This is a genomic window from Ralstonia flatus, assembly GCF_958439105.1.
In the GTDB taxonomy this organism is placed as follows: domain Bacteria; phylum Pseudomonadota; class Gammaproteobacteria; order Burkholderiales; family Burkholderiaceae; genus Ralstonia; species Ralstonia flatus.
In genome coordinates, this window is sequence record NZ_CAUDLI010000008.1 from 1 (window position 1) to 112,024 (window position 112,024).

General features: G+C 63.8%; 112 protein-coding genes and 4 tRNA genes (1 of these 116 cut by a window edge). 104 read left to right on the plus strand and 12 right to left on the minus strand.

From position 1 onward, the window contains the following. Positions 1-483: 483 nt before the first annotated feature. From R2676_RS17705 to recQ, 21 genes are all read left to right on the plus strand, one after another. A tRNA-Tyr gene (locus R2676_RS17705) sits at positions 484-569 on the plus strand. A gap of 56 nt (positions 570-625) precedes the next feature. After that, positions 626-699: transfer RNA gene (locus tag R2676_RS17710), tRNA-Gly, on the plus strand. A 19-nt stretch (positions 700-718) separates the two neighbouring features. Beyond that, positions 719-793 (plus strand) — tRNA-Thr (locus R2676_RS17715). A 43-nt stretch (positions 794-836) separates the two neighbouring features. Beyond that, entirely contained in the window at positions 837-2,027 is a 1,191-nt protein-coding gene (gene tuf, locus R2676_RS17720; protein ID WP_015855767.1) for an elongation factor Tu, read from the plus strand. Positions 2,028-2,116: 89 nt separating this feature from the next. Further along, positions 2,117-2,192: transfer RNA gene (locus R2676_RS17725), tRNA-Trp, on the plus strand. A 59-nt stretch (positions 2,193-2,251) separates the two neighbouring features. Then, complete coding sequence (gene secE / locus R2676_RS17730) at positions 2,252-2,632, plus strand: preprotein translocase subunit SecE (RefSeq protein ID WP_015855766.1); 381 nt, start codon at positions 2,252-2,254, stop codon at positions 2,630-2,632. A 12-nt stretch (positions 2,633-2,644) separates the two neighbouring features. Further along, entirely contained in the window at positions 2,645-3,229 is a 585-nt protein-coding gene (nusG, locus tag R2676_RS17735; RefSeq protein WP_004634452.1) for a transcription termination/antitermination protein NusG, read from the plus strand. Between the two features lie 176 nt (positions 3,230-3,405). Then, positions 3,406-3,837 carry a 50S ribosomal protein L11 gene (gene rplK / locus R2676_RS17740; RefSeq protein WP_004634453.1) on the plus strand — a complete coding sequence of 144 codons (432 nt, stop codon included), beginning with the start codon at positions 3,406-3,408 and terminating at the stop codon, positions 3,835-3,837. A 2-nt stretch (positions 3,838-3,839) separates the two neighbouring features. Then, a complete protein-coding gene (gene rplA / locus R2676_RS17745) occupies positions 3,840-4,535 on the plus strand; it encodes a 50S ribosomal protein L1 (protein WP_027680286.1) in 696 nt (231 codons plus the stop codon). 376 nt (positions 4,536-4,911) lie between these two features. Beyond that, the gene (rplJ, locus tag R2676_RS17750; protein WP_004634455.1) at positions 4,912-5,418 is read left to right on the plus strand and encodes a 50S ribosomal protein L10; all 507 of its coding nucleotides are present in this window, start codon (positions 4,912-4,914) and stop codon (positions 5,416-5,418) included. Between the two features lie 66 nt (positions 5,419-5,484). Further along, positions 5,485-5,859 carry a 50S ribosomal protein L7/L12 gene (gene rplL, locus R2676_RS17755; protein ID WP_004634456.1) on the plus strand — a complete coding sequence of 125 codons (375 nt, stop codon included), beginning with the start codon at positions 5,485-5,487 and terminating at the stop codon, positions 5,857-5,859. A 449-nt stretch (positions 5,860-6,308) separates the two neighbouring features. Further along, a complete protein-coding gene (rpoB, locus tag R2676_RS17760; RefSeq protein ID WP_065859624.1) occupies positions 6,309-10,415 on the plus strand; it encodes a DNA-directed RNA polymerase subunit beta in 4,107 nt (1,368 codons plus the stop codon). A 127-nt stretch (positions 10,416-10,542) separates the two neighbouring features. After that, entirely contained in the window at positions 10,543-14,772 is a 4,230-nt protein-coding gene (gene rpoC / locus R2676_RS17765) for a DNA-directed RNA polymerase subunit beta' (protein WP_009241878.1), read from the plus strand. Between the two features lie 259 nt (positions 14,773-15,031). Beyond that, a complete protein-coding gene (locus tag R2676_RS17770) occupies positions 15,032-16,888 on the plus strand; it encodes a DUF2138 domain-containing protein (protein ID WP_206274142.1) in 1,857 nt (618 codons plus the stop codon). After that, positions 16,885-17,589, plus strand: coding sequence for a DUF1175 domain-containing protein (locus R2676_RS17775; protein ID WP_062739625.1), 705 nt, complete (start codon positions 16,885-16,887; stop codon positions 17,587-17,589). Before R2676_RS17770 ends, R2676_RS17775 begins: the two co-directional genes overlap by 4 nt. Before the next feature lie 8 nt (positions 17,590-17,597). Next, on the plus strand, positions 17,598-22,382 hold the full coding sequence (locus R2676_RS17780; RefSeq protein WP_206274141.1) for an alpha-2-macroglobulin family protein: 4,785 nt from the start codon (positions 17,598-17,600) through the stop codon (positions 22,380-22,382). Between the two features lie 6 nt (positions 22,383-22,388). Continuing rightward, positions 22,389-24,119, plus strand: a complete 1,731-nt coding sequence (locus R2676_RS17785; protein ID WP_316857418.1) for a YfaQ family protein — start codon at positions 22,389-22,391, stop codon at positions 24,117-24,119. A gap of 8 nt (positions 24,120-24,127) precedes the next feature. After that, the gene (locus R2676_RS17790; protein WP_316857417.1) at positions 24,128-24,919 is read left to right on the plus strand and encodes a YfaP family protein; all 792 of its coding nucleotides are present in this window, start codon (positions 24,128-24,130) and stop codon (positions 24,917-24,919) included. Positions 24,920-24,929: 10 nt separating this feature from the next. Further along, positions 24,930-25,772, plus strand: coding sequence for a YfaP family protein (locus R2676_RS17795; RefSeq protein ID WP_206274138.1), 843 nt, complete (start codon positions 24,930-24,932; stop codon positions 25,770-25,772). Positions 25,773-25,794: 22 nt separating this feature from the next. Then, positions 25,795-26,385, plus strand: coding sequence for a class I SAM-dependent methyltransferase (locus R2676_RS17800; RefSeq protein ID WP_206274137.1), 591 nt, complete (start codon positions 25,795-25,797; stop codon positions 26,383-26,385). A gap of 112 nt (positions 26,386-26,497) precedes the next feature. Next, the gene (recQ, locus tag R2676_RS17805) at positions 26,498-28,411 is read left to right on the plus strand and encodes a DNA helicase RecQ (RefSeq protein ID WP_206274136.1); all 1,914 of its coding nucleotides are present in this window, start codon (positions 26,498-26,500) and stop codon (positions 28,409-28,411) included. Here recQ and R2676_RS17810 read toward each other — a convergent pair. Next, on the minus strand, positions 28,408-29,328 hold the full coding sequence (locus R2676_RS17810; RefSeq protein WP_206274135.1) for a LysR family transcriptional regulator: 921 nt from the start codon (positions 29,326-29,328) through the stop codon (positions 28,408-28,410). The genes recQ and R2676_RS17810 overlap by 4 nt on opposite strands. A 99-nt stretch (positions 29,329-29,427) precedes the next feature. Between R2676_RS17810 and R2676_RS17815 the strand changes: the two genes are divergently transcribed. From R2676_RS17815 to dsbD, 36 genes are all read left to right on the plus strand, one after another. Next, complete coding sequence (locus R2676_RS17815) at positions 29,428-30,681, plus strand: MFS transporter (protein WP_206274134.1); 1,254 nt, start codon at positions 29,428-29,430, stop codon at positions 30,679-30,681. Between the two features lie 297 nt (positions 30,682-30,978). Next, positions 30,979-31,356 (plus strand): 30S ribosomal protein S12, encoded by a 378-nt coding sequence (gene rpsL, locus R2676_RS17820; protein ID WP_003265519.1) that lies wholly within the window; start codon positions 30,979-30,981, stop codon positions 31,354-31,356. A gap of 185 nt (positions 31,357-31,541) precedes the next feature. Further along, positions 31,542-32,012, plus strand: coding sequence for a 30S ribosomal protein S7 (rpsG, locus tag R2676_RS17825; protein ID WP_004634470.1), 471 nt, complete (start codon positions 31,542-31,544; stop codon positions 32,010-32,012). A gap of 113 nt (positions 32,013-32,125) precedes the next feature. After that, positions 32,126-34,252, plus strand: coding sequence for an elongation factor G (gene fusA / locus R2676_RS17830; RefSeq protein WP_027680274.1), 2,127 nt, complete (start codon positions 32,126-32,128; stop codon positions 34,250-34,252). Positions 34,253-34,335: 83 nt separating this feature from the next. Next, positions 34,336-35,544: an elongation factor Tu gene (gene tuf / locus R2676_RS17835; RefSeq protein WP_102067425.1), complete on the plus strand. Its 1,209-nt coding sequence runs from the start codon at positions 34,336-34,338 to the stop codon at positions 35,542-35,544. A gap of 107 nt (positions 35,545-35,651) precedes the next feature. After that, a complete protein-coding gene (rpsJ, locus tag R2676_RS17840; protein ID WP_004634473.1) occupies positions 35,652-35,963 on the plus strand; it encodes a 30S ribosomal protein S10 in 312 nt (103 codons plus the stop codon). 284 nt (positions 35,964-36,247) lie between these two features. Further along, on the plus strand, positions 36,248-36,901 hold the full coding sequence (gene rplC / locus R2676_RS17845; RefSeq protein WP_004634474.1) for a 50S ribosomal protein L3: 654 nt from the start codon (positions 36,248-36,250) through the stop codon (positions 36,899-36,901). Between the two features lie 11 nt (positions 36,902-36,912). After that, complete coding sequence (rplD, locus tag R2676_RS17850; RefSeq protein ID WP_004634475.1) at positions 36,913-37,533, plus strand: 50S ribosomal protein L4; 621 nt, start codon at positions 36,913-36,915, stop codon at positions 37,531-37,533. Then, on the plus strand, positions 37,530-37,844 hold the full coding sequence (gene rplW / locus R2676_RS17855) for a 50S ribosomal protein L23 (RefSeq protein WP_004634476.1): 315 nt from the start codon (positions 37,530-37,532) through the stop codon (positions 37,842-37,844). The genes rplD and rplW overlap by 4 nt, the downstream gene beginning before the upstream one ends. A gap of 2 nt (positions 37,845-37,846) precedes the next feature. Continuing rightward, positions 37,847-38,677 carry a 50S ribosomal protein L2 gene (rplB, locus tag R2676_RS17860; RefSeq protein WP_009241891.1) on the plus strand — a complete coding sequence of 277 codons (831 nt, stop codon included), beginning with the start codon at positions 37,847-37,849 and terminating at the stop codon, positions 38,675-38,677. A 21-nt stretch (positions 38,678-38,698) separates the two neighbouring features. Continuing rightward, entirely contained in the window at positions 38,699-38,974 is a 276-nt protein-coding gene (rpsS, locus tag R2676_RS17865; protein ID WP_004634478.1) for a 30S ribosomal protein S19, read from the plus strand. A gap of 9 nt (positions 38,975-38,983) precedes the next feature. Then, positions 38,984-39,313 (plus strand): 50S ribosomal protein L22, encoded by a 330-nt coding sequence (gene rplV / locus R2676_RS17870; protein WP_004634479.1) that lies wholly within the window; start codon positions 38,984-38,986, stop codon positions 39,311-39,313. Between the two features lie 9 nt (positions 39,314-39,322). Further along, positions 39,323-40,111 (plus strand): 30S ribosomal protein S3, encoded by a 789-nt coding sequence (gene rpsC / locus R2676_RS17875; RefSeq protein ID WP_009241892.1) that lies wholly within the window; start codon positions 39,323-39,325, stop codon positions 40,109-40,111. A gap of 2 nt (positions 40,112-40,113) precedes the next feature. Further along, positions 40,114-40,530, plus strand: a complete 417-nt coding sequence (rplP, locus tag R2676_RS17880) for a 50S ribosomal protein L16 (RefSeq protein WP_003264123.1) — start codon at positions 40,114-40,116, stop codon at positions 40,528-40,530. 12 nt (positions 40,531-40,542) lie between these two features. Next, on the plus strand, positions 40,543-40,737 hold the full coding sequence (gene rpmC, locus R2676_RS17885; protein ID WP_004634481.1) for a 50S ribosomal protein L29: 195 nt from the start codon (positions 40,543-40,545) through the stop codon (positions 40,735-40,737). Further along, entirely contained in the window at positions 40,734-41,003 is a 270-nt protein-coding gene (gene rpsQ / locus R2676_RS17890) for a 30S ribosomal protein S17 (protein WP_004634482.1), read from the plus strand. The genes rpmC and rpsQ overlap by 4 nt, the downstream gene beginning before the upstream one ends. Positions 41,004-41,270: 267 nt before the next feature. Next, positions 41,271-41,639 carry a 50S ribosomal protein L14 gene (gene rplN, locus R2676_RS17895; RefSeq protein WP_003264129.1) on the plus strand — a complete coding sequence of 123 codons (369 nt, stop codon included), beginning with the start codon at positions 41,271-41,273 and terminating at the stop codon, positions 41,637-41,639. An 11-nt stretch (positions 41,640-41,650) separates the two neighbouring features. Then, positions 41,651-41,959 (plus strand): 50S ribosomal protein L24, encoded by a 309-nt coding sequence (gene rplX, locus R2676_RS17900; RefSeq protein WP_009241893.1) that lies wholly within the window; start codon positions 41,651-41,653, stop codon positions 41,957-41,959. Positions 41,960-41,985: 26 nt separating this feature from the next. After that, positions 41,986-42,528 (plus strand): 50S ribosomal protein L5, encoded by a 543-nt coding sequence (gene rplE / locus R2676_RS17905; protein ID WP_009241894.1) that lies wholly within the window; start codon positions 41,986-41,988, stop codon positions 42,526-42,528. A gap of 9 nt (positions 42,529-42,537) precedes the next feature. Next, positions 42,538-42,843, plus strand: a complete 306-nt coding sequence (gene rpsN / locus R2676_RS17910) for a 30S ribosomal protein S14 (RefSeq protein WP_004634486.1) — start codon at positions 42,538-42,540, stop codon at positions 42,841-42,843. Between the two features lie 27 nt (positions 42,844-42,870). Further along, a complete protein-coding gene (gene rpsH / locus R2676_RS17915; RefSeq protein WP_004634489.1) occupies positions 42,871-43,266 on the plus strand; it encodes a 30S ribosomal protein S8 in 396 nt (131 codons plus the stop codon). Between the two features lie 12 nt (positions 43,267-43,278). Next, complete coding sequence (rplF, locus tag R2676_RS17920) at positions 43,279-43,812, plus strand: 50S ribosomal protein L6 (protein WP_012763152.1); 534 nt, start codon at positions 43,279-43,281, stop codon at positions 43,810-43,812. A gap of 11 nt (positions 43,813-43,823) precedes the next feature. After that, a complete protein-coding gene (gene rplR / locus R2676_RS17925; protein ID WP_004634492.1) occupies positions 43,824-44,180 on the plus strand; it encodes a 50S ribosomal protein L18 in 357 nt (118 codons plus the stop codon). A gap of 21 nt (positions 44,181-44,201) precedes the next feature. Further along, positions 44,202-44,720: a 30S ribosomal protein S5 gene (gene rpsE / locus R2676_RS17930; RefSeq protein ID WP_004634493.1), complete on the plus strand. Its 519-nt coding sequence runs from the start codon at positions 44,202-44,204 to the stop codon at positions 44,718-44,720. 22 nt (positions 44,721-44,742) lie between these two features. Beyond that, complete coding sequence (rpmD, locus tag R2676_RS17935; protein ID WP_003264137.1) at positions 44,743-44,925, plus strand: 50S ribosomal protein L30; 183 nt, start codon at positions 44,743-44,745, stop codon at positions 44,923-44,925. A gap of 18 nt (positions 44,926-44,943) precedes the next feature. Next, positions 44,944-45,375: a 50S ribosomal protein L15 gene (gene rplO, locus R2676_RS17940; protein WP_024977880.1), complete on the plus strand. Its 432-nt coding sequence runs from the start codon at positions 44,944-44,946 to the stop codon at positions 45,373-45,375. A gap of 57 nt (positions 45,376-45,432) precedes the next feature. Beyond that, a complete protein-coding gene (gene secY / locus R2676_RS17945; RefSeq protein WP_206274156.1) occupies positions 45,433-46,755 on the plus strand; it encodes a preprotein translocase subunit SecY in 1,323 nt (440 codons plus the stop codon). A 26-nt stretch (positions 46,756-46,781) separates the two neighbouring features. Further along, positions 46,782-47,000 carry a translation initiation factor IF-1 gene (infA, locus tag R2676_RS17950; protein ID WP_003264140.1) on the plus strand — a complete coding sequence of 73 codons (219 nt, stop codon included), beginning with the start codon at positions 46,782-46,784 and terminating at the stop codon, positions 46,998-47,000. A gap of 30 nt (positions 47,001-47,030) precedes the next feature. Further along, positions 47,031-47,147, plus strand: a complete 117-nt coding sequence (rpmJ, locus tag R2676_RS17955; RefSeq protein ID WP_003264141.1) for a 50S ribosomal protein L36 — start codon at positions 47,031-47,033, stop codon at positions 47,145-47,147. Positions 47,148-47,168: 21 nt separating this feature from the next. Beyond that, positions 47,169-47,534 (plus strand): 30S ribosomal protein S13, encoded by a 366-nt coding sequence (gene rpsM, locus R2676_RS17960; RefSeq protein WP_004634501.1) that lies wholly within the window; start codon positions 47,169-47,171, stop codon positions 47,532-47,534. A 24-nt stretch (positions 47,535-47,558) separates the two neighbouring features. Next, entirely contained in the window at positions 47,559-47,960 is a 402-nt protein-coding gene (gene rpsK, locus R2676_RS17965; protein WP_003264143.1) for a 30S ribosomal protein S11, read from the plus strand. A 203-nt stretch (positions 47,961-48,163) separates the two neighbouring features. Next, positions 48,164-48,787: a 30S ribosomal protein S4 gene (gene rpsD, locus R2676_RS17970; RefSeq protein WP_027680270.1), complete on the plus strand. Its 624-nt coding sequence runs from the start codon at positions 48,164-48,166 to the stop codon at positions 48,785-48,787. A 240-nt stretch (positions 48,788-49,027) separates the two neighbouring features. Beyond that, positions 49,028-50,008, plus strand: a complete 981-nt coding sequence (locus tag R2676_RS17975) for a DNA-directed RNA polymerase subunit alpha (protein WP_004634508.1) — start codon at positions 49,028-49,030, stop codon at positions 50,006-50,008. 153 nt (positions 50,009-50,161) lie between these two features. Next, positions 50,162-50,560 (plus strand): 50S ribosomal protein L17, encoded by a 399-nt coding sequence (gene rplQ / locus R2676_RS17980; protein WP_024977878.1) that lies wholly within the window; start codon positions 50,162-50,164, stop codon positions 50,558-50,560. A 157-nt stretch (positions 50,561-50,717) separates the two neighbouring features. After that, on the plus strand, positions 50,718-51,056 hold the full coding sequence (cutA, locus tag R2676_RS17985; RefSeq protein ID WP_206274133.1) for a divalent-cation tolerance protein CutA: 339 nt from the start codon (positions 50,718-50,720) through the stop codon (positions 51,054-51,056). Between the two features lie 18 nt (positions 51,057-51,074). After that, on the plus strand, positions 51,075-52,907 hold the full coding sequence (gene dsbD / locus R2676_RS17990; protein ID WP_206274132.1) for a protein-disulfide reductase DsbD: 1,833 nt from the start codon (positions 51,075-51,077) through the stop codon (positions 52,905-52,907). On the opposite strand, the gene hemB is transcribed toward dsbD, so the two are convergent. Together hemB and yihA are read right to left on the minus strand one after the other, a co-directional pair. Next, positions 52,908-53,903 (minus strand): porphobilinogen synthase, encoded by a 996-nt coding sequence (gene hemB, locus R2676_RS17995; protein WP_410482461.1) that lies wholly within the window; start codon positions 53,901-53,903, stop codon positions 52,908-52,910. A gap of 150 nt (positions 53,904-54,053) precedes the next feature. Then, positions 54,054-54,755, minus strand: coding sequence for a ribosome biogenesis GTP-binding protein YihA/YsxC (yihA, locus tag R2676_RS18000; protein WP_012763149.1), 702 nt, complete (start codon positions 54,753-54,755; stop codon positions 54,054-54,056). A 256-nt stretch (positions 54,756-55,011) separates the two neighbouring features. On the opposite strand from yihA, the gene R2676_RS18005 reads away from it, so the two are divergent. From R2676_RS18005 to msrQ, 8 genes are all read left to right on the plus strand, one after another. Beyond that, positions 55,012-55,671, plus strand: coding sequence for a c-type cytochrome (locus tag R2676_RS18005; RefSeq protein ID WP_206274131.1), 660 nt, complete (start codon positions 55,012-55,014; stop codon positions 55,669-55,671). A gap of 112 nt (positions 55,672-55,783) precedes the next feature. Continuing rightward, complete coding sequence (locus R2676_RS18010) at positions 55,784-57,991, plus strand: cytochrome c biogenesis protein ResB (protein WP_206274130.1); 2,208 nt, start codon at positions 55,784-55,786, stop codon at positions 57,989-57,991. A 7-nt stretch (positions 57,992-57,998) separates the two neighbouring features. Then, entirely contained in the window at positions 57,999-59,186 is a 1,188-nt protein-coding gene (gene ccsB / locus R2676_RS18015; RefSeq protein ID WP_206274129.1) for a c-type cytochrome biogenesis protein CcsB, read from the plus strand. Positions 59,187-59,294: 108 nt separating this feature from the next. After that, on the plus strand, positions 59,295-59,723 hold the full coding sequence (locus R2676_RS18020; RefSeq protein ID WP_206274128.1) for a COG4315 family predicted lipoprotein: 429 nt from the start codon (positions 59,295-59,297) through the stop codon (positions 59,721-59,723). A 25-nt stretch (positions 59,724-59,748) separates the two neighbouring features. Continuing rightward, positions 59,749-60,321 (plus strand): RNA polymerase sigma factor, encoded by a 573-nt coding sequence (locus R2676_RS18025; protein ID WP_206274127.1) that lies wholly within the window; start codon positions 59,749-59,751, stop codon positions 60,319-60,321. A gap of 8 nt (positions 60,322-60,329) precedes the next feature. Continuing rightward, positions 60,330-61,190: an anti-sigma factor family protein gene (locus R2676_RS18030; RefSeq protein ID WP_206274126.1), complete on the plus strand. Its 861-nt coding sequence runs from the start codon at positions 60,330-60,332 to the stop codon at positions 61,188-61,190. A gap of 97 nt (positions 61,191-61,287) precedes the next feature. Then, complete coding sequence (gene msrP, locus R2676_RS18035; protein WP_316857413.1) at positions 61,288-62,283, plus strand: protein-methionine-sulfoxide reductase catalytic subunit MsrP; 996 nt, start codon at positions 61,288-61,290, stop codon at positions 62,281-62,283. Positions 62,284-62,290: 7 nt separating this feature from the next. Next, positions 62,291-62,947 carry a protein-methionine-sulfoxide reductase heme-binding subunit MsrQ gene (gene msrQ / locus R2676_RS18040; protein WP_206274124.1) on the plus strand — a complete coding sequence of 219 codons (657 nt, stop codon included), beginning with the start codon at positions 62,291-62,293 and terminating at the stop codon, positions 62,945-62,947. Between the two features lie 63 nt (positions 62,948-63,010). Here the strand turns inward: msrQ and lysA are convergent, their stop codons facing one another. Together lysA and lptM are read right to left on the minus strand one after the other, a co-directional pair. After that, on the minus strand, positions 63,011-64,270 hold the full coding sequence (gene lysA, locus R2676_RS18045; RefSeq protein WP_206274123.1) for a diaminopimelate decarboxylase: 1,260 nt from the start codon (positions 64,268-64,270) through the stop codon (positions 63,011-63,013). 65 nt (positions 64,271-64,335) lie between these two features. Then, positions 64,336-64,569 (minus strand): LPS translocon maturation chaperone LptM, encoded by a 234-nt coding sequence (lptM, locus tag R2676_RS18050; protein WP_004634541.1) that lies wholly within the window; start codon positions 64,567-64,569, stop codon positions 64,336-64,338. Positions 64,570-64,707: 138 nt separating this feature from the next. On the opposite strand from lptM, the gene cyaY reads away from it, so the two are divergent. Beyond that, positions 64,708-65,052 (plus strand): iron donor protein CyaY, encoded by a 345-nt coding sequence (gene cyaY / locus R2676_RS18055; RefSeq protein WP_102067435.1) that lies wholly within the window; start codon positions 64,708-64,710, stop codon positions 65,050-65,052. Positions 65,053-65,120: 68 nt separating this feature from the next. On the opposite strand, the gene R2676_RS18060 is transcribed toward cyaY, so the two are convergent. Further along, entirely contained in the window at positions 65,121-67,535 is a 2,415-nt protein-coding gene (locus R2676_RS18060; protein ID WP_206274122.1) for a penicillin-binding protein 1A, read from the minus strand. A 452-nt stretch (positions 67,536-67,987) separates the two neighbouring features. Between R2676_RS18060 and pilM the strand changes: the two genes are divergently transcribed. From pilM to R2676_RS18100, 8 genes are all read left to right on the plus strand, one after another. Further along, positions 67,988-69,058, plus strand: coding sequence for a type IV pilus biogenesis protein PilM (gene pilM, locus R2676_RS18065; RefSeq protein ID WP_027680253.1), 1,071 nt, complete (start codon positions 67,988-67,990; stop codon positions 69,056-69,058). 10 nt (positions 69,059-69,068) lie between these two features. After that, complete coding sequence (locus R2676_RS18070; RefSeq protein WP_206274121.1) at positions 69,069-69,701, plus strand: PilN domain-containing protein; 633 nt, start codon at positions 69,069-69,071, stop codon at positions 69,699-69,701. Between the two features lie 2 nt (positions 69,702-69,703). Then, positions 69,704-70,363: a type IV pilus inner membrane component PilO gene (locus R2676_RS18075; protein WP_206274120.1), complete on the plus strand. Its 660-nt coding sequence runs from the start codon at positions 69,704-69,706 to the stop codon at positions 70,361-70,363. Next, complete coding sequence (locus tag R2676_RS18080) at positions 70,360-70,905, plus strand: pilus assembly protein PilP (protein WP_102067438.1); 546 nt, start codon at positions 70,360-70,362, stop codon at positions 70,903-70,905. The genes R2676_RS18075 and R2676_RS18080 overlap by 4 nt, the downstream gene beginning before the upstream one ends. A gap of 2 nt (positions 70,906-70,907) precedes the next feature. Continuing rightward, positions 70,908-73,064, plus strand: a complete 2,157-nt coding sequence (pilQ, locus tag R2676_RS18085) for a temperature dependent type IV pilus secretin PilQ (protein ID WP_316857426.1) — start codon at positions 70,908-70,910, stop codon at positions 73,062-73,064. Positions 73,065-73,202: 138 nt separating this feature from the next. Continuing rightward, entirely contained in the window at positions 73,203-73,775 is a 573-nt protein-coding gene (locus tag R2676_RS18090) for a shikimate kinase (RefSeq protein ID WP_027680248.1), read from the plus strand. Continuing rightward, positions 73,772-74,878: a 3-dehydroquinate synthase gene (gene aroB / locus R2676_RS18095; RefSeq protein ID WP_206274118.1), complete on the plus strand. Its 1,107-nt coding sequence runs from the start codon at positions 73,772-73,774 to the stop codon at positions 74,876-74,878. Before R2676_RS18090 ends, aroB begins: the two co-directional genes overlap by 4 nt. A gap of 19 nt (positions 74,879-74,897) precedes the next feature. Beyond that, the gene (locus R2676_RS18100; RefSeq protein ID WP_206274117.1) at positions 74,898-76,064 is read left to right on the plus strand and encodes a deoxyguanosinetriphosphate triphosphohydrolase; all 1,167 of its coding nucleotides are present in this window, start codon (positions 74,898-74,900) and stop codon (positions 76,062-76,064) included. Positions 76,065-76,278: 214 nt separating this feature from the next. Here the strand turns inward: R2676_RS18100 and R2676_RS18105 are convergent, their stop codons facing one another. Further along, positions 76,279-76,953 carry an OmpW/AlkL family protein gene (locus R2676_RS18105; protein ID WP_206274116.1) on the minus strand — a complete coding sequence of 225 codons (675 nt, stop codon included), beginning with the start codon at positions 76,951-76,953 and terminating at the stop codon, positions 76,279-76,281. 247 nt (positions 76,954-77,200) lie between these two features. On the opposite strand from R2676_RS18105, the gene R2676_RS18110 reads away from it, so the two are divergent. The 28 genes from R2676_RS18110 to tatC all read left to right on the plus strand — a co-directional run bounded on the left by R2676_RS18110 (position 77,201) and on the right by tatC (position 103,401). Next, positions 77,201-77,926: a transposase gene (locus R2676_RS18110; RefSeq protein WP_206274115.1), complete on the plus strand. Its 726-nt coding sequence runs from the start codon at positions 77,201-77,203 to the stop codon at positions 77,924-77,926. A 258-nt stretch (positions 77,927-78,184) separates the two neighbouring features. Next, positions 78,185-82,906 carry a glutamate synthase-related protein gene (locus R2676_RS18115; RefSeq protein WP_206274114.1) on the plus strand — a complete coding sequence of 1,574 codons (4,722 nt, stop codon included), beginning with the start codon at positions 78,185-78,187 and terminating at the stop codon, positions 82,904-82,906. Positions 82,907-83,046: 140 nt separating this feature from the next. Beyond that, positions 83,047-84,510, plus strand: coding sequence for a glutamate synthase subunit beta (locus tag R2676_RS18120; RefSeq protein WP_206274113.1), 1,464 nt, complete (start codon positions 83,047-83,049; stop codon positions 84,508-84,510). A 174-nt stretch (positions 84,511-84,684) separates the two neighbouring features. Continuing rightward, positions 84,685-85,716 carry a Bug family tripartite tricarboxylate transporter substrate binding protein gene (locus R2676_RS18125; protein WP_206274112.1) on the plus strand — a complete coding sequence of 344 codons (1,032 nt, stop codon included), beginning with the start codon at positions 84,685-84,687 and terminating at the stop codon, positions 85,714-85,716. Positions 85,717-85,944: 228 nt separating this feature from the next. After that, positions 85,945-86,778, plus strand: a complete 834-nt coding sequence (locus R2676_RS18130) for an ABC transporter ATP-binding protein (RefSeq protein ID WP_027680240.1) — start codon at positions 85,945-85,947, stop codon at positions 86,776-86,778. Then, positions 86,775-87,542 (plus strand): lipid asymmetry maintenance ABC transporter permease subunit MlaE, encoded by a 768-nt coding sequence (gene mlaE / locus R2676_RS18135; protein ID WP_027680239.1) that lies wholly within the window; start codon positions 86,775-86,777, stop codon positions 87,540-87,542. The genes R2676_RS18130 and mlaE overlap by 4 nt, the downstream gene beginning before the upstream one ends. A 37-nt stretch (positions 87,543-87,579) precedes the next feature. Continuing rightward, entirely contained in the window at positions 87,580-88,101 is a 522-nt protein-coding gene (gene mlaD, locus R2676_RS18140) for an outer membrane lipid asymmetry maintenance protein MlaD (RefSeq protein ID WP_027680238.1), read from the plus strand. A 3-nt stretch (positions 88,102-88,104) separates the two neighbouring features. Beyond that, positions 88,105-88,908: an MlaA family lipoprotein gene (locus R2676_RS18145; protein WP_206274111.1), complete on the plus strand. Its 804-nt coding sequence runs from the start codon at positions 88,105-88,107 to the stop codon at positions 88,906-88,908. Positions 88,909-89,060: 152 nt separating this feature from the next. Next, a complete protein-coding gene (locus R2676_RS18150) occupies positions 89,061-89,696 on the plus strand; it encodes an MlaC/ttg2D family ABC transporter substrate-binding protein (protein ID WP_102067447.1) in 636 nt (211 codons plus the stop codon). 74 nt (positions 89,697-89,770) lie between these two features. After that, positions 89,771-90,082, plus strand: coding sequence for an STAS domain-containing protein (locus R2676_RS18155; protein WP_206274110.1), 312 nt, complete (start codon positions 89,771-89,773; stop codon positions 90,080-90,082). 252 nt (positions 90,083-90,334) lie between these two features. Beyond that, positions 90,335-91,300, plus strand: coding sequence for an ABC transporter ATP-binding protein (locus R2676_RS18160; RefSeq protein ID WP_206274109.1), 966 nt, complete (start codon positions 90,335-90,337; stop codon positions 91,298-91,300). Further along, the gene (locus R2676_RS18165) at positions 91,297-92,085 is read left to right on the plus strand and encodes an ABC transporter permease (protein WP_027680233.1); all 789 of its coding nucleotides are present in this window, start codon (positions 91,297-91,299) and stop codon (positions 92,083-92,085) included. Before R2676_RS18160 ends, R2676_RS18165 begins: the two co-directional genes overlap by 4 nt. Before the next feature lie 59 nt (positions 92,086-92,144). Continuing rightward, positions 92,145-92,381, plus strand: coding sequence for a BolA family protein (locus R2676_RS18170; protein WP_024542178.1), 237 nt, complete (start codon positions 92,145-92,147; stop codon positions 92,379-92,381). 98 nt (positions 92,382-92,479) lie between these two features. Then, on the plus strand, positions 92,480-93,745 hold the full coding sequence (gene murA / locus R2676_RS18175) for a UDP-N-acetylglucosamine 1-carboxyvinyltransferase (protein WP_027680232.1): 1,266 nt from the start codon (positions 92,480-92,482) through the stop codon (positions 93,743-93,745). A 19-nt stretch (positions 93,746-93,764) separates the two neighbouring features. Further along, the gene (hisG, locus tag R2676_RS18180) at positions 93,765-94,454 is read left to right on the plus strand and encodes an ATP phosphoribosyltransferase (protein WP_206274108.1); all 690 of its coding nucleotides are present in this window, start codon (positions 93,765-93,767) and stop codon (positions 94,452-94,454) included. Further along, positions 94,451-95,779 carry a histidinol dehydrogenase gene (hisD, locus tag R2676_RS18185; RefSeq protein WP_147215155.1) on the plus strand — a complete coding sequence of 443 codons (1,329 nt, stop codon included), beginning with the start codon at positions 94,451-94,453 and terminating at the stop codon, positions 95,777-95,779. Before hisG ends, hisD begins: the two co-directional genes overlap by 4 nt. Before the next feature lie 16 nt (positions 95,780-95,795). Next, on the plus strand, positions 95,796-96,920 hold the full coding sequence (gene hisC / locus R2676_RS18190) for a histidinol-phosphate transaminase (protein ID WP_206274107.1): 1,125 nt from the start codon (positions 95,796-95,798) through the stop codon (positions 96,918-96,920). Then, the gene (gene hisB, locus R2676_RS18195; RefSeq protein WP_004634601.1) at positions 96,917-97,507 is read left to right on the plus strand and encodes an imidazoleglycerol-phosphate dehydratase HisB; all 591 of its coding nucleotides are present in this window, start codon (positions 96,917-96,919) and stop codon (positions 97,505-97,507) included. The genes hisC and hisB overlap by 4 nt, the downstream gene beginning before the upstream one ends. Before the next feature lie 55 nt (positions 97,508-97,562). Further along, positions 97,563-98,186, plus strand: coding sequence for a MarC family protein (locus R2676_RS18200; RefSeq protein ID WP_027680229.1), 624 nt, complete (start codon positions 97,563-97,565; stop codon positions 98,184-98,186). 8 nt (positions 98,187-98,194) lie between these two features. Then, positions 98,195-98,848 carry an imidazole glycerol phosphate synthase subunit HisH gene (gene hisH, locus R2676_RS18205; protein ID WP_027680228.1) on the plus strand — a complete coding sequence of 218 codons (654 nt, stop codon included), beginning with the start codon at positions 98,195-98,197 and terminating at the stop codon, positions 98,846-98,848. Between the two features lie 76 nt (positions 98,849-98,924). Further along, positions 98,925-99,668 carry a 1-(5-phosphoribosyl)-5-[(5-phosphoribosylamino)methylideneamino]imidazole-4-carboxamide isomerase gene (gene hisA, locus R2676_RS18210; RefSeq protein ID WP_004634607.1) on the plus strand — a complete coding sequence of 248 codons (744 nt, stop codon included), beginning with the start codon at positions 98,925-98,927 and terminating at the stop codon, positions 99,666-99,668. 47 nt (positions 99,669-99,715) lie between these two features. Next, on the plus strand, positions 99,716-100,492 hold the full coding sequence (gene hisF / locus R2676_RS18215; RefSeq protein ID WP_037027077.1) for an imidazole glycerol phosphate synthase subunit HisF: 777 nt from the start codon (positions 99,716-99,718) through the stop codon (positions 100,490-100,492). Then, on the plus strand, positions 100,489-100,911 hold the full coding sequence (gene hisI, locus R2676_RS18220; protein ID WP_116576469.1) for a phosphoribosyl-AMP cyclohydrolase: 423 nt from the start codon (positions 100,489-100,491) through the stop codon (positions 100,909-100,911). The genes hisF and hisI overlap by 4 nt, the downstream gene beginning before the upstream one ends. Then, positions 100,904-101,278 carry a phosphoribosyl-ATP diphosphatase gene (locus R2676_RS18225; protein ID WP_206274106.1) on the plus strand — a complete coding sequence of 125 codons (375 nt, stop codon included), beginning with the start codon at positions 100,904-100,906 and terminating at the stop codon, positions 101,276-101,278. Before hisI ends, R2676_RS18225 begins: the two co-directional genes overlap by 8 nt. A gap of 31 nt (positions 101,279-101,309) precedes the next feature. Beyond that, on the plus strand, positions 101,310-101,684 hold the full coding sequence (locus R2676_RS18230; RefSeq protein ID WP_027680224.1) for a DUF4870 family protein: 375 nt from the start codon (positions 101,310-101,312) through the stop codon (positions 101,682-101,684). A 62-nt stretch (positions 101,685-101,746) separates the two neighbouring features. Further along, positions 101,747-102,004, plus strand: a complete 258-nt coding sequence (gene tatA, locus R2676_RS18235; RefSeq protein WP_009241947.1) for a Sec-independent protein translocase subunit TatA — start codon at positions 101,747-101,749, stop codon at positions 102,002-102,004. 20 nt (positions 102,005-102,024) lie between these two features. Then, positions 102,025-102,537: a Sec-independent protein translocase protein TatB gene (gene tatB / locus R2676_RS18240; RefSeq protein WP_009241948.1), complete on the plus strand. Its 513-nt coding sequence runs from the start codon at positions 102,025-102,027 to the stop codon at positions 102,535-102,537. 60 nt (positions 102,538-102,597) lie between these two features. Continuing rightward, positions 102,598-103,401, plus strand: a complete 804-nt coding sequence (gene tatC / locus R2676_RS18245) for a twin-arginine translocase subunit TatC (protein ID WP_009241949.1) — start codon at positions 102,598-102,600, stop codon at positions 103,399-103,401. A gap of 83 nt (positions 103,402-103,484) precedes the next feature. Here the strand turns inward: tatC and R2676_RS18250 are convergent, their stop codons facing one another. From R2676_RS18250 to R2676_RS18270, 5 genes are all read right to left on the minus strand, one after another. After that, positions 103,485-104,570, minus strand: coding sequence for an ABC transporter ATP-binding protein (locus R2676_RS18250; protein ID WP_102067452.1), 1,086 nt, complete (start codon positions 104,568-104,570; stop codon positions 103,485-103,487). Next, positions 104,563-106,374, minus strand: coding sequence for an ABC transporter permease (locus R2676_RS18255; protein WP_206274105.1), 1,812 nt, complete (start codon positions 106,372-106,374; stop codon positions 104,563-104,565). Before R2676_RS18255 ends, R2676_RS18250 begins: the two co-directional genes overlap by 8 nt. A gap of 87 nt (positions 106,375-106,461) precedes the next feature. Next, complete coding sequence (locus R2676_RS18260) at positions 106,462-107,568, minus strand: ABC transporter substrate-binding protein (protein WP_206274104.1); 1,107 nt, start codon at positions 107,566-107,568, stop codon at positions 106,462-106,464. A 122-nt stretch (positions 107,569-107,690) separates the two neighbouring features. Further along, a complete protein-coding gene (locus R2676_RS18265; protein ID WP_206274103.1) occupies positions 107,691-109,220 on the minus strand; it encodes a sensor histidine kinase in 1,530 nt (509 codons plus the stop codon). After that, positions 109,217-109,918, minus strand: a complete 702-nt coding sequence (locus R2676_RS18270; protein ID WP_027680218.1) for a response regulator — start codon at positions 109,916-109,918, stop codon at positions 109,217-109,219. The genes R2676_RS18265 and R2676_RS18270 overlap by 4 nt, the downstream gene beginning before the upstream one ends. A 107-nt stretch (positions 109,919-110,025) precedes the next feature. Here R2676_RS18270 and R2676_RS18275 point away from each other — a divergent pair, with 107 nt between their 5' ends. Beyond that, on the plus strand, positions 110,026-111,168 hold the full coding sequence (locus R2676_RS18275; RefSeq protein ID WP_206274102.1) for an extracellular solute-binding protein: 1,143 nt from the start codon (positions 110,026-110,028) through the stop codon (positions 111,166-111,168). 332 nt (positions 111,169-111,500) lie between these two features. Continuing rightward, positions 111,501-112,024, plus strand: the start of a protein-coding gene (locus R2676_RS18280) for a porin (protein ID WP_206274101.1). 583 nt of this gene lie beyond the right edge of the window; 524 of the gene's 1,107 nt are visible here — the first part of the coding sequence; its start codon is at positions 111,501-111,503; the stop codon falls past the right edge of the window.

The window sequence follows — 112,024 nt, forward strand, 5'->3', positions numbered from 1 at the left end:
ACACCCCAGCTCTACACAAGAGCTGGGGTGTTTGCCTTTGGGCGATCGAATCGCCAGCTGGGGGCGCCGAGATCCAGCTCCCTCTGGCACATCCCAGTCCGGTGAATCAGATCGGCTCATTGCGGCGCGGAACGAGCCTCCGTTGCTCAATCGGTTCGTATGTCTGTTTGAGCCCGGCGCCCCAAAGAGCGGCTGGCCACGAGCGTCTTGCTGTGCGACGCGCAGCGCGACCGCCTAGTCTGCGGGGCGCTCTGTGCCAGGACCTGCTTCGCTACATTGCTGCGCATATTCCATGACGTTGTGGAGCGATCTGAGGCTCTTGCGGCGCGCCCCCGCGCGTGGCGGACTGTTCTCGTATCGCCCCCGGTCTCTGCAAGTAGTGCGCCGTATAAGGATGAGAGCATCCATGCTCGAAATCTCGCGATTTCATCAAGCAACGCTTGACAGGGTGGCCTGATGGTCCCATAATCGCAAGTTCTCTTCGGAGAGGTGCCCGAGTGGCTAAAGGGGGCAGACTGTAAATCTGTTGGCTTACGCCTACGTTGGTTCGAATCCAACCCTCTCCACCAGAATTAAGCAGTGAGTTCGGTCGCAAGGCCGGGCGGCAAGGGAAGTAGTAACCCGGGCGGGTGTAGCTCAATGGTAGAGCAGAAGCCTTCCAAGCTTACGACGAGGGTTCGATTCCCTTCACCCGCTCCATTCACTGTTCGCAAGTTTTGCCCATGTGGCTCAGTGGTAGAGCACTCCCTTGGTAAGGGAGAGGTCGGCAGTTCGATCCTGCCCATGGGCACCACGCATCCACCAACGCAAATCGCTACCGAGACAGGAGTCGCGACATGGCAAAGGAAAAGTTCGAGCGGACCAAGCCGCACGTGAACGTTGGTACGATTGGTCACGTTGACCACGGCAAGACGACGCTGACTGCAGCGATCACGACCGTGCTGGCGACCAAGTTTGGTGGTGCCGCCAAGGCATACGACCAGATCGACGCGGCGCCGGAAGAAAAGGCACGCGGCATCACGATCAACACCGCGCACGTCGAGTACGAAACGGCCAACCGCCACTACGCGCACGTTGACTGCCCGGGCCACGCCGACTACGTCAAGAACATGATTACCGGTGCCGCCCAGATGGACGGCGCCATCCTGGTGTGCTCGGCTGCTGACGGCCCGATGCCGCAAACGCGTGAGCACATCCTGCTGGCCCGTCAGGTCGGCGTGCCGTACATCGTCGTGTTCCTGAACAAGTGCGACATGGTCGACGACGCCGAGCTGCTGGAGCTGGTCGAGATGGAAGTGCGTGAACTTCTGTCGAAGTACGACTTCCCGGGCGACGACACCCCGATCGTCAAGGGTTCGGCCAAGCTGGCGCTGGAAGGCGACAAGGGCGAACTGGGCGAAGTGGCCATCATGAACTTGGCTGACGCACTGGACACCTACATCCCGACGCCGGAGCGCGCTGTTGACGGTACGTTCCTGATGCCGGTGGAAGACGTGTTCTCGATCTCGGGCCGCGGCACCGTGGTGACCGGCCGTATCGAGCGCGGTGTGGTCAAGGTTGGCGAAGAACTGGAAATCGTCGGTATCAAGGCCACGCAAAAGACGACCTGCACGGGCGTGGAAATGTTCCGCAAGCTGCTGGACCAAGGTCAAGCAGGCGACAACGTCGGTATTCTGCTGCGCGGCACGAAGCGCGAAGACGTCGAGCGCGGCCAAGTGCTGTGCAAGCCGGGTTCGATCAAGCCGCACACGCACTTCACGGGCGAGGTCTACATCCTGTCGAAGGACGAAGGCGGCCGTCACACGCCGTTCTTCAACAACTACCGTCCGCAGTTCTACTTCCGTACGACGGACGTGACTGGCTCGATCGAGCTGCCGGCCGACAAGGAAATGGTTATGCCGGGCGACAACGTGTCGATCACCGTCAAGCTGATCGCTCCGATCGCCATGGAAGAAGGTCTGCGCTTCGCTATCCGTGAAGGCGGCCGTACCGTCGGCGCCGGCGTCGTCGCTAAGATCATCGAGTAAGTGCTGTAACTCTTCCGTGCGGCTGCCAACCGGCCGCACGTGAAGTGCCAGAGTGGGGTTGACCGGAATGGCAACCCCAAAGCTGTTTTAGGGGTATAGCTCAACTGGCAGAGCGTCGGTCTCCAAAACCGAAGGTTGGGGGTTCGATTCCCTCTGCCCCTGCCAATTCATCAGCCGCGTCGCGCAGGAAAACGCGCCACGCGGCTTAGTCTCGTTTGGGAAACATGGCCAATCCGAACGTCGAAACCGTCAACACCGCCAGCGGCAAATGGCTGCTGGTCTTGGCGTTCCTGCTGCTGGTTGCTGGGGTGATCGGTTTTTACTTGCTGGCGCAACAGCCAAGCTATGTCCGTGCTGCCTCGCTGATCGGCGGGCTGGTGCTGGGCGCGGGCGTTGCGCTGGTGTCCGCACCTGGGCAGGGCTTCATCGAGTTCGCGCGTGAGTCCTACCGCGAAGTTCGCAAGGTGGTGTGGCCGACGCGCAAGGAAGCCGGGCAGATGACCGGTCTGGTGTTTGCGTTCGTCGTGATCATGGCCCTGTTCCTGTGGTCTGCGGACAAGCTCATCGAGTGGGTGATTTTCTCGCTCGTGTTGGGCTGGAAATAATCGGGTGAAGCCATGACGGATAACGTAGCGAACGACACGTCCACGGATTCGTCCGCACCGGCCTCGAAGAAGCGCTGGTATGTCGTGCATGCCTATTCGGGCATGGAAAAAAGCGTGCAACGCGCGCTGCAGGAGCGCATCGAGCGCGAAGGTCTGCAACATCTGTTCGGCCAGATTCTGGTGCCGTCGGAAGAGGTGATGGAGAGCAAGAGCGGTCGCAAGACCGTGACGGAGCGCCGCCTGTTCCCCGGCTACGTCTTTGTCGAAATGGAAATGACCGACGAGACCTGGCACTTGGTGAAGAACACTTCCAAGGTGACTGGTTTCATTGGTGGTACGGGCAATCGCCCCTCGCCGATTTCCAAGAGCGAAGTCGACAAGATCATGGCCCAGATCCAGGAAGGGGTCGAGAAGCCGCGGCCCAAGACGCTGTTCGAAGTGGGCGAAATGGTGCGCGTGAAGGAAGGCCCGTTCACCGACTTCAACGGCAACGTCGAAGAAGTGAACTACGAGAAATCGCGTCTGCGCGTATCCGTGACGATCTTCGGGCGCGCCACGCCAGTCGAACTTGAGTTCGGTCAGGTCGAGAAGGTTTAAGAAATTCGGTGTGGTGGCGCAAGCCACTGCGCCAATCGCCCGGTCCGTTGGACTTGGTGGGCAACGGTGACAAAGTCACCTGCGCCAACAGAGGAGCGTCGGCCTTGCGCCGGTGCGTTACCACTCAACAGGATTGCCATAGTCGTTTGAGCTAGGCAATCCGGATTGGAGTCAAGATGGCCAAGAAAATTATTGGCTTTATCAAGCTGCAAATTCCGGCTGGTAAAGCAAACCCGTCCCCGCCCGTCGGCCCGGCCCTGGGTCAGCGCGGTCTGAACATCATGGAGTTCTGCAAGGCGTTCAACGCGCAGACTCAAGGTATGGAACCGGGCCTGCCGGTGCCGGTGGTGATCACCGCCTTCGCCGACAAGAGCTTCACCTTCGTGATGAAGTCGCCGCCGGCGACCGTGCTCATCAAGAAGGCTGCCGGTATTCAGAAGGGTTCCGCCAAGCCGCATACCGACAAGGTTGGCAAGATCACCCGCGCTCAGGCAGAGGAAATCGCCAAGGCGAAGAACGCTGACCTTACCGCAGCTGATCTGGACGCCGCCGTGCGCACGATCGCCGGTAGCGCCCGTTCGATGGGTATCACGGTGGAGGGCCTGTAATCATGGCAAAGATTTCGAAGCGTGCGGCCGCGAACAAGGCCAAGGTCGAACGTACCAAGCTCTACCCGATCGACGAAGCACTGAGCCTCGTTCAGGAATGTGCCAGCGCCAAGTTCGATGAGTCCATCGACGTGGCTGTGCAACTGGGCATCGATGCGAAGAAGTCGGACCAGGTGGTTCGTGGTTCGGTGGTGCTGCCTGCCGGTACCGGCAAGTCGGTGCGCGTGGCCGTGTTCGCCCAAGGCGACAAGGCCGAGCAAGCCAAGGCTGCTGGCGCTGAGATCGTCGGCATGGAAGACCTCGCCGAGCAGATCAAGGCCGGCAAGATGGACTTCGACGTCGTGATCGCTTCGCCGGACACGATGCGCGTGGTCGGTACGCTGGGTCAGATCCTGGGCCCGCGTGGCCTGATGCCGAACCCGAAGGTCGGCACCGTGACGCCGGACGTTGCCACGGCCGTGAAGAACGCCAAGGCTGGTCAGGTGCAATTCCGTGTCGACAAGGCCGGTATCATCCACGCCACCATCGGCCGCCGCTCGTTCGAGCCGGCAGCGCTGAAGAGCAACTTGGCTGCACTGCTGGACGCACTGACCAAGGCCAAGCCGGCGTCGAGCAAGGGCGTGTACCTGCGCAAGGTCGCCGTCTCGTCGACGATGGGCGTGGGCGTGCGTGTTGACCAGGCGACCCTGGCTGCCTGATCGCTCTCGATCATTCGCACCGGGTGGCCCGATAACCATCCTGGTGTTAGCAGTTTTCTCTCGCGTGGCTTCGGCCGCGCGGACCCTTGAAGCTTAAGGGACAAGACTTTGGGCAGTGGCAGACGTCTGCGCAAGCAGGCCGACGCCGCTGGTTATCAAAGACCGTTGGCGGTGTGGGGTTCCTTGGAGCCAACACCTTAATCGCAGCTCGCTCCGGAAACGGGCGCGGGTTTCGGCCAACGCAGATGGCGCCCCCGAAGGGAATGAGTGACTTTGGTATTGCCGAAGTGATTTGTGCCAATCGGACGCCGTACTTTTGGACTGACCGAGGTGAACGCAGTAACTGCGGAAACCGAAGTCGTTTTGGAGCTTAACCGTGGCACTCAATCTCGAAGATAAGAAGGCCGTCGTGGCCGAGGTAACGGCGCAAGTCGCCAAGGCCTCGACCATCGTCGTCGCCGAATATCGCGGTATCACGGTTGGCGATCTGACCAAGCTGCGCGCGCAAGCGCGCCAGCAAGGCGTCTACCTGCGCGTTCTGAAGAACACGTTGGCACGCCGCGCTGTTGAAGGCACGCCGTTTGCCGAACTCGCCGAGCAACTGACTGGCCCGCTGATCTACGGTATTTCCGAAGACGCAGTGGCCCCGGCCAAGGTGCTGAACGATTTCGCCAAGGGCAATGACAAGCTGGTGCTGCGCGCCGGTTCGTACGATGGCAAGGTTCTCGACGTCGACGCCGTGAAGGCGCTGGCAACGATCCCGAGCCGCGAGGAACTGCTCAGCAAGCTGCTGTTCGTCATGCAGGCGCCGGTGTCGGGCTTTGCCCGCGCCCTGGGTGCCCTGGCTGCCAAGCAAGGCGAAGGCGAGGCTGCAGCGGCCTAATCGGCTGCCGCATCACCGCGTACAGATCGCACGATCGATACCGAATCACATTCTGGAGTTATTCAAATGGCAATCACCAAAGACGACATCCTGGAAGCCGTTGGCGCGATGTCCGTGATGGAACTGAACGACCTGGTCAAGGCGTTCGAAGAGAAGTTTGGCGTGTCGGCTGCTGCCGTGGCCGTGGCCGGTCCGGCTGCTGCTGGTGGCGCTGCTGCTGCTGAAGAGCAAACCGAATTCACCGTGACGCTGAAGAGCGCCGGCGCGAACAAGGTTGGCGTCATCAAGGCCGTGCGTGAAATCACCGGCCTGGGCCTGAAGGAAGCCAAGGACCTGGTCGATGGCGCACCGAAGCCCGTGAAGGAAGGCGTCGACAAGAAGACCGCCGACGAGCTGGTGAAGAAGCTGGTGGAAGCCGGCGCGGAAGCCGAAGCCAAGTAAGTGCAAGTCTCGCGTGCCGCATCCGGTACGCGATAGAGGCTGGCAAAGGGAGATTTCCCGGCGCCAGCCTTTTTGCGCTTGTGGGACCGGTTGTTGAGCGATCCCGAAATCACGCTGTAAGTATTGTTGAAGTCTCTTTGCCGGATTTTCCGGCAGCCGGCCTGGACAAGGCCAGCAGAGGCCAAACATCAGTGGCACACTAGGCAGCTCGCAGTCCGCTGATGTTTGTCTTCTGAACCGACTGCAGAAGGCAAGTTTGGTCGGGTACTCCCCCGTCCGTAGCATGGGCTCCATGGGCCCATGTGCGGGCGGCGCGCGCAGTACCGTCAGCCAGAGGTTGGTAGCGGCCAACCGCCAAATCCCGTCACCAGTCGCTGAACACCTCAAGTGTCAGGCGTGCCTTATCGCCTTAAGTCCGTCGCGCGCACTTGCGATGATTCGGAGATCCCATGGCGTACAGCTTTACCGAGAAAAAGCGTATTCGCAAGAGTTTCGCGAAACGCGCAACGGTTCATCAGGTTCCCTTCCTGCTTGCCACCCAGATTCAATCGTATGCCCAGTTCTTGCAGGAGAACACTCCTGTTGCACAACGCAAGAGCGAAGGTCTGCAAGCGGCGTTCAACGCCATTTTCCCCATCGTGTCGCACAATGGTCTGGCACGCATGGAGTTCGTGTCGTACCACCTGTCCAACCCGCCGTTTGACGTCAAGGAATGTCAGCAGCGTGGCCTGACCTTCCACTCGGCGCTGCGCGCAAAAGTGCGCTTGATCATCAACGACCGCGAGAATCCCACCAAGGTCAAGGAGATCAAGGAGCAGGAAGTCTACATGGGCGAAATTCCGCTCATGACGTCCACCGGTTCGTTCGTGATCAACGGTACGGAACGTGTGATCGTGTCCCAGCTGCACCGTTCGCCGGGCGTGTTCTTCGAACACGACAAGGGCAAGACGCACAGCTCGGGCAAGCTGCTGTTCTCGGCGCGGATCATTCCGTACCGCGGCTCGTGGCTCGACTTTGAATTCGACCCGAAGGACATCCTGTACTTCCGCGTTGACCGCCGCCGCAAGATGCCGGTGACGATCCTGCTGAAGTCGATCGGCCTGACGCCGGAACAGATCCTGGCGCACTTCTTCGTGTTCGATAACTTCACGCTGAAGACCGAAGGCGCACTGATGGAATTCGTGCCCGAGCGTCTGCGCGGTGAAGTCGCTCGCTTCGACATTTCCGACAAGAACGGCAAGGTTGTCGTCGAGAAGGACAAGCGCATCAACGCCAAGCACATCCGCGACCTGGACTCGGCTGGCACCAAGCTGATCAGCGTGCCCGAAGACTACCTGCTGGGCCGCGTGCTGGCGAAGAACATCGTCGATCCGGATACCGGTGAAGTCCTGGCCAACGCCAACGACGAACTGACCGAAGGCGTGCTCGAGAAGCTGCGCGACGCCGGCGTGAAGGAAATCCAGACGCTGTACACGAACGACCTGGATCAAGGTCCGTACATGTCGGCCACGCTGCGCACGGACGACACGGCCGACCAGACCGCCGCGCGTATCGCCATCTACCGCATGATGCGCCCGGGCGAGCCGCCGACCGAAGACGCCGTCGAAGCGCTGTTCCAACGTCTGTTCTACAGCGAAGACTCGTACGATCTGTCGCGCGTTGGCCGCATGAAGGTCAACAGCCGCCTGAACCGCTCGACCGGTACCGGCCCGATGGTGCTGACCGACGAGGACATCCTCGACACGATCAAGCTGCTCGTGAACCTGCGTAACGGCAAGGGCGAAGTGGACGATATCGACCACCTCGGCAACCGTCGTGTGCGTTGCGTCGGCGAACTGGCGGAAAACCAGTTCCGCGCCGGTCTGTCGCGCGTTGAGCGTGCCGTGAAGGAACGTCTGGGCCAGGCCGAGACGGAAAACCTGATGCCGCACGACCTGATCAACTCGAAGCCGATTTCGTCGGCGATTCGCGAGTTCTTCGGTTCGTCGCAGCTGTCGCAGTTCATGGACCAGACCAACCCGCTGTCGGAAGTCACGCACAAGCGTCGTATTTCGGCACTGGGCCCGGGCGGTCTGACGCGCGAGCGTGCAGGCTTTGAAGTCCGTGACGTGCACCCGACCCACTACGGCCGCGTGTGCCCGATCGAAACGCCGGAAGGTCCGAACATTGGTCTGATCAACTCGCTGGCACTGTATGCACAGCTGAACGACTACGGCTTCCTCGAGACGCCGTACCGCAAGGTTGAAAACGGCAAGCTGACCGACCAGGTGGATTACCTGTCGGCCATCGAGGAAGGCAAGTACGTGGTGGCGCAGGCCAACGCGACGCTGGACAAGGACGGCAACCTGATCGACGAACTGGTCTCCGCGCGTGAAGGCAGCGAGCGTGAAACCCGTATGGTCACGCCGGACCGCGTGCAGTACATCGACGTGGCACCGTCGCAGATCGTGTCGGCTGCAGCCTCGCTGGTGCCGTTCCTCGAGCACGATGATGCAAACCGTGCACTGATGGGCGCAAACATGCAGCGTCAGGCCGTGCCTTGCCTGCGTGCGGACAAGCCGCTCGTGGGTACGGGCGTCGAGCGCACCGTGGCAGTGGACTCGGGTACCGCCGTGCAGGCAACCCGTGGCGGCGTGGTCGACTATGTTGACGCGAACCGCGTGGTGATCCGCGTGAACGACGACGAAGCCGTGGCCGGTGAAGTCGGCGTGGACATCTACAACCTGATCAAGTACACGCGTTCGAACCAGAACACGAACATCAACCAGCGTCCGATGGTCAAGGTGGGCGACATCGTTGCCCGCGGCGACGTGATTGCTGACGGCGCCTCGACCGACATGGGCGAGCTGGCGCTCGGCCAGAACATGCTGGTCGCGTTCATGCCCTGGAACGGCTACAACTTCGAAGATTCGATCCTGATCTCGGAGCGCGTCGTGGCTGAAGACCGCTACACCTCGATCCACATCGAGGAACTGTCGGTCGTTGCCCGCGACACCAAGCTCGGACCGGAAGAAATCACGCGCGACATCTCGAACCTGGCCGAAGCCCAACTGGCTCGCCTGGACGAGTCGGGCATCACGTACATCGGCGCGGAAGTGGAAGCCGGTGACGTGCTGGTCGGCAAGGTCACGCCGAAGGGCGAGACCCAGCTGACGCCGGAAGAAAAGCTGCTGCGTGCGATCTTCGGTGAGAAGGCGTCCGACGTGAAGGACACCTCGCTGCGCGTGCCGTCGGGCATGAGCGGTACCGTGATCGACGTGCAGGTCTTCACGCGTGAAGGCGTGGTGCGTGACAAGCGCGCCCAGTCGATCATCGACGAAGAACTGAAGCGCTATCGCCTGGACCTGAACGACCAGCTGCGTATCGTGGAAGGCGATGCCTTCCAGCGTCTGGAGCGTCTGCTGGTGGGCAAGGTTGCCAACGGCGGCCCGAAGAAGCTGGCCAAGGGCACCGCGCTCACGAAGGAATACCTGGCCGATCTGGACAAGTGGCACTGGTTCGACATCCGCCCGGCAGAAGACGAAGTCGCACTGCAGCTGGAAGCCGTGAAGGTCGCCATCGAGCAGAAGCGCCACGACTTCGACCTCGCGTTCGAAGAGAAGCGCAAGAAGCTCACGCAAGGCGACGAACTGCCGCCGGGCGTGATCAAGATGGTCAAGGTGTACCTGGCCGTGAAGCGTCGCCTGCAGCCTGGCGACAAGATGGCTGGTCGTCACGGTAACAAGGGTGTTGTGTCGAAGATCACCCCGATCGAAGACATGCCCTACATGGCCGACGGCACACCTGCCGACATCGTGCTGAACCCGCTGGGCGTGCCTTCGCGGATGAACGTGGGTCAGATTCTCGAAACCCACCTGGGCTGGGCCGCGCGCGGTCTGGGCGAGCGCATCGGCAACATGCTCAAGGCGCAAGCCAAAGCTGCCGAGATCCGCAAGCTGCTGGAGCAGATCTACAACGAAAGCGGCAAGGTTGAAGATCTGGACAGCCTGTCCGACGCTGAAATCCTCGAGCTCGCCGAGAACCTGAAGAAGGGCGTGCCGTTCGCGACGCCGGTGTTCGATGGTGCGCATGAGGATGAAATCCGCCGCATGCTGGACCTCGCCTATCCGGAAGACATCGCGAAGGAGAAGGGCCTGACCGCTTCCAAGCAGCAGGTCACGCTGTTCGACGGTCGCACCGGTGAAGCCTTCGAGCGTCCGGTCACGCTTGGCGTGATGCACATGCTGAAGCTGCACCACTTGGTCGACGACAAGATGCACGCGCGTTCGACCGGTCCGTACTCGCTGGTGACGCAGCAGCCGCTGGGCGGTAAGGCCCAGTTCGGTGGCCAGCGTTTCGGTGAAATGGAAGTGTGGGCACTCGAAGCGTACGGCGCGTCTTACGTGCTGCAGGAAATGCTGACCGTGAAGTCGGATGACGTGAACGGCCGGACCAAGGTGTACGAGAACATCGTCAAGGGCGAGCACTCGATCGATGCCGGCATGCCGGAATCGTTCAACGTGCTGGTGAAGGAAATCCGCTCGCTGGGTATCGACATCGACCTCGAGCGCAACTAAGCGCCGATGCGGTGAGGGCGTGGCGGCAACGTCGCCATGCCCTGGTAACAGCAGCCATTGACGAAGATTTAGGGCCGGCGCCTTTGGGTCACACCAAGGCGCCAGCCTCAAACTCAAGGAGTTTGGAATGAAAGCATTGCTCGACCTATTCCGTCAGGTACAGCAAGAAGAGCAGTTTGACGCGATCAAGATCGGCCTCGCGTCGCCTGAGAAAATCCGTTCGTGGTCGTTCGGCGAAGTCAAGAAGCCTGAGACCATCAACTACCGTACGTTCAAGCCCGAGCGTGACGGTCTGTTCTGCGCCAAGATCTTCGGCCCGATCAAGGACTACGAGTGCCTGTGCGGCAAGTACAAGCGCCTGAAGCACCGTGGCGTGATCTGCGAGAAGTGCGGCGTTGAAGTGACGCTGGCCAAGGTGCGCCGTGAGCGCATGGGCCACATTGAACTGGCTGCGCCGACCGCGCACATCTGGTTCCTGAAGTCGCTGCCGTCGCGTCTGGGCATGGTGCTCGACATGACGTTGCGCGACATCGAGCGCGTGCTGTACTTCGAAGCATTCGTCGTGGTTGAGCCGGGCATGACCGCGCTCAAGAAGAGCCAGATCATGTCGGAAGACGACTACCTGGCCAAGTGCGACGAGTACGGCGAAGGCGAATTCGTCGCCATGATGGGCGCCGAAGGCATTCGCGAGCTGCTGCGCGGCATCGACATCGAGAAGCAGATCGAGACGATCCGCGCCGAGCTGCAAGCGACGGGCTCGGAAGCCAAGATCAAGAAGTTCGCCAAGCGCCTGAAGGTGCTCGAGGCATTCCAGCGTTCGGGCATCAAGCCGGACTGGATGATCCTCGAAGTGCTGCCGGTGCTGCCGCCCGAGCTGCGTCCGCTGGTGCCGCTGGACGGCGGCCGTTTCGCCACGTCGGACCTGAACGACCTGTATCGCCGCGTGATCAACCGGAACAACCGTCTGAAGCGTCTGCTCGAGCTGAAGGCGCCGGAGATCATCGTGCGCAACGAAAAGCGCATGCTGCAGGAAGCGGTGGACTCGCTGCTGGACAACGGCCGTCGCGGCAAGGCGATGACCGGCGCCAACAAGCGTCCGCTGAAGTCGCTGGCTGAAATGATCAAGGGTAAGGGCGGCCGTTTCCGTCAGAACCTGCTGGGCAAGCGCGTGGACTACTCGGGCCGTTCGGTCATCGTGGTGGGCCCGACGCTGAAGCTGCATCAGTGCGGCCTGCCCAAGCTGATGGCGCTCGAGCTGTTCAAGCCGTTCATCTTCCACAAGCTGGAAACGATGGGCATCGCCACCACGATCAAGGCGGCGAAGAAGGAAGTGGAAAGCCAGACGCCGGTGGTGTGGGACATCCTCGAAGAGGTGATCCGCGAACACCCGGTGATGCTGAACCGTGCGCCGACGCTGCACCGTCTGGGTATCCAGGCGTTCGAGCCGGTGCTCATCGAAGGCAAGGCCATCCAGCTGCACCCGCTGGTCTGCGCGGCGTTCAACGCCGACTTCGACGGTGACCAGATGGCTGTTCACGTTCCGCTGTCGCTCGAAGCGCAGATGGAAGCGCGCACGCTGATGCTGGCGTCGAACAACGTGCTGTTCCCGGCCAACGGCGATCCGTCGATCGTGCCGTCGCAAGACGTGGTGCTGGGTCTGTACTACACGACCCGCGACAAGATCAACGGCAAGGGCGAGGGCATGACCTTCGCTGACATCTCGGAAGTGATCCGCGCCTACGAGAACAAGGAAGTCGAACTGGCTTCGCGCGTGAACGTGCGGATCACCGAGTATGAGCTGGTGAACCCGGAAGCCGACGGCGACGCCCGTTTTGCACCGAAGATCACGCTGCAATCGACCACGGTCGGCCGCGCGATCCTGTCGGAGATCCTGCCGAAGGGTCTGCCGTTCTCGGTGCTGAACAAGCCGCTGAAGAAGAAGGAAATTTCGCGCCTGATCAACACGGCATTCCGCAAGTGCGGTCTGCGCGAAACCGTGATCTTCGCTGACAAGCTGCTGCAGTCGGGCTTCCGCCTGGCAACGCGTGCCGGTATCTCGATCGCCATCGACGACATGCTGGTGCCGCCGGCCAAGGAGAAGATCATCTCCGAGGCCGCCGCCAAGGTGAAGGAATACGACAAGCAGTACATGTCGGGTCTGGTGACGGACCAGGAGCGTTACAACAACGTCGTGGACATCTGGGGCGCCGCCGGCGACCAGGTGGGCAAGGCGATGATGGAGCAGCTCCAGACCGAAGACGTGGTCGACCGCAACGGCAACACCGTCAAGCAAGAGTCGTTCAACTCCATCTACATGATGGCCGACTCGGGCGCACGGGGTTCCGCAGCGCAGATCCGGCAGCTCGCCGGTATGCGTGGCCTGATGGCCAAGCCGGACGGCTCGATTATCGAGACGCCGATTACCGCGAACTTCCGCGAAGGCCTGAACGTTCTGCAGTACTTCATCTCGACCCACGGTGCACGTAAGGGTCTGGCGGATACGGCACTGAAGACCGCGAACTCGGGTTACCTGACCCGTCGTCTGGTCGACGTGACGCAGGATCTGGTGGTGGTGGAAGACGATTGCGGCACCTCCAACGGCGTGGCCATGAAGGCCCTGGTCGAAGGCGGTGAAGTGATCGAAGCCCTGCGCGACCGTATCCTCGGCCGCGTGGTCGTCAACGATGTGGTGAATCCGGAAACGCAGGAAACCGCGATCGAAGCCGGCACGCTGCTCGACGAAGACATGGTCGACCTGATCGACGCGCTCGGCGTGGACGAAGTGAAGGTCCGCACGCCGCTGTCCTGCGACACGCGTTACGGCCTGTGCGCCAAGTGCTACGGTCGCGATCTCGGCCGCGGTGTGCTGGTGAACTCGGGTGAAGCAGTCGGTGTGATCGCTGCCCAATCGATCGGTGAGCCGGGCACGCAGCTGACGATGCGTACGTTCCACATCGGTGGTGCGGCATCGCGTGCGGCAGTGGCATCGAGCGTGGAAGCGAAGGCAACCGGTACCGTGCGTTTCACGGCGACCATGCGTTACGTCACCAACGCGAAGGGCGAGCAGATCGTCATCTCGCGTTCGGGCGAAGCGCTGATCACCGACGACCACGGCCGTGAGCGTGAGCGCCACAAGATCACGTACGGCGCGACGCTGCTGGTCAAGGATGGTCAGTCGATCAAGGCCGGCACGCAGCTCGCTACGTGGGATCCGCTGACGCGTCCGATCATTTCGGAGTACTCGGGCACCATCAAGTTCGAGAACGTCGAAGAAGGCGTGACCGTCGCCAAGCAGATGGACGAAGTGACCGGTCTGTCGACGCTGGTGGTGATCGATGCGAAGCGTCGTACCGCTGCCACGAAGGGCATCCGTCCGCAGGTGAAGCTGCTCGACTCGTCGGGCGCCGAAGTGAAGATCCCGGGCACGGACCACTCCGTGACCATCGGCTTCCAGGTGGGCGCGCTGATCACCGTGAAGGACGGTCAGCAAGTGCATGTGGGTGAAGTGCTCGCACGTATCCCGACCGAATCGCAGAAGACGCGTGACATTACCGGTGGTCTGCCGCGTGTGGCCGAGCTGTTCGAGGCCCGTTCGCCGAAGGACGCCGCCGTGCTGGCGGAAGTCACCGGTACGGTTTCGTTCGGTAAGGACACCAAGGGCAAGCAGCGCCTGGTGATTACGGATCTCGACGGCAATGCCCACGAGTTCCTGATCGCCAAGGAAAAGCAGGTGCTGGTGCACGACGGCCAGGTGGTCAACAAGGGCGAAATGATCGTCGAAGGCCCGGCCGACCCGCACGACATCCTGCGTCTGAAGGGCGTGGAAGAACTGGCGACCTACATCGTCGACGAAGTGCAGGACGTGTACCGTCTGCAAGGCGTGAAGATCAACGACAAGCACATCGAAGTGATTGTTCGTCAGATGCTGCGCCGCGTGCAGATCGTCGATACCGGCGACACCCGCTTCATCCCGGGTGAACAGGTGGAGCGTTCGGACCTGCTCGACGAGAACGACAAGGTGATCGCGCTGGGCAAGCGTCCGGCGACCTACGAAAACCTGTTGCTGGGTATTACGAAGGCATCGTTGTCGACCGACAGCTTCATCTCGGCGGCGTCGTTCCAGGAAACCACGCGCGTGCTGACCGAAGCCGCCATCATGGGCAAGGTCGACGACCTGCGTGGTCTGAAGGAAAACGTCATCGTTGGCCGTCTGATCCCGGCCGGTACCGGCCTGGCCTACCACCGCGCCCGCAAGGCGAAGGAAGTGGCCGACCGCGACCGCGCTGCAGCGATTGCCGAAGAAGAAGCCGCTTCGATCTTCGAAACGCCTGCCGTTCAGCAAGAAGGCGACGCGTAAGCGATCGCTTGCAACACCATCAAAGCCCGGCCACGTGCCGGGCTTTTTTTTGCCCGCATTTTGGCCAGGCGCCGTGTGCAGACGCCATGCAACACCGGCGTTGCCCGATTCCGAATTTCTCGAAACGTTAACCCGCCTTAACATGCCAACCGCTATGATTTCGCGGTTATAGACCGGCACTTTTTACAATCTGCGCGCCCTCCAGCGGAGCAGGTTCCAGCAAGTCGCCGGCCCCTCCAGTCTTGCCGACGATTCCTCCATGAAGCTCACACGCAAGCAGATCGCCGTTGGTGCGGTCGCCCTGGTCGTTGCCGGCGCGGCGGTGGTGCAGATGGTCTGGCACCCGTTTGGCCGCACGCGCGCGCTGCACGCCCGCCAGGTCCAGCTCGACCTGACCTATCCCGACGCCCTCATCGACAGCCAGAGCCTGTCGCAACTGCCGCGCGACGTGCTGCGTGTGCCGCTGCTGCGCGACGTGCTGACCGAAGATTTCGTCGCCTATTACGAAGGCAACGAAGACCGCCTCTCGGTGGCCGGTGCGCTACGCCGCCTCGCGTACGAGCAGAAGCTCGACCTGGCCGAGACCGTGCTCAAGCACGTGTTTGACGAGCCCGCGCGCGTGATGCTGTGGCGCGGCCCGGACGACAAGCTGCGCTACTGGGTGCTCTCGATGCAGCGTAACGGCCTGGCCAAGGCGCTGGAAGCCGTCGCCACCGTAGCGACGAGCGATGCGCAGCTCAGCAAGGTCGCCGATGGGCTGGGCGATTCGGGCGCGCCGGTCTATGCGCTCAGGCTTTCAGCCACGCGTTCGATCCTGATTGCCAGCAAGGGCGACCGGCTGATCGCGCTGTCCGAGCCCGGCATGCTGCTGGACAAGGACGGCAAGCCGATCTCCAAGCAGGCGAACGCGCTGGCGGCGCTGTTCTCCGACGATGCCGGCAAGCGCAATGTGCAAGGCACGGCGTACGCGCTGCCCGCGCAGGAACCGACGGGCCATCACGTTGTGGTGAGCGCCAACTATCTGTCGTTCGGTTATCAGCAATACTTCCCCGGCATTGAGGCGCTGCGTTTCGACTTCGGTGCGGGCAAAGACGGCGGGGGCAATGGCTGGCAGAGCGCCGCACTCATCGACCCGGCCCGGCTTTCTGCCAAGTGGGACAATGCCGGGCTCTGGCGCGCGCAGCCGTCTGACCCTGCCGCGTGCGCGACGCTGCCGGTCGACTGGAAGGCCGCCGGCACGCTGCTGAAGTCCGTGGCGGGCGACGCCAAGGAAATCAGCGACGCCGCCGCGCATGTCGGCGATGCATTTGCGGGCCCGGCGGCTGCGTGCTGGTACGGCAAGTCGTCGCTGGTGGCGCCGTTGTTCGTGGCGAAGCTGGCATCGGCGTCGCAGGCCGAGGCGGTCAAGCCGGCGCTCGGCGCGCTGTTCGGCCAGATTGTCGGTTCGTACGAAGCCAAGGCGCAGGCCGACGACAAGTCCGGTCCGTACAAGCGCCTGCCGGTGACGACAAAGCAAGGGCCCGCCAACGCCACGCTGTGGCAGCGCCCGGTCAGCGCGCGCTACGGTACGGCGCAATCGGCTGGCGCACCGTTTGCGGCGCAGCTGTCGGCGGATCGCTACTTCCCGGTCACGCTGGCCATTGCCGGCGATGTGGTCGTGTTCTCGCCGGACGCGCGCCTCGTTGAAGACGCCCTGGCGGTGCTCGCCAAGCGCTTCCCCGCCGTGGCAGATAGCCTGCCGAAGGACAAGACCGATCGCATCGTCCTGACGATGACGCCCGCGTCGCTCGCGCCGCTCGTTCGCCGCGAAGCCGGTGCCGCGCTGCCCGCCGATCAGGAAGCGGTGTTCCTGAACGCTGCGCAGACGCATCTGTTTCCGAAGCTCAAGGCGTTGTCGCGATACGCGCCCGTGTCGCTGGCGCTGGATGGCGGTGTGCCGTCGGCGCGCGGCTGGGTGCCGGTGACGTGGCTGTCGAGCGGACGCGGCCTGCCGGCCGGCGGAGATGGTACGCCGCCGCCAGCTGACGCAACGGCAGCGCAAGCCCCATCGGCCGATGCGCCGGCCACAGCGGCTGGGGCGCCCGCCTCCGAAGACAACGCCAGCACGCAGCAATGACGTTGCGCGCCCAGGCCGCCGCGTTGAACCGCCGCCGTTGGTTGACGGCGGCTGGCGCCTGCCTGCTCGCTCCGTCTGTACATGCGCTGTCGGGCTGGGCCGACACGGCTCCGGCGGATGCCGATGCCCTTACGGCGGACCAATCGAGCGTGTTTCGCGCGTGGTTCGTTCGCATCGTCAACGAGCAGCTCCGCCAAGGCCCGACGCCGCGCTGGACGCACCGCGACTGCGCCGGCCTCGTGCGCTTTGCCGCCGGCGAGGCGCTGCGCCCCCACGACGCCCGCTGGCTGCGCGCCAACGGCATGCGCGATGCGGAATCCACACGGCAACTGCCGCCCGAGCTGAATCTCACGCCCGCCCAGCGCACGCTCACGCAGCGGTGGGCACGCTTCGATGGCAGCACCGGCGCGTATGTCTCGGCGCTGGGGCTCATCCAGCAGAACAGCCGCTTCATCGCCAAGGACGTCAATCAGGCGCTCCCGGGCGATCTGCTCTTCTTCGATCAAGGCGACGACCAGCATCTGATGATCTGGATGGATCGCTACATCGCTTACCACACCGGCACCGTCACCCGCACCGACAACGGCCTGCGCGCGGTCCCGGTTTCTGAACTGATGCAATGGAAAGACTCGCGCTGGCAGCCGCAGAGCGGCAACCCCAACTTCATCGGCGTGTTTCGTCTGGCCTTTTTGACACGGTAGAAAAACTCATGCGCAACCGTTGGCTGTCGTTCAATCTCGTTGCCGCCGTCTGCGTGACGGTGCTGGCGTTGGTCGCTTCGGTGCCCGCAGCGCACGCGGCTGACGCGCCGGAAGGGCCGAACCCAACGCTGTTCGACGTACCGGGCAGCGGCTACGAGCCGATCAAGGGGCAGCCGTTCTTCCTGCTCTCGGATGCGAGCTACGGCACCGATCAGGAAGCGCTGGTCCGCCTCGAAGCCCCGGGCCGCGAATACAAGGACGAACTCTCCCGCTACGGCGGCGCAGACATCCTCGTCTACCGCGTGCCGCAGCCGCTGGAGTTTCTGAAGGCGCAGAAGAACCTGCACCGCATCGACGTCAAGGCCAACTACACGGGCGAAGGCCTGGCCAACACGCTCGCCTATCTGTGGGACAACTGGACGCGCCAAGCCCGCCGTGCCTGGCAGCGCGTGTTGTCGTTCGCCACACGCAGCAAGGCCGTGGAGACCGCGCCGCAGTTCAGCATGGGCGACCAGATGACCGCGCCCACGCGCTTCTCGAACAACCCGCAATACGCGCCGCTCAAGGGCTACGAGCTGCTGGGCCGCTTCCGCTACCCGATCTGGGATGCCAAGCCGATCGCGCCGCCCAAGGACGTGAAGCTCGAAGGCAGCAGCAGCGAATGGATGCCGCAGAACGCCGGCAACGTGATGATCCCGGTCGGCAAGCTGCCGGCGGGTCTGTACATCGTTGAAGCCGTGATTGGGGCGTACCGTGCGCACACGCTGCTATTCGTGTCGGACACCGTGGCCGTCACCAAGGGCACGTCGCAAGGGATGATGGTGTGGACGGCCGAGCGCAAGAGCGGCAAGCCGGTCAGCGGTGCATCGGTGAACTGGACCGACGGGGTAGGCGTGCTGGCCTCCGGCACCACCGAAGCGGACGGCACGGCCGATCTGCGTCACGTGTCGCCTGAACGCAGCTACGTGATCGGCAGCGACCGCGCGGGCGGGGTGTTCATCTCCGAGAATTTCTATTACGACAGCGAGATCTACAACACCAAGCTGTACGCCTTCACCGATCGCCCGCTGTATCGGCCGGGCGACGAAGTGAGCGTCAAGTTCATCGGCCGCAATTTCAAGAACGCGACCGAATCGACGGTGCCGGCGGCCGGCGACATCAAGCTGCAAGTGCTCGACCCGAACGGCGCGCCGGTGGCTACGACGACCACGCGCCTGACGGGCGAGACGGGCGCTGACGCGCGCTTTACGCTGCCGTCCAACGCGCCGGCCGGCGGCTACTCGCTGCGCTTCGACTACAACGGCGGCACCTACGGCGGCGCCTTCCGCGTGGCTGAATACATCAAGCCGCACTTTGACGTGAACCTGTCGCTCGACAAGGCCAGCTACGGCACGGGCGAAGCGGTCAAGGGCAAGATCAGCCTGCGCTATCCGGACGGCAAGCCGGTCAAGAACGGCAAGGTGTCGGTCAGCCTGCGCGCGCAGCAGGTGACGATGGTGGAAGGCGAGCTGCGTTACGCGGGCCTGTTCCCCGTCAAGCTGGAGCAGCAGGAGCTTGTCACCGATGGCGACGGCAACGCCAAGCTGGAGCTGCCCGCCGCCAAGGAACCGAGTCGCTACGTCGTGACCGTGTTTGCCAACGATGGCGCGGCGTACCGCGTGAAGGTCACGCGCGAATTGCTGATCGCCCGTGGCGCGACACCGTACAAGCTGTCGACCACGTCGAACTTCACCACGCCGGGGCAGAACGTGTCGTTCACGCTCACGCCGATGCCGGTGGTGGGTGGCGCAAGCGGTGCGAGCGCGCCGCCCGCGAAGTGGGACCTGGTGCGCCTGGAAACGCGTACACGCACCGAAGGCACGCTCGCCCCGGATGCCAAGGGCAACGCCACGTTCCCGGTCAAGTTCGACCAGCCGGGTTCGTACACGCTGTCGGTGCGTGATGCTGCTGGCAACCTGCTCGCCGCATCGAGCCACTGGGTGGCCGGCGACGGCGTGCAGACCGTGCCGGGCAACATCGAGATGGTGTTCGACCGCGATCGCTACCAGATTGGCGACACGGCCGAAGCGCTGATCACGTTTCCCCTGCCGGTGGACGACGCGCTGCTCACGCTCGAGCGCGACAAGGTCGAGCGCCACGCGCTGCTCACGCGCGGTGGCGAATGGCTGAGCCTGCAGAAGGTCACGCCGTCGCAGTACCGCGCGCGCATCAAGATCGGTGCAGAGTTCGCGCCCAACATGACGTTCTCGGTGCTGTACGTGCGCGACGGCGACATGGTGTTCCAAAACGCCGGCATCGTCGTCACGCAACCGACGCTGGACCTGGGCGTGCATGCGGACAAGGCCGTCTACGCGCCGGGCGAGACCGTCACGCTGGACCTGACCAGCGCGCTGGCGGGTAAGCCTGTGCCGGCCAACCTGACCGTCTCGGTGGTCGACGAAATGATCTACGTGCTGCAGCCTGAAGTGGCGCCGAGCATCGTCGACTTCTTCTATCACCCGCGCCGCAACAGCGTGCGCACCACGTCGAGCCAGAGTTTCATCAGCTACGACCTGGCGCTCGCCTCGCTGCCGGGCAAACCGGGCGGCACGTATGGCCGTCACAACGAGCGCGGCGTGAAGGTGCTCGAACGCCCGCGCCGCGACGAGAAGGACACCGCTGCCTGGGTCGCCAACCTGCAGACCGGCGCCGATGGCCGTGCGCGCATGACCTTCAAGATGCCGGATTCGCTGGCGCGCTGGCGCATCACGGTGCGCGCGGTGTCCACGACCGGCGCATCGGACGGCATCGTTGGCCAGCGCACGGCGAGCATCCGCTCCGACAAGCCGCTGTACCTCAAGTGGACCGGCCCGCAGCGCTTCCGCGAAAGCGATCAGCCGCGCCTGGACATGGTCGCCTTCAACCAGACCGACAAGGACATCACCGCCGACTGGATCGTCTCGGGTGCTGGCCTGAACATCAACCAGCGCGTGACGCTCAAGCGCGGCGCCAACTACCTGCGCGCGCCCGTCACGACGCTGCAGGCGGGTGTGGTCAATGCCGAGCTGAAGCAGGACGACAAGGTGTCGGACCGCCTGCAGACCACGCTCAAGCTGGATGCGACCGGCTGGCTGGCGGACCGGGAAAACGTCGTCCCGCTTACGCAGTTGCAAGGCACGCGCCTGCCGCTGGGCCTGCCCGCCGATGCGCGCGACGTGCGTCTGCGCGTGGTCGGCAACACGGCCAGCCAGTTTGCTCGTGTGGCGGATGATCTGATCGAATATCCGTATGGGTGCGCGGAGCAAACCGCCAGCCGCCTGATCCCGCTGGCACTGGCCCAGCAGAGTCTGGCGGCCACTGGCACGCGCCTCGGCGACGGCGGCCCGGCCGGCACCCAGGGCGTCGACGCGCTGCTGCGCACGCAACGCCAGCGTCTGGCACTGCTGGCGGGCACCAACGGCACCTTCGGCTGGTGGGGCGTGCTGACCACCAGCAGCGCGCTGATCACGTCATATGCCTATTACGCGGATTGGCTCGCCAGCCGCTCGGTCGGCATCAGCCTGCCGGCAGACAACTGGAAGCAGGTGCTCGAAGCCTACAAGCGCACCAGCCAGAACGAGCCGCTGCTGCACCGCGCGCTGGCGCTGTGGTTTGCCAACGAGATGGGCTTGCCCGTGGCGACGCCGCTGTCGGGCGTGGCGAACGAGCTTGCACCCAGCGGCGGCAAGGCCGCCAAGGCGTCGGCCGACGCCGACCCCGCCGCGGGCGACAGCCTGATCTTCGTGTCGCCGGATTCGCCGCGCGGCCGTCAGGTGGCGACGGTGCTGACGGCACAGCTGATGCGCCAAGTCGGCCAGCCGGTGCCGGAAGCGCTGGTCTCCGCTGACATCGCGGCGCGCAACGCGTTGGCTGCCGACAATTCCCCGCTGGTGCAAAGCCTGCTGCTGATGGGCGGTGGCCGCTCGGCTGCCGACCCGGCACCGCTGCTGGCCCGCGCCAGCGCCGCCATGCCGACGATGGACCGTGCGGTGGCGCTGGTCTGGCTGCAGAAGGGTTTGGGCGGCCTGCAAGGCGCCGGCGTTGCCACCATCCAGCCGGCCGTCTCGGCGGGCGGCTGGCAGGCGACGCGCTCGCCGGTCGGTGTGCCGACGTGGCGCTGGACCGGCGCGCAAGCCCCCGCCGCGCTGGACCTGACGACGGCGCCGACCGATGTGACCACGCAATCGGCCATCGTCTCGTACCGCAGCCGCGCGGCCGAGGCCTCCAAGCTGCCGATCACGGTGGAGCGCAAGCTGTACCGTCTGGAGCCGATCGATTCGGCACCGGCCAAGCCAGACCCGAAGGCGCCCAAGCAGCCGGCGGCCGACGCCAGCAGCAGCGGCATCGCCTTTACCGCCAAGCCGGTCAAGCCGGGCGACACGCTCGACAGCAATGCGCTCTACGTCGACGAGGTCGTGCTGACGCCGCGTCAGGGCACGTACCGCTACGGCCTGGTCGAGGTGCCGCTGCCGCCGGGCGCCGAAGTGGAAGCCACCACGTGGGGCATCCAGATCGACGGGCTGAAGGGTGAGCCGAACGAAGGCAACGGCGCGCAGGCGTTCGAGCGCAAGGCCGCGTATGAAATGGGCCAGCTCTCGTACAACCAGCCGGTGCCCGCGCTGGAGCGCCCGACCGTGCTGCGCCAGCTGGTGCGCTTCTCGCTGCCGGGCCGCTTTGCGCTGCCGCCGGTGCGCTACTTCCGCATGTACCAGCCGGAAGCCAAGGCCTTCCAGGGCGACGGCAAGACGGCCAGCTATCCGTTCAAGGTGGAGTGATCGGCGATGCTTTCCCGCCTGCTCGCGCGTGGTGTGCTGACCGGCCTGCTCTGGGCTGGCGGCGCGTGCGCGCTTGGCGGGCAGGCTGGGCACGCCATCGCCGCGCCGGTTGGCCAGCCGATTCCGCCACTGAAATATGCCGCGTTGCAGGGCGACGACGCCAAGCTCTGGCAGTTCAGCGCTGACCCGGCCGGCGGCGTGCCGCAAGCCACCGCGTTGCCGCGCGACACCGAAACACCGCTCGGCAGCGTCTGGAAGCTTTTCGTCTACAGCTACCTCGTCTCGCGCCGCCTCAGCACGCCCGACTACACGTGCCACGGTAACGACCCCGAAGAGGTCTACTGCTGCACCGCCGGCAACAGCATCGACCGCGAGCGCGCGCTCATCCAGTCGTGCGGACGTTATTTCGAACCGGCGCGTCTCGGGCTGGACCGCGCGGATTGGCGGCGCTTCTGGCAGCAAGCCGGGTCGCCCACGTGGCTGCGCGAGCTGCGTGCCATGCAGCCGACGCATCGCGTGCCGGTCGCCGATCTGCTCGCCGCGCTGCGCAGCGTTCCGGCCGATGGGCGCGAAACGGCTGCGCAAACGCTCGTCTCTGTGCTGACCGTCGGGCGTGGCGAGGGCACGGTGTCGGACTTCGGCGGTCTGCTGCGCGCCAAGACCTGGACCATGCCCGACCCGCAGCGGCCCGGGGCGTCGATCGGCGGGGCAGCGGGCTGGCTGGCCGACGGCACGCCCGTCTGGCTCGGCGGTGCCGGGTCGAGCAACCAGGTGCTGGCCGCTGCCGCACCGCGCTTGACGCCGCTGATCGAACAGACGCCCGTGCCCGACGACGATGCCTGTGTCGTGGTGGACTTCTTTGCGCGCTATCCGATTCGCGAGGTGCGCGACGCCAGCGGCAAGCCGGTCGCCGCCGGTCGCCTGGAAGGCCGCTACGCCGTGCGCTTCGTCAACGGCAACACGCTGCCGATCGAGAGCCGGGGCGAGTTGACGCTCGCGCGCCCGAACAACGTGCCCGTCATTACCGGTCGTCTGGGCATGAACGATTACGTCGCGCGCGTGGTCGAGCGCGAAGGCGAGCTTGCCGAGCCCCAGGCCGCGCGTGCGTTGGCCGTGGCGGCGCGCAGCTACCTCGTGCAGCACGCCTCGCGTGACAAGGGCTGCTACCGCATCGCCGACAGCTCGCGCACGCAGCGCGTGCTGCCGCGCCCGCCGCAGGCCGCTGCGCGCAACGCAGCCGAATTTACCGACGCGCTCGTCCTGACCGGCCAGTCCGTGCAGTACCACGGCACCATCAGCGCGCGCGGCCAGATGAGCTGGACCGCGGCGCGCGCCGCCGCGCAACGCGGCCAGGGGTTCGACGCGATCCTCGCGCAGTGGTGGCCGCAGGCGACGCTCACGTCGTTCCAGAGCCCGGTGGCGGGCGATTGCGCGCCGGTGGCGGGTGCGCAGCAGTGGCTGCAGGCGCGCGCGCCGGGTTGGTCGGCCCGCCTGGCTGCCGAGCCAGGCTACGAGGCGCCGCCGCTGCCCGCCGTGTGCGTCGTGCACGAGGGCCGGCCGTACGCTGATGCACGCCGCAACCGGCTCTACGTGCACCGGCTCGCGACCGAGGAAGACCGCATCGCGCTGACGCACGAATATCTGCACCTTGCCTTTGCGCGCCACCCGCGCGGGCAGGACGAACAGTTTGTCGAGGCGATGGCGCGTCGCCTGATCCGAGGGGAGGGTTTGCTGTGAAGAGTGGGATGACGCGCTTGGCGCTGGGCACCGTTGCGCTGCTGCTGGCCGCTTCGGCGCTGGCTGAGCCGGTGGCCGATCTGGAAGGGCCGATCGGCGGCTGGCGCAACAGCAAGCTGACCAACGAGCTGGAGCAATACACCGCGGCGTATCCAAAACCGCCTGTGGACCGTGGCGCGCAAAAGTACCGCACGCTCATCGCCGGGCGCATCCGCGCGGCCGGCAAGCAACGCCGCCCCCCGGTGCTTGTCGTCAACGGCAACGCCATGCCGCTGTATGGCGATGGCGACGGCCGCTTCGCCCGCCCGTGGGCGTTCGGCCCCGGCTCGAACAGCGTCGAAATCGTCAGCGCCGACGGGCAGTCGCGCCAACGCCTGCAGTTCTACGAGGCCGACACCACCAAGACGTCGGCCAAGCTGCGCGCCGTCCTCACGTGGGACGACCCGCGCGCCGAGGTCGACATGCACGTCATTTCGCCGATTGGCGATCACGCGTTCTGGGCGCAACCGCTGTTGTCCGACGGCGGCGGGCTCGACGTGGACAGCGTCGACGGTGCCGGGCCCGAGATCTTCTCGACCGCCGCGCCGCGCCCAGGCGTCTGGCTGTTCTACGTGAACTACTGGGGCAACTTCAACGCCGGCGGCTACAACTTCGACGAAAAGGCGCACGACCGCGATCTCATCACCGCCCAACTGACGCTGATCTATAACGAGAACACCCCCAACGAGCGGCGCGAGTTCGTCAGCGTGCCGCTGCGCAAGATCGGCGAGCTGGCGCTGATGAAATCGATCCGCTTCTGACGTGACCCACATGACGCCTTCCATTTTCCGTCTCGCCGTCGCCATTGCGCTGGCCACGTTTGCGGCCGCGGGCAGCGCGCTCGCGCAAACCGACACCGGCAATGTCGAGATCGCCGCGCCGCTCAACGGCTGGCGCAATTCGGCGGGCGACGAATCCCGCTACACGCAGGACGTGCATTACCCGGCGGTGTCGGTGTCCACGCCGCAAGGGCAGGGCGTGGCGTCCATGATCGCCGGGCGCATCCGCAACCAGCCGAAGGCGGCCGCAGCAACCGACGAGAACAAGCCGCGCCGCCGCCGTGGCGCCGATGGCGCGTCGGTCGGCACGCTGATCGTCAACGGCGTGGCCATGCCGCAGCGCATCGAGGCTGACGGCACGTTCTCGCGTCCGTATGCATTCGGCGCGGGCAGCAACAGCGTCGAGGTGCGCAGCGCGCGCGGTGACGCCAAGCGCGTGCAGTTCTACGACAGCTACACCGGCAAGCAGCGTCCGCGTTTGCGCGTGGTCCTCGCGTGGGACACCGACGGCACCGATCTCGACCTGCATGTCATCTCGCCCGACGGTCAGCACGCCTGGTACGGCAACCGCGTAGTTGAAAATGGCGGCGCGCTCGACGTAGACGTCACCACCGGCTACGGGCCCGAGATCTATTCGAACCCGGCGCCGGTGCCCGGCACGTACCTCGTCTACGTGAACTATTACGGCAGCGGCAACGACCGCAGCGCAATCACCACCGCCACCGTCACCATCATTACCGACGAGAACACGCCGTCCGAACGCCAGCAGACGTTTGTCGTGCCGATGCGCAAGGCCGGCGATCTGACGCTGTTACGCAGTTTCACGATGAAGTAGCCCACACGATTCCGGAGTCGCCATGGACACCCAGACCGTTGCCGCCTACGACGCGCTCGCCCAAACCTTCGCGCAGGAATGGCGCGACCAGCCGGCGCCTGAAGACCTGTACGCGTTGCTGCGCCGCGAGTTCAAGGCAGGCGGTGCCTCCGCCGACATCGGCTGCGGTGCGGGGCGCGAGGTGGCGTGGCTCAACGCCAACGGTTACCCGGCGGTCGGCTACGACGCGTCTGCCGCGCTGCTGGAAGCGGCACGCGAGCAATATCCGGGGCTGTCGTTCCGGCAGGCGCTTTTGCCTGAACTGGTCGGCATTGCCGAAGGCGCGTTCGACAACGTCATCTGCGAGACCGTCATCATGCATCTGCCGCCCGAGCAGATCGGAGCGGCGGTGCGGCGGCTGGTGTCGTTGCTGCGCCCGGGCGGCACGCTGTATCTGAGCTGGCGCGTCACGCCCGACGCCGACCAGCGCGATGGGCGCGGCCGGCTGTTCACGTCGTTCGATGCGGCGCCCGTGCGCGAGGCGCTGGCCGGCACTGAAGTGGTTTTCGACGAGGCGGCCGTTAGCCAATCGTCGGGGCGGACAATCCATCGCATCGTTGCGCGCAAGGTCTGACCGCAGCGTTTCCGACAATCCGACTGTCCTGATTGACCGTCCCTCGGCGGGGTTTGTCACAATAGCGGTTTCGCCCAGCCCGCGCGTGACACCGCGCGCACCCGCCGTCCCGATGTACGACTCTCCCGCCATAGACCACGCGCTGCAGGCGCTGCCCGAAGACACCGCCGCCGCCACGCATGCGGTGCTGCACGATGTGTTCGGCTACAGCGCCTTCCGCGGCCCGCAGGCGGAAATCGTCGCGCACGTCGCCGACGGCGGCGATTGCCTCGTGCTGATGCCGACCGGCGGCGGCAAATCGCTCTGCTATCAGATTCCGGCGCTCGTGCGGCACCGCCGCGGGCAGGGCGCCGGCATCGTCGTGTCGCCGCTGATTGCGCTGATGCAGGATCAGGTGGCCGCGCTGGAAGAGGCGGGCGTCCGCGCCGCGTATCTCAACTCCGCGCTGACGGGCTCCGAGGCCGCGCAGGTCGAGCGCGATCTCGCGGCAGGGCGGCTGGACCTCGTCTACGTAGCGCCCGAGCGGTTGATGACGCCGCGCTTTCTCGAGCTGCTTGAGCGATCGCGCATCGGCCTGTTCGCCATCGACGAAGCGCACTGCGTGTCGCAGTGGGGGCACGATTTCCGGCCCGAGTACATCCAGCTTTCCGTGCTGCACGAGCGCTTCCCGCACGTGCCGCGCATTGCGCTCACCGCCACGGCCGACGCCGTCACGCGCGACGAGATCATCGAACGGCTCGCGCTCACGGGTTCCCGCGTTTTCCTCTCCAGCTTCGACCGCCCGAACATCCGCTACACCATCGTCGAGAAGGACAGCGCGCGGCAGCAGCTGCTGCGGTTCATTCGCGCCGAACACATGGACGGCGACACCTGCGACGCCGGCATCGTCTACTGCCTGTCGCGCAAGAAGGTGGAAGAGACCGCGCAGTGGCTGGCCGAGCAGGGCATCCGCGCGCTGCCGTATCACGCCGGGATGGATTCCGAAGTGCGCGCCCGCCATCAGGCGATCTTCCGCAAGGAGGAGGGTGTCGTGATGGTGGCGACCATCGCTTTCGGCATGGGCATCGACAAGCCGGACGTCCGCTTCGTTGCGCACCTCGATTTGCCCAAGAGCCTGGAGGGCTACTACCAGGAGACCGGCCGCGCCGGCCGCGACGGTCTGCCCGCCAACGCGTGGATGGCCTACGGCTTGGCCGACGTGGTCCAGCAGCGCCGCATGATCGACGAGTCCGATGCGGACGATGTGCACAAGCGCGTCTCTACCGCCAAGCTTGAAGCGCTGCTTGGCTTGTGCGAAGCCGCAACCTGCCGCCGCGTGGCGCTGCTTGCGTACTTCGGGGAAAGCAGCCAGCCCTGCGGCAACTGCGATACGTGCCTCACGCCGCCGCAAACCTGGGATGCCACGCGCGAGGCGCAGATGGCGCTGTCGTGCGCATACCGCGTCCAGCAAGCCAGCCGCGTGAGTTTTGGCGCGGGCCAGCTCATCGACATCCTGCGCGGCAACGCCACTGAGCGCATCAAGCAGTGGCATCACGAAACGCTGTCCACCTTCGGCATCGGAAGCGATCTGTCCGAAGCCGCTTGGCGCAGCGTATTCCGCCAATTGGTCGCGCAGGGTTTGTTTGCGGTGGACCACGGCGGCCATGGCGCGCTGATCCTGACCGACGCGGCGCGCCCCGTGCTCAAGGGCGAGCAGCCGGTGATCCTGCGCCGTCAGGCCGAGAAGGTACGCGGCGCGTCGTCATCGTCTACGAAGAAGGAGCGTCGCGCCGATCCGGCCGCCGAGCTTTCCACCGAGGCGCAGGTGCGCTGGCAGGCGTTGCGGGCCTGGCGGACGCAGGCCGCGCGCGAGCACAGCGTGCCGGCGTATGTGATCTTCCACGACGCCACGCTCGCGCGCATTGCCGAGACCGATCCGGATTCGCGCGAGGCGCTCGGCGAGCTGCCGGGTATCGGCATGGCCAAGCTGGACCGCTACGGCCAGGCGCTGCTCGACGTGCTGGAGAAGTGCCGCGAGCAAGCCTAGGCGGACGGCGGCAATGGCCCCATCACGCCGGTGCGGCTCAGGTGATCGCCCAGGAAATCAACAAACGCCCGCACCTTCGGCAGCAGATGCACGCGCTGCGTGAATACGGCGTGCAGGGGCACCTCGCGCGCTGTGTAGCTCGTCAGCACCGCCTGCAGCCGGCCGGCCGCAATATCGTCGCGCACGAGATACGCCGGCCCGAGCGACACGCCGAGCCCTGAACGCGCCGCCTCGCGCAGCACGAGGCTGTTGTTGGCGAGCATTGAGCCGGTGACGTGTGCGACGTGACGCTGGCCGGCAGCGTCTGTCAGCACCCAGTCGTACGGCCCGTCGTAGTTGGCGTAGACGAGGCAGTTGTGGTCGCGCAAATCCTCCGGCGACTGCGGAATGCCCCGCTCGCGAAAATACGAGGGCGCGCCGTAGATGGCGTGCGCGCAGTCCGCCAGCCGCCGCGCCACCAGCGACGAGTCCTCCAGCATGCCGATGCGGATCGCCACGTCGATGCGCCCGGCGACCAGATCCGCGTAACGGTCGTTCATGTCCAGATCGATCTGCACGGCGGGGTAGCGCGCCTGGAAGGCGCCCAGCAGCGGCGCCAGCAATGTCACCGCAAACGAGGCCGGCGCCGACACGCGCAACGTGCCGCGTGCCTCATCGCGCAAGGCGCTCACGGCCTGCTCCGCTGCATCGACGAGCGCCAGGCCTTCGCGGCTTTTCTCGAAGAACGCCGCGCCCGCTTCGGTGAGCGACAGGCGCCGCGTCGTCCGTTGCAGCAGCCGCGTCTGCAACCGCGCCTCCAGCCGCGCAAGCGCTTTGCTGATCACCCCGCGCGACATCCCCATCGCATCGGCCGCCGCCGACAGACTGCCGCGCTCCACGACCTGCACGAAGACCACCACGTCAGAAAGCCGATCCATATTTGCGCGCGTATGGAAACAATATGGCGCCTGAGCCTACCTTAATCTGGGCGAATCGGCTGGCTACGATGGGGTCTCCGATTCTTCGTCCCGCTCATCATGACCACCGAAGCCCCAGCCGTTCCCAACACGTCCCTCGCCGACGCGCTCCCTCGCGGCGCCACGCCGCTGTTTGCCGCCGCCGTCGGGCTCATCGTCATCAATCTGTTCGGCATCCAGCCGCTGGTCGCAGAGATCGCCGCGAGCATCGGCTGGACCACGGCCGCCACCGGGCTGCTCGTGACCGCCACGCTGGTCGGCTACGGCATCGGCCTGTTGCTGCTGATGCCGCTGACCGATCTGCAGGACAACCGCGCGCTCGCCTCGCGCACGCTATGGGGCGCGGTGGCGTCGCTGGCGCTGACCACGGTCGCGCAGAGCGGCCAAGTGCTGATGCTGGCCGCCTTTGCGATCGGCCTGACGTCGACAGTCATTCAGATGCTGATCGCGCTGGCGGGCCGCCTGGCCGCAGACCATCGGCGCGGCCGCGTGCTCGGCGACATCATGATCGGCCTGAACCTGGGCATCCTGCTGTCGCGCCCGGCGGCCAGCCTCATCGCGGCGCAATGGGGCTGGCGCGCGTTCTACGGCGCATCTGCGGTGGCGATTGCCGTGCTGGCCGTCCTTCTGCCGCGCGTGATGCCGACCTTCGTGCCGCCGCGTGCGCTGTCGTACGGCGCGCTGCTCAAGTCGTATGGCCATCTTCTGCGCAGCGAACCGGTGTTGCGTCGCCGCGCCGCCACGCAAGCTTTGCTGATGGCCGCCTTCACGCTGTTCTGGACGGCTGTTGCACTGCGGCTGGCGGCTGCGCCGTTCCATCTTTCGCAGAACGGCATCGGCATCTTTGCGCTGTGCGGCGCGGCCGGGGTCGTGGCGGCGCCCATCGCCGGACGGCTGGCGGATCGCGGCTTGGTGCGCGTAGGTACGCTGCTCGCGCATGGCAGTGCGGCGACGGGTCTGCTGTTGGCGCTGGCTTCGGCGCTGCTGCCAAGCCTAAGCGTCCCTGTCATGTTGGTGATGCTGGCCGCTGCAGCGTTGTTGCTGGACTTTGGCGCCATCGGCGACCAGGCGCTCGGCCGCTATATGGTCAACACGCTGTCGCCGGAGGTTCGCGGGCGTGTGAATGGTCTGTACACCGGGGCGTTCTTCTTTGGTGCGGCTGCAGGCGGCGGCTTGGCCGGTGTGGCCTGGGTGCGCGCCGGCTGGATCGGCGTATCGGTTCTCGCGCTCGGGTTTGTGGTGGCCGCTGCACTCGTTTTCGTATGGCCCACCAGTACACAGCGTGCCATCGGCGCCACACCGCGCCGCTGCTGACCGACTCGCCCGTCGCCAGACTGGCGGCGTGCTTGACGCTTGCAAGACAGCCCGCTATAGTGCCAGATTCGAGTTTTTGGCTTCTGGTTTCGCGCGTCCATGCCCGGCAAATGCTGTGCAAGGCATCTGAAATCAGACGGGCTCGCGCTCTTTGGTCTTGATCTGTTCCCGCAGGTCCTCCCTTCAGAGCGTTCTGCTCGCCACTTCCATAAAACCCGATTGCGCCGTCCGCCTCACAAATGAGGCGTTCACGTTATGTGAGCCGGCGATTTTTCAAAAACCAAGCTGGATTGAACAATGCCAACCATCAATCAACTGGTTCGCAAGCCCCGCGTCTCGGAAAAGCTGAAGAGCAAGAGCCCGGCACTTGAGAACTGCCCGCAGCGTCGCGGCGTGTGCACCCGCGTGTACACCACGACGCCGAAGAAGCCGAACTCGGCACTGCGTAAGGTCGCCAAGGTGCGCCTGACCAACGGTTTCGAAGTCATTTCGTACATCGGCGGTGAAGGCCACAACCTGCAAGAACACAGCGTCGTGCTGATCCGCGGCGGCCGTGTCAAGGACTTGCCGGGTGTGCGTTACCACATCGTGCGCGGCTCCCTTGACCTGCAAGGCGTCAAGGACCGTAAGCAAGCGCGTTCGAAGTACGGCGCGAAGCGTCCGAAGGCGGCCTAAGTCGCCAGTGAGATCGCGCCGCTTTTGCGGTCACGGTCTTGTCATGAGCAGGCGGTACAACGGTGCGTTTTTGACCGCACTGGCACCGTCGAGTAAGTGGTCACCCGGCTCAGATTGTTGGAAGACAAGCTAGTTGGTGGCCGGAGAACCGAAGCGGTTCTCAACTGAACAGAGAAGGAAAGAAGATGCCACGTCGTCGTGAAGTCCCCAAGCGGGAAATTCTGCCGGACCCGAAGTTCGGCAATGTGGAAGTCGCCAAGTTCATGAACGTCCTGATGCTGGACGGCAAGAAGTCGGTGGCTGAACGTATCGTCTACGGTGCGTTCGACCAGATCGAGAAGAAAGCAGGCAAGGCGCCGATCGAGGTGTTCACGCTGGCTATCGGCAACATCAAGCCGGTGGTCGAAGTGAAGAGCCGTCGTGTTGGTGGCGCCAACTATCAGGTGCCGGTCGAAGTCCGGCCGTCGCGTCGTCTGGCATTGGCGATGCGTTGGCTGCGGGAAGCTGCGAAGAAGCGCAGCGAGAAGTCGATGGCCCTGCGTCTGGCTGGTGAGCTGCTCGAAGCCTCGGAAGGCCGCGGCGGCGCCATGAAGAAGCGCGACGAAGTGCACCGCATGGCTGAAGCCAACAAGGCGTTCTCGCACTTCCGCTTCTAAGCGACGCGAGACGTTGTTGGTTGCTGGGCGGGCTGTGTGCGCACATCTCGCCCATTTGTATTAGGGGCGCTTGCCAATCGGCAGCGCCCCGTTGACGAATCTGAGGATTAACCGTGGCTCGTAAGACCCCCATTGAGCGCTACCGTAACATCGGTATTTCCGCTCACATCGACGCCGGCAAGACCACCACGACCGAGCGGATCCTGTTCTACACCGGTGTGAACCACAAGATCGGTGAAGTGCATGATGGCGCTGCCACCATGGACTGGATGGAGCAGGAGCAAGAGCGCGGCATCACCATCACGTCCGCTGCTACCACCGCCTTCTGGAAGGGCATGGGCGGCAACTACCCCGAGCACCGCTTCAACATCATCGACACCCCGGGCCACGTGGACTTCACCATCGAGGTGGAGCGTTCCATGCGTGTGCTGGACGGCGCGTGCATGGTGTACTGCGCGGTGGGTGGCGTGCAGCCGCAGTCGGAAACCGTCTGGCGTCAGGCCAACAAGTACAAGGTGCCGCGTCTGGCGTTCGTCAACAAGATGGACCGTACCGGCGCGAACTTCTTCAAGGTCTACGACCAGCTGAAGACCCGTCTGAAGGCCAACCCGGTGCCCGTCGTGGTGCCCATCGGCGCTGAAGACGGCTTCCAGGGCGTCGTCGATCTGCTGGAAATGAAGGCGATCATTTGGGACGAAGCCAGCCAGGGCGTGAAGTTCGAGTACCACGACATCCCGGCCAATCTGGTTGACGTCGCCAACGAGTGGCGCGAGAAGATGGTCGAGTCGGCTGCTGAAGCCAGCGAAGAGCTGATGGAAAAGTACCTGGGCGGCGAAGAGCTGTCCCGTGCTGAGATCGTCAAGGCACTGCGCGACCGTACCATCGCCTGCGAAATCCAGCCGATGCTGTGCGGCACTGCGTTCAAGAACAAGGGCGTGCAGCGCATGCTCGACGCCGTGATCGACTTCCTGCCGTCGCCGGTCGACATTCCGCCGGTTCAGGGCATCGACGAAAACGACGAAGAGAAGAAGCTCGAGCGCAAGGCTGACGACAACGAAAAGTTCTCGGCACTGGCGTTCAAGATCATGACCGACCCGTTCGTGGGTCAGCTGATCTTCTTCCGCGTCTACTCGGGCAAGATCAACTCCGGCGACACCGTGTACAACCCGGTGAAGCAGAAGAAGGAGCGTCTGGGCCGTATTCTGCAGATGCATGCCAACCAGCGCGAAGAAATCAAGGAAGTGCTGGCCGGCGACATCGCCGCTGCGGTGGGCCTGAAGGACGCCACCACGGGTGACACGCTGTGCGACCCGAGCGCTCCGATCATTCTCGAGCGCATGGTGTTCCCGGAGCCGGTGATCTCCCAGGCTGTCGAGCCGAAGACCAAGGCTGACCAGGAAAAGATGGGCATCGCCCTGAACCGCCTGGCTGCTGAAGATCCGTCGTTCCGCGTGCGTACCGATGAAGAATCGGGTCAGACCATCATTTCGGGTATGGGTGAGCTGCACCTCGAAATTCTGGTCGATCGCATGAAGCGCGAATTCGGCGTGGAAGCCAACATCGGCGCCCCGCAAGTTGCCTACCGCGAAACCATCCGCAAGAAGGTTGAAGACGTCGAAGGCAAGTTCGTCAAGCAGTCCGGCGGTCGCGGTCAGTACGGTCACGCTGTGATCACGCTGGAACCGGCGGACGACGAGGCGAAGAAGGCTGGCAAGAACTTCGAATTCGTCGACGCCATCAAGGGCGGTGTGATTCCTCGCGAATACATCCCGGCGGTCGAGAAGGGCATCGTCGACACGCTGCCGTCCGGTATTCTGGCGGGCTTCCCGGTGGTGGACGTGAAGGTCACGCTGACGTTCGGTTCGTACCACGACGTGGACTCGAACGAAAACGCGTTCCGCATGGCCGGTTCGATGGCTTTCAAGGAAGCCATGCGCCGCGCCACTCCGGTTCTGCTGGAGCCGATGATGGCTGTGGAAGTGGAAACGCCGGAAGACTACACGGGTACCGTGATGGGCGACTTGTCGTCCCGCCGCGGCATCGTGCAGGGCATGGACGACATGGTGGGCGGCGGCAAGATCATCAAGGCCGAAGTCCCGCTGTCGGAAATGTTCGGTTATTCGACGTCGCTGCGCTCGCAGACGCAAGGCCGCGCCACGTACACCATGGAATTCAAGCAATACGCTGAGGCACCGAAGAACATCGCCGAAGCTGTGATGGCTGCCAAGGGTACGAAGTAATCAACGTGTTTTGGCGGCGCGCGCGTGCGTGCCGCCTGCATCCCAAATCTAGTAATTAGCTGATTCCGAATTGAGGAGCTGACATGGCAAAGGAAAAGTTCGAGCGGACCAAGCCGCACGTGAACGTTGGTACGATTGGTCACGTTGACCACGGCAAGACGACGCTGACCGCAGCGATCGCAACCGTGCTGTCGAGCAAGTTCGGTGGTACCGCGAAGAAGTACGACGAAATCGACGCAGCGCCGGAAGAAAAGGCACGCGGCATCACGATCAACACCGCGCACATCGAGTACGAAACGGCCAACCGCCACTACGCGCACGTTGACTGCCCGGGCCACGCCGACTACGTCAAGAACATGATTACCGGTGCCGCCCAGATGGACGGCGCAATCCTGGTGTGCTCGGCCGCTGACGGCCCGATGCCGCAAACGCGTGAGCACATCCTGCTGGCCCGTCAGGTCGGCGTGCCGTACATCATCGTCTTCCTGAACAAGTGCGACATGGTGGACGACGCTGAGCTGCTGGAGCTGGTCGAGATGGAAGTGCGTGAACTTCTGTCGAAGTACGACTTCCCGGGCGACGACACCCCGATCATCAAGGGTTCGGCCAAGCTGGCGCTGGAAGGCGACAAGGGCGAGCTGGGCGAAGTGGCCATCATGAACCTGGCCGACGCACTGGACACCTACATCCCGACGCCGGAGCGCGCTGTTGACGGTACGTTCCTGATGCCGGTGGAAGACGTGTTCTCGATCTCGGGTCGCGGCACCGTGGTGACCGGCCGTATCGAGCGCGGCATCATCAAGGTCGGCGAAGAAATCGAAATCGTCGGTATCGCCATGGACGGCGACAAGCCGAAGATCGACAAGACGACCTGCACGGGCGTGGAAATGTTCCGCAAGCTGCTGGACCAAGGTCAAGCAGGCGACAACGTCGGTATTCTGCTGCGTGGCACGAAGCGCGAAGACGTCCAGCGCGGCCAAGTGCTGGCCAAGCCGGGCTCGATCAAGCCGCACACCGAATTCACGGGCGAGGTCTACATCCTGTCGAAGGACGAAGGCGGCCGTCACACGCCGTTCTTCAACAACTACCGTCCGCAGTTCTACTTCCGTACGACGGACGTGACTGGCTCGATCGCCCTGCCGGAAGGCAAGGAAATGGTCATGCCGGGCGACAACGTGTCGATCACCGTCAAGCTGATCGCCCCGATCGCCATGGAAGAAGGTCTGCGCTTCGCTATCCGTGAAGGCGGCCGTACCGTGGGTGCTGGCGTCGTTGCCAAGATCCTGAAGTAAAAGGCGGATCGATACGCTGTTCCTCGCAAGGGGTGCGGCGCATCGCCTGTAGCATCGCTCTTTCAATCTACCGGCGGCCTGGCCGCCATGCTCTTTAAGGAAACATCATGCAGAACCAGAAGATCCGTATCCGCCTGAAAGCTTTCGACTATCGCCTGATCGACCAATCGGCCGCTGAAATCGTTGAAACCGCCAAGCGCACTGGCGCGATCGTCAAGGGCCCGGTGCCCCTGCCGACCCGCATCCAGCGTTTTGACGTTCTGCGTTCGCCGCACGTCAACAAGACCAGCCGCGACCAGTTCGAAATCCGCACGCACCAGCGCCTGATGGACATCGTCGATCCGACGGACAAGACCGTCGATGCGCTGATGAAGCTGGACCTGCCGGCTGGCGTGGACGTCGAGATCAAGCTGCAATAAGCAAGACAACGCTGCCGGGTCACTCCGGTAACGGGCAAACGGCGAGCCATGTGCTCGCCGTTTTGCTTTTAGGTGGCAGATGTTGCGTTGCACACGACGTCCGGACGCTATCCGGCAATCGGCCTTGCATATTGTTCGTAACCGGGATATATTGTAGGGCTACCCCTTTAGTCAGGGGAGTGGGCTGGCCATTTGGCCTCGCGCTGTCTCTTTAGGCGCAGTCCAGTTCAAGATTCGTAGTATCAATCAGCCCCGGCCAATCGCAGCTGGGAATGGAGCAAACCATGAGCCTTGGCCTTGTAGGTCGCAAGGTTGGCATGACCCGTATTTTCACGGACGACGGCGATTCGATTCCCGTCACCGTGCTCGAGGTCGGCGACAACCGCGTGACGCAAATCAAGACGGACGAGACCGACGGTTATACCGCGGTTCAAGTCACCTTCGGCACCCGACGCGCCAGCCGCGTCACCAAGCCGCTGGCGGGTCATCTCGCCAAAGCCGGCGTGGAAGCGGGCGAAGTCATCAAAGAATTCCGAGTGGATGCCGCTCGTGCCGCTGAATTCCAGCCTGGCGCGAACATCAGCGTCGACCTGTTCGAAGTCGGTCAGAAGATCGACGTTCAGGGCGTGACGATTGGTAAGGGCTACGCCGGTACCATCAAGCGTTACAACTTCTCGTCGGGCCGCGCCTCGCACGGTAACTCGCGCTCGCACAACGTGCCGGGTTCGATCGGTATGGCGCAGGATCCGGGTCGCGTGTTCCCGGGCAAGCGCATGACCGGTCACATGGGTGACGTCACCCGTACCGTTCAGAACCTGGAAATCGCCAAGATCGACGCAGAGCGCAAGCTGCTGCTGGTCAAGGGTGCGATTCCGGGCGCCAAGGGCGGTCAAGTCATCGTCACGCCGGCCGTGAAGGCCCGCGCCAAGAAGGCATAAGGAGCAAACGCATGGAACTGAAGCTGCTCCAGGACAACGGTCAACTCGGCGCCGGCGTTGCTGCCTCGCCGGAAGTGTTCGGCCGTGACTACAACGAAGCCCTCGTTCACCAAGTCGTCGTCGCTTACCAGGCCAACGCTCGCAGCGGTAACCGTAAGCAGAAGGACCGTGAAGAGGTCAAGCACACGACCAAGAAGCCGTGGCGCCAAAAGGGTACGGGCCGCGCCCGTGCAGGTATGAGCTCCTCCCCGCTGTGGCGCGGGGGTGGTCGTATCTTCCCGAACAGCCCGGAAGAAAACTTCTCGCAGAAGGTCAACAAGAAGATGTACCGCGCCGGCATGCGCTCGATTTATTCGCAGCTCGCCCGTGAAGGTCGCATCAACGTCGTTGACAGCCTGTCCGTCGACGCGCCCAAAACCAAGCTGCTGGCCGACAAGTTCCGCGCCATGGGCCTGGATTCGGTGCTCGTGATTACCGATAACCTGGACGAAAACCTCTTCCTGGCATCGCGCAACCTGGCGCACGTGCTCGTGGTTGAGCCGCGTCACGCCGACCCGCTGTCGCTCGTGCACTACAAGAAGGTGCTCGTGACCAAGGCAGCCGTCGCGCAGATCGAGGAGTTGCTGAAATGACGCAAGTTGCCAAGAACGACCATCGCCTGATGCAGGTGCTGCTGGCGCCTGTGGTGTCTGAAAAGGCAACCCTGGTGGCCGAGAAGAACGAACAGGTCGTGTTCGAAGTGGCTCGCGACGCCAACAAGGGCGAAGTGAAGGCTGCTGTCGAGCTGCTGTTCAAGGTCGAAGTCGAGTCCGTCCAGATCCTGAACCAGAAGGGCAAGCAAAAGCGCTTCGGTCGCTTCATGGGTCGTCGTGACCACGTGAAGAAGGCCTATGTCTCGCTGAAGCCGGGCCAGGAAATCAATTTTGAAGCGGAGGCCAAGTAATCATGGCACTCGTCAAAACCAAGCCGACATCGCCGGGCCGCCGCTCGATGGTGAAGGTCGTTAACCCCGACCTTCACAAGGGCGCGCCGCACGCTCCGCTGCTGGAAAAGCAAATCCAGAAGTCGGGTCGTAACAACAACGGCCACATCACCACCCGTCACAAGGGCGGTGGTCACAAGCATCACTATCGCATCGTCGACTTCAAGCGTAACGACAAGGACGGTATCCCGGCCAAGATCGAACGCCTGGAATACGATCCGAACCGTAGCGCCAACATCGCGCTCGTGCTGTTCGCCGATGGCGAACGCCGCTACATCATCGCCCCGAAGGGCGCTGTGGTGGGCCAAGCCATCGCCAACGGCTCGGAAGCGCCGATCAAGGCCGGTAACAACCTGCCGATCCGCAACATTCCGGTCGGTACGACGATCCACTGCGTGGAAATCCTGCCGGGCAAGGGCGCTCAAGTTGCCCGTTCGGCTGGTACGTCCGCCGTGCTGCTGGCTCGCGAAGGCATCTACGCTCAAGTGCGTCTGCGCTCGGGTGAAGTGCGCCGTGTGCACATCGAGTGCCGCGCGACCATCGGTGAAGTCGGCAACGAAGAGCACAGCCTGCGCCAGATCGGCAAGGCCGGTGCAACCCGTTGGCGCGGTATTCGCCCGACCGTTCGCGGTGTGGTAATGAACCCGGTCGATCACCCGCACGGTGGTGGTGAAGGTAAGACTGCTGCTGGCCGTGATCCGGTGTCCCCGTGGGGCACGCCGACCAAGGGCTACCGCACCCGTCGTAACAAGCGCACTGACAGCATGATCGTTCAGCGCCGTCACAAGCGTTAATCGGTAGGTAGGAGCTTAGATATGACTCGTTCCGTAAAAAAGGGTCCTTTCATTGACGCCCACCTGCTGAAGAAGGTTGAGGCGGCAGTGCAAACGAAGGACAAGAAGCCCATCAAGACTTGGTCGCGTCGTTCGACCATTCTGCCGGACTTCATCGGCCTGACGATCGCCGTTCATAACGGTCGTCAGCACGTGCCCGTGTATGTCACGGAAAACATGGTTGGCCACAAGCTCGGCGAATTTGCGCTCACGCGTACGTTCAAGGGCCACGCTGCCGACAAGAAAGCGAAGCGATAAGGGGCAATCATGGAAGTTAAAGCGATTCATCGCGGCGCCCGTATCTCCGCACAGAAGACGCGCCTGGTTGCTGACCAGATCCGCGGCCTGTCGATCGAGCGCGCGCTCAACGTGCTGACGTTCAGCCCGAAGAAGGCGGCTGGCATCGTGAAGAAGGTGGTTGAGTCCGCCATCGCGAACGCCGAGCACAATGAAGGCGCCGATATCGACGAGCTGAAGGTCAAGTCGATCTACATCGATAAGGCCACGTCGCTCAAGCGCTTCACGGCGCGTGCGAAGGGCCGTGGCAACCGCATCGAGAAACAAACCTGTCACATCACTGTGACGCTGGGCAACTAAGGGGTCACGATGGGACAGAAGATTCATCCGACTGGCTTCCGTCTGGCTGTCAGCCGTAACTGGGCATCGCGTTGGTACGCGAGCAACACCCAGTTTGCCGGCATGCTCAAGGAAGACATCGAGGTTCGCGAGTTTCTGAAGAAGAAGCTGAAGAACGCGTCGGTGGGCCGCGTGGTCATCGAGCGTCCGGCCAAGAATGCTCGTATCACCATTTACAGCTCGCGTCCGGGCGTGGTGATCGGCAAGAAGGGCGAAGACATCGAACTGCTGAAGGCTGAGCTGCAGCGTCGCATGGGCGTGCCCGTGCACGTGAACATCGAAGAAATCCGCAAGCCGGAAGTCGATGCACAGCTGATCGCCGATTCGATCACGCAGCAGCTCGAGCGCCGCATCATGTTCCGTCGCGCAATGAAGCGCGCGATGCAGAACGCGATGCGTCTGGGTGCCCAAGGCATCAAGATCATGAGCTCGGGCCGTCTGAACGGCATCGAAATCGCCCGTACCGAGTGGTACCGCGAAGGCCGTGTGCCCCTGCACACGCTGCGCGCCGATATCGACTACGGCTTCTCCGAAGCGGAAACCACCTACGGCATCATCGGTGTCAAGGTGTGGGTGTACAAGGGCGACCACCTCGGTCGCAACGACGCACCCGTCGTGGAAGAGCCGCAAGAAGAGCGTCGCAAGCGTCCGGGCCGCCCGGAAGGTCGTCGCCGTGAGGGCGAAGGTCGCCCGGCCGGTCAGCGCCGCGGTGCTGGTGCAGGTGCCCGTCGTGGCGCCGACGCCAAGACTGGAGAATAAACATGCTGCAACCTAAGCGCAGGAAGTACCGCAAGGAGCAGAAGGGCCGTAACACCGGTATCGCGACGCGCGGCAACGCAGTCTCGTTCGGCGAGTTCGGTCTGAAGGCGATGGGCCGCGGCCGTCTGACCGCGCGTCAGATTGAGTCGGCCCGTCGTGCGATGACCCGTCACATCAAGCGTGGCGGCCGCATTTGGATCCGGATTTTCCCGGACAAGCCGATCTCGAAGAAGCCTGCCGAAGTCCGTATGGGTAACGGTAAGGGCAACCCGGAATACTACGTGGCTGAAATTCAGCCGGGCAAGATGCTGTACGAAATGGACGGCGTTGGCGAAGAACTGGCACGCGAGGCATTCCGCCTGGCCGCTGCCAAGCTGCCGATCGCGACCAGCTTCGTGGTGCGTCAGGTCGGAACGTAAGGAGCACACACCATGAAAGCATCCGAACTGCGCGACAAAGATGTCGCCGGGCTGAACCAGGAGCTCTCCGAGCTGCTGAAGGCCCAATTTGGCCTGCGCATGCAGAAAGCGACGCAACAGCTGCAGAACACCAGCCAGCTGAAGAAGGTGCGTCGTGACATCGCGCGTGTCCGCACCGTGCTGGGCCAGAAGGGGAACCAGAAATGACTGAAGCCGCAACGTCCCTGAAGCGCACGCTCGTCGGTCGCGTTGTCAGCAACAAGATGGACAAGACCGTCACGGTCCTGATCGAAAACCGCGTCAAGCACCCGCTGTACGGCAAGTACGTGGTGCGCTCGAAGAAGTACCACGCGCACGACGAAGCCAACCAGTACAACGAAGGCGACAAGGTCGAGATCACGGAATCGCGTCCGCTCTCCCGCACCAAGTCGTGGGTGGTGTCGCGTCTGCTTGAAGCTGCACGCGTGATCTAAAACAACAGCGAGCAGTTTGCTGTTGCAAGACCGAGATTATGTGATATAGTCTCGGTCTTTCCCTTTGTGAGGGTGGCCGGCAAATATGCTGGTGGCTCGGGTGAAGGGGAAAAGCGAATGGGCCAGGCGGCAATCGCCGTCGGGCAGCTACCGACTTCAAGTTGATCAACCCAATCGCAGTTGGCGCAATGCCAGCAGCCGGCGGGACCAAGACTGATCGCCTCTGCGCATTGTGCGTTTGGCGAATTAAGTTGGGACGAGAACACCATGATTCAGACAGAAAGCCGGCTCGAAGTGGCCGATAACACGGGTGCGCGTGAAGTCATGTGCATCAAGGTGCTGGGCGGTTCGAAGCGCCGCTACGCCAGCGTCGGCGACATCATCAAGGTCAGCGTCAAGGATGCTGCCCCGCGTGGTCGCGTGAAGAAGGGCGATATCTACAACGCCGTGGTGGTGCGTACCGCCAAGGGCGTGCGCCGTCCCGACGGCTCGCTCATCAAGTTCGACGGCAATGCCGCCGTGCTGCTGAACACCAAGCTTGAGCCGATCGGCACCCGTATCTTCGGGCCGGTCACTCGCGAACTCCGTACCGAGCGCTTCATGAAGATCGTGTCGCTCGCGCCGGAAGTGCTGTAATCGGAGGCCGCATGAACAAGATTCGCAAGGGCGATCGCGTCATCGTCCGTACCGGTAAAGACAAGGGCAAGCAAGGTACCGTGCTGGCCGTACTCGCCGAGCATGTGACGGTTGAAGGCGTGAACGTTGCCAAGAAGCACGTGCGCCCGAACCCGATGCTGGGTACGACGGGTGGTGTGGTCGACAAGGTCATGCCCATCCATATTTCGAACGTTGCGCTCGTGGATGCCAATGGCAAGCCGTCGCGCGTCGGCATCAAGGTTGAAGGCGGCGTGAAGACGCGCGTGCTGAAGACCACTGGTGCTGCCGTCGGCGCTTGATTCTGGGCAATAGAGAGGAGTTGAGCATGACTGCACGTCTGCAAGAGTTTTACAAAGAGAAGGTTGTGCCCGAGCTGATCAAGCAGTTCGGCTACAAGTCCGTGATGGAAGTGCCGCGCATCACCAAGATCACCCTGAACATGGGTCTTGGCGAAGCCATCAATGACAAGAAAGTCATCGAGCACGCCACGGGCGACCTGATCAAGATCGCTGGCCAGAAGCCCATCGTGACGAAGGCCCGCAAGGCTATCGCCGGCTTCAAGATTCGCCAGGGTTACCCGATCGGTACGATGGTCACGCTGCGTGGCCAACGTATGTATGAATTCCTGGACCGCTTCATCACTGTGTCGCTGCCCCGCGTGCGCGACTTCCGTGGTGTGTCGGGCAAGGCATTCGATGGTCGTGGCAACTACAACATCGGTGTGAAAGAGCAGATCATTTTCCCCGAGATCGAATACGACAAGATCGACGCACTCCGTGGTCTGAACATCAGCATCACGACGACTGCGAAGAACGACGAGGAAGCGAAGGCGCTCCTCAACGCGTTCAAGTTCCCGTTCCGTAATTAAGGGGTTACCGTGGCTAAATTGTCTCTGATCGAACGCGAGAAGAAGCGTGCCAAGCTCGTGGCCAAGTACGCTGAGAAGCGCGCCGCTCTCGAAGCCATCGTGGCCGACCAAAGCAAGTCGGAAGAAGAGCGCTACGAAGCGCGTCTGAAGCTGCAAGCGCTGCCGCGCAATGCAAATCCGACTCGTCAGCGCAACCGCTGCTCGATCACCGGTCGTCCCCGCGGTACGTTCCGTAAGTTCGGCCTGGCGCGTAACAAGCTCCGCGAGATCGCCTTCAAGGGCGAGATCCCGGGTCTGACGAAAGCCAGCTGGTAATCACGCACAGGCTACAGGAGAAACAGTATGAGCATGAGCGATCCGATCGCCGATATGCTGACGCGTATCCGCAACGCGCAAGCGGTGGAAAAAGCGTCGGTGGTCATGCCGTCGTCGAAGCTGAAGGTGGCAATCGCCAAAGTCCTGAAGGACGAAGGCTACATCGACGAATTCGCCGTGACCGAGCAGGGTGGCAAGTCCACGCTGACGATTGGTCTGAAGTACTACGCTGGCCGCCCGGTCATCGAGCGCCTGGAGCGCGTCTCGAAGCCTGGTCTGCGTGTGTACAAGGGCCGTAATGAAATCCCGCAAGTGATGAACGGCCTGGGTGTCGCCATCATCTCGACCCCCCAGGGTCTGATGACGGACCGCCGCGCCCGCGCAACCGGTGTCGGTGGCGAAGTCATTTGCTACGTCGCCTAAGGGAGGGGAACCATGTCTCGCGTAGGTAAGGCTCCCATCGCGCTGCCCAAGGGCGCCGAAGTTAATTTCGCTGGTGGTCTGCTGACCGTCAAGGGCCCGCTGGGTACCCTGACGCAGCCGATCCACTCGCTGGTCAAGGTCACCACCGACAACGGCACGATCACGTTCGCGCCGGCAGATGAGTCGCGTGAAGCCAATGCGCTGCAAGGTACGATGCGCGCCCTGACGGCCAACATGGTCAAGGGTGTGACGACGGGCTTCGAGCGCAAGCTGAACCTGGTCGGCGTGGGTTACCGTGCTTCGGTTCAGGGTACTGCTCTGAAACTGCAACTCGGTTTCTCGCACGACGTGATCCATGAGATGCCGGAAGGCGTGAAGGCGGAAACGCCGACGCAGACCGAAATCATCATCAAGGGTTCGGACAAGCAAAAAGTTGGTCAGGTCGCCGCCGAAGTGCGTGGTTATCGTCCGCCGGAGCCCTACAAGGGCAAGGGTGTGCGCTACGCCGATGAGCGTGTGATCCTGAAGGAAACCAAGAAGAAGTAAGGGTGCACATCATGAACAAAAATGACTCGCGTCTGCGCCGTGCACGTCAGACCCGCCTGAAAATTGCGGAACTGAGCGTCGCCCGTCTGGCTGTGCACCGTACGAACCTGCACATTTATGCGCAGGTCTTCTCGGAAGATGGCACCAAGGTCCTGGCTTCGGCCTCGACTGCGGAAGCCGAAGTCCGCAAGGAACTGAACGGCAACGGTGGCAACACCGCTGCTGCCACCCTGGTGGGTAAGCGTATCGCTGAGAAGGCGAAGGCTGCCGGCATCGAAGCCGTGGCGTTCGATCGCTCGGGTTTCCGTTATCACGGTCGCGTGAAGGCTCTGGCCGACGCGGCACGCGAAGCTGGCCTGAAGTTCTAAGCCGGCATAGAGGATATCGTCATGGCAAAAATTCAACCTAAGGTCCAAGGGGACGAACGCGACGACGGTCTTCGCGAGAAGATGATCGCGGTCAACCGTGTGACCAAGGTGGTCAAGGGCGGCCGGATTCTCGGTTTCGCTGCTCTGACTGTGGTCGGCGACGGCGACGGCCGTATCGGCATGGGCAAGGGTAAGGCTAAGGAAGTCCCGGTGGCCGTGCAGAAGGCAATGGACGAAGCCCGTCGCAAGATGGTCAAGGTCCCGCTGAAGAACGGTACGCTGCAGCACGAAGTGGTTGGCAAGCATGGCGCCGCAAAGGTGCAAATGATGCCGGCGAAGGACGGTACTGGCGTGATCGCCGGCGGCCCGATGCGCGCCATCTTCGAAGTGATGGGCGTGACGAACATCGTGACCAAGTCGCACGGTTCGACCAATCCTTACAACATGGTGCGCGCAACGCTGGATGGCCTGCGCAAGATGAGCACCCCGGCCGAAGTTGCCGCCAAGCGTGGCAAGTCGGTCGAAGAGATCCTCGGCTAAGCCGAAGGGATAGGTGAACGATATGTCGCAGAAAACCGTGAAAGTCCAACTCGTGCGCAGCCTGATCGGTACGCGCGAAGACCACCGCGCCACGGTGCGCGGCCTGGGCCTGCGCCGCATGAACTCGGTGTCCGAATTGCAGGACACGCCCGCAGTGCGCGGCATGATCAACAAGGTGTCCTACCTGGTCAAGGTCATCGGCTAAGGCAAGACGGAGAAGAACATGCAACTGAATAACCTGAAGCCGGCAGCCGGCTCCAAGCACGCCAAGCGCCGCGTTGGTCGCGGTATTGGTTCGGGCCTGGGCAAGACGGCTGGTCGTGGTCACAAGGGTCAGAAGTCGCGTTCGGGTGGTTTCCACAAGGTCGGCTTTGAAGGCGGCCAGATGCCCCTGCATCGTCGTCTGCCCAAGCGTGGTTTCACCTCGCTGACCAAGGAATTCACCGCTGAAGTGCGTCTGGGCGACCTGGCGGGCCTGCCGATCGAAGAAATCGATCTGCTGTCCCTCAAGCAAGCCGGCCTCGTTGGCGAGATGGTCAAGAGCGCCAAGGTGATCCTGTCGGGCGAAATCGACAAGAAGGTAACTCTGAAGGGTATCGGCGCGACGGCTGGGGCGAAAGCTGCAATCGAAGCGGCTGGTGGCTCGCTGGCCTAATAGCCTGCTGTTTTACACTGACGGAGCATCCGTTTGGCCACGGCGAAACCTAATGTGATGGCCCAGGCCAAGAACACGGCCAAGTACGGCGATCTTCGCCGTCGGCTGGTGTTCCTGGTTCTGGCACTGCTGGTGTACCGGATCGGCGCGCACATTCCTGTGCCGGGTATCGATCCGGATCAACTGGCGCAGCTTTTCCAACGGCAGTCGGGCGGCATCCTCGGGATGTTCAACCTGTTCTCCGGCGGCGCGCTGTCGCGTTTCACGGTGTTTGCGCTGGGGATCATGCCGTACATCTCGGCGTCGATCATCATGCAGCTGCTGACGATCGTGTTGCCGCAGCTGGAATCGTTGAAGAAGGAAGGCCAAGCCGGCCAGCGCAAGATTACGCAGTACACGCGCTACGGTACGGTCGTCCTGGCAACGTTCCAGGCGCTGGGAATTGCAGTGGCACTCGAAGCGCAGCCGGGTCTGGTTTTGGATCCGGGTCTGATGTTCCGGGCCACCGCTGTGATTACGCTGGTGACGGGCACGATGTTCCTGATGTGGCTGGGTGAGCAGATCACCGAGCGTGGTCTGGGCAACGGGATCTCGATCATCATTTTCGGCGGGATTGCTGCAGGGCTGCCCAACGCGATCGGCGGGTTGTTTGAGCTGGTACGTACGGGGTCGATGGGGATTTTCTCAGCGATCCTGGTCGTGGCGATTATTGGTGCGGTGACGTTCCTGGTCGTGTTCATTGAACGTGGTCAGCGCAAGATCCTCGTCAACTACGCCAAGCGGCAGGTTGGTAACAAGATTTATGGCGGACAGTCGTCGCATTTGCCGCTGAAGTTGAATATGGCTGGGGTGATTCCGCCGATCTTCGCATCGTCGATCATTCTGTTCCCGGCCACGATCGCGGGCTGGTTTACAGCCGGTAACTCGACGAATCCGGTTGCACGGTTCGTCAAGGACTTGGCGGCGACGTTGTCGCCGGGTCAACCGGTGTACATCCTGCTGTATGCGGCGGCGATCATCTTCTTCTGTTTCTTCTACACCGCGCTGGTCTATAACAGCCGGGAAGTGGCGGATAACCTGAAGAAGAGTGGGGCGTTCATTCCGGGCATCCGTCCGGGCGAGCAAACCACGCGGTATATCGACAAGATTCTGGTGCGTCTGACCCTGGCGGGAGCGATCTATATCACGCTGGTGTGTCTGTTGCCGGAGTTCTTGGTGCTGCGCTGGAACGTGCCGTTCTACTTCGGTGGGACGTCCCTGTTGATCATCGTGGTCGTCACGATGGACTTCATGGCACAGGTGCAGTCCTACGTGATGTCTCAGCAGTACGAGTCTTTGATGAAGAAGGCGAATTTCAAGGGAAACCTGACGCTCCGCTAGGAGTGCTCGCACGAACCTGAAGGGACATGGCTAAAGATGACGTGATCCAGATGCAGGGCGAGGTACTGGAAAACCTCCCCAACGCAACGTTTCGCGTCAAGCTAGAGAACGGCCACGTAGTGTTAGGCCATATTTCCGGCAAGATGCGCATGCATTACATCCGCATCTTGCCCGGGGACAAGGTGACGGTCGAATTGACCCCGTATGATCTGTCCCGCGCGCGCATCGTATTCCGGGCGAAGTGAGCGGACTGGAATTGAAGGAAGAGGAAAATCATGAAAGTGCTGGCTTCTGTTAAGCGCATTTGCCGCAACTGCAAAATCATCAAGCGCAAGGGCGTGGTGCGTGTGATCTGCTCGTCGGACCCGCGTCATAAGCAGCGCCAAGGCTAATTTCGCAAAGAGGATTGACGAATGGCACGTATCGCAGGGGTCAATATCCCCAACCACAAACATACCGTGATTGGCTTGACGGCGATCTACGGTATCGGCCGCTCGCGCGCTCAGAAGATTTGCGAGGCTACTGGCATCCCGACCGACAAGAAGGTCAAGGACCTGACGGATCCGGACCAGGACGCGCTGCGTAAGGAGATCGAGAAGTTCCTCGTTGAAGGCGATCTCCGCCGCGAAACGACGATGAACATCAAGCGCCTGATGGATCTGGGCTGCTACCGTGGCGTGCGCCACCGCAAGGGCCTGCCGATGCGTGGTCAGCGTACCCGCACCAATGCCCGTACCCGTAAGGGTCCGCGCAAGGCCGGCGTCGCGCTCAAGAAGTAATCCGTCGGGTAAAGGATAGGAACTATGGCAAAAGCAGCGAATACCGCCGCCCAGCGCGCGCGTAAGAAGGTTCGCAAGAACGTCGCCGACGGCATCGCGCACGTTCACGCGTCGTTCAACAACACGATCATCACGATCACCGACCGTCAGGGCAACGCTCTGTCGTGGGCGACTTCGGGTGGCCAAGGCTTCAAGGGCTCGCGTAAGTCGACGCCGTTCGCCGCCCAGGTGGCTGCTGAGAGTGCTGGCCGCGTGGCGCAGGACCAAGGCATCAAGAACCTGGAAGTGCGCATCAAGGGCCCGGGCCCGGGTCGTGAATCGGCTGTCCGTGCACTGAACAACCTGGGTATCAAGATCCAGTTGATCGAAGACGTGACGCCGGTGCCGCACAACGGCTGCCGTCCGCCGAAGCGTCGTCGCATCTAAGCGATTCGACCGGCCGCGCCGCTGTTGGCGAGGTCGGTCTGCGGGTGCTATACTTGCCCGCTTGCCTGTCTTCCGGTTTTTCCGGAAGGCGGGTTTCGTCTTTTCATAAGCCCACTGTTCGCAGCGGTCCTGTTGCTGGGACTGAGCAAGCGAACCATCCGAGGCCTCTGCGCCCCGGATGACTGATAACGAAGGAACACAACGTGGCACGCTATACCGGCCCCAAGGCGAAACTGTCTCGCCGCGAAGGTACTGACCTTTTCCTGAAGAGCGCACGCCGCTCGCTCGCCGACAAGTGCAAGCTGGACAGCAAGCCTGGTCAGCACGGCCGCACTTCCGGCGCTCGCACCTCCGACTACGGCAACCAGCTGCGTGAAAAGCAGAAGGTCAAGCGCATCTACGGCGTGCTGGAACGTCAATTCCGCCGCTACTTCGCAGAAGCCGATCGCCGCAAGGGCAACACGGGCGAAACCCTGCTGCAACTGCTGGAGTCGCGTCTGGACAACGTCGTTTACCGCATGGGCTTCGGCTCGACGCGCGCAGAAGCTCGTCAGCTGGTGTCGCACAAGGCGATCCTGGTGAACGGCCAAGCTCTGAACGTTCCGTCGGCTCAGGTCAAGTCGGGCGACGTGATCGCCATCCGCGAAAAGTCGAAGAAGCAAGTGCGTATTGCTGAGTCGCTGACGCTGGCTGAGCAGACTGGCTTCCCGATCTGGGTGAGCGTGGACGCCAAGAAGATGGAAGGCGTCTTCAAGCAGGCTCCGGATCGTGCAGATATCGCTGGCGATATCAACGAAAGCCTGATCGTCGAACTGTATTCGCGTTAATGACGACGCCCGTACCGCAAGGTGCGGGTTCGTGTGCCTTTCTGGGGACGCTCATCGTCAACGACATTGCGTTCTTGCGCCGGCAGTACTCCGGTGCAGAGCCGATCCGATTCGTTACGTGCCGCAACGCGATTGCGGCACGTGCGTCTTCCGTCGCAATGTTTGTGATGGAACCTTTCCAGTCCAATCCGTCAGCCTTATCGGTGTAACGAGCCGAGGGTATTGAAATAGGACAACCTAATGCAAACAGCACTCCTGAAGCCCAAAATTATTGCGGTTGAGCCGCTTGGCGATCATCACGCGAAGGTCGTCATGGAACCGTTCGAGCGCGGCTACGGCCACACGCTCGGTAACGCGCTGCGCCGCGTGCTGCTGTCGTCGATGGTCGGCTATGCTCCGACCGAAGTCACGATCGCTGGGGTCGTCCACGAATATTCCACCATCGATGGCGTGCAGGAAGACGTCGTCAACCTGCTGCTGAACCTGAAGGGCGTGGTGTTCAAGCTGCACAACCGTGATGAAGTCACGGTGTCGCTGCGCAAGGAAGGCGAAGGTGTGGTGACCGCCGCCGATATCGAGCTGCCGCACGATGTCGAAATCATCAATCCGGGTCACGTCATCGCGAACCTGTCGGCAGGTGGCAAGCTGGACCTGCAACTGAAGGTCGAGCAAGGCCGGGGCTACGTGCCGGGCAACGTTCGCAAGTTCGGCGATGAGTCGAGCAAGGTCATCGGCCGTATCGTGCTGGACGCCTCGTTCGCGCCGGTGCGCCGCGTGTCGTACGCAGTTGAGTCTGCCCGTGTGGAGCAGCGAACTGACCTCGACAAGCTGGTGATGAACATCGAGACCAACGGTGTGATCTCGCCGGAAGAAGCGATTCGCCAGTCGGCTCGCATTCTGGTTGATCAACTGTCGGTGTTTGCTGCGCTGGAAGGTACCGAGAGCGCTGCTGAGGCCGCCGCCGCCCGCGCACCGCAGATCGATCCGATCCTGCTGCGTCCGGTCGACGATTTGGAACTGACCGTGCGTTCGGCCAACTGCCTGAAGGCCGAAAACATCTACTACATCGGCGACCTGATCCAACGTACCGAGAACGAACTGCTCAAGACCCCGAACCTGGGTCGGAAGTCGCTCAACGAGATCAAGGAAGTCCTCGCATCGCGTGGCCTGACGCTCGGCATGAAGCTCGAGAACTGGCCGCCGGCAGGTCTCGAGAAGTAAGTTGTCATTGTCGGCCGGTGCGAGAGCATCGGCCGGTTTTCCGCCATCGCTGTTTGGGTGGCTTATTGTCAAGGCTACCGGCCCGCGCCACGCCATGTTGTATGAGCGGCGGCGATAGAAGAGCTGGTTAAACACTTTTAAGAAGGAATCATCATGCGTCACCGTCATGGTTTGCGGAAACTGAACCGCACCTCGTCGCACCGTCTCGCGATGCTGCGCAACATGTCGAACTCGCTGCTGCAGCACGAGCTGATCAAGACCACCCTGCCGAAGGCCAAGGAGCTGCGCAAGGTTGTCGAGCCGCTGATCACGCTGGCCAAGAAGGACACCGTTGCCAACCGCCGTCTGGCATTCGCCCGCCTGCGCGACCGCGACATGGTTACCAAGCTGTTCAACGAGCTGGGCCCGCGTTTCGCCACCCGTCCGGGCGGCTACACCCGTATCCTGAAGTTCGGCTTCCGCCAAGGCGACAATGCGCCGATGGCACTGGTCGAGCTGCTCGATCGTCCGGAAGTTGCCGAAGCTGTGGAAGTCGACGGCGCTGCTGAATAAGCTTTGCCCAGGTTTGCCAGTGCGACATGGCGTCGCGCTGGGCAAGCTGCAGGATGCGTGCTTCTGTGCGCATTACAATGAAGCCAGGATTCACATCCTGGCTTTTTTGTTGCCCATTTTTTGCGTTTGCCTGTCGGAAAGCATCCGTGAGGTACCTATGTCTGCCGGAACCGAAGTGCTGCTGGTGCTGACCAACCTACCCGATGCCGACAGCGCGGATCGCGTAACCAAGGTCGTCCTGGAATCTCGTGCAGCAGCGTGCGTCAATCGCTTGCCGGCTTGTGCGTCGACGTATTGGTGGAATGGTGCGATCGAGCACGCTGCCGAGATTCCTCTGCTGATCAAGACCACGCGCGCAGCCTACCCGGCATTGGAAACCGCGCTGCGCGAGGCCCATCCGTACGAGGTCCCTGAGATCATCGCTGTGCCGCTCGCGGCCGGGTTGCCTGCGTATCTCGCGTGGGTCGCCGATGAAACGCGCCTGCGCTCCAACTGATGTTCGATTGCCGTTGATATGACTTTCTCTTCGTTCCGGTCCGTGCGGTGCATGGTGCAGTGCCTATTGCTGCTGGTCGCCATGGCGACGGTGTGCGTGTCCGCGCATGCTGCCGACGATTTCCTGCCGCCTGAACAGGCATTTCGCTTTTCGGCCGCGCAAGTCGATGGCCAAACTGTCGAAATCAAGTTCGCCATTGCCGATGGCTACTACATGTACCGCGAGCGTTTCGCGGTCGCGGCGGATCCGGCAACCACCACGCTGGCGCTTTCCGATATGCCGGCGGGCAAGGTCAAGTTCGACGAGACGTTCAACAAGGACGTCGAAACCTATCGCCATGAAGTCGCATTCCATGTAAAGACGCAGAACGCGACGGCGCCGTTCACATTGATCGTCACGTCGCAGGGGTGCGCGGATCAGGGCCTGTGTTATCCGCCGATGAAGAGCCGATTCCATGTCGAGCCTGCTGCAGCGTCGCCGAGCGCGTCGTCCGTGGGCAGTGGCGAGACCAGTTCCGGCGACGCACTCGGCCGCATCGCCAGCACGCTGGGCAGCGGCAACCTCGGCGCGATTGCGGCGTTGTTCTTCGGGCTCGGGCTGTTGCTGACCTTCACGCCGTGCGTGCTGCCAATGTTGCCGATCCTGTCGGCGATCGTTGTCGGCGAGCACGCGACGCGTTCCCGCGCCGCTTTCGTGTCGATTGCGTACGTGTTGGGTATGGCCGTGGTCTATACCGCGGTGGGCGTGGCAGCGGGCTTGGCGGGACAGGGCCTGCAAGCGGCGTTGCAGAACGCGTGGGTGCTGGGCGCATTCGCCGTATTGATGGTGGTGCTGTCGCTGTCGATGTTCGGTCTGTATGAATTGCAGTTGCCGGCGGCCTGGCGCGATCACCTGACAAAAGCCTCCAGCAAGCATGGTGGTGGCGAGATTGCGGGAGCAGTCGTGATGGGCGCGCTTTCGGCGTTGATCGTGTCGCCGTGCGTCACACCGGCATTGGCCGGCGCGCTGGCCTATATCGCGCAGACCGGCAACGCCGCGATCGGCGGTATGGCGCTGTTTGCAATGTCGATCGGCATGGGCGTGCCGCTTGTGCTCGTGGGTGTGGGGGCGGGCAATTTGCTGCCGCGCGCCGGTCATTGGCTGATCGTCACCAAGGCTGTGTTCGGTTTCATCCTGCTGGCTGTGGCGTTGTGGATTGTGCAGCCCGTGTTGCCCGCGTGGGCAGTGATGGTCGCGTGGGGCGGGTTGCTGATCGGCGCCGCCGTGTTTCTGCGGACCTTCGATTCGTTGCCCGACGGCGCTGGCAACGTGCAGCGCCTGGGCAAGGTTGCAGGGGTGGTGCTTGCGCTGGCGGGCGCCGCGCAACTGGTCGGTGTCGCCGCCGGCGGCCGCGATCCCCTCCAGCCGCTGTCCGGACTGGTTCGCGCGTCGGCAGGGACATCGGCGCAAGCCGAAACCCAGGGCGTGACATTTAAGCGCGTCAAGAGCATCACCGAACTCGACGCCGAAGTCCGCAATGCGAGTGCGTCCGGCCGTGCGGTGATGCTCGATTTCTACGCCGACTGGTGCGTCAGCTGCAAGGAAATGGAGCGCCTGACCTTTACCGATGCGCGGGTGCGCAAGGCGCTTGCCGATGTGGTGCTGCTGCAGGCCGACGTGACGGCCAACAATGCGGATGATCAAGCGCTGCTCAAGCGCTTCGGCTTGTTCGGCCCACCGGGCACGATCTTCTTCGATACGCACGGGCGTGAACTGAAGGCGCGCGTGGTGGGCTTTGAGCGTGCGGACACGTTTCTGGAAAGCCTGCGCCGCGCAATCGGCACGACGCAGGCGGTCAAGCCCACGGCTTGATTACGCGCGCAGCAGGCGGGCGGCGTCCAATGCGAAGTACGTCAGGATGCCATTCGCGCCGGCGCGCTTGAACGCCAGCAGCGATTCCAGCACGACCTTGTCGTGATCCAGCCAGCCGTTCTGCGCGGCGGCTTTCAACATCGCGTATTCCCCGCTGACCTGATAGACGTACGTGGGAAAGCGGAACTCGTCCTTCACGCGTCGCACGATATCGAGATACGGCATGCCGGGCTTGACCATCACCATGTCGGCGCCTTCGGCGATGTCGAGCGCCACTTCGCGCAGCGCCTCGTCCGAGTTGGCCGGGTCCATCTGGTAAGTCATCTTGTTGCTCTTGCCCAGATTGGCCGCCGAGCCGACCGCATCACGGAACGGGCCGTAGAACGCTGAAGCGTACTTTGCCGCGTAGGCCATGATGCGCGTGTAGATGTGATCGTCGTTCTCCAGCGCAAGGCGGATCGCGCCGATGCGGCCGTCCATCATGTCCGACGGTGCGACGATGTCCACGCCAGCCTCGGCTTGCACCAGCGCCTGGCGTATCAGAATGTCGACGGTCTCTTCGTTGAGCACGTAGCCATTGGCGTCGAGCACGCCGTCCTGGCCGTGGCTCGTGTACGGATCGAGCGCCACATCGGTCAGGATGCCCAGTTCAGGAAAGCGCGCCTTGAGGGCCTTCACCGCGCGCGGGATCAGGCCATCCGCATTGGCGGCCTCGATACCGTCCGGCGTCTTGAGGGAGGGCTCGATGACAGGGAACAGCGCCAGCACCGGAATGCCAAGCTGCACGCACTGCTCGGCCACGCTCAGCAACACATCGATCGACACGCGCTCCACGCCCGGCATCGACGGCACGGCCTGGCGCACGTTGGTGCCTTCGAGGATGAAAACGGGGTAGATCAGGTCGTCGGGAGTGAGGCGCGATTCGCGCATCATGCGGCGGGAGAAATCGTCGCGGCGCATGCGGCGCGGACGATGGTCGGGGAAGCTCGCGATCATTTCAGCAGACCCTAAGAACACACTGTGAAGTTTCGAAACCTTTGTCGCGATTATCCATCCTATGCACGGACAATGCGCCAGCGACGCTGATGCAGCGTCCCCCGCGGCTCCTCCCTGACGCGGGTTCCCATCGATGGCTCGATGGGGTCGTTACCCCCGTTGCGCGTTTGGCGACGGGGTTTTTTTTGCCTGTTCGGCTTGCGGCTGGGGCTCCAGCGCCTCGGGCAGGCACAGCCAGCCTGCGACAATTCGCTGCGCCTCTTCGATGCCGCGGCGCTTCAGGCTCGAGAACAACTGCACCGTCAGCGACACATCACCGTCGATCTGCGCACGGTAATCGGCCAGCACCTTGCGTGCCGCCATGAGCGCGCGCGAGGCGTCGTTGTTGGTCAGCTTGTCCGCCTTCGTGAGCAGCACGTGGATCGGCTTGCCCGTCGGCAGAAACCACTCGACCATCTGGCAATCGAGGTCGGTAAACGGACGGCGCGCGTCCATCATGATGACGAGCCCGGCAAGTTGCTGGCGCGCCTGGACGTAGTCGCCGAGCAGGTGAACCCAGTGCGATTTGGTCTCGCCGGGGGCTTCGGCATAGCCGTAACCGGGCAGGTCGACCAGGAAGCCGAGCGGGTCCTCCGCCTTGGCGGGCATCACCGAGAAGTAGTTGATGTGCTGCGTGCGGCCGGGCGTCTTACTGGAAAAAGCCAGCCGCTTCTGATTGCACAGGATGTTGATCGCGGTGGATTTGCCCGCGTTTGAGCGGCCCGCAAACGCGACTTCCGGCACGGCGGTCGCCGGTAAATCACGCAGATGATTGACGGTGATGAAGAAACGGGCTTGATGCAGGAGCGACATGCGCGGCAGTACCTGTAAACTGCAGTTCAGAACTGCGTGGTTGCTGCGCCGCGAGGTCGCATTGCAGAGGTGTTATTGTACAATACGGCGGTTTACGGACGTCCCCACCAGATCCGTCGCAGGACCGCCCCGAGGCCCGGGCCGGTCCGTTTTCATGCGCGGGACTGGCACGAGGAGAAGGGGGCGCCCGGCGCCGCAGGGTCCCGCATAGGGCGGCGCACGCAGCATTCGAAAACAATCTAAACAAGGTGTGCGAATGAACCGCATCGCGAACGTTTTTGCTGTCGCAGCGCTGTCCCTGGCATCGGCCTTCTCCGTGGCCCATGCCGAAGAGCAAAAAGTCGCCAAGGCCGACGCCGCGCGCGGCGAAACGATCTTCAACACCGGTGTGCCGGCCAATGGCGTGCCCGCGTGTACCAGTTGTCATGGCGCCGGCGGCAACAGCGCCATGAACGTCAACCCGAAGCTGGCCGGCCAGCACGCCGAATACATCGAAAAGCAGCTCAAGGATTTCAAGGCCAAGACGGACCGCAACCAGCCGGTGATGTCGCTGTATGCCGGCGCGCTGTCGGATCAGGACATGAAGGACATTGGCGCCTATCTGGGCAAGCAACCGGCTTGGAAGCCGGGTTCGGCCAAGAGCAAGGACACCATCGAACTGGGCCAGAAGCTGTATCGCGGCGGTGACGCCAAGCGCGGTATCGCGGCGTGCGCAGGCTGCCACGGCCCGACGGGTGCCGGCATCCCGGCGCAGTATCCGCGTATCGCAGGTCAGTTCTCTGAATACACCGAGGCTCAACTGGTTGCGTTCCAGAGCGGCGCCCGCAAGAACAGCGTACAGATGCACGACCTGGCCGGTCGCATGACGGCCCAGCAGATCAAGGCGGTGGCCGACTACATTGCCGGCCTGCGCTAATCTGCCGCACCCGGCCGTCATGTGACGGTCGCACAATCAATAAGAAGAACAGGGTGGCAATGCGCCTGGCATCGCCACCCTGTTTTCGTTTCTGAACAGGTTTCTTCCCCGCATGCCTTCGGTCTCCACTTCCGGCGTCCAGATCCGCTCCCGCCGTCGCGCGTTGCGCGAAACGGTCGAGCTGCTGTCGTCGATGCGCTTTGCGATCAGCCTGCTGACGGTGATCGCCATCGCCAGCGTGATCGGCACGGTGCTCAAGCAGAACGACCCGTATCCGAACTACGTCAACCAGTTTGGGCCGTTCTGGGCCGATGTATTCCGCTCGCTGACGCTGCCGACCGTCTATAGCGCGTGGTGGTTTCTGCTGATCCTGGCGTTCCTGGTGGTGTCGACCTCGCTGTGCATCGTGCGCAACGCCCCGAAGATGCTGGCCGACATGCGCGCCTGGCGCGAGAACGTGCGCGAGGGCAGCCTGCGCGCGTTCCATCATCGGGACGAATTTGACTCCCCAGTCGATACCGCCACCGTGACCGCACGCCTGGCCGCGCTTGCGCAGAACCGCGGCTTCCGTATCAAGGCGTTCGCCCGCGACGGTGGTGCGACGCTCATCGCGGCAAAGGCAGGGGCGGGCAACAAGATCGGCTACATCCTGGCGCATACGGCCATCGTCGTGATCTGCATCGGCGGCTTGCTCGACGGCGACATGATGATCCGCGCGCAGATGTGGTTTGGCGGCAAGTCGCCCATCAAGGGCAATGCGGTCATCAGCGATATCGGACCGGAGCATCGGCTGTCGACGTCGAACCCGGGCTTTCGCGGCAACGCTTTCGTGCCGGAAGGTTCGACGGTCAGCACGGCGATTCTGAACATTGCGGATGGCGCGCTGATCCAGGATCTGCCGTTCATGATCACGCTCAAGAAGTTCACCGTCGAGCATTACTCGACCGGCATGCCCAAGCTGTTCGCCAGCGACATCGTCGTGACCGACCGGCGCACCGGCAAGCAGACCGCTGCGCGCGTGGAGGTGAACAAGCCGTTTGTGTATGACGGCGTGGCGATCTATCAGTCGAGCTTTGAAGATGGCGGCTCCAAACTCAAGCTGATCGGCTATCCGATGCACGGTGACAACGCCAAGACGTTCGACATGTCGGGCGTCGTGGGCGAAAGCTCGAAGCTCACTGGCAAGGGCGGCGACTACACGGTCGAGTTCTCCGACTTCCGCCTGATGAATGTGGAAACGGTGACCGACGCCTCGGGCAAGCAGGACGCGCGCGGTGTCGGCAAGAAGGGCGGTGCGGAAAATGGTCTGCGCGCGGAGCTGGGCAACGTCACCAAGATGACGCGCGACCGCGATCTGCGCAACGTCGGCCCGTCCGTGCAGTACAAGCTGCGCGACGCCAACGGCCAGGCGCACGAGTTCAGCAACTACATGCTGCCGGTCACGCTCGATGGGCAATCGGTGTTCCTGGCCGGCATGCGCTCGCAGCCGGACGAGCCGTTCCGCTATCTGCGCATTCCCGCCGATGCGCAAGGCACCGTTGCCGACTGGATGCGCCTGCGCGCCGCGCTGCAGAATCCGGCGATGCGCGGCGAAGCGGCACGCCGGTTTGCGGTGCTCTCCATGCCCGGCGAAGAGCGCACGGAACTGCGCAAACAGTTGACGGAAAGTGCGCGTCGCGCGCTCGACCTTTTTGCCGGCGCTGCCGATGCCAAGGACGGCGCCTCCGTCGGTGCGCAGGGTGGTTTTGCCGCGGTCGCCACGTTCCTGCAGAAGTCGGTGCCCGAAGGCGAGCGAGAGAAGGCGGCCGATGTGCTGATGAAGATCATCAACAGCTCGATGTGGGAACTGTGGCAACTCGCCCGCGCGCAGGACGGCCAACCGGCACCCACCGTGGATGCCGCGGGCAGCCAGTGGTTGCAGAGCGCCATCAACGCGCTGTCGGACAACGTCTTCTACGGCGCACCGGTCTATCTGCAGTTGAGCGACTTCCAGCAGGTGCAGGCCAGCGTGTTCCAGCTCACACGTGCGCCGGGGAAAAACATCGTGTATCTTGGGTCGTTGCTGCTGGTGCTGGGCGTGTTTTCCATGTTCTACGTGCGAGAGCGCCGCTGGTGGCTGTGGATCCGGCCGCAATCCGGCCAGGCCAACGAAAGCGCCTCCGGCGCACATGTGCTGACCGCCATGTCGACCATGCGCCGCACGCTCGACTTCGACCGCGAGTTCGAGCGCCTCAAGCACGATATCCGTGCCGCGGCAGGCGCCCCAGCCGCCCTCGATGCCGCCAGTGCAGCGAGCATCGACCCCAAACCAACGAAGTGAGCAGGTGATGGAAGCGACCAATCCCCAAACGACCGTGGCGAGCGCTGATCTGGGTGCGCTGCAGCGTCCGTCGTATTTCCGCCGCCTGGGCTGGTTTGACTGGCTGTTTGCTGCAATGCTGGCCGCCGGCGCCGGTTACGCCTTCTCGCGCTACGGCGCCTACATGGACGGCTACGAACGCGGCATTCTCATTGCCGCCGTGCCCGCCTTCGCATGGCTGGGCTGGACGTGGAAGCCGGTGCGCGTGCTGACGATCGGCATCGCCGTGTTGTCGCTGTTCGGTATCTCGCAGTACGCCGGCGCCAATGGCCCGGATCTCGCCCGCGCCGAGCACGCCTTCTTCCTCAAGTACTTCCTCGCCAGCCAGTCGGCCATCCTGTGGATGAGTGCGCTGATCTTCCTGTCCACGCTGTTTTTCTGGATTGGGCTGGCGCTGCGCTGGGAAGCGGGCGGGGCCATCGGCAGCAAGCTGTGCTGGGCAGCGGTGGTGCTGGGCCTGACCGGCATGCTGGTGCGATGGTACGAGTCGTACCTGGTCGGCGCTGACATCGGCCACATCCCCATCTCGAATCTGTACGAGGTGTTCATCCTCTTTACGTTGATCACCTCGCTCTTCTATCTGTACTACGAGCAGCGTTACAAGACGCGCGCGCTGGGCCCCTTCGTGATGCTGGTGGTGTCGGCCGCCGTGGGCTTTCTGTTGTGGTACACGGTGTCGCGCGGCGCGCAGGAGATCCAGCCGCTGGTGCCGGCGTTGCAGAGCTGGTGGATGAAGATCCACGTCCCCGCCAATTTCATCGGTTACGGCACGTTCGCCCTGTCGGCCATGGTGGGCTCGGCTTATCTGCTGAAGGAGCGCGGCGTGCTGGCCGATCGTCTGCCGTCGCTCGAAGTCCTGGACGACGTGATGTATAAGGCCATCACCGTCGGCTTCGCGTTCTTCACCATCGCCACGATTCTCGGCGCGCTGTGGGCGGCCGACGCCTGGGGTGGCTACTGGAGCTGGGATCCGAAGGAAACCTGGGCGCTGATCGTCTGGCTGAACTACGCGGCGTGGCTGCACATGCGCCTGATGAAGGGTCTGCGCGGTCGCATGGCCGCCTGGTGGGCACTGATCGGCTTGCTGGTGACGACGTTCGCCTTCCTGGGCGTGAACATGTTCCTCTCGGGCCTGCACAGCTACGGCGAGCTGTAAGCCGTCAGTCACAAAAAAATCTCAGCGGACTGGAATAAAGACGCGCCTGGCGTGTTTACTGCTCAGTGAGGGCGCGATCGGCGTGCCCCTCCATCCAAGGAGAACAAGATGAGCCAGTCCGCAGCTTCCCAGAAGTGGTTCAACTCGCGCACCGCGCTGGCCAGCGCCGCGCTGCTCGCCGCCCTCGGTTTGGCGGGCTGCAGCGGCATGGGCATGGGGATGTCGTCCACGCCGTCCGCCGTGAAGGTGACCAACGGCACGCTGACCGATCAACACGGCATGGCGCTCTACACGTTCGACCGCGACGCCACGGCCGGCAAGAGCGCCTGCAACGGCAAGTGCGCCGACAACTGGCCGCCGCTGGCTGCCAATGACGCCGACAAGCCCTCCGGCGACTACACCATCATCACGCGCGACGACGGCAAGAAGCAGTGGGCCTATCGCGGCAAGCCGCTTTACCTCTGGACCAAGGACAAGATGCCGGGCGACCAGACCGGCGACGGCTTCATGAACGTTTGGCACATCGCCAAACCGTAAGCACGCCGCCGTCGCTCACGCCGCCATGTCCGATCTGGCCAGCCGGCTGATTGCGCTCACGCCACGCCTGCGCCGACACGCACGCGGCCTGGTGCGTGACGCGAGCCGTGCCGACGATCTCCTCCAGGACACATTGGAACGCGCCTGGCGTTACCGCTGGCGCTTCCAGCTGCGGCCGAGGTTGGGCCCGCTCGGTGCGATCGGCGCGAAGGATGAAAGCGACGGGCTGTTTGCCTGGCTCCTGACGATGATGCACCGGCTCCACCTGAATGCCGTGCGCCGGCCTGACCGGATCGAGCTGAGCGACGCACCCCCGGAGATTCCCGTCGATGACGACCCCGGCTTGCGCCGCGACCTGCTGCGCGCGCTGGCGACGTTGCCCGAAGACCAGCGCGCAGTATTGCTGCTCGTCGGTCTGGAGCAATTCGCCTACAAGGAAGCCGCCGACGTGCTGGGCGTGCCGGTCGGCACGGTGATGTCGCGGCTGTCGCGGGCGCGCGAGCGGATGCGTGTCGCGCTCGAGGGAGCGCCCGCCGCATCGGGTGCAATTGCGGCATCCGGCGATGCCAGCAGCGCAATGCTGCACCGCGTGAAGTGAGGCTCGCCATGTCCTCCAATTCCATTCATATCGACGAACTCCATGCGTATGCCGACGGCCGTCTGCCTGCGGCGCGCCGTGCTGCGGTGGAGGCTTATCTTGCCGCGCACCCCGGGGTCGCGGCTGAAGTTGCGGCTTGGCGCGAGACGGACGCGCAATTGCATCGCGCGCTCGATCCGCTGCTCAACGAACCGGTGCCGCAGCGTCGCATTCCGGCAGCGATCCTTGCGGCAGCACGTCGCCCCACGGCCGGCGGCTTCGGCGCGACGCGCGGCTGGGGCGTGGCGGCGCTCAGCGTGGCGTGTCTGGCCATCGGTTCCGGGGCGGGCTGGCTGAGCCGAGGTGCCGTCGAACGCACCCTGCCCATGCAACGGTTCGCCAACGATGCCCTCGTTTCGCACGTCGTCTTTTCGCCGGAGTCCAAACACATCGTGGAAGTGCCGGCCGACGAAGAGGCGCATCTGGTCACGTGGCTATCGCGCCGGCTTGACGCACAACTGCACGTGCCTGATCTGACATCGCTGGGCTACCGGCTCATCGGCGGGCGCCAGACGGTGGTGGCCGATGCGCCCACGGCCATGCTGATGTACGAGGGGCCGGGCGGCACGCGCATCTCCGTGCAGCTGCGGCGCATGCCGAACAACCGCGATACCGGCTTCCGGCTGGAGACGCTCGCGCCCGACAACCGTGTGCTGCAAGCAATCCATCCTGCGGCCGATCATCCGCCGCCGATGGCGTTCTATTGGGCCGATCACGGCCTGGGATTTGCGGTCGCCGGCCCGCTTGCCCGGGCGCAGTTGCTGGAAGTGGCGCAAGTCGTCTTTCGGCAGTACAGCGAATTCACCGGGCCGGCGTCGCGCAAGGAATAGCGCTACTTTTTTTTTTCGCTACGCGCTGTCAGGTCGGCAGCGCTGGCACGACCAACGCACATGGGACAGCGTTCCCGCACAACGAGGACCACGAATCATGTTGATCAAGACTGACCGCTGGCTGCGTGGCGACGACATCCCCGCCAGCGAGATCACACCGCAGCACATCTTCGAGCAGCGCCGCCGTTTCTTGGCCGCTGCCGCCATGGGTGCGGCCGGCGCGACGCTGGCGCCGTGGGCATCGCGCGAGGCTTTTGCCGCGAACCCTTCGCTGGCCAAGTTGCCCGGCAAACCGAATCCCGCGTACACGACCGTGGAGAAAGCCACCCCGTACGACCAGGTCACCACGTACAACAACTTCTACGAGTTCGGCACCGACAAGGCCGACCCGGCGCGCTATGCCGGCACGCTGCGCCCGCACCCGTGGCAAGTCAGCGTGGAGGGTTTGGTGAAAACCCCCAAAACCTACGACCTGGACGACCTGATGAAGCTCGCGCCGATGGAAGAGCGCGTCTACCGCCTGCGTTGCGTCGAGGGCTGGTCGATGGTGATTCCGTGGGTGGGCTTCTCGCTGGCCGAGTTGATCAAGCGGGTGGAGCCCCAGGGCAGCGCCAAGTACATCCAGTTCATCTCGCTGGCCGACAAACGGCAGATGCCCGGCATCAGCAGCCCCGTGCTCGAGTGGCCCTACAGCGAAGGCTTGCGCCTGGACGAGGCGATGCATCCGCTGGCGCTGCTTACCTTTGGCCTCTACGGCCAGGTGCTGCCGAACCAGAACGGTGCGCCCGTGCGCGTGATCGTGCCGTGGAAGTACGGCTTCAAGAGCGCGAAGTCCATCGTCAAGATCCGCTTTGTCGACAAGCAGCCGCCGACGAGCTGGAACATTGCCGCGGCCAATGAATACGGCTTCTATTCCAACGTGAACCCGAGCGTGGACCATCCGCGCTGGAGCCAGGCCACCGAACGCCGCATCGGCGAGGACAAAGGGGGTTTCGGTGGCCTGTTCGCGCCCAAGCGCAAGACGCTGATGTTCAACGGTTACGACCAGGTGGCCCCGCTGTACGCCGGCATGGACCTGCGTAAAAACTTCTGAGGCCGACATGACATTGCTGCCGCCGATGTTGGCGCCCAAGCCATTGCGTGTGGTGAAGGCGATCGTATGGATCGTGGCGCTGCTGCCGTTCCTGCGCATCGTCTTCCTGGGCGCGACAGACCAGTTCGGGGCCAACCCTCTGGAGTTCGTCACGCGCTCGACCGGTACGTGGACGCTGGTGCTGCTCTGCTGCACGCTGGCCATCACGCCGCTGCGCCGCATCACGGGCATGAATTGGCTGATCCGGCTTCGCCGCATGCTCGGGCTGTACACGTTCTTCTACGGCACGATCCACTTCCTGATCTGGTTGCTGGTCGATCGCGGACTCGATCCGGCGTCGATGTTGAAGGACATCGTCAAGCGGCCATTCATCACCGTCGGCTTTGCGGCGTTCGTGCTGATGATTCCGCTGGCGGCCACGTCGACCAACGCGATGGTGCGCAGGCTCGGCGGCAAGCGTTGGCAGTGGCTGCACCGGCTTGTCTACGTGACGGGCGTGCTGGGCATCCTGCATTACTGGTGGCACAAGGCCGGCAAGCATGACTTTGCCGAGGTGTCGATCTACGCCGCAGTGATGGCGGTGCTGCTGGGCCTGCGGGTGTGGTGGGCGTGGCGCTCGCAGCGCAGTGCGATGACCGGAGCCGCGATGCCAGCCCGCGATTGATGCCGATCGCGCCCACAAAAAAAGCCGACGTTTGCGCGTCGGCTTTTTCTTTGAGATGCGGGCTTACGCCGGGAACAGGTGCTCGCCGCGGATCAGGTCTTCAAAGCACTCGCGCTCGCGCGCCAGATGGACTTTGTCGCCATCGACGATGACCTCGGCCGCGCGATTGCGCGTGTTGTAGTTCGAACTCATCGTGAAGCCGTACGCGCCGGCCGACAGGATCGCGAGCACATCGCCCGGCTGCACCGCCAGCGAACGGTCGCGGCCCAGCCAGTCGCCGGATTCGCACACCGGGCCCACCACGTCGTAGACGACCGGCGCGCTTTGGCTGTCGCGTACCGGCACGATGTGGTGATACGCCTCGTACATCGCCGGGCGGGCCAGGTCATTCATGGCCGCATCGACGATGCAGAAGTTCTTGCTCGCGCCGGGCTTGAGGTATTCGACGCGCGTGAGCAGCAGGCCGGCGTTGCCCACCAGCGACCGGCCCGGCTCGAACAGCACGGCGCGATCGCCAAAGCCGCGCTGCTCGACGCGGTCCAGCAGCGTGCGCGCGAAGGCGGTGATGTCCGGCGGCGTCTCGTCCGTGTACGTGATACCCAGACCGCCGCCCACATCGATGTGCGCGAGGCGGATGCCCTCGGCGTCGAGCTGCGTCACCACGTCGAGCACCTTGTCGAGCGCATCCAGATAGGGTGACACCTCGGTGATCTGCGAGCCGATATGGCAGTCGATGCCGATCACGCGCAGGTTCGGCATCGCAGCCGCCGCGCGGTAGGTCGGCAGCACTTCGTCAAACGCCACGCCGAACTTGTTGCCCTTCAGGCCCGTCGAGATGTAAGGGTGCGTCTTGGCATCCACGTCCGGGTTGATGCGCAGCGACACGGGCGCGACCTTGCCCATCGATGCGGCCACGTCGTTCAGGCGGTGCAACTCGGGGATCGACTCCACGTTGAAGCACGCCACGCCGACTTCCAGTGCGAACCGCATTTCGTCCGCGCTCTTGCCCACGCCCGAGAACACCACCTTCGAAGCCTGTGCGCCAGCGGCCAGCACGCGCTTCAGTTCGCCGGCGGAAACGATGTCAAAGCCTGCGCCCAGCTGTGCGAACACCTGCAGCACGGCGAGGTTCGAGTTGGCTTTCACGGCGAACTGCACATGCGCGTTGCGGCCCTCGCACGCGGCGGCGTAGGCGCGATAGTTGCCCGTGAGGGCGGCACGCGAGTACACGTAGGTGGGCGTGCCGAACTGTGCGGCAATCGCGTCGAGCGCGACGCCTTCGATCATCAGCGCGCCTTCCTGGCGGATCAGGGACTCGGACATGAGGGAGAGCATTCTTGGCGTCGCACTGGATAAGGGCGTCGCCGGTTGAGCAAAAAAAGAGGGGATCAGCGGTTCGCGGGCACCGCGCTGGCCGCATCGGCGGCTGCGGGTTTGGCGCCCGGCACCGGGGGCTGCGGCACGGCGTTCGGGCCGGCGATGCCAGGGTCGGTGGTTTGCGGCGCGGTCGGCGCCGGCGGCACCTTGGGCATGTACAGCGGCCCGCGAATTCCGCAGCCGGATAGGCCTGCGACCGTCAGGGTCAGGCCGACAGTGGCTACAATGGCGGCGGTTCGTATCATCGGATGATGGTGCAGAAAGGATGCCCCAGGGGTGTGGCCCTTGCGGCGATCGGAGTCATATGGGACGAGGCGCCTGCTGGTCAGGACGGGCCGGAAAGGGCCGCCACGCAACGTCCGCGCAAGATTTTGGAGTGTAGCATGCCCCCCCTGAGCGAATCGGAGTTCCTGGCGCTGGCCGAGGCGGAACTCAGCCGCATCGAAAGCATCGTTGAAACGGCGGCCGACGAGGCCGATGCCGACATCGAGGTCAACCGCACCGGTAACGTGCTGACCCTTGAATTTGACGATGGCTCCAAGATCATCATCAACAGCCAGGCGCCGATGCAGGAACTGTGGGTGGCGGCGCGTGCGGGCGGTTTCCATTTCCGCCGCGGCGACGACGGCCGCTGGGTCGACACGCGCAGCAAGGAAGAGCTGTATGTGGCGCTCTCGCGCTATGTCAGCCAGCAAAGCGATGTGGATGTGACATTGGCGGCGGGCTGAGCGCAGCGCTCTCGTCGGATGCAAAAGAAAAGCCGCCCCGAAGGGCGGCTTTTTCATGGGCGCGACGTTCAGTTGCCGCGGAACATATCGAGAATCTTCTGTTTCTCCTGTTCCTGCGTCGGCGCCAGGTTGATGCCAGGCTGTTGTGACGGGTCGCCGCCCGGCGCCGAGGCTCCCGGCAGCGCATCGCCCAGGCCCACCGACGCCACGCCCTGACCGTTGGCGTATTCCTCGTAGGCCCAGTCGCCCGCCATCTGCACGACGCCTTCCGGCGGCTGGCGCTCGGTCTGCGGTTCGCCCTTCAGTGCGTAGCTCATGTAGTTGATCCAGATCGGCAGGGCCAGGCCGCCGCCGGTTTCGCGATCCCCGAGGCTGCGCGGGTTGTCGTAACCCATCCAGGCCACGCCGACCAGCTTGGGCGTGTAGCCGCAGAACCACGCGTCGAACGAGTCGTTGGTGGTGCCGGTCTTGCCGGCCATGTCGTTGCGGCCCAGTTTGACCTTGGCCTGGTAGCCCGTGCCGTTCGACACCACGCTGCGCAGGAGCGAATCCATGATGAAGTCGTTGCGCGGATCGATCACGCGCACGGCATCCTTGCCGGCGGTCATCGGATGGCTTTGCTGCACGACCGTCCCACGCGCATCGACCACGCGATCGATGATGTACGGGTTCACGCGGTAGCCGCCGTTGGCAAACACCGAGTAGCCGCTCGCCATCTGCAACATCGTCACCGAGCCGGCGCCAAGCGCCATGGGCAGATAGGCGGGGTGCCGATCGGCATCGAACCCGAAGCGCGTGATGTACTGCTGCGCGTACTGCGTACCGATCGCCCGCAGGATGCGCACCGACACCAGGTTCTTCGATTTCTGCAGCGCGCGGCGCATCGTCATCGGGCCGTCGTAGCCGCCGCCGTAGTTCTTCGGCTCCCACACCTGGCCGCCGGTGTCGCCCGTGGGGATGGAAAGCGGCGCGTCATTGATGACGGTAGAAGGCGAGAAACCCTTGTCCACCGCCGCCGAGTAGATAAACGGCTTGAAGCTCGAACCCGGCTGGCGCCAGGCCTGCGTGACGTGGTTGAACTTGCTGCGGTTGAAATCGAAGCCGCCGACCATCGAGTAGATCGCGCCCGTCTGCGGATCGAGCGACACGAAGCCCGAGGCCACTTCCGGCAACTGCGTGATCGACCACTTCTGCGTCTTCGGATCTTCGATCACGCGGATCACCGCGCCCGGGCGGAGCTTGATCTTCGGCTGCGCGTTGTTCGACAGCGCGGCCTGTGCAAAGCGCAGACCGTCGCCGGTCAGGTCGATCGTCTCGCCAGTCAGCATCGTTGCGCGCACCAGCTTGGGTGTCACGCTCACCACCACGGCCGATTGCAGATCGTCGCTGTTCGGGTGTTCCAGCAGGGCGTCGTCGATGGCCTGTTCGCGTTCCTCCGCATCGGAGGGCAGGTCGATGAACGCTTCAGGTCCGCGATAGCCGTGACGGCGCTCGTAGTCGAGAATGCCGCGACGCACGGATTGATACGCGACATCCTGATCGGCCTTGCGCAGCGTCGTGTAAACGTTCAGCCCACGCGTGTAGGTTTCTTCGCGGTATTGCGCGTACATGAGCTGGCGCACCATTTCAGCCACGTATTCGGCGTGCACGTCGAATTCATGGCCTTCGCCACGCACCGGCAGTTGCTCATTGATGGCCTGCGTGTACTGCTCCGGCGTGATGTAGTGCAGGTCGCGCATGCGCTGCAGGATGTATTCCTGACGCACCTTCGCGCGCTTTGGGTTCACGACCGGGTTGTACGCTGACGGCGCCTTCGGCAGGCCGGCCAGCATGGCCGCTTCGGCCAGGGTGATGTCCTTGATGTTCTTGCCGAAGTAGATCTGCTCGGCGCTTGCAAAACCGTACGCGCGCTGGCCCAGGTAGATCTGGTTCATGTACAGCTCCAGGATCTGATCCTTTGTCAGGCTCGCCTCGATCTTGTACGAGAGCAAGATCTCGTAGATCTTGCGCGTGTACGTCTTCTCGCTGGACAGGAAGAAGTTGCGCGCCACCTGCATGGTGATGGTCGACGCGCCTTGCGACAGGCCGCCATGCAGGTTCGCCAGGCCCGCGCGCAGCACACCGATGAAGTCGACGCCGCCGTGCTCGTAGAACCGGTCATCTTCGATGGCCAGGACTGCGCGCTTCATCACGTCGGGCATCTGCGTGATCGGCACGAAGCTGCGACGCTCTTCACCGAATTCGCCGATGAGGACGTTGTCGGCGGTGTAGACACGCAGCGGAATCTTCGGTCGGTAATCGGTGATGGCGTCGAGCGACGGCAGGTTGGGCGCGGCGACGAGCAGGGCGTAGCCCAGCAGCAGCGCGCCGACGACCCCCATGGCAACGAACAGGCCGAGCATCCAGAGAAGCAGTCGCGCCCACAGTGGGCGGCGGGCCTTGGGCGGCTTGGGCGAAGCTGGGGTGGTTTGGGCAGTAGCCATTACAGGTGGGCACCGGGGGTGTCAGTCAGCGTGGCGGCGATTATATCGTTGAGGCTTCGGCGGTCCGGCTGCCTCGGACGTAACAGCACGTAACCACTGTCACCTCAGCGGATGAGCCAGCACTTGTGCGCCGTGCCATGCACCGTGCGGGTGTAGATTGTGCGCCGGCGGTATCTTGATTCAAGGCGGCTAAGAATCCGCCGTTAGAAGTAGACGGAGCGGAAATCAAGTCAGACGAAAGGGGTATCCCCCGACCGTGGGGTTTTGACAACGCTTTCGGAAGGGCATGGCGCGAAATGCATCGCGCCCCGCCTGAGCGTTTGCCTGTTCTAAAGGATTTTGTGAGAATCCAGCAGCAAATCTAAGCAGGCTATGGCGCACGTTGGATTTGCGACGGGCGCCAGGGTTCAAAAAACTATAAACGGTGGGGTGTCTCTGTGCGACGGGGTTTGTTGTCCGGCCTGCTGCGCCGCAATATCGTCGGGATAGATATCGGGTCTTCCAGCGTCAAGGTGGTGGAGTTGTCCGCCAACGGCAAGCAGGGGGATTTCCGTCTCGAAAAATGCGCCAGCGAGCTGATTGAACGCAGTGCCGTCGCTGACGGCAATCTGGTGAATATCGATGCGGTGGGCAATGCGCTCAAGCGCGCCATCGCCAAGGCCGGCATTCGCGGCAAGGAAGCCGTGCTTGCCATTCCCGCGAGCCTGACGGAATCGCAAACCGTCAGCCTGCCCGACAACCTGACCGAAGACGAGCTCTTCGTGCAGGTCGAGAGCGAAGCCAACCGGCTGTTTCCGCCCTCGCAGAACGTCAATTTCGACTATGTCGTGATCGGTCCGTCCGAAACCGAAGGCGGGATCGGCGTGCGCGTCACGGCAACGGTGTCCGAGCGCGTGACCGAGCGGGTGACCGCCGCCGAGATGGCCGGTCTGAAAGCGATCGTCATGGACGTGGAGGAAAACGCCATCCAGCGCGCCATGACGCACATGCTCGCCGTGAAGCCGGACGCCACCGAAACCGAGACGCGCGACATGCCCGTCGTGGCGATGTTCCACCTGGGTGGTGCGCGCTCGCACGCATTGTTCTACCAGGGCTGGAAGGAGTTGTACGAGCAGCCGATGTCGGGCTCGGGCGACCAGCTTACGCAGAGCATTTCGCGTCTGTTCTCCCTCGATCTGCTCAAGGCCGAGGTGAAGAAGCGCAAGAACACGCTGCCCGACGAATACCGCAGCCAGCTGCTCAAGCCGTCGCTTGAGACGCTGGCCATGGAAGTCGGTCAGGCCATCCAGAACTTCCTGTCGACCTCGAGCGTCGGTCGCGTCGACGAGATCGTGCTGTCGGGCGGCCACGCATCGTTGCTGGGCGTACAGACCGCCATCCAGCAGCAGACGCAGATCAATACGACGCTGGCCAATCCGTTCGCCAATATGGGCGCGGCCAAGAACGTCAACGCGCGCTATCTGCAGCGCGATCTGCCAGCCTACATCGTCAGCGCGGGCCTCGCCCTGCGCGGGCTGCAATAAGGAGCTGACGATGGCCAATGAAAGCGCGAATGCCGTGAATGCGCTGCCAAGCGTGAACCTGCTCCCGTATCACGCGGAGCGACGTGCCGGTAAGCGCAAGAAGGTGTACATGAGCCTCGGCGCCGCCGCTGCCGTGGGTGCGGTGGTGGTGTTCCTGGGCGGCATGGTGATCGATCACCAGACCGAAGAGGCGCAACGCATCAACGACATCCTCACGCAGAAGAACGCGGAGATGGACAAGCAGATCGCCGAGGTCAACACCCTCAAGAAGGACATCGACGACTTGCTGCAACGTCAGCAGGCCGTGGAAAGTCTGCAAAACCAGCGTAACCGCCCGGTGCAGTTGCTTGAGGAGCTGGTGCGCCAGGTGCCGGACGGCATCTATCTCACCTCGCTCAAGCAGGAAGGCGAGCGTTACACGGTATCCGGAGTGGCGCAGTCGAACGAGCGCGTGTCGGACCTGCTGCGCAACCTGGGCGCGGTGCCCTGGCTCGATCATGCCGAACTGGGCGAATCGGTGGCCACCACCATGACGAACAACCTGAAGGAACAGCGTCGGCTGTTCAACTTCACGATCCGCTTCCAGTGGAAGGCCGAACCGGCAACGCCGGCCAAGCCCGGTGCGGCCACGGCGGGGAAATAACCATGGCGCTCTCGACCGAAATTTCGTTGGAAGACCTGGTCAGCCAGTTCCGCGGCCTGAACCTGAACGAGCCGGAAACGTGGCCGATCGCGCCGCGGATCCTGTTCATGATTCTGTCCGCCGTCGTGGTGATCGGCCTGGGCTGGCAGTTTTATTGGAGCGGCAAGTTCGACGAACGCGACGCCAAGCGCACCGAGCAGGACAACCTGAAGGCGGCATACCAGAGCAAGCTCGCGCAGGTGGTGAACCTCGAAGCGCTGCGCAAGCAGAAGGCTGAAGTGGAGCAGCGTGTCGCGAAGCTGGAACTGCAACTGCCGAACAAGACCGAGATGGATGCGCTGCTGGCCGACGTCAACCATGCCGGTATCGCACGTGGGCTGACCTTCGACCTGTTCCGCCCGTCCGGCGCGGTGATCAAGCCTTACTACGCCGAGATCCCGGTTGCGGTGAAGGTGAATGGCCGCTATCACGACATGGCGCTCTTTGCTGCCGACGTGGCCGCGCTCTCGCGCATCGTCACGCTGCAGAACATCTCGCTGACAGGCACCAAGGATGGCGGCATGGTGATGGAAACGCGCGCCGAGGCCTACCGGGCGCTCGACGCCGACGAGCAGGCTGCACAGCGCAAGGCGAATGCTGCCGCCAAGGGAGGCGCCAAATGAGGGGCCGCACCGTGAGCCGTCGCCGCATGTCGCACGTTCTGCGTCTGTCGCCGCTGTGCCTGGCCGTTGTGCTGACGGCCTGCGGCGCGAGCGAAGACGATGAATTGCAGCAATGGATGCAGCAAGCGCGCCAGAGCGTCAGTACGACCGTGCCGCCGCTGCCCGAGCCCAAGCCTTACGCGCCGCGCGAATACACGACCACCAAGCAGACTGATCCGTTCAGCGTGCAGAAGGTGGCAGAACTGTCGCGCGCGCAGAACGAATCGCCGGAACCGAATCGCCGTCGCGAGCCGCTGGAAGACTATCCGCTGGAAGCCTTCAAGCTGGTCGGGACGATGAAGCGCAATGGCGAGACGGAAGGTGTCCTGTCTGTCGGGGACAAGACGCAGCATGTGCATGTGGGGCAGTACATCGGACAAAACTATGGTCGCATCGTCCGCATCGGAGACCAGGAACTCACCTTGCGTGAGCTGGTGCGCGAAGGCACGACCGAATGGAAAGAAAAAATGACGACCCTGAAAGTTCAGGAGAGCGCGCAATGACGATGCGTCTTGTGAAGGGCGGCCTCTCGCAGGCAGCCCGAGTGGCCCGGGGGGGCGCGGTGGCATGGCTTTCGCTGTGCCTGTTCATGGTGGCCGGCCAGGCCGCCGCTCAGCAGGCGGCGCCTGCAGCGGCCGTCTCCGGCAACACGATCGAAAAGGTGGAGCAGGCCACGGCCGGCGAATCCACCGTGGTGACGGTCACGCTCAAGAGCGCGCCGACCCAGAAGCCGGTGGAGTTCAGCACGCAGCAGCCAGCGCGCATCGCCATCGACTTCTTCGGGGCCAGCTTCGCGCAGGGCCGCGCCAATTACCAATACGGCGGCAAGCTGCTGCGTTCGGCGAACGTGGTGCAGATCGGCGACCGTACCCGCGTTGTGCTCGATCTCGCGCGCCAGACGCAGTACAAGTCGGAAGTGCGCGGAAACCAGTACGTGCTGACGCTGGAAGCGGCGCCGGTGGCCGCGGCTGTCGCGGCGCCGACGTTCTCCGCGCCGACGCCCGTCGCAGGCGCCGAGCGCCCGGCGGTGCGCAATGTTGACTTCCGCCGCGGCGAGGATCTCGCCGGCCGCGTCGTGGTCGACCTGTCGACGGCCAACTCGGCGATCAACATCGCCCAGCAAGGCCAGAACCTCGTCGTGGACTTCGTCGGTGCGACGTTGCCGCAGTCGCTGCGCCGTCGGTACGACGTGAGCGATTTCGGCACGCCCGTGCAGGCCATGCGCGCCACCGACAACGGGACCGGCGCCCGCCTGATCATCGAGCCGCGCGGCAACTGGCAGTACAGCTCGTATCAGACCGACACGCAGTTCGTCGTGGAAGTGCGTCCGACGAAGGAAGACCCGAACAAGCTGATTGCTGGTCCGGGCTACCGCGGTGAGCGCCTGTCGCTGAACTTCCAGAACATCGATGTGCGTTCGTTGCTGCAGGTCTTCGCAGACTTCACGAACCTCAACATCGTGACCAGCGACAGCGTGACGGGCACCCTGTCGCTGCGCCTCAAAGATGTGCCCTGGGATCAGGCACTGCAGATCGTGCTGGATTCGAAGGGCCTGGCGTCGCGTCGCAACGGCAACGTGCTGTGGGTCGCCCCGCGCGGCGAGCTGGCCACGAAGGAAAAGGCCGAGCTTGAGTCGCAGCAGCAAGTGACCGAGCTGGAGCCGTTGCGCAGCCAGGTGTTCCGCTTGAATTATCAGAGCGCTGGCGATGTGCGGAACATGCTGCTGGGCACGGGTGCTGCCGGCGGGGCAGGTGGTGCTGCTGGTGGTACGACTTCTCGGATTCTGTCCAAGCGCGGCTCGCTCACGGCGGATACGCGGACGAACCAGCTATTCGTCTCGGACATCCCGAGCAAGCTGGAGGAAGTGCAGGCGTTCCTGCTGAAGATCGACATTCCGGTGCGCCAGGTGATGATCGAAGCGCGCATCGTCGAGGCGGACGACACGTTCAGCCGCAACCTCGGCGCCAAGCTGGGCTTTGCCTCCAAGACCAACGGCGCCGGTTATGGCAATACCTACACCAACGTCGTGTCGCCTGTGACGCAAAACGCCACGTGGGACAACAGCCCCGCGATCAGCTTCCCGGCCAATGGCATCAACGGTGTGAACGCGGCAACCGTGGCCGTGAGCCTGTTCAACGCCGGTGCCGGCCGCTTCCTGGCGCTGGAGCTGTCTGCGCTGGAGGCTGATGGCCGCGGCAAGATCGTTTCCAGCCCGCGTGTGGTCACAGCCGACAACATCAAGGCGCTGATCGAGCAAGGTACGGAGATTCCGTACCAACAGGCGACCTCTTCGGGCGCGACTTCGGTACAGTTCAAGAAGGCCAACCTGAAGCTGGAAGTGACGCCCAAGATCACGCCGGACGGCAACATTTTCCTGGACGTGGACGTCAACAAGGACAGCGTGGGTATCCAGACCACCAACGGCTTCGCCATCGACACCAAGCACGTGCAGACGCAGGTGCTGGTCGAGAACGGCGGCACGGTCGTGATCGGCGGTATCTACACGCAGAATGAGCGGACCGACATCAACAAGGTGCCGCTGCTGGGCGACATTCCGGTGCTGGGCAACCTGTTCAAGAGCACCAACAAGATCAACAACCGCACCGAGTTGCTGGTCTTCCTGACGCCGCGTGTGCTGTCCGATCAACTGTCGCTGAAGTAACCGACGGCGGCGTTTCGATCAAAAAGCCCGGCCTCCTGAATGGAGCGCCGGGCTTTTTTGTGTCCTGCGGCGCGGTTTGTGCAGGATGGTGACCAAATGCCACTACAATCAGGCTCAAATTCCTGATTTCACGCGATTTTGTCTGTTTCGAACGTATTTTTCGTCGGCTTGATGGGCGCGGGCAAGACCACGGTCGGCCGGGCGGTGGCGCGTCGGCTCGATCTGCCGTTCTTCGACTCCGACCATGAGATCGAAGCGCGCTGCGGTGTGCGGGTGCCGGTCATTTTCGAGCACGAAGGCGAGGTCGGTTTTCGCGATCGCGAAACCCACATGATCGACGAGCTGACCGCGCGCGACGGCGTGGTTATCGCCACCGGCGGGGGCGCCGTGTTGCGGGCCGAAAACCGGGCGTTCCTGCGCGAACGCGGTACGGTGATCTACCTGCGCGCCAATCCGCATGACCTGTATTTGCGCACGCGCCACGACAAGAACAGGCCGCTGCTGCAGACAGAAAACCCGCGCGCCAAGCTCGAGGAACTGCATGCGATCCGCGATCCGCTGTACCGTGACGTAGCGCATTTCGTCATCGAAACTGGCAAGCCCACCGTCGCGCAGCTTGTTAATATGGTCCTGATGCAACTCGAAGTGGCCGGCATTGTGGCTCCGCCCGCAGGCTCGTCCACCTCCTCGCAAGTCTCCTCTCAGTCATGATTACCGTTGATGTTGACCTTGGCGATCGCGCCTATCCGATCCATATCGGCTCGGGGCTGCTGTCCAAGGCTGAGTTGTTTGCCCCCCACATTCGCGGCGCGCGTGCCGTGATCGTCACCAACGAGACCGTCGCACCGCTGTATGCGGCCAAGGTCGAAGCGGCCATTCGTTCGCTCGGCAAGGCCGTCGACACGGTCGTGCTGCCTGATGGCGAATCGTTCAAGAAGTGGGACACGCTCAACCGTATCTTCGATGCGCTGTTGACCGCGGGCGCAGATCGCAAGACCACGCTGATCGCCCTGGGTGGTGGCGTGATTGGCGACATGACGGGCTTTGCCGCTGCCTGCTACATGCGCGGCGTGCCCTTCATTCAGGTGCCGACGACGCTGTTGTCGCAGGTCGATTCTTCGGTGGGTGGCAAGACGGGCATCAACCACCCGCTGGGCAAGAACATGATCGGCGCGTTCCACCAGCCGCAGGCGGTGCTGGCCGATATCGACACGCTGCGCACCTTGCCGGCGCGCGAGCTGGCGGCGGGCATGGCCGAGGTCATCAAGCACGGCGCGATTGCCGATGCCGATTACTTCGCCTGGATCGAGCAGAACATCAAGGGCCTCAACGACTGCGATACCGCCCTGATGACCGAGGCCGTGCGAGGCTCGGTGCGCATCAAGGCGGCAGTCGTGGCACACGATGAGCGGGAGACCGGTCTGCGTGCCACCCTCAATTTCGGCCACACCTTTGGCCACGCCATCGAAGCCGGGCTCGGCTACGGGGAATGGCTGCACGGCGAGGCCGTCGGCTGCGGCATGGTGATGGCGGCGGACCTGTCGCATCGCCTCGGTTTTATCGACATCGAGACGCGCAACCGCATCGCGGCGCTCACGCGTGCCGCCGACCTGCCGACGGTGGCACCGGACCTCGGCGTCGATCGGTTCATTGACCTGATGCGCGTCGACAAGAAGGCCGAAGCCGGCGAGATCAAGTTCGTACTCCTGCGCAAGCTGGGCCAGGCCTTCGTGACCACGGTGCCCGACGCCGACTTGCGCGCTACCTTGCAGCACGCCGTGCTGCGACCGCCGACCGAGGCGCCCGTCGCCTGAGACAAGACGAGATGGCCCGATGAACGACCGATTTGATGTGCCGTCCGCGCCGTTCGATCTCGAAGGCCCTCTCGCTCCCTACGCCGCGCATTCGGCGCAGACGCGCGGCCGCGTCCATGCCGAGCCACCGTCCACGTCGCGCACCGAGTTCCAGCGTGACCGCGATCGCATCATCCACAGCACCGCGTTCCGCCGGCTCGAATACAAGACGCAGGTCTTCGTGAATCACGAAGGTGACCTGTTCCGGACGCGGCTCACGCACAGTCTGGAAGTCGCGCAGATCGCCCGTTCGATCGCGCGTAGCCTGCGCCTGAACGAGGATCTCGTTGAAGCGATTTCGTTGGCACATGATCTGGGCCACACGCCGTTCGGCCATGCCGGGCAGGATGCGCTCAACGATTGCATGAAGCCGTACGGCGGGTTCGAGCACAACCTGCAGAGCCTGCTCGTGGTCGATCGGCTGGAAGAGCGCTACGGCGGTTTCGACGGGCTGAACCTGACGTTCGAAACGCGCGAGGGCATCCTCAAACATTGCGCGCGCAATAACGCGGCGACGCTGGGTGACTTGGGGCGGCGCTTTCTCGAAGGGCAGCAGCCTTCGCTGGAAGCGCAACTCGCCAACCTCGCCGATGAGGTCGCGTACAACAACCACGATATCGACGACGGCCTGCGCTCCGGCCTGATCACGCTGGAGCAACTCGAAGACGTGCCGCTGTGGGCCATCCATCGGCGCGAAGCCGAGGCGGCATTTCCGGACGTCAGCGGCCGACGCCTGATCAACGAAACTATTCGTCGCATCATCAACGCGCTGATCGTCGACCTGATCGGCACCACGCGGGCGGGCATCGCAGAAGTTGCGCCGCAATGCATCGACGATGTGCGTGCCGCACCGGCGCTCGTTGCCTTCTCCGAGCCGATGCGCGAAGAGGCGCGGGCGCTCAAGCGTTTCCTGTTCGATAACCTGTATCGGCATTACCTCGTGATGCGCATGGCGGCCAAGGCGCGCCGCATCATCGACGACCTGTTCGGCGCGTTCATGGATGATCCGCGTCTGCTGCCGCCGCAATACCAGGCGAAAGCCAACCCTGAAGAGCAGCCGCGCTGGATTGCGCATTACATTGCCGGCATGACGGATCGCTATGCCATCAAGGAGCATCGCCGCATCTTTGCGGTGGATGCCGTTTGAGCGACTGCGCCGCCGGTCGGCTACTCGCTTGCGTGGCTCCCGGCCATCAGGCAGCGGATCTAAACCGAGCGCCCAAAAAAAATGCCCGGCCGCCCCAACGCATGCCGGGCCGAACGCGCCAACCACCGCCGACGAGCGCCCCCGCCGTCGACGGCCCCTGCGGCACGTCGGTAAAAGTCGATCAGGACAGTGTCGGTTCGCTGATCGTCCTCCCTTAAAAGCGATAGCCCAGGCCGACGCCCAGCAGCCACGGGTCAACCTTGACCTTGCTGATGGTCTGGCCGGCCATCTTCACGTCGGCGCTGATCCAGGTCTTCTTCAGGTCGACGTTGAAGTAGAGGCGTTCGGTCAGGCGATAGTCGAAGCCGACCTGCAGCGCCGGGCCGAAGCTGTTTTTACTGAGGTCGAGCGGACCCACGCCCGGCACCTGCAGATTCACATTGGAAATGCGCGTGTAGTTGATGCCCGCACCCACGTACGGCTTGAAGCGCGACTCGGGCGTGAAGTGATACTGCATCGTCAGAATCGGCGGCAGGTGGCGGAAATTGCCGATCTTTGTCGGGCCGCCCAGCGCACTTTGCATGACGGTCACGTCGTGCTGCTGCGGGTACGTCAGGATCAGCTCGGCCGCAAGGTGCGGCGTGAAGAAGTACGAGATATCCAGCTCGGGCAGAACCTTGTTGTTGATCTGAATGGCATCCGCCGGAATGGCAAGCGCCGGCACCGCGTCGGATTTGTTGGCGGCTGTCAGGTTGACGGCGCGCAGGCGCACCATCCAATTGCCGGTGGCGGGCGCCAAATCGGTGCTCTGCGCAAATGCGGCCGGGCTGAATCCGGCGGCAAACATGCCGGCGGCTGCGGCGACTGCGGCTAGGCGGTAAAAAGCCATGAAACGCTCCCTCTCGTGTTGTCTCGTGATGTGATGGGAGCCAGTCTCGCGGGGAAGTTGCCTGTCCGATTTGCTTGGGATCAAGTTGGGCCGGTCGCAGATGGCGCATCGGGCCGCCGATTTGACGGCACGCAAACTTCGCCGTTGCGGCCCGACGACAACGTCATGCAAGCGTTTGCGCTATAAAAATTGGGGACAGATTCGCGTGCTCCGGCTACGATGGTGCTTTTCTTCCCCGTTTTTTCCCATGGCTCGCCTGCCTCGTCTCAGTCCAATCGATGTCCCGGTGCACGTGTTGCAGCGCGGCAACAATCGCCAGACCGTCTTTCGCGGCGACGACGACTACGCGTTCTATCTCGACACGCTGCGCATGGCGGCCCGCGAGCATGACTTCGCCATCCATGGGTTTTCGCTGATGCCGAATCATGTCCATCTGGTGGGAACACCCAAGGTGGCGGACAGCCTGTCGCGCACGCTGCAGGCCGTGGGGCGGCGCTATACGCGCTACTTCAACGCTGCGGCGGATCGCAGCGGCACGTTGTGGGAGGGGCGCTTCCGATCGACGGTATTGGACCCCGCCGAGTGGGTGCTGCCGGTCCTGTTGTATGTGGAGTCCAACGCGGTGCGCGCGGGGCTCGTCAGCACGCCTGAGGAAGATCGATGGAGCTCGTATCGTCACCACGTCGGCATCCAATCCATTCCGTGGGTGAGTGACCACTATTGCTATTGGCGGCTTGGCAACACACCGTTCGAGCGGCAGTCGCGATACCGGACGTTGTGGCATGACGGTTTGGGTTCAGACCAGCTGACGCAGATCCGCCAGCATGTGCACAGCGGTTGGCCGCTTGGCAACGAGGCGTTTCTCGCCACCTTGGCGCGCACCGGAGGGCGTCGGGTTGCCCCATTGCCCAAGGGGCGACCGCCTCGTCGCGCCGCAGAAGTGGGAATGGAGAACAGCGCGCGCATCGAATAGCGGCGGCGACGCCGTCACGCAGACGGCATCAATCGCACCGATTTTGATCTGTCCCCATTAATAAACCCGCACTGATGTCGTGCATTTATTAATTTGTTCCGACCCCATTTAAAAAATTTTGCCTGTTACGGGCCACTCTTTTATATTCGTTTCACCCCGCATTCATGGTGCGGCGCGCCATTGCCTGTCTGCCACCGCATCCGCACCTTCGCGAGGGCCTTCCACGGCGCGTTGCACCTACAACCTCGGAAGATCGCCGTGGAACAACATTCCTTCCCCATCACGCCGTCGGCGCCGTCGGCCCAGGGTCTGTATGACCCGACCAATGAACACGACGCTTGCGGCGTCGGCTTCGTCGCCCACATCAAGGGCAAGAAGAGCCACGAGATCGTCCAGCAAGGCTTGCGCATCCTGCACAATCTCGACCACCGGGGCGCCGTCGGTGCCGACCCGCTGATGGGCGACGGGGCAGGGATCCTGCTGCAGATTCCCGATCAGTTCTTCCGCGAAGAGATGGCCAAGCAGGGCATCAACCTGCCGCCGGCCGGCGAATACGGCGTCGGCATGATCTTCCTGCCGAAGGAACACGCCTCGCGCCTCGCCTGCGAACAGGAACTGGAGCGCACCGTGCGTCTGGAAGGGCAGGTTGTGCTGGGTTGGCGCGACGTGCCGGTCGACAAGACCATGCCGATGTCGCCCACCGTGCAGAAGACGGAGCCGGTGATCCGCCAGATCTTCATCGGGCGCGGCCGCGACATCATGACCACCGATGCGCTGGAGCGGAAGCTGTACGTGATCCGCAAGACGGCAAGCCACGCCATCCAGGCGCTCAAGCTCAAGCACGGCAAGGAATACTTCGTGCCGTCGATGTCGGCGCGCACGATCGTCTACAAGGGTCTGCTGCTGTGTGAACAGGTCGGCCGGTATTACCAGGACCTGGCAGACCCGCGCACGGTGTCGGCGCTGGCGCTGGTGCACCAGCGTTTCTCGACCAACACGTTCCCTGCATGGGAACTGGCGCACCCGTACCGCATGGTTGCGCACAACGGCGAAATCAACACCGTCAAGGGCAACGTCAACTGGATCAACGCGCGTACGGGCGGCATCTCGTCGCCGGTGCTGGGCGATGATCTGCCGAAGCTGTGGCCGCTGATCTATCCGGGTCAATCCGATACGGCTTCGTTCGACAACTGCCTCGAACTGCTGACAATGGCCGGCTATCCGCTGGCCCAGGCGATGATGATGATGATTCCGGAAGCGTGGGAACAGCACACGCTGATGGACGACAACCGTCGCGCTTTCTACGAATACCACGCCGCAATGATGGAGCCGTGGGACGGCCCCGCCGCCATCTGCTTTACCGATGGCCGCCAGATCGGCGCAACGCTAGACCGTAACGGCCTGCGTCCGGCGCGTTATTACGTCACCGACGACGACATGGTCGTGATGGCGTCGGAAGCCGGTGTGCTGCCGATTCCCGAGTCGCGCATCGTCAAGAAGTGGCGCCTGCAGCCGGGCAAGATGTTCCTGATCGACATGGAGCAGGGCCGCATCATCGACGACAAGGAACTCAAGGACAACCTGGCCAACGCCAAGCCGTACAAGAGCTGGATCGACGCCGTGCGCATCAAGCTCGACGAGCTGGAAGCCAAGCCGGAAGACGTGGCGGCAGAGACCAAGCCGGCCGCCAAGCTGCTGGATCGCCAGCAGGCCTTCGCCTACACGCAGGAAGACGTCAAGTTCCTGATGGCCCCGATGGCCGCCAACGGTGAAGAAGCCGCCGGCTCCATGGGCAACGACAGCCCGCTGGCCGTGCTGTCCTCCAAGAACAAGACGCTCTACGACTACTTCAAGCAACTGTTCGCGCAGGTCACGAACCCGCCGATCGACCCGATCCGCGAAAACGTGGTGATGTCGCTCGTCTCGTTCATCGGGCCGAAGCCGAACCTGCTTGAGCTGAACAACATCAACCCGCCGATGCGTCTTGAAGTGAGCCAGCCCGTGCTGGACTTCAAGGACATGGCGAAGATCCGCAACATCGAGCACTACACCGGCGGCAAGTTCATGGCTTACGAGCTGAACATCTGCTACCCGGTGGCCTGGGGCAAGGAAGGCATCGAAGCGCGCCTGGCCTCGCTGTGCGCCGAGGCTGTCGATGCGGTCAAGTCGGGCTACAACATCCTGATCGTGTCCGACCGCGCGGTCGACGAGAAGCAGGCTGCCATTCCGGCGCTGCTGGCTACGTCCGCCATCCATCATCACCTGGTGGAGAAGGGCCTGCGCACGAGCACGGGTCTGGTTGTCGAGACCGGTTCGGCCCGCGAAGTGCACCACTTCGCCCTGCTGGCCGGCTACGGCGCGGAAGCCGTGCATCCGTACCTGGCAATGGAGACGCTGGCCGAACTGGCACCGGGCCTGGGTCTGACCGCCGAGAAGGCCATCTACAACTTCACCAAGGCGATCGGCAAGGGCCTGCACAAGGTGATGTCCAAGATGGGCATCTCGACGTACATGTCGTACACCGGCGCGCAGATCTTCGAAGCGATCGGCCTGTCGCGCGAGCTGGTCGACAAGTACTTCCAGGGCACCGCATCCAACGTGGGCGGCATCGGCATCTTCGAAGTGGCTGAAGAAGCGCTGCGCCTGCATCGCGACGCCTTTGGCGATGCGCCGGTGCTGGCCAACATGCTGGACGCCGGCGGCGAATACGCCTACCGCGTCCGCGGCGAAGAGCACATGTGGACGCCGGATTCGATCGCCAAGCTGCAACATGCGACGCGCGCGAATTCGTACCAGACGTACAAGGAATACGCGAACCTCATCAACGATCAGAGCAAGCGCCACATGACGCTGCGCGGTCTGTTCGAGTTCAAGGTGGACCCGGCGCGCGCGATTCCGCTGGAAGAAGTCGAGCCGGCCAAGGAGATCGTCAAGCGCTTTGCGACGGGCGCCATGTCGCTCGGTTCGATCAGCACGGAAGCGCACACTACGCTCGCCGTGGCGATGAACCGTATCGGCGGCAAGTCGAACACGGGCGAAGGCGGTGAAGACGAGCGTCGTTATCGCAACGAGCTGCGCGGCATTCCCATTAAGCAGGGCACGAAGCTGTCGGACGTGATCGGCCGCGAAGTGGTCGAAAGAGATCTGGAACTGCAAGAGGGCGATTCGCTGCGCTCGAAGATCAAGCAGGTGGCGTCGGGCCGTTTTGGCGTGACGGCCGAGTACCTGGCTTCGGCTGATCAGATCCAGATCAAGATGGCGCAGGGCGCGAAGCCCGGCGAAGGCGGTCAGCTGCCCGGCCACAAGGTGACGGATTACATCGGCAAGCTGCGTTACGCCGTGCCGGGCGTGGGCCTGATCTCGCCGCCGCCGCACCACGACATCTATTCGATTGAAGACCTGGCGCAGCTTATCCACGACCTGAAGAACGTGAACCCGCGTTCGGACGTGTCGGTCAAGCTGGTGTCGGAAGTCGGCGTGGGCACGGTGGCCGCAGGTGTCGCCAAGGCCAAGGCAGACCACGTGGTGATCGCGGGTCATGACGGCGGCACCGGTGCCTCGCCCTGGTCGTCGATCAAGCATGCCGGCACGCCGTGGGAATTGGGTTTGGCCGAGACGCAGCAGACGCTGATGCTCAACGGTCTGCGCAACCGCATCCGCGTGCAGGCCGACGGCCAGATGAAGACCGGCCGTGACGTCGCGATCGGTGCGCTGCTGGGCGCCGACGAGTTCGGCTTCGCGACCGCTCCGCTGGTGGTGGAAGGCTGCATCATGATGCGCAAGTGCCACCTGAACACCTGCCCGGTCGGCGTGGCGACGCAGGATCCGGTGCTGCGCAAGAAATTCTCGGGCAAGCCCGAGCACGTGGTGAACTACTTCTTCTTCGTGGCCGAGGAAGTGCGCGAAATCATGGCGCAACTGGGCATCCGCACGTTCAACGAACTGATCGGTCGCGCGGATCTGCTCGACACGAAGGCCGGTATCGAACACTGGAAGGCCCGTGGTCTGGACTTCGCGCGCATCTTCTACCAGCCGGCGAAGAAGGAAGGCGAACCGTGCTACCAGGTCGACGTGCAAGACCACGGTCTGGATCGTGCGCTGGATCACCAGCTCATCGAGAAGTCCAAGGCTGCGCTGGAGAAGGGCGAGCGTGTCTCGTTCATCCAGCCGGTGCGCAACGTCAACCGCACGGTCGGCGCGATGCTGTCGGGCGAGGTCGCCAAGCGCTATGGCCACGAAGGTCTGCCCGATGATTCGATCCACGTGCAGATGCAGGGCACGGCCGGCCAGTCATTCGGCGCGTTCCTGGCGCACGGCATCACGCTGGATCTGGTGGGCGACGGCAACGACTACGTGGGCAAGGGCCTGTCGGGCGGCCGCGTGATCGTGCGCCCGCCGCACGAGTTCCGCGGTGAGCCGACGTCCAACATCATCGTCGGCAACACCGTGCTGTACGGCGCGCTGGCCGGTGAGGCGTTCTTCAACGGTGTGGCAGGCGAGCGCTTTGCGGTGCGCAACTCCGGCGCCACCACGGTGGTGGAAGGCACGGGCGACCACGGCTGCGAATACATGACCGGCGGCACGGTCGTCGTGCTCGGTGCCACCGGCCGCAACTTCGCGGCAGGCATGTCGGGCGGCGTGGCCTACGTCTATGACGAAGACGGCCTCTTCGACAAGCGCTGCAACACGGCGCAGGTCGCACTGGAATCCGTGCTGTCGGCGGCTGACCAGGAGAAGGCTCACACGCCGTCGACCTGGCACAAGGTGAACGGCGAGCGCGTGCTCGACGAGCATCTGCTCAAGGCGCTGGTGGAAAAGCACTTCCGCTACACCGGCTCCGAGCGTGCCAAGGAACTGCTGGCCGACTGGAACAACGCGCGTCGCCGCTTCGTCAAGGTCTTCCCGACCGAATACAAGCGTGCGCTGGCCGAGATGTACGAACGCGAACAGGAAGCCGGCCGCGAACAGATCGCTGCCTGATTCCAATCGACTGGGCGAATGGCTGATCCGCTGATCGGCTGTTCGCCACCACCGAATACAACGCAACCTCACAAGACAGGCTCGACTGCCTGGCTAGCACGACTGTGCCGGCAGAGCAGCATCGGGTCAGGAAGGACACCATGGGCAAGGCGACCGGTTTTCTCGAATTTCCCCGCCAGAACGAGGCATACGAAGCGCCCGAAGCGCGCGTGAAGCATTACAAGGAATTCGTGTTCGCGCTGGCGGACAACGAAGCCAAGATCCAGGGCGCGCGTTGCATGGACTGCGGCATTCCGTTCTGCAACAACGGCTGCCCCGTCAACAACATCATCCCGGACTTCAACGACCTGGTGTATCGCCAGGACTGGAAGACCGCGATCGAGGTGCTGCACTCGACCAACAACTTCCCCGAGTTCACGGGCCGCATCTGCCCGGCACCGTGCGAAGCAGCTTGCACGCTGGGCATCAACGAACTGCCGGTGGGCATCAAGTCGATCGAGCACGCCATCATCGACAAGGCCTGGAAAGAAGGCTGGGTCGCGCCGCAAGTGCCGAAGCACAAGACTGGCAAGACCGTGGCCGTGGTCGGCTCGGGCCCGGCTGGCATGGCGGCGGCGCAGCAACTGGCGCGCGCCGGTCACGATGTGACGCTGTTCGAAAAGAATGATCGCATCGGCGGCCTGCTGCGCTACGGCATCCCCGATTTCAAGCTGGAGAAGGCGCAGATCGACCGCCGCATGCAGCAGATGGAAGCCGAGGGCGTGACGTTCCGCACCGGCGTGATGGTGGGCGACAAGACGGTTCCGGCCGGCATCGCCAACGACGCACGCGAGACCATCGCCGCGGAAGAGATCCTCAAGCAATTCGACGCCGTCGTGCTGACAGGCGGCTCGGAAGTGCCGCGCGATCTGCCGGTGCCGGGCCGCGATCTGGACGGCGTGCATTACGCGCTCGAATTCCTGATCCCGCAGAACAAGGAAGTGGCCGGCGATGCGCCGAACCCGATCCGCGCCGACGGCAAGCACGTCATCGTCATCGGTGGCGGCGACACGGGTTCGGACTGCGTTGGCACGTCCAACCGCCATGGCGCCGCATCGGTCACGCAATTCGAACTGCTGCCGCGTCCGCCCGAAGAAGAGAACAAGCCGCTGGTGTGGCCGTACTGGCCGATCAAGCTGCGCACGTCGTCGTCGCATGACGAAGGTTGCGAGCGCGACTGGTCGGTCGCCACCAAGGCGCTGATCGGCGAGAACGGCCGCGTGACGGGCCTGACCGCCGTTCGCCTCGAGTGGAAGGACGGCAAGATGAGCGAAGTCGCAGGCAGCGAATTCACCCTCAAGGCCGATCTGGTTCTGCTGGCGATGGGCTTTACGAATCCGGTCGGCGGCGTGCTGGATGCCTTCGGCGTGACCAAGGATGCGCGCAACAACGCGCGTGCCTCCACCGAAGGCGACAACGCCTACGCCACGAACGTGCCGAAGGTGTTTGCCGCCGGCGACGTGCGCCGCGGCCAGTCGCTCGTCGTGTGGGCCATCCGCGAAGGCCGCCAGGCTGCCCGCGCAGTCGACGCGTTTCTCATGGGCCATTCGGAACTGCCGCGCTGACCACGTGGTGGAATCGATTGGTTCAGGCCCGCCTCGGCGGGCCTTTTTGTTTGGTGTGTCCATCATGGCGCGGGCGGGCGCGCCTTCATGGTTTACATCGACATGGTTTACATGGGTGCAGGGCGGGCGGGCCGGTTTCTAGAATGAAACCCTCCCCGTGATCCCCGCCTGCCCATGCGCCCGTGCGCCCGCGACAAGCCCGCAGAAGTGACTGACGCGCCCAATCGGCAGCGGCGGCGCGCCCTGGCTTGGCTCGGTGCGCTGCCGGCGGTGCTTGCGTCTCCGGCGCATGCGCTGTTGCGTGGATACCCCTCGCAGCCTATGCGCCTTGTGGTGCCGGCCGCCGAGGGCAGCGCTTTCGATGCGCTTGCTCGTGCGCTCGCCGCGCAGCTTCAGGCGCAGGTGGGCCGGCAGGTCGATGTGGAGGACCGCCCCGCCGGCAACGGCATGGCCGCCGGCGAGACCGTCGCGCGTGCGCCGTCCGACGGGCATACCCTGCTGCTCCACCAAACCACGTTTGTTGCCCAGCCAGCGCTGGAGGCGGCGTCGTACGATCCGCTGCGCGACTTCCAGCCGGTCGCCATGGTTGCGACGCTGCCGCTGTTTCTTGCGGTCGATGCGCGGCTGCCGTTCTCTTCTGTGACGGAACTGCTCGCGCAGGCCCGCGCCGACACGGTCACCGTGAATTGCGGGTCGGATGTCGCCGGCACCTGGTCGCACCTCGTCGCCGAGCAGTTTGTCCGCGATTACGCCTTTCACGCGCCGCACGTGGCCGTCCGCGGAGAAGCCGGCCTCGTGCAGCAGGTCCTGGCGGGCCGCATGGCCGCCTGTTTCGCCTGCTATCCGAGCGTGGCGGCGGCAGCGGCCAACGGCCAGCTGCGGTTGCTCGGCGTCACGGGCGATGTACGTTCGCGCCTGGCACCGGCTGTGCCGACGTTGCGCGAAAGCGGCCTCGCCGGATTTGACCGCAGTGCATGGATCGGTGCTTTCATGCCGGCGCGCACGCCGCGCCTGCTGTCGTTGCGCGCCGCGGCGGAGTTACGTCGCGCGATCTCGGCAAGCGACGTACGCGACACGTTGCGGGCCGGGGGCTTCGAGCCGGAATGGGACGCGCCCGACACGTTCGCGCAGGCCGTGCGCCGCGATGCAACGCATTGGCAAGGCGTGATTCGCCAAGCCGATCTGCGGCTGGATAGTGGCGAGTAAGCCGCTTTTTCGCGGCGTGCGTACTGTCTTCCACCACCTGCAAGGGCCGCGTGCGGGCAGCGCGGCGCCCAAGCCACACCCCGTGTCGGTAAGCGCAGCGTGACCGGCGGGGCACGCGGGTTTCCCCCTATAATGGCGGGCCGCGCCAAGCTGGTGCGGCAGCCAAGACAACAAGATGCGGCCCTGCATAGCCGCCAACCCGTCGAGCCCTCTGCACCGAACTCCACCGTGTCCACCCAGCCTTCCAACGCCGTTGTCGAACTCGATCAGGTCGATTTCGCCTACCAGCCAGGTGCGCGGCGCATCCTGTCCGGCCTGTGCATGCGCGTGCCGAAGGGCAGCGTGGTGGCCGTCATGGGCGGCTCCGGCTGCGGCAAGACGACGATTCTCCGGCTGATCGGCGGCCAGGTGAGCGCCGCCGCGGGCACTGTCCGCGTGCACGGCCAGGACATCGGCGCCATGGACAAGCGCGCGCTGTATGACGCCCGCCGCCAGATGGGCATGCTGTTCCAGTTTGGGGCGCTGTTTACCGATCTGTCCGTGTTCGACAACGTGGCATTTCCGTTGCGCGAACATACCGAGCTGCCCGAGCCGCTCATCCGCGATCTGGTGCTGATGAAGCTGAACGCCGTCGGCCTGCGCGGTGCCCGCGACCTGATGCCCTCGGAGATTTCCGGCGGCATGGCGCGGCGCGTGGCGCTCGCCCGGGCGATTGCGCTGGACCCGTCGCTCATCCTCTACGACGAGCCGTTCGCCGGGCTGGACCCGATCTCACTGGGCCTGACTGCCTCGCTGATCCGCAAGCTGAACGACGCGCTGGGCGCGACGAGCATCATCGTCTCGCACGACGTGCAGGAAACGTTCCACATTGCCGATTACGTCTATTTCATTGCCAACGGTGGCATTGCCGCCGAGGGCACGCCGGCCGAGCTGACCGCATCGACCGATCCGTTCGTGCGCCAGTTCGTGCACGGCGAGGCAGACGGCCCCGTGCCGTTCCACTATCCCGGGGCGCCGCTGGCCGATGACTTCGGTCTGGGCAAGGACGGAGGCGCGCGATGATTTCCACCATCGGCCGCTTCGTTCTGGTGCTGATCAGCCGCTTCGGCTACGCCGCACGCACGTTGATTTCACTGATCGCCGCTTCCGGCGATGTGCTGCGCCGCCCGCGTCTGGTCGTTGAGCAGCTGCGCTTCGTCGGCAACGATTCGTTCATCATCATCGCGGTGTCGGGTCTGTTCGTCGGTTTCGTGCTCGGCTTGCAGGGGTACAACACGCTCAACCGCTACGGCTCCGAACAGGCGCTGGGCCTGCTGGTGGCGCTGTCGCTGGTGCGCGAGCTGGGCCCGGTGGTGACGGCCTTGCTGTTTGCCGGCCGTGCCGGCACCTCGCTCACCGCCGAGATTGGCCTGATGAAAGCCGGCGAACAGCTGATCGCCATGGAAATGATGGCCGTCGATCCGCTGGCGCGCGTGCTGGCGCCGCGCTTCTGGGCGGGCTTCATCGCCATGCCGCTGCTGGCGGCGATTTTCAGTGCCGTTGGTATTCTGGGCGGATACTTCGTCGGCGTAGGGCTGATTGGTGTGGACCCCGGCGCCTTCTGGTCTCAGATGCAGGCCGGCGTCGATGTCATGGACGACGTGCTGAACGGCGTCATCAAGAGTTTCGTGTTTGGTGTGGCGGTCACCTTCATTGCCCTGTATCAGGGGTATGAGGCCAAGGCCACGCCGGAAGGCGTCTCGCGCGCGACCACCCGCACGGTGGTGATCGCGTCGCTCACCGTGCTGGCGCTGGATTTCGTGCTCACGGCGCTGATGTTCAGCTGAGCCGCCGGTTGTCGTTAGCGTTCAACGAGAAAAAATCATGCGTAAAAGCGTCCTCGATTTCTGGGTCGGCCTGTTCGTTCTGGTAGGCATCATTGCGCTGCTGTTCCTGGCGCTCAAGGCGGGCAATATGAGTTCGTTCTCGTTTGCCAAGACCTACCAGGTGAAGGCGGCGTTCGACAACATCGGCGGTCTGAAGGTGCGGGCCCCGGTCAAGAGTTCGGGCGTGGTGGTCGGCCGTGTGTCGCAGATCCTGTTCGACGACAAGAGCTATCAGGCGATTGCCGTGCTGGAGATGGACCAGCGCTATCAATTTCCGAAGGACAGCTCGGCCAAGATCCTGACATCGGGTCTGCTGGGCGAGCAGTACGTGGGCATCGAGCCGGGCGGCGATTCGGCCATGCTGGCCAGCGGCAGCAAGATCACCATGACGCAGTCGGCGGTGGTGCTGGAAAACCTGATCAGCCAGTTCCTCTACAGCAAGGCGGCAGATGCCGGTGCTGGCAGCGGAAATGGCGGCGCCGGCGCAGCCAAGCCGGCTGAGGGCAGTGGGAGCAAATAAACCATGAAAACAACAACATCTATCCGCACGTTGCGCGGCTTTGCGCTGGCCGTGGCCGCAGGCGCCACGCTGCTGGCCGGCTGTGCCACGGGGCCGAATGCGAATCCGGCAGACCCGCTGGAACCTTTCAATCGTGAAGTCTTCCGCATCAACGAAGACCTCGACAAGGGCGTGCTGAAGCCCGTTGCCCAGACGTACGTCGATGTCGTGCCGTCGCCGGCGCGCACTGCGGTATCGAACTTCTTCTCGAACGCGGGCGATGTCTATTCGGCCGTCAACAACCTGCTGCAATTGAAGGGCACGGCGGCGCTGGAAGACACCATGCGCGTGGCGATCAATACCGTGCTGGGCCTGGGTGGCCTGATCGACATTGCGTCGGACGCCGGCCTGCCCAAGCACAAGGAAGACTTCGGCCAGACGCTGGGCGTGTGGGGCGTGCCATCCGGCCCGTACGTTGTGTGGCCGTTGCTCGGCCCCAGCACCGCGCGTGACACCGTGGGTTTCCTGGTCGACTGGCAGATGGATCCGCTCACGTACTGGCACGACAGCACGATCACCTATTCGCTGGCCGCGCTGCGCGTGGTCGATGTGCGTGCCAACCTGCTCGGCGCGAGCAATGTGTTCGAACAGGCCGCGGTCGACAAGTACACCTTCCTGCGCGACGCCTACCTGCAACGCCGCCGCTACCTGATCTATGACGGCAACCTGCCGGAGGATCAGGACAACAAGACGTCGCCGGATACCGGTGACGCCACGGTTTCGCCGTATCAGCGCTTCACGCCGAACTGGCCGGTATTCCGCCGCTGAGCGGATCACGTAACACCGTCGCCACAATGGTGACAAGGCGTAAAACAGGCCGTGCCGCGCGAACTTGGCAGCGGACGGTCTGTTCTAATCGCCAGCAAGATTGCAGTGCATCTGCTGCAAGCGACCCGAAAATCACACTATAAGGACGCGATATGTTGAACAAGCTTCTCCGCTCCCTCTTCGCCGGCCTCACGCTGACGGCAGCCGTGGCAGCTGCCCCGGTCCATGCTCAAGAAGCCGACGCACAAGCGACCGTCAAGACGGCTGTGGACGATGTGCTCACCACCATCAAGAGCGATCCGGAACTCCGCAGCGGCAACATGGCCAAGGTGTTCCAGCTGGTCGATCAAAAGATCGTGCCGCGTGCCGATTTCAAGCGCACCACGCAGATCGCCATGGGCCGCTTCTGGACCCAGGCGTCGCCGGAGCAGCAGCAACAGATTCAGGAAGGCTTCAAGACCCTGCTGATCCGCACTTACGCCGGCGCGCTGTCGAACGTGAAGAATCAGACCGTTTCGTACAAGCCGTTCCGTGCGGCCGCCGACGACACCGACGTGGTGGTGCGTTCGACCGTGAACAACAACGGCGAGCCGGTGGCCCTGGACTACCGTCTGGAAAAGACGGCCGGCGGCTGGAAGGTGTATGACATCAACATCAGCGGCTTGTGGTTGTCGGAAACGTACAAGAACCAGTTTGCCGATGTCATCAGCAAGCGCGGCGGCGTGGCCGGCTTGGTGAGCTTCCTGAACGAGCGCAACGCGCAGCTTGAGAAGGGCCCGGCAAAGTAAGCCGCCTTCCGGTAGAATCGACACAGCGGTCAGCTCTGGCCGCTGTTTCTTTTTCTGGTGCCTCCATTTCCGCCATGTTGACCTTGTCCGGCCCGCTGACTCACCGCGAAGCGCCGCGCGTTCTGCGCGAGGGCGAGGCGCAGCTCGGTCAGGCGCGCGAAGCCGGCATTGCCGCATTGCACGTCGATTGCGCCGGCTTGTCGCAGGTCGATTCGTCTGCGCTGGCGGTGCTGCTGTCGTGGCAGCGCACGGCCCAGGATGCCGGTATCGCACTCGATATCGCAGGCGCTCCGCAGGCGCTGTCCAACCTCGCCGCGCTGTACGGCGTGGAATCTCTGCTGGCCCTTGCGCCGGCCACTCCCGACCACCATCACGCACGACATTGAGGCGGCGTCCGGTGCAGGGCGCAGGGCGGTTGCCCTGAACCCGACATCGCGATGCCGCGCTCCGGCCGGGGGCGTTGCGGGCGCCCCTGGCATTCGCGGTTCGGCGTCTTCAGTGGTGACGCCGTGAGTTGGTCCAGTTCCCCTATAATTCTGGGTTTGTCGCTCTGCCGTCGCCGTGTGCGGCGTCCGCTGCCGTGATCGCCACGTCGATTCATGGTCAAGATATGCGCAGAGTAGTTCACTTTGTCGGCCATGAAAGCCATCGAAATCGCTGACGTCCGCAAGCGCTACAAGTCGTTGCAAGCGCTCAAGGGCGTGAGCCTGTCTGTCGAGCAGGGCGAGTTTTTCGGCCTGCTGGGCCCCAACGGCGCGGGCAAGACCACGCTGATCTCCATCCTCGCGGGCCTGAATCGTGCCGATTCCGGCAGCGTGCGCGTGCTCGGCCACGACGTCGTTTCCGACTACCGCACCGCGCGCCGCAAGCTCGGCGTGGTGCCGCAGGAACTGGTGTTCGACCCGTTCTTCACGGTGCGCGAAACGCTGCGCCTGCAGTCGGGCTATTTCGGCTTGACCAAGAACGATGACTGGATCGACGAGGTCATGGCCAACCTGGACCTGACCAACAAGGCCGACGCCAACATGCGCGCGCTGTCGGGCGGCATGAAGCGCCGCGTGCTCGTGGCGCAGGCGCTGGTGCATCGCCCACCCGTGATCGTGCTGGACGAGCCGACCGCCGGGGTCGACGTCGAGTTGCGCCAGACGCTGTGGAAATTCATCTCGCGCCTGAACCGCGAAGGCCACACCGTCGTGCTGACCACGCACTATCTGGAAGAGGCCGAATCCCTGTGCGACCGCATTGCCATGCTCAAGTTTGGCGAGGTGGTCGCGCTCGATCGCACGGCGAATCTGCTGTCGCAATTTGCCGGGCTGCAATTGGTGCTGAGCTTTGCGAAGGGCGCGCTGCCGGCATCGCTCGAAAGCCTGCGTCTGCCTGGCAACCACGGCGAGCGCGGTGTGCGTCTGCGGCTATCGGGCTACGGCGACGTCGAACAGATTCTCTCCACGTGCCGCCTTGCCGGCTGCGAGATCGACGACATGGAGGTCGCCAAGGCCGATCTGGAAGACGTGTTCGTGCAGATCATGCGTCGCGAAGGCGGATTGCCCGTCGGTCCCCAAACGCCTGCCATTCCCGATTCTGCGCTGGAGCCCGCTGCATGAATGCCATTCCCGAGAGCTTGCCGGGCCGTTGGGTCGGTTTCCGCACGCTGCTGTACAAGGAAGTCCTGCGCTTTTGGAAGGTGAGCTTCCAGACCGTCGCCGCGCCGGTGCTGACGGCGCTGCTGTATCTGCTGATCTTCGGCCACGTGCTCGAAGATCGCGTCAAGGTGTTCGACCAGTTGAGCTACACCGCCTTCCTGGTGCCGGGCCTGGTGATGATGAGCGTGCTGCAGAACGCGTTCGCAAACAGCTCGTCGTCGCTCATCCAGTCGAAGATCACAGGCAACCTGGTGTTCATCATGCTGCCGCCGCTGTCGCACTGGGAGATGTTCGGCGCGTATGTGTGTGCCTCCATCATTCGCGGGTTGGCCGTGGGGACCGGTGTGCTCGTCGTGACGACCTTGTTTGCGCACCTGCACTTCGCGCAACCGCTGTGGATCATCGTGTTTGCCGTGCTGGGCGCGAGCGTGCTGGGCACCTTGGGGCTGATCGCCGGTATCTGGGCTGAAAAGTTCGACCAACTCGCTGCGTTCCAGAACTTTCTGATCGTGCCGGCCACCTTCCTGGCGGGCGTGTTCTATTCGATTCATTCACTGCCGCCGTTCTGGCAGGCGGTGTCCCACGCCAACCCGTTCTTCTACATGATCGACGGCTTCCGCTACGGCTTCTTCGGCGTGTCCGATGTGCCGGTGGCGACGAGCCTCGGCGTGATGCTGATCGCGCTGGTCGTGGTGGGGGGAGTGGCCCTGCAGATGCTGCGCACGGGCTACAAGCTGCGCCATTGATGCGTCGATAACAAAACGAACGACGCTCACCCTAACGTTTTGCAGGAGAAGGGACGGCCATGTTGCCCACACCCGAACAAGTCAAGCAGTACATCGAAACCGGCCTGCCGTGCGAACACCTCGAAGTCGAGGGCGACGGCCAGCACTTTTTTGCCACCATCGTCAGCGCGCAATTTGAAGGCAAGCGGTTGATCCAGCGTCACCAGCTCGTCTACGCCGCGCTGGGTGAGCGGATGCGCGCCGAAATCCACGCGCTGTCCATGAAGACGCTCACCCCGGCGGAGTGGCAGTCCTGATGGCCGAGCTTGATCCCACCCCGGTTACCGTTTCAACCGATTCCGACCTTGCGCTCGCCGAGCGCCCCTCCCACAGTGATCGACGAGACGTCTCGCTCATGGACAAACTGCTGATCGAAGGCAATGGCCCGCTGTCGGGCGAAATCCGCGTGTCTGGTGCCAAGAACGCCGCGCTGCCCATCATGTGCGCCGCGCTGCTGACGGCCGAGCCGCTGGCGCTGAGCAACGTGCCGAACCTGCAGGACGTGCGCACCATGCTCAAGCTGCTGCGCCAGATGGGCGTGGAGGGCGTGCTTGACGGTCACAACCTCACGCTCGACGCTGCGACGATCCACACGCCCGAAGCTTCGTACGACCTGGTGAAGACGATGCGTGCATCGATCCTGGTGCTGGGCCCGCTGCTGGCGCGTTTCGGCCATGCGCGTGTGTCGCTGCCGGGTGGTTGCGGCATCGGCGCGCGCCCGGTCGACCAGCACATCAAGGGCCTGCAGTTGATGGGCGCCGAGATCGTGATCGAACACGGCTACATCGAAGCCAAGCTTGCTGATGGCGCCAAGCGCCTGCGTGGTGCGCGCATCGTCACCGACATGGTGACGGTCACGGGCACCGAAAACCTGCTGATGGCGGCCGCACTGGCCGACGGCGAAACCGTGCTCGAAAACGCTGCGCGCGAGCCGGAAGTCACCGACCTCGCCAATCTGCTCGTGAAGATGGGCGCGCGCATCGACGGCATCGGCACGGACCGCCTGGTCATCCAGGGCGTGGAAGCACTGCATGGCGCCGCCCACACTGTGATTGCCGATCGCATTGAGGCCGGCACGTTCCTGTGCGCCGTGGCAGCAGCCGGCGGCGATGTGACGCTGCGCGGCGTGCCGCCGGGCATCCTCGATGCCGTGCTCGACAAGCTGCGCGAAGCCGGCGTGACGCTCACCACGGGCGACGACTGGATCCGTGTGCAGATGACGGGCCGCCCCAAGGCCGTGAGCTTCCGCACGTCGGAGTACCCGGCGTTCCCGACGGACATGCAGGCGCAGTTCATGATGCTCAACGCCATTGCCGAAGGCTCTGCCACGGTAACGGAAACCATCTTCGAAAACCGCTTCATGCACGTGCAGGAACTGAACCGCCTGGGCGCCAATATCGTGATCGACGGCAAGACGGCCGTGGTGACGGGCGTCGAGCAATTGTCGGGCGCGACCGTCATGGCAACCGACCTGCGCGCCTCGGCCAGCCTTGTCATCGCCGGGTTGATCGCGCAGGGCGAGACGCTGGTCGATCGCATCTATCACCTTGATCGCGGCTACGACCGCATCGAAGACAAGCTGTCTGCTGTCGGCGCCAAGATCCGCCGCATTCAAGCGTAAGGTAAGGAACCCGCCGGTCATGAACGCATTCCAGTCCGCCTCCAACCAGCTCACGCTGGCGCTGTCCAAAGGGCGCATCTTTGAAGAGACGCTGCCGCTGCTGAAGGCCGCCGGCATCGAGGTGACCGAAGATCCGGAAACCTCGCGCAAGCTGATCCTGCCGACCTCCGACCCCGCGCTGCGCGTGATCATCGTGCGCGCTTCCGACGTGCCGACCTACGTGCAATACGGCGCGGCGGACTTCGGCGTGGCCGGCCGCGACGTGCTGATGGAGCACGGCATGGCGGGCCTGTATGCGCCCATCGACCTGAACATCGCCCGCTGCCGCATGTCGGTGGCGGTGCCCAAGGGCTTCGATTACGCCAACGCGGTGCGCCAGGGCGCGCGCCTGTCGGTCGCGACGAAGTATCTGAATACCGCGCGCGAGCACTTCGCCAAGAAGGGCGTGCACGTCGACCTGATCAAGCTGTACGGCTCGATGGAGCTGGGCCCGCTGGTGGGCCTGGCTGACGCCATCGTCGACCTCGTCAGCACGGGCGGCACGCTGCGCGCGAACAACCTCGTCGAGGTGGAGGAGATCGTGCAGATCTCGTCCCGACTGGTCGTCAACCAGGCCGCGCTGAAACTCAAGCGTGACCGGCTGGCGCCCATCCTCGACGCTTTCGAGCGCGCCTCCGCCCAGGAAGAGCGTGCTGGGGAACCCGCATGAGCCTGACCATTCGTAAGCTGGATTCGGCCGACGCCGGATTCGCGGCGCAACTGCGCCAGGTGCTCGCGTTCGAAGCGAGCGAAGACGAAGCCATCGACCGCGCCGCTGCGCAGATCCTGGCCGACGTGAAGGCGCGCGGCGATGCCGCCGTGCTGGAAGCCACGCACCGCTTCGACCGCATCGAGGCCGACAGCGTAGCCGCGCTGGAACTGTCGCCGACCGTGCTGCAGGCTGCGCTGGACGGCCTGGAACCCAAGCGCCGCGCGGCGCTGGAAGCCGCTGCCGCCCGCGTACGTGCGTATCACGAGAAGCAGAAGATCGAGTGCGGCACGCACAGCTGGGAATACGCTGAGGCCGACGGCACGGTGCTCGGCCAGAAGGTCACGCCGCTCGACCGCGTGGGCATTTACGTGCCGGGCGGCAAGGCGGCATACCCGTCGTCGGTGCTGATGAACGCAATCCCGGCGCGCGTGGCGGGCGTCAAGGAAATCATCATGGTGGTGCCCACGCCCGGTGGCGTGCGCAATGACCTCGTGCTGGCCGCCGCCTGCATCGCGGGTGTGGACCGCGTGTTCACCATCGGCGGCGCGCAGGCCGTGGGTGCGCTGGCTTATGGCACGGACACCGTCCCCGCCGTCGACAAGATCGTCGGCCCGGGCAACGCCTATGTGGCCGCTGCCAAGCGTCGCGTGTTCGGCACCGTGGGCATCGACATGATTGCCGGTCCGTCGGAAATCCTCGTCATCTGCGATGGCACGACCGATCCGGATTGGGTGGCGATGGATCTGTTCTCGCAGGCCGAGCACGACGAGCTGGCTCAGTCGATTCTGCTGTGCCCGAACGCCGAGTTCATCGCGCAAGTGGAAGCCAGCATCAACCGCCAGCTTGAAGACATGCCACGCCGGAGCGTGATTGCCGAGTCGCTGTCGGGCCGCGGTGCGCTCATCAAGGTGCGCGACATGGAAGAGGCGTGCGACATCGCCAACGACATCGCGCCGGAGCATCTGGAGATTTCGGCAGAGAATCCGCGCCAGTGGGCCGAGCGCATCCGCCACGCCGGCGCGATCTTCCTCGGCAAGTACACCAGCGAATCGCTGGGTGACTACTGCGCGGGCCCGAACCACGTGCTGCCCACGTCGCGCACGGCGCGCTTCTCGTCGCCGCTGGGCGTGTACGACTTCATCAAGCGCTCGAGCCTGATCGAGGTGAGCGAGGCCGGCGCGCAGATGCTGGGCGAGATTGCTGCCGAACTGGCCTACGGCGAAGGCCTGCAGGCGCATGCCCGCAGCGCCGAATATCGCCTGCAACGCCCCACGTCCGAATAACCTCCGCCGCACGACGATGACCGCCACCGCTCCGGCCCAAGCCTCTCTGGATGACCTGCTCGCCCGCATCGTGCGCGACGACGTTCGCGCCATGGGTGCGTACCACGTGCCCGACGCGACCGGCATGGTCAAGCTGGACGCGATGGAAAACCCGTATCTGCTGCCGGCGATGCTGCGCGACGCGTTGGGCAAGCGCCTGGCCGAAGTCGCGCTCAACCGCTACCCGGTGCCGACCGCCGACGCACTGAAGGCGCAGCTCAAGCAGGTGATGCACGTGCCGGCCGGCGCCGAGGTGCTGCTGGGCAACGGCTCGGACGAGATCATCAGCCTGATCGCCATTGCCGCGGCCAAGCCGGGCGCAACCGTGCTGGCGCCGGTGCCGGGCTTCGTGATGTACGCGATGTCGGCGCAGCTGCTGGGCCTGAACTTTGTCGGCGTACCGCTCAAGGCGGACCTGACGCTCGACCGTGACGCGATGCTGGCGGCCATGGCCGAGCACCAGCCCGCCGTCATCTACTTGGCGTATCCGAACAACCCGACGGGCAACCTGTTCGACGCGGCCGACATGGACGCGATCATCCGCGCCGCACGCGGCCCGGTCTGCCAGAGCCTGGTGGTGGTCGACGAGGCCTACCAGCCGTTCGCGCAACACAGCTGGATGCCGCGCCTGCGCGATTTCGATCACCTTCTGGTGATGCGCACCGTGTCCAAGCTGGGCCTGGCCGGCATCCGCCTCGGCTACGTGGCCGGCCACCCGAAGTGGATCGCCGAACTGGACAAGGTGCGCCCGCCGTATAACGTGAATGTGCTGACCGAGGCGACCGCCCAGTTCATGCTCGAACACGTGGACGTGCTGGATGCCCAGGCAGCTACCCTGCGCGCCGAGCGCACCAAGCTGATCGATGTGCTGTCGGCGCAGCCGGGCGTGACGGTGTTCCCCAGCGCGGCGAATTTCATCCTGCTGCGTGTGCCGAATGCCGCCGCCTTGTTCGAGCGCCTGCTCAATCGGCGGATTCTGATTAAAAACGTCAGTAAAATGCACCCGTTGCTGGCCAACTGTCTGCGCGTGACGGTCAGCAATCCCGAAGAAAACGCGCAATTTATCGATGCCTTTGTCGCATCGATGCAGGAAGCCCCATGAGCCGCCGTGCCGAGGTCACTCGCAACACCTCTGAAACGCAGATCCGCGTCGCCCTTGATTTGGACGGCACGGGCAAGCAGACGCTGAACACCGGCGTCCCCTTCCTCGACCACATGCTCGACCAGATCGCCCGTCACGGCATGGTCGACCTGGACGTCTCGGCCACCGGCGACACCCATATCGACGATCACCACACCGTGGAAGACGTCGGCATCACGCTGGGCCAGGCCGTCGCCAAGGCCATCGGCGACAAAAAGGGCATCGTGCGCTACGGCCACAGCTACGTGCCGCTGGACGAAGCCCTGTCGCGCGTGGTCATCGATTTCTCCGGCCGTCCGGGCCTGGAGTTCCACGTGCCGTTCACGCGCGCGCGCGTCGGCAATTTTGACGTGGACCTGTCCATCGAATTCTTCCGCGGGTTCGTCAACCATGCCGGCGTGACGCTGCATATCGACAACCTGCGCGGCGTCAACGCGCACCACCAGATCGAAACTGTCTTCAAGGCCTTTGGCCGCGCGCTGCGCATGGCGGTCGAGATCGATCCGCGCGCAGCCGGCACGATTCCGTCGACCAAGGGCGCCCTGTAAATCACTGCGTCGGCCTGGCCGCGCCTACCCGACTCCAAAACCGGCCGCCGATCCGATGGATCTGACCAAGAGCTTTTTCTCGCTGCTCGCGCTGATCAACCCGATCGGCGCGATCCCGTTCTTCATCAGCCTGACCGAGAGCCAGACGGATGAGGAGAAGCGCCGCACCATCAAGGTTGCGTCGATTTCGGTGGCGATCGTGATCGGCCTGTCGGCGTTGCTGGGCGAGCAGATCATCGGCTTTTTCGGGTTTTCGGTGGGTTCGCTGCAGGTGGGCGGCGGGATCATCATGATCATGATCGCGCTGAACATGCTGAACGCGCAGACCAGCCGCACCAAGGCGACGCCCGAAGAAGAGGACGAGGCCGGCGCCAAGGCCAGCATTGCGGTTGTGCCGCTGGCGATTCCGCTGCTCACGGGCCCGGGCTCGATCAGCACCGTGATCGTCTATGCGGGCAAGACCAAGCACTGGTGGGACCTGTTTCTCCTGGCGGGCGTCGGTGTGGCGATTGCAGCCGTGGTCTGGATCGTGTTGCGCGCGGCCGAGCCGATCGCCCGTGTGATCGGTCGCACCGGCATCAACGTCGGGACGCGGCTGATGGGCCTGATCCTGGCGGCGCTGGCCGTGGAATTCATCGTTGATGGGCTGAAAACCCTGTTGCCCGTACTTCGGGCCTAAGTTAAGTCATGACTAAGATCGCAATCGTCGATTACGGCATGGGCAATCTGCGCTCGGTGGCGCAAGCCCTGATGGCCGTTGCTCCCCAGGCCGATGTGCGCATCAGTGCGCAAGCGGATGAAATCCGCGCCGCTGATCGCGTGGTGCTGCCAGGGCAAGGCGCCATGCCCGACTGCATGGCGGCCTTCGACCAATCCGGCCTGCGCGACGCGGTGCTGGAAGCATCGCGCAGCAAGCCGATGCTCGGCGTATGCGTAGGCGAGCAGATGTTGCTGGAGCGCAGCACCGAGGCGCGCCCGGGCCAGCAATACACCGAAGGTCTGGGCCTCATCAAAGGCGATGTGGTCCGCTTTGATCTGGATGGCCAGTTGCAGCCGGACGGCTCACGGTACAAAGTGCCTCAGATGGGCTGGAACCGCGTGCACCAGAGTCGTGCCCACGCCCTCTGGGAAGGGGTGCCGGACCAGAGCTACTTCTATTTCGTGCATAGCTATTACGCGCGGCCCGCCAATGCCGACGAATCGGTCGGAGAGACCGAATACGGCGTGCGGTTTACCTGCGCCATCGCCCGGGATAATATTTTTGCAACACAGTTTCACCCGGAAAAAAGTGCGCAAGCCGGCCTGCAGATCTACCGGAACTTCGTGCACTGGAATCCGTGACGCCCGCCGTGGCGTCGCAATCGAATCCATTTTTCGCCCTTTTTAATTTTTCCCCCTCAACTCTGTCGTCACGCTTATGTTGCTCATCCCGGCCATCGACCTGAAGGACGGTCAGTGTGTGCGCCTCAAACAAGGCGATATGGATCAAGCCACCGTGTTCTCGGAAGACCCGGCCGCCATGGCGCGGCACTGGGTCGAACAAGGCGCGCGCCGGTTGCATCTGGTCGATCTGAACGGCGCTTTCGCCGGCAAGCCTCGTAACGAGGCGGCCGTCAAGGCCATCCTCGCCGAGGTGGGTGACGAGATCCCCGTGCAACTCGGCGGCGGCATCCGCGACCTGGGCACCATCGAGCGCTGGCTCGACGACGGCCTCTCGTACGTGATCATCGGTACGGCGGCGGTCAAGGACCCGGGTTTTCTGCGGGACGCCTGCACGGCATTCGGCGGCCATATCATCGTCGGGCTCGATGCCAAGGACGGCAAGGTGGCGACCGACGGCTGGAGCAAGCTGTCAGGCCATGAAGTCGTGGACCTCGCCAAGAAGTACGAAGACTACGGCGTCGAAGGCATCATCTACACCGACATCGGCCGCGACGGCATGCTGCAGGGCATCAACATCGATGCGACCGTCAAGTTGGCGCAGTCGGTGAAGATTCCGGTCATTGCCAGCGGCGGCCTGTCGAACCTGAAGGACATCGACCACCTGTGCGCGGTCGAAGAGCATGGCGTGGAAGGCGTGATCTGCGGCCGCGCCATTTATTCGGGCGACCTGAACTTCAAGGAAGCGCAAGCCCTTGCGGACAAACTCGGCGCGGCCTGATCGTTGATCCAGCCGTGCACAACGGGCGCTTCGGCGCCCGCCTCATCATGCTAGCCAAACGAATCATCCCCTGCCTGGACGTGACCAACGGCCGGGTGGTCAAGGGCGTCAACTTCGTCGAATTGCGCGACGCCGGCGACCCCGTCGAAATCGCACGCCGCTACGACGAGCAGGGCGCCGACGAAATCACCTTCCTCGACATCACGGCCACGTCCGACGGGCGCGACCTGATGCTGGGCATCATCGAAGCGGTGGCTTCGCAGGTGTTCATTCCCCTGACGGTGGGCGGCGGTGTGCGCGCGCTGGAAGACGTGCGCCGGCTGCTCAACGCCGGTGCGGACAAGATCAGCATGAACTCGTCGGCGGTGGCGAATCCGCAACTGGTTTCGGACGCCAGCGCCCGCCATGGCGCGCAATGCATCGTCGTGGCCATCGACGCCAAAAAGGTGTCGGCCGAAGGCGAGGCCCCGCGCTGGGAAGTCTTCACGCACGGCGGCCGGAAAGGTACGGGCCTGGATGCCGTGGCGTGGGCGCGTGAAATGGCACAGCGCGGCGCCGGCGAAATCCTGCTGACCAGCATGGACCGGGACGGCACCAAGGCCGGCTTCGATCTGGAGTTGACCTGCGCCGTGTCGGACGCCGTGCCGGTTCCGGTCATCGCCTCGGGCGGCGTTGGCAACCTGCAGCACCTGGCTGACGGCATCCAGCAAGGCCACGCCGATGCAGTGCTCGCGGCGAGCATCTTCCATTACGGCGAATACACCGTCGGCCAGGCCAAGCAATTCATGGCAGAGCAGGGCATTCCAGTACGGATCGGATTATGAGCAAGAAGTGGTTGAACAAGGTCCACTGGGACGACAACGGCCTGGTGCCGGTGATCGTGCAGGAGCAGGGCAGCAATGACGTCCTGATGTTCGCTTTCATGAACCGCGAGGCGTTGCAGAAGACGGTGGAAACCGGCGAGGCCGTGTTCTGGTCGCGCTCGCGCAAGCGTCTGTGGCATAAGGGCGAGGAGTCTGGCCACATTCAGAAGGTGCACGAAATCCGCCTCGACTGCGATGAAGACGTGGTCCTGCTGCGTGTCACACAAATCGGCGGTATCGCCTGCCATACTGGCCGCCACGCCTGCTTCTTCCAGAAGTTTGAAGGCAATGTGGAAGACGGCGACTGGCACACCGTCGAGCCCGTGCTCAAGAATCCCGACGACATCTACGCCGGCAAGCCCGGCCACAATCATGAGTGACACCCTGCGCCGCCTGGGCGAGGTGCTCGAATCCCGCAAGCTCGCCAATGGCGGCGACCCGGAGAAGAGCTACATCGCCCGCCTCTTCAACAAAGGCGACGATGCGATCCTCAAGAAGATCGGCGAGGAAGCCACCGAGACCGTCATGGCCGCCAAGGACGCCCGCGCTGCCGGCATGACCGAGGAGGCACGCAGCAAGGTCGTCTACGAAGTGGCCGATCTGTGGTTCCACACGATGGTGCTGCTGTCGCATTTCGATCTCACGCCGGACGATGTTGTAAGCGAACTGGCGCGCCGCGAAGGACTTTCCGGCCTGGAAGAAAAGGCGCTGCGCAAGTCGCAGGCACGCGACGCTGCGGGTGACTGAACACGGTGGCGAATCGTCGCAGGGAGGTGGCGTGGACAAATACGGTGCAGCAGTAGTGGTGACGGACGACGCGGAGCGCCTGGCCGGTTTGCGTCGCCTGACGCATATTCTGTATGCCCTCTACGCCATTTTTTGGCTGACCGGCGGTATCACTGCATTGATTGCCATCATCGTCGGGTATGTTAAGCGCGACGATGTGCGCGGCACCCTGTATGAGTCGCACTTTCGGTGGCAGATCCGTTCGTTCTGGTGGTGCGTACTGTGGGGTGTGGTCGGTGTGCTGCTCATTCCCGTCGCCTTCATCGGCTTTGCCGTGCTGTGGGCTCTGGGCATCTGGATGCTGTATCGTATTGTGAAAGGTTGGCTGTATCTGAATGACAGCAAGCCGATGTACGCAAATCCGTAAACTCAACCAATGGCGCCGCCATCGTTGCGGCGCCGCCAGCCGTATTTACGTGGGAGTAGGACATGGGTTCCTTTAGCATTTGGCACTGGCTGATCGTGCTGGTGATCATCATGATGGTGTTCGGCACGAAGAAGCTGCGCAACATCGGTTCGGATCTGGGCAGCGCCGTGAAGGGCTTCAAGGACGGCATGCGCGAAGGTCAGGAAGACAAGCCGGCCGGTTCGCAACAACCACAACAGACCGCCGGCCAGCCGCCGCGCGAGTTGCACGATTCGACGACGATCGACGTCGAAGCGCGCGACAAGTCCAAGCAAGGCTGAGCATCGACGCGCGCTGACCGATGATCGATCTCGGCATTTCCAAGCTGGCGCTGATTGGCATGGTGGCGCTCGTCGTCATCGGGCCGGAGCGTCTGCCCAAGGTGGCGCGGACCGCTGGCGCCCTGCTTGGCCGCGCACAGCGCTACATCGCCGACGTGAAGGCCGAAGTCAGCCGCGAAATCGAGCTTGAGGAGTTGCGCAAGATGCGCACCGACTTCGAGCAGGCCGCGCGCAATGTCGAGCAGACCATCCACCAGGAGGTCAGCAAGCACACGACCGAGATCAACGAGCGCCTGAACGAGGCGCTGGGTGACCCGGCCCAGACGTCGACCTCCGCGCCCGACTGGCGCCCCGCGCCGGGCAAGTCGCGCAACGGCCGCAACAGCTGGCGCAACAAGCAGCTCTCGATGCCCAAGTGGTACCGCCAGAAGCAGGGCGTGCGCATGTGGGCGCAATCGGGTGCGGCACGCGTCAAGCGCCATCGTCCACCCATCGTTGCCGCACAGTCGCGTGCGCGCTCCTTCTTCGAATGATCTTCCGGGCGCGAGCCGTGTCTGCGGTGTCGCGTCCTGACTTCCCCTTTCTCACCTGACATGAGTGCCGCTCCGCTCGATCCGCAAGAGTCGCCCGAGGACGGCGCGCAGGAAACGTTCATTTCGCACCTGGTCGAGCTGCGTGAGCGCATCGTCAAGGCGGGTGCCGGCGTGCTGCTGATCTTTCTGGGCCTGGTCTACTGGGCGCCGGATATTTTCAATCTGTTCTCGCGGCCGCTGATCCAGGCGTTGCCCAAGAACGGCCACATGATCGTGACGGACGTCACCGGTTCGTTCTTCGTGCCGATGAAGGTGACGCTGCTGGCTGCCTTCCTGATCGCGCTGCCGTGGGTGCTGTACCAGATCTGGCGCTTCGTGGCGCCGGGGCTCTATACGCACGAGAAGCGGATGATCATGCCGCTGGTGGTGAGCACCTACGTGTTGTTCCTGTGCGGTGTGGCGTTTGCGTATTTCCTGGTGTTCCCGACGGTGTTCAAGGTGATGGCGCACTACAACGCGCCGCTGGGTGCGGAGATGTCCACCGACATCGACAAGTACCTGAGCTTCGCCATGACCACGTTCCTCGCCTTCGGCATCACCTTCGAGGTGCCGGTGGTCGTAATGGTGCTGGTGCGCTTTGGCATCGTGAGCCTGGAGAAGCTGCGACAGGCACGGCCGTACGTCGTGGTGGGCGCGTTCGTGATTGCCGCGGTGGTGACGCCGCCCGACGTAATGTCGCAGCTGTTGCTGGCGGTGCCGCTGTGGCTGCTGTATGAGCTGGGGTTGATCTTGGCGGCCATCTTTATCCGTAACACCACGGCGCCGGAGAACAATCCGGAGCATTTGCCGGTGGTGAAGGACTGACGGGCCGATCCCGCATCAGCCAAAGAAAAAGGCAGCCGAGGCTGCCTTTTTTGTTGCCGATGAATCTGCTGTTGCTGCGTCTTTCAGGCGGCGTACAGCCAGAACTGCTCGCGCGGGAAGGTCAGCGCGTACTTGCCGTCGCTCGGGGCGCTGGCGGAGTAGGCGCGCAGGCCTGTGCCCGTTGCGCCGCTGTCGTCGGTGGCGCGGAACAGGCATTCCCAGCGGTCGCCCAGATACATGCGCGTTGCGAGCGGCAGGTGGATGGTGTTGTCGGCGTTGTCGACGCCCACGCGCACCTGTTCCAGGCGGATCACGCCGTGCGCCGATGCGCCCGGCTTCAGATCGCCGCGCGCCACGCCCCACAGCGACCAACCTCCCGTCTCGTCCACCAGCCGCGCCATGCCGTCGCGCACCTCGGCGATCTTGCCGTTGATGCGGTTGTTGCTGCCCATGAACTCGGCGGTGAACAGCGTCTGCGGCGCACCGTACATTTCTTCGGGCGTACCTTGCTGCTCGATCACGCCGTTGTTCAGCAGCAGGATGCGATCGGACATGGCCATCGCCTCGCTCTGGTCGTGCGTGACCATCAGCGCCGACAGGCCAAGACGCACGATCAGTTCGCGCAGGAAGGCGCGTGCTTCTTCGCGCAGCTTGGCGTCGAGGTTCGAGAGCGGCTCGTCGAGCAGGATCACAGGCGGGTTGTAGACCAGCGCGCGCGCGATGGCCACACGCTGCTGCTGTCCGCCGGACAGCTGGCTCGGGAAACGCTCGCCGAGATGGCCGAGGCCCAGTTGCTGCAGCACGGCCTGCACGCGTTCCTTGATCTGCGCGGCGGGCGTCTTGCGCAGCTTGAGCGGATAGGCGACGTTCTCGGCCACAGTCTTGTGCGGCCACAGCGCGTAGGACTGGAACACCAGGCCCAGGTTGCGCCCTTCGGCCGGCACGTCGAGCTTCTTGGCACCGTCGAACATGACCCGATCGCCGATCTTGACGGTGCCCTGGCTGGCCTGTTCGAGGCCAGCGACAGCGCGCAGCAGCGTGGTCTTGCCCGAACCGGACGGGCCCAGCAGCGAGACGACCTCGCCCTTCTGCAGCTGCATCGAGACACCCTTGAGAACCGGGTTGTTGCCGTATTGCAGGTGCAGGTCGTTGACAGTGAGTTCAATCATGGAGCTTCACTCCGAAACGCAGTGCGATGCCGAGGCCGACGGCCACCAGCACGATATTGACGAAGGACAGCGCGGCGACGATATCGATGGCGCCGCCCGCCCACAGGGAAACCAGCATCGAGCCGATCGTCTCGGTGCCCGGCGACAGCAGGTACACGCCGGTCGAGTACTCGCGCTCGAAGATCAGGAAGATCAGCAGCCATGCGCCGAGCAGGCCGTAGCGCGTGAGCGGTACCGTCACGTCGCGCGTGGTGCGGGCGCGGGTGGCGCCGACTGAGCGCGCGGCTTCTTCCAGTTCCGGACCCACTTGCAGCAGCGCGGCCGAGATCAAGCGAAGGCCATAGGCCAGCCACACCACGGTGTAGGCGATCCACACGCTGAAGATCGTGCTGCGCAGGTCGCGCAGGCTGGGCACGACGTTTTCGATGATCCAGTTGGCGAACGGTAGGCCGCTGTCAGTCAGTCCGGTCTCGATCCAGTTCGGCACGAACAGGAACACCCACAGGAACGCCAGGCCGGCCAGCAGACCCGGAATGGCACGGGGCACCAGCACGCTGTAATCAAGGAAGCGTGTCCAGCCATCCGGCTTGCGGTGCATGGCCAGGCCGATGCAGGTGTAGCAGCCCACCGCCAGCGCGCCGCCAATCACGCCGATCAGCACTGTGTTGACCATCGCCCGCAGAAACTGCGGCTGCGCGAAGATCTGCTGGAATGCCGTGGTCGAGAAGGCCTCCACCAGTGACACGCCTTCACCCCAGTTCGACACGAAGGCGCGCAGGGCGATACCCGAAAGCGGCACCACCACCGTCACGAAGAACCACAGCACCACCACCGCCCACGCCGGCCAGCGCCAGCTGCCCAGCGGTAGCGGACGGCTGCGCGTGACCTTGCCTTTTACGGTGACGAAGCGGTTGGCCGACTTCAGCATGTAGCGTTGCAGCAGCACCAGGGGGAACGTCACCATCACCAGGCAGACCGCCACGGCGGCCATCAGGTGATAGGCCGGGGTGCCGAGCTTGTTGGTCAGCTTGTACAGATACGTCGCCAGCACAAGGTGACCTTCCGGATCGCCCAGAACGAGCACCAGGCCGAACACCTCGAAGCCCAGGAACGTCACCAGCACGGCAGCGTACAGCAGGGCGGGGCGCACCATCGGCAAGCTCACGTTCAGCGCCACCGACAGCGGCGATGCCCCCGCGATACGCGCGGCTTCTTCCACGTCCGAACCGAGACTGCGCAGCGCCGACGAGACGTACAGATACACGTGAGGCACATGCGTCAGGCCGGCGATGATGATGATGCTCGTGAACGAATACACGTTCCACGGCGCGCCGCCAAACTGGCTCTTGAACCACACCGTGTAGAAGCCCACGGGGCCGGCGGACACCACGTAGCCGAACGCCAGCACCATCGGCGAGACGAACACGGGAATCATCAGCAGCGGTTCGAGAATGCGGCGGCCCGGCAAGTCCGAACGCACCATCAGGAACGCCAGGATGCCGCCCAGCGGCACCGAGATCACCGCCAGGCCGAACGCCAGCGCAGCGGATTTCTCGAAGGCGTGCCAGAAATCCGAATCGGTAAAGATGAAGCGATACGCATCCAGCCCCGCCAGCGCGTCGGGCATGAAGAACGGCGCGGACAGAAAGCTCTGGTAGAAGATCAGCGCCAGCGGCGTGAAAATCGCCAGCGCGGTAAGCAGAATGACCACGCCGCGCGGCAAAGCCTGTCCCACACGCGTCCAGGGCGAGCGCTTGGGAGAGACTTGGCGAGCGGCGGCACGGTCTTGCGCTAGAGAACGCATGGTGCCTCCAGGAGGAACCGGCGCCAGGTACGGATGGCGCCGGCAGGTCGGTCAGATGAGTGGAGTGCCGATGATCAGCGGATCAGGTCAACGGCCGGCGGCGGTGCGCCATTGCTTGATGAAATCCAGACGCTTCTTCGGTTCCAGGAACGCCAGGATCGATTCGTCCACCGGAATCGGCTTGATCGTGTTGCCCAGAATCTTCTTCAGGCCGGCGGCGGTGGCTTCGCCCGTCACGTCGTCGCGCAGCGAGTGCAGATCCGACTTGTTGGCGAGAATTTCCTGGCCGCGCTTGGACAGGATGTAGTCCAGCCACAGCTTGGCCGCGTTCGGGTTCTTGGCTTTCTTGGCGATCATCGCCACGCGCGACACCACGAGCGTGTAGTCCTTCGGATAGACGATGCCGATCGACGGGTCCTTCTTGGCGCGCGCAATCGCGTACGAACCGAGGATGTTGTACGCCACCAGGTTTTCGCCCGAGGCCACGCGCTCCATCATCGTGCCGGTGGAGGACTGCAGCACCAGGTTCGGGCCCACGGCCTTGACGAAGTCGAAGTACTGCGGCGAGTCGACGTTGTCCTGCGCGGCCATCATGAAGCCGACGGCGGACTTCTCGATGTCGTACGTCGTGACCTTGTTCTTGAAGCGTTCGGGCTGGCTGGCCACCAGCTTGGCGAAGTCGGCGTGCGTCTGCGGGACTTCGCTGTCCTTGATCAGGCGCTTGTTGTACAGGAACACGGCCGGCTCGTACGTGGTGCCGTAGGCCAGGCCCTTGTAGACAGCCCACTTCGGCAGGTTCTGCACTTCCGGCGAGTCGTACTTCATCGCGTAGCTCTGGGCCAGCTTGAGCTGCGAATCCATCGACGAGTTCCACATCATGTCAGCCGACGCGCCGCCTGCAGCCTGCTCACTGATGAAGCGGTTGTACAGCTCGCTGCTGTTCATGTCGTTGTACTCGACCTTCACGCCAGGGTAGAGCGACTCGAAATCCTTGATCAGCGGGTCGGCGGCCTTGGTGTCGGTCGTCGCGTACACGACCACCTTGCCTTCCTTCTTGGCGGCGGCGACGGTGTCGGCGTAGTTGGCGGGATAGCCGGCCGGGACTTGCGCGACGGCGGCGGTGCTGAGGGTCAGTGCGGCAGCGGCAATTGAAGCGAGAGCGGCGTGCGCGGGCGTAAAGCGGCCACGAAGCATGGGTTTGTCTCCTGTTTGCTTGTGATGGTGTGGGGCCGGCTACTTATGGCGTGGCGCGTGTAGCTCGGGCGGATGGCCCCCGGTGCGGCGGATTATAGAAATCGCCCGCTTTCGTCACGCTTTCATTGCGGCTGCTGCGTCGCAGCATGTTCGGCAGACGCAGCGGCGCCCGCCAGCGGTACGCGAATCCGCGCAGACAAGCCGACGCCGCCGTGCGCGTTCGGCTCCCCATCGGCCAATTCGATTTGCCCGCCGCTACGCGCCGCATAGGCACGTGCGATGGCCAATCCGAGCCCTGAGCCCTCAGCGGCATAGCGGGCATCTTTGGGCGCGTCTTTGGGTTTACCCGAGCGACTTACGCCCTCGTGTGCTCGGCGGAAACGCTGGAACGCATGCGCGCGCTCTTCGGCGCTCATGCCGGGCCCGGTGTCGTCCACGCAGACCAGTGCGGTATCGCCGTCGGCCGTGGCGCGCACGGTGACGCGGCCGCCGGCCGGCGTGTAGCGGATGGCGTTGTGCACGAGATTCGAGAGCGCCTCGCGCAGGAACGCTGGATAGCCGATGACGGGCAGCGCCATGAGGTGGCCGCCGTCATCCCAGCCGAGATCCTGATGTTTTTCACGCGCCAACGGCAGCGCATCGACCACCACGCCGCGTGCCAATTCACCCAGGTCGAAGGTTTCTGCCGGCGCGTCCTGTCCCGCATGCCGTGCGCGGGCGAGCGCGAGCAATTGTGTGGTCAGCCGGTTTGTCGACTGCAAACGCGCGATGATGGCGGACAGGCTTTCGCGCACGCGCGCCGGGTCGGTCTCGCGCAGCGCGTATTCGGCTTGCGTGAGCAGCACGGCCAGCGGTGTACGCAGCTGGTGCGACGCATCGGCAAGAAACTGGCTTTGCGCCTCCGCGAGTTCGGCGTAGCGATGAATGTGGTGGTTGATCGCGTCGACCAGCGGGCGGACTTCGGCAGGCACATCGGTGGCGTCCAGCGGCCGGAGGTCATCCGATGCGCGCACGCCGATGCTGCGTGCCAGACGATTGAGCGGCTTGAGCGCGACGGTCACGCCGAGCCACAGCAGCGCCGCGCTGACCGCCACCAGCGCCGCATCGCGCAGCAGCGTGCCGCGCCACACCGCCTGCTGCAGCGCGCGCCGCGTCTCGATGGTTTCCGCGACCTGAATGACGATGCGCGCCGGCAGCCCCGGCTGATACAGCGGCTTCGCCACGGCCGCCACGCGTACGGGCTCGTCGTGGTACGTCGCGTCGTAGAAGAGTGGGGTGTCGTTTTCCAGCCGCGTAACCGGCAGCGGCAGATCGTCGTAACCGGTCAGCGCGGCTTCGGGCGCCTTGCCCGGCAAGGGTTCGAAAGCGACGCGGTAATAGACGTTGCTCTGCGCGGTCGATTCGAACATGGACAACGCCACGTACGGCACGTTGACCTGCACTTGCCCGCGCTCGATCGTCACGCCGTTTTCGATGGCGCGCACCGAGCCGAGCAGCGCGCGGTCATACGCGCGATCCGTTGCGCCGCGCAGCGCCTGGTACGCCGAAACGATGTCGATGGCCAGTACCCCCACCAGCCCCGGCAGCAACAACCAGAGCAGCGTGAGTTTCAGGCTGCGCGGCAGCCGGAGCCGGGCGAGCCGCTGCATCATGCGCTGCTGTCGCCCGCGGCTGGCGTTTCACCGTCGCCGGCTTCGAGCATGTAGCCCAGTCCCCGCACGGTGACGATCTGTACGCCCATGCCTGCCAGCTTCTTGCGCAGGCGGTGCACGACCACCTCCACGGCGTCGGGGCTCGAATCGCTGTCCAGGTTGAAGACCTTGTCGAACAAATGCACCTTGCTGATCGGCTGGCCGGTCTTGTGCAGCAGTGCCGACAGGGCGGCATGCTCGCGCGGGGTGAGCGCCAGCGGCTCGCCCGACAGCAGGAATGCCTTGCGCCCGGTGTCGAACTCCAGCGGCCCGCAACGCAGACGCGGGAACGCCCGGCCGCGGCTGCGGCGGATGAGCGCCATCAACCGCGCTTCCAGCTCGGACAGCGCGAACGGCTTGGTGAGGAAATCGTCCGCGCCGGCATTGAGCCCGCGCACGCGTTCATCCAGCGCGCCCTGCGCCGTGAGGATCAGCACCGGCGTGCGGTCGTCACGCGCGCGCATGTCGGCCAGTACGGCAAAGCCATCCTTGCGCGGCAAGCGCAGGTCCAGCACCACCGCATCAAATTCTCCGGAGCCGAGGAAGGCTTCCGCGATGACGCCATCGGCAGCTCGCTCGATCACGAAGCCGCTCTGCGCCAGCGCACGTGCCAGCCAGGCCGCCAATTCGTCCTCATCCTCCACCAGCAAAATCCGCATCGGGTGTCTCTCAATATCGTTCTGACTACTTTTTCATGATAATGCGTGGCGCCTGCATCTCGATCTCCGTGTCTACGGGATGCGGCTCCCGTAGCGCTTCAACCGGCATGTCGTCCATCTCAAATTCCCGTCGCCGCTGGCTTTGTCAGACCGCCGCATTGCTGGCTGCAAGCGGCGTGGTTGCGCGAGGGGCGCATGCTCAGTGGCTGGCGCGATCGACGCCGGAGCTGCCGTCGTACTATCCGCGCGACTACGGCGCGATGGTCGACGCCGCACGCCGCGAAGGCCGTGTCACGGTGTATTCGACGACGGATTTCTCGGCCGCGTACCCGCTGATCCGCGCCTTTGAAACGCGCTACCCCGGCATCACCGTCGATTACCGCGAGCAGAACAGCGACGATCTCTACCGCCGCTTCCTCGCGGAATTCGCCGCCAAGTCACCCGGCGCCGACGTGGTCTGGAGTTCGGCCATGCCCGAGCAGTTCAAGCTCGTGAATGACGGGCACGCACTCCCGTATGCCTCGCCCGAGCGGCCTTACCTGCCGTCGTGGGCCATCTGGAAAAACGAGGCGTACGGCACGAGCTACGAGCCGGTCGTCTTCGTCTACAACGCGCGCCAGTTGCCGGCGGAGTTGATTCCTTCCACTCACGCCGACTTCGCCCGCATTCTGAATGGCCATCGGGATTTGCTGCGCGGGCGCGTCGCCTCGTACGACATCGAGCACTCCGGTTCCGCCTTCCTTTTCGCCGCGGAAGATGCGCGGACAACGCCGGTGTTCTGGGATGTTGCCAAGGCATTGGGTGGGGTCAACGTCAACCTGTACATCACCACGGCCGCGATGCTGGAGCGCGTCGCCTCGGGCGAAAGCCTGCTCGCCTACGACGTGATCGGCTCCTATGCCGCGCGCTACGCCGATCGCAATCCGGCGCTGGCCATCAAGATGCCCACCGACTACACGCTGGTCGCGACGCGGGTCGCCTTTATCGCGCGGCGCGCTGCCCGCCCGAACGCCGCGCGCCTCTGGCTCGACTTCATGCTCTCGCGCGACGGGCAGAGCGTGATGGCGGACCGCGCGTTCCTGTTTTCGCTGCGCCAGGACGTTGAGACGGGGCTCACTGCGAAGCGCCTGCTCGCCGAGCTAGGCAATACGCATCGGCCCATTCCGGTCGGTCCGGGTTTACTCGCCCATCAAGATCAGCTCCGCCGTGCCGATTTCCTGAAGAGATGGCGCGCCGCACTTGGCCGATAAAAGAGAATTAAAAGTCACTTCAAGCCCTGACGTGGCGCGAAGGCGACAAATCGCAGCGGCCGTCGATTGCTGAATTTGGGTGCGCGGGAAAGGGGCGCAATCGCCCGCCAGACCGTGTGCCACCGCGTAAAAAGCGGGTTGCGCCCCCCTTCTACAGGGCCTGGGCGCGTGTTGCCCATGAGCAACAACTTGGCCGCAAATCGTGGCCCAGAGCCAGAAAGGGTTTCCGGAATCCGTCAACGCTGGCACATAATGCGGTCAGACGTGAGGTATCTGCGTCGTCCATAAGGACAGTCAAGATTTCCCAATCAGTTGACAAGGAAAGTGTCGATATGAAGATGAAACTGTTTGCAGCTGCTGTGGCAGCTCTGGCCGCCGGTGGCGCCTATGCACAATCCTCCGTGACCCTGTACGGCGTGGTCGACGCTGGTCTGACCTACGCAAACAAGGTGCCGGGCGCAACCGCTGGTTCGAGCGGCTCGCGTTTTGGCCTGGATTCGGGCGGCCTGTCGGGCTCGCGTTGGGGCCTGCGTGGCGTTGAAGACCTGGGCGGTGGCCTGAAGGGTATCTTCAACCTGGAAAGCGGCTTCAACCTGGACACCGGCACGTCGGGTCAAGGTGGTCGTCTGTTCGGCCGTAACGCCTACGTTGGTCTGCAAGGCCAGTGGGGTCAACTGACCCTGGGTCGTCAGCAAAACCTGCTGTACGACTTCTCGCTGATCTATGACCCGATGGCAATCGCCACGCGTTACTCGCTGGCTTCGCAAGACCAGTTCTTCTCTGGCCGTGCTGACAACGCCGTCAAGTACGTCGGTACGTTCGGTGGCCTGAGCGTCTCCGGTCTGTACTCGTTCAA

What these genes read in the sequence shown, in the direction of transcription:
- yihA (WP_012763149.1), bottom strand. Translation starts at nt 54,755, where the DNA reads ATGTCGCTCCTGCATCAAGCCCGTTTCTTCATCACCGTCAATCATCTG.
- hisI (WP_116576469.1), top strand. Translation starts at nt 100,489, where the DNA reads ATGAGCAAGAAGTGGTTGAACAAGGTCCACTGGGACGACAACGGCCTG.
- rpsQ (WP_004634482.1), top strand. Translation starts at nt 40,734, where the DNA reads ATGACTGAAGCCGCAACGTCCCTGAAGCGCACGCTCGTCGGTCGCGTT.
- rpsH (WP_004634489.1), top strand. Translation starts at nt 42,871, where the DNA reads ATGAGCATGAGCGATCCGATCGCCGATATGCTGACGCGTATCCGCAAC.
- tuf (WP_102067425.1), top strand. Translation starts at nt 34,336, where the DNA reads ATGGCAAAGGAAAAGTTCGAGCGGACCAAGCCGCACGTGAACGTTGGT.
- R2676_RS18080 (WP_102067438.1), top strand. Translation starts at nt 70,360, where the DNA reads ATGAGGGGCCGCACCGTGAGCCGTCGCCGCATGTCGCACGTTCTGCGT.
- rpmD (WP_003264137.1), top strand. Translation starts at nt 44,743, where the DNA reads ATGTCGCAGAAAACCGTGAAAGTCCAACTCGTGCGCAGCCTGATCGGT.
- R2676_RS18250 (WP_102067452.1), bottom strand. Translation starts at nt 104,570, where the DNA reads ATGATTGAACTCACTGTCAACGACCTGCACCTGCAATACGGCAACAAC.
- rpsM (WP_004634501.1), top strand. Translation starts at nt 47,169, where the DNA reads ATGGCACGTATCGCAGGGGTCAATATCCCCAACCACAAACATACCGTG.
- pilQ (WP_316857426.1), top strand. Translation starts at nt 70,908, where the DNA reads ATGCGTCTTGTGAAGGGCGGCCTCTCGCAGGCAGCCCGAGTGGCCCGG.
- R2676_RS18030 (WP_206274126.1), top strand. Translation starts at nt 60,330, where the DNA reads ATGTCCTCCAATTCCATTCATATCGACGAACTCCATGCGTATGCCGAC.
- R2676_RS17790 (WP_316857417.1), top strand. Translation starts at nt 24,128, where the DNA reads ATGACGCGCTTGGCGCTGGGCACCGTTGCGCTGCTGCTGGCCGCTTCG.
- nusG (WP_004634452.1), top strand. Translation starts at nt 2,645, where the DNA reads ATGACGGATAACGTAGCGAACGACACGTCCACGGATTCGTCCGCACCG.
- rpsE (WP_004634493.1), top strand. Translation starts at nt 44,202, where the DNA reads ATGGCAAAAATTCAACCTAAGGTCCAAGGGGACGAACGCGACGACGGT.
- rplK (WP_004634453.1), top strand. Translation starts at nt 3,406, where the DNA reads ATGGCCAAGAAAATTATTGGCTTTATCAAGCTGCAAATTCCGGCTGGT.
- R2676_RS18265 (WP_206274103.1), bottom strand. Translation starts at nt 109,220, where the DNA reads ATGATGCAGCGGCTCGCCCGGCTCCGGCTGCCGCGCAGCCTGAAACTC.
- R2676_RS18105 (WP_206274116.1), bottom strand. Translation starts at nt 76,953, where the DNA reads ATGGCTTTTTACCGCCTAGCCGCAGTCGCCGCAGCCGCCGGCATGTTT.
- secY (WP_206274156.1), top strand. Translation starts at nt 45,433, where the DNA reads ATGGCCCAGGCCAAGAACACGGCCAAGTACGGCGATCTTCGCCGTCGG.
- rpoB (WP_065859624.1), top strand. Translation starts at nt 6,309, where the DNA reads ATGGCGTACAGCTTTACCGAGAAAAAGCGTATTCGCAAGAGTTTCGCG.
- msrQ (WP_206274124.1), top strand. Translation starts at nt 62,291, where the DNA reads ATGACATTGCTGCCGCCGATGTTGGCGCCCAAGCCATTGCGTGTGGTG.
- rplO (WP_024977880.1), top strand. Translation starts at nt 44,944, where the DNA reads ATGCAACTGAATAACCTGAAGCCGGCAGCCGGCTCCAAGCACGCCAAG.
- lysA (WP_206274123.1), bottom strand. Translation starts at nt 64,270, where the DNA reads ATGTCCGAGTCCCTGATCCGCCAGGAAGGCGCGCTGATGATCGAAGGC.
- rplV (WP_004634479.1), top strand. Translation starts at nt 38,984, where the DNA reads ATGGAAGTTAAAGCGATTCATCGCGGCGCCCGTATCTCCGCACAGAAG.
- rpsC (WP_009241892.1), top strand. Translation starts at nt 39,323, where the DNA reads ATGGGACAGAAGATTCATCCGACTGGCTTCCGTCTGGCTGTCAGCCGT.
- cyaY (WP_102067435.1), top strand. Translation starts at nt 64,708, where the DNA reads ATGCCCCCCCTGAGCGAATCGGAGTTCCTGGCGCTGGCCGAGGCGGAA.
- rplW (WP_004634476.1), top strand. Translation starts at nt 37,530, where the DNA reads ATGACGCAAGTTGCCAAGAACGACCATCGCCTGATGCAGGTGCTGCTG.
- tatB (WP_009241948.1), top strand. Translation starts at nt 102,025, where the DNA reads ATGATCGATCTCGGCATTTCCAAGCTGGCGCTGATTGGCATGGTGGCG.
- R2676_RS18150 (WP_102067447.1), top strand. Translation starts at nt 89,061, where the DNA reads ATGTTGAACAAGCTTCTCCGCTCCCTCTTCGCCGGCCTCACGCTGACG.
- murA (WP_027680232.1), top strand. Translation starts at nt 92,480, where the DNA reads ATGGACAAACTGCTGATCGAAGGCAATGGCCCGCTGTCGGGCGAAATC.
- rplA (WP_027680286.1), top strand. Translation starts at nt 3,840, where the DNA reads ATGGCAAAGATTTCGAAGCGTGCGGCCGCGAACAAGGCCAAGGTCGAA.
- R2676_RS18125 (WP_206274112.1), top strand. Translation starts at nt 84,685, where the DNA reads ATGCGCCCGTGCGCCCGCGACAAGCCCGCAGAAGTGACTGACGCGCCC.
- R2676_RS17775 (WP_062739625.1), top strand. Translation starts at nt 16,885, where the DNA reads ATGACGTTGCGCGCCCAGGCCGCCGCGTTGAACCGCCGCCGTTGGTTG.
- R2676_RS17780 (WP_206274141.1), top strand. Translation starts at nt 17,598, where the DNA reads ATGCGCAACCGTTGGCTGTCGTTCAATCTCGTTGCCGCCGTCTGCGTG.
- rplB (WP_009241891.1), top strand. Translation starts at nt 37,847, where the DNA reads ATGGCACTCGTCAAAACCAAGCCGACATCGCCGGGCCGCCGCTCGATG.
- lptM (WP_004634541.1), bottom strand. Translation starts at nt 64,569, where the DNA reads ATGATACGAACCGCCGCCATTGTAGCCACTGTCGGCCTGACCCTGACG.
- R2676_RS17810 (WP_206274135.1), bottom strand. Translation starts at nt 29,328, where the DNA reads ATGGATCGGCTTTCTGACGTGGTGGTCTTCGTGCAGGTCGTGGAGCGC.
- hisC (WP_206274107.1), top strand. Translation starts at nt 95,796, where the DNA reads ATGACCGCCACCGCTCCGGCCCAAGCCTCTCTGGATGACCTGCTCGCC.
- R2676_RS18270 (WP_027680218.1), bottom strand. Translation starts at nt 109,918, where the DNA reads ATGCGGATTTTGCTGGTGGAGGATGAGGACGAATTGGCGGCCTGGCTG.
- R2676_RS18160 (WP_206274109.1), top strand. Translation starts at nt 90,335, where the DNA reads ATGAAAGCCATCGAAATCGCTGACGTCCGCAAGCGCTACAAGTCGTTG.
- R2676_RS18165 (WP_027680233.1), top strand. Translation starts at nt 91,297, where the DNA reads ATGAATGCCATTCCCGAGAGCTTGCCGGGCCGTTGGGTCGGTTTCCGC.
- R2676_RS18020 (WP_206274128.1), top strand. Translation starts at nt 59,295, where the DNA reads ATGAGCCAGTCCGCAGCTTCCCAGAAGTGGTTCAACTCGCGCACCGCG.
- R2676_RS18155 (WP_206274110.1), top strand. Translation starts at nt 89,771, where the DNA reads ATGTTGACCTTGTCCGGCCCGCTGACTCACCGCGAAGCGCCGCGCGTT.
- rplQ (WP_024977878.1), top strand. Translation starts at nt 50,162, where the DNA reads ATGCGTCACCGTCATGGTTTGCGGAAACTGAACCGCACCTCGTCGCAC.
- R2676_RS18110 (WP_206274115.1), top strand. Translation starts at nt 77,201, where the DNA reads ATGGCTCGCCTGCCTCGTCTCAGTCCAATCGATGTCCCGGTGCACGTG.
- rplC (WP_004634474.1), top strand. Translation starts at nt 36,248, where the DNA reads ATGAGCCTTGGCCTTGTAGGTCGCAAGGTTGGCATGACCCGTATTTTC.
- R2676_RS18145 (WP_206274111.1), top strand. Translation starts at nt 88,105, where the DNA reads ATGAAAACAACAACATCTATCCGCACGTTGCGCGGCTTTGCGCTGGCC.
- R2676_RS18120 (WP_206274113.1), top strand. Translation starts at nt 83,047, where the DNA reads ATGGGCAAGGCGACCGGTTTTCTCGAATTTCCCCGCCAGAACGAGGCA.
- R2676_RS18255 (WP_206274105.1), bottom strand. Translation starts at nt 106,374, where the DNA reads ATGCGTTCTCTAGCGCAAGACCGTGCCGCCGCTCGCCAAGTCTCTCCC.
- R2676_RS17785 (WP_316857418.1), top strand. Translation starts at nt 22,389, where the DNA reads ATGCTTTCCCGCCTGCTCGCGCGTGGTGTGCTGACCGGCCTGCTCTGG.
- msrP (WP_316857413.1), top strand. Translation starts at nt 61,288, where the DNA reads ATGTTGATCAAGACTGACCGCTGGCTGCGTGGCGACGACATCCCCGCC.
- R2676_RS18200 (WP_027680229.1), top strand. Translation starts at nt 97,563, where the DNA reads ATGGATCTGACCAAGAGCTTTTTCTCGCTGCTCGCGCTGATCAACCCG.
- rplL (WP_004634456.1), top strand. Translation starts at nt 5,485, where the DNA reads ATGGCAATCACCAAAGACGACATCCTGGAAGCCGTTGGCGCGATGTCC.
- tatC (WP_009241949.1), top strand. Translation starts at nt 102,598, where the DNA reads ATGAGTGCCGCTCCGCTCGATCCGCAAGAGTCGCCCGAGGACGGCGCG.
- dsbD (WP_206274132.1), top strand. Translation starts at nt 51,075, where the DNA reads ATGACTTTCTCTTCGTTCCGGTCCGTGCGGTGCATGGTGCAGTGCCTA.
- rplN (WP_003264129.1), top strand. Translation starts at nt 41,271, where the DNA reads ATGATTCAGACAGAAAGCCGGCTCGAAGTGGCCGATAACACGGGTGCG.
- ccsB (WP_206274129.1), top strand. Translation starts at nt 57,999, where the DNA reads ATGGAAGCGACCAATCCCCAAACGACCGTGGCGAGCGCTGATCTGGGT.
- infA (WP_003264140.1), top strand. Translation starts at nt 46,782, where the DNA reads ATGGCTAAAGATGACGTGATCCAGATGCAGGGCGAGGTACTGGAAAAC.
- rplR (WP_004634492.1), top strand. Translation starts at nt 43,824, where the DNA reads ATGAACAAAAATGACTCGCGTCTGCGCCGTGCACGTCAGACCCGCCTG.
- rpmC (WP_004634481.1), top strand. Translation starts at nt 40,543, where the DNA reads ATGAAAGCATCCGAACTGCGCGACAAAGATGTCGCCGGGCTGAACCAG.
- R2676_RS18170 (WP_024542178.1), top strand. Translation starts at nt 92,145, where the DNA reads ATGTTGCCCACACCCGAACAAGTCAAGCAGTACATCGAAACCGGCCTG.
- R2676_RS18075 (WP_206274120.1), top strand. Translation starts at nt 69,704, where the DNA reads ATGGCGCTCTCGACCGAAATTTCGTTGGAAGACCTGGTCAGCCAGTTC.
- recQ (WP_206274136.1), top strand. Translation starts at nt 26,498, where the DNA reads ATGTACGACTCTCCCGCCATAGACCACGCGCTGCAGGCGCTGCCCGAA.
- hisD (WP_147215155.1), top strand. Translation starts at nt 94,451, where the DNA reads ATGAGCCTGACCATTCGTAAGCTGGATTCGGCCGACGCCGGATTCGCG.
- hisF (WP_037027077.1), top strand. Translation starts at nt 99,716, where the DNA reads ATGCTAGCCAAACGAATCATCCCCTGCCTGGACGTGACCAACGGCCGG.
- rpsG (WP_004634470.1), top strand. Translation starts at nt 31,542, where the DNA reads ATGCCACGTCGTCGTGAAGTCCCCAAGCGGGAAATTCTGCCGGACCCG.
- R2676_RS18005 (WP_206274131.1), top strand. Translation starts at nt 55,012, where the DNA reads ATGAACCGCATCGCGAACGTTTTTGCTGTCGCAGCGCTGTCCCTGGCA.
- rpsS (WP_004634478.1), top strand. Translation starts at nt 38,699, where the DNA reads ATGACTCGTTCCGTAAAAAAGGGTCCTTTCATTGACGCCCACCTGCTG.
- tuf (WP_015855767.1), top strand. Translation starts at nt 837, where the DNA reads ATGGCAAAGGAAAAGTTCGAGCGGACCAAGCCGCACGTGAACGTTGGT.
- R2676_RS18225 (WP_206274106.1), top strand. Translation starts at nt 100,904, where the DNA reads ATGAGTGACACCCTGCGCCGCCTGGGCGAGGTGCTCGAATCCCGCAAG.
- rplD (WP_004634475.1), top strand. Translation starts at nt 36,913, where the DNA reads ATGGAACTGAAGCTGCTCCAGGACAACGGTCAACTCGGCGCCGGCGTT.
- rpsL (WP_003265519.1), top strand. Translation starts at nt 30,979, where the DNA reads ATGCCAACCATCAATCAACTGGTTCGCAAGCCCCGCGTCTCGGAAAAG.
- hemB (WP_410482461.1), bottom strand. Translation starts at nt 53,903, where the DNA reads ATGATCGCGAGCTTCCCCGACCATCGTCCGCGCCGCATGCGCCGCGAC.
- secE (WP_015855766.1), top strand. Translation starts at nt 2,252, where the DNA reads ATGGCCAATCCGAACGTCGAAACCGTCAACACCGCCAGCGGCAAATGG.
- rpsK (WP_003264143.1), top strand. Translation starts at nt 47,559, where the DNA reads ATGGCAAAAGCAGCGAATACCGCCGCCCAGCGCGCGCGTAAGAAGGTT.
- rplF (WP_012763152.1), top strand. Translation starts at nt 43,279, where the DNA reads ATGTCTCGCGTAGGTAAGGCTCCCATCGCGCTGCCCAAGGGCGCCGAA.
- R2676_RS18070 (WP_206274121.1), top strand. Translation starts at nt 69,069, where the DNA reads ATGGCCAATGAAAGCGCGAATGCCGTGAATGCGCTGCCAAGCGTGAAC.
- R2676_RS18025 (WP_206274127.1), top strand. Translation starts at nt 59,749, where the DNA reads ATGTCCGATCTGGCCAGCCGGCTGATTGCGCTCACGCCACGCCTGCGC.
- rpoC (WP_009241878.1), top strand. Translation starts at nt 10,543, where the DNA reads ATGAAAGCATTGCTCGACCTATTCCGTCAGGTACAGCAAGAAGAGCAG.
- rpsJ (WP_004634473.1), top strand. Translation starts at nt 35,652, where the DNA reads ATGCAGAACCAGAAGATCCGTATCCGCCTGAAAGCTTTCGACTATCGC.
- R2676_RS17975 (WP_004634508.1), top strand. Translation starts at nt 49,028, where the DNA reads ATGCAAACAGCACTCCTGAAGCCCAAAATTATTGCGGTTGAGCCGCTT.
- rplX (WP_009241893.1), top strand. Translation starts at nt 41,651, where the DNA reads ATGAACAAGATTCGCAAGGGCGATCGCGTCATCGTCCGTACCGGTAAA.
- R2676_RS17800 (WP_206274137.1), top strand. Translation starts at nt 25,795, where the DNA reads ATGGACACCCAGACCGTTGCCGCCTACGACGCGCTCGCCCAAACCTTC.
- hisB (WP_004634601.1), top strand. Translation starts at nt 96,917, where the DNA reads ATGAGCCGCCGTGCCGAGGTCACTCGCAACACCTCTGAAACGCAGATC.
- hisH (WP_027680228.1), top strand. Translation starts at nt 98,195, where the DNA reads ATGACTAAGATCGCAATCGTCGATTACGGCATGGGCAATCTGCGCTCG.
- R2676_RS18100 (WP_206274117.1), top strand. Translation starts at nt 74,898, where the DNA reads ATGAACGACCGATTTGATGTGCCGTCCGCGCCGTTCGATCTCGAAGGC.
- R2676_RS17815 (WP_206274134.1), top strand. Translation starts at nt 29,428, where the DNA reads ATGACCACCGAAGCCCCAGCCGTTCCCAACACGTCCCTCGCCGACGCG.
- R2676_RS17770 (WP_206274142.1), top strand. Translation starts at nt 15,032, where the DNA reads ATGAAGCTCACACGCAAGCAGATCGCCGTTGGTGCGGTCGCCCTGGTC.
- tatA (WP_009241947.1), top strand. Translation starts at nt 101,747, where the DNA reads ATGGGTTCCTTTAGCATTTGGCACTGGCTGATCGTGCTGGTGATCATC.
- hisA (WP_004634607.1), top strand. Translation starts at nt 98,925, where the DNA reads ATGTTGCTCATCCCGGCCATCGACCTGAAGGACGGTCAGTGTGTGCGC.
- hisG (WP_206274108.1), top strand. Translation starts at nt 93,765, where the DNA reads ATGAACGCATTCCAGTCCGCCTCCAACCAGCTCACGCTGGCGCTGTCC.
- R2676_RS18260 (WP_206274104.1), bottom strand. Translation starts at nt 107,568, where the DNA reads ATGCTTCGTGGCCGCTTTACGCCCGCGCACGCCGCTCTCGCTTCAATT.
- cutA (WP_206274133.1), top strand. Translation starts at nt 50,718, where the DNA reads ATGTCTGCCGGAACCGAAGTGCTGCTGGTGCTGACCAACCTACCCGAT.
- aroB (WP_206274118.1), top strand. Translation starts at nt 73,772, where the DNA reads ATGATTACCGTTGATGTTGACCTTGGCGATCGCGCCTATCCGATCCAT.
- mlaD (WP_027680238.1), top strand. Translation starts at nt 87,580, where the DNA reads ATGCGTAAAAGCGTCCTCGATTTCTGGGTCGGCCTGTTCGTTCTGGTA.
- R2676_RS18060 (WP_206274122.1), bottom strand. Translation starts at nt 67,535, where the DNA reads ATGGCTACTGCCCAAACCACCCCAGCTTCGCCCAAGCCGCCCAAGGCC.
- rplP (WP_003264123.1), top strand. Translation starts at nt 40,114, where the DNA reads ATGCTGCAACCTAAGCGCAGGAAGTACCGCAAGGAGCAGAAGGGCCGT.
- mlaE (WP_027680239.1), top strand. Translation starts at nt 86,775, where the DNA reads ATGATTTCCACCATCGGCCGCTTCGTTCTGGTGCTGATCAGCCGCTTC.
- R2676_RS18010 (WP_206274130.1), top strand. Translation starts at nt 55,784, where the DNA reads ATGCCTTCGGTCTCCACTTCCGGCGTCCAGATCCGCTCCCGCCGTCGC.
- rplE (WP_009241894.1), top strand. Translation starts at nt 41,986, where the DNA reads ATGACTGCACGTCTGCAAGAGTTTTACAAAGAGAAGGTTGTGCCCGAG.
- R2676_RS17795 (WP_206274138.1), top strand. Translation starts at nt 24,930, where the DNA reads ATGACGCCTTCCATTTTCCGTCTCGCCGTCGCCATTGCGCTGGCCACG.
- rpmJ (WP_003264141.1), top strand. Translation starts at nt 47,031, where the DNA reads ATGAAAGTGCTGGCTTCTGTTAAGCGCATTTGCCGCAACTGCAAAATC.
- R2676_RS18275 (WP_206274102.1), top strand. Translation starts at nt 110,026, where the DNA reads ATGTCGTCCATCTCAAATTCCCGTCGCCGCTGGCTTTGTCAGACCGCC.